The sequence below is a fragment of the Halorhodospira sp. M38 genome (genome assembly GCF_022227985.1).
GTDB lineage: Bacteria > Pseudomonadota > Gammaproteobacteria > Nitrococcales > Halorhodospiraceae > Halorhodospira > Halorhodospira halophila_A.
In genome coordinates this window covers 1-115,343 of the sequence record NZ_JAJNQP010000006.1, presented here as the reverse complement: position 1 = coordinate 115,343, position 115,343 = coordinate 1, and the positions used below count along the sequence as shown (strand labels likewise).

The following is a 115,343-nucleotide window of genomic DNA, read 5'->3' as shown; positions in this document are numbered from 1 at the left end:
GGCCACGGCGCCGGCGAAGAAGTAGAGCGGAGTGCCCATGCCGTACCAAACTGGGCGGAACACGAACATCCCGTAGGCCAGCCCCTGGGTGAAGATGGCTGCCCCACCGGCGATGATGATGCCCACGGCCAGCCGCCGGGTCAGCTGATCATCGCTGCCCACGGTGTGCAGGCGCGCCACGACGGCGATGACCAGCACCATGTAGGCGGTCCAGGCCAGGCCCATCCAGACCAGAGGCGAGCGCAGCTGCATCGCCGTCGGGATGGCCCAGAGCGAGCGCAGGGCGTTGCCCAGCTCCAGGTTGAGGACGAGAATCGCGCCCACCGAAAGCCCCAGGGCCAGTGCGAAGAGGCGCGGGGTTGCCCGATGCCACTCGGTGCGCTCTGAGAGCAGGGCCGTGGCTGCTACCAGGCTGACTCCCATGGACGTCAGCGCGAGGAAGGCGTAGCCGGCCACGGGCAGCCCCCAGATCATGTCGCTGCCCATGGCCATGGCCTGCCCGCCCTCGGTCAGGACGGGCAGCGCCAGGGCGAAGGCGATGGCCAGGCCGACGATGCCGATGGCCAGCGTGATGTACGGGATGAGGTGCGACGTCCGGGCCGCGGCGCGCCCAGTCTGTTCGGCGGCTGTACTCATGATCCTGGCTCCTCAGCGGTTGCCGTGCGCGGTCACGATTGCGGATCGTCGTGTTCGAACTGCGGATCGAACGTTGGCACCGTGCCGTGTTCGCCCAGGTAGTAGACCTGCGGTCGGTTGCCGGTCTCCTCCTTGATCCGTGTGCCGCGCTTGTCGGCGATCAGCTGGTTGATTCGACTCTCCGGGTTGTCCAGGTCGCCGAAGTAGCGTGCCTTCGGCGGACAGGTGCGCACGCACGCCGGCACGTACTCGACCAACTCCGGATCGTCTTCGTCCAGGTCGGCCACGCCTTCCGGGGCCTGAGAGATCCGGTGGTAGCAGAAGGTGCACTTGGAGACCACGCCCTTGGGCTGGATGCCCACGCCGGTGCGGTGGTCCTGGTGGGGGCCCTGGTACGGAGGGCTCCAGATCTGGCCGTCCTCGCCGGGGTGCACGTCGCGCAGATCCGGTTCGATAAGCGGCTTCTCGTCGGCGTAGAAGCGCACCCCGTATGGGCAGGCGATCATGCAGTACTTGCAGCCGATGCACCGATCCCAGTCCACCAGCACCACGCCGTCTTCGGTCTTGTAGGTGGCGCGGGTGGGGCAAACGTAGACGCAGCTCGGGTTTTCGCACTGCATGCAGGGCCGCGGAAACCACTTGATCGAGGTGTGGGGGTGACGCCCCTCGTTGTAGAACAGCACGTCCTGCCAGGACTCACCGGGCAAGGTGTTGTTCTCCATGGCGCAGGCCGTGGTACAGGCCTGACAGCCGGTGCACTTGTCCAGGTCGATGACCATTCCCCATCTCGGCATGATGAACCCTCCTCAGCGCGTTCCTAAGCGCGCTCGACACGGACCTTGGTGGTGTAATAACTGGCCAGGCCCGAGATGCGGTCGGACTGATTGACGGTGACCTCGCCGGAGTGGCCGGGCTTGCGCCCCTCGGCCCAGCGGCCCTGCGCCCAGTGGCCGTGCTCCATGGGCAGGCAGACCGTATCCGGCCGGGTGCCCTCGAACAGCCGCGCGTAGGCCTCGATTTCGCCCACGTCGCTGATGATCCGGACCTTGTCGCCGCTGGTGATGCCCCGCTCGTGGGCGGTGCGCGGATGGATCTCCAGATAGACCGTGGTTCGCCCGCCCATGACCGGCTGGACGTGGGCGATGGCGTGGGGGATGTTGGCGCCACGTCCCTCGGCGTGAAGCGCGGTCTTCGGGGTGGAAAAGTAAAGATCGCCGCCGCCGGGGTGGTCCGGATCGACCCACTGGATCAGGCCGGCCCGCTCGGTGTCGATGCCGAACTCTGAGGCCACGAAGTCCGCATGCTCCTGCAGCTTCTCGGAGAAGAATTCGAAACGCCCGGAGGGGGTCGGCATGAGTTTTTCGCGGACCTCCTCGGCGGACATCTCACGGGTGTAGTCTCCGTCTTCCGCCACCCACTCGTAGAAGACGCCCCGCTCCTGCTTCCAGTGGTAGGGCTTTTTGTACCAGACACCCTTCTCCTTCCAGCTCTCGAAGTCGGTCACGCCGTTATCGCCGGGTTCGTCCTTGAACCCCTCGGCCAGATGGCGGAGCAGGTTCTCGGTGTCGCCCACCTGCTGCCAGTACTCGCCGGCCGGACCGTCGAGGCGCTTGCCGATCTCGATGAGGATGTCGCCGAAGACCTTGGTGTCGTAGAGCGGTTCCACGGCCGGTGTGCGCAAGGCCGTCATCGGGTAGCCCTCGAAGGGGTAGGTGGGGGCGTCTTGGAGGCGCTCCAGATAGGTGTGATCCGGTAGGATCAGGTCGGCGTATTGGGCCGTCTCGCCGGGGAAGGGGGAGGTGTCGATGATGAAGACGTCCTTGAGCGCCTCCTCCCAGGCGGTGCTGTCTGGCGCCGTCCAGATCGGGTTGTTGAGGTAGAAAAGGATGGTATCGAGCTTGTAGGGGTCGCCGGCGGCGTGGTTCGGTCCGACCTCCTGCATCATGTTCCGCGCCAGGGGCCAGTGATCGGTGCCGAGCTTGTCGATGCGCGGGATCTCGCCGTTATCGAAGCGCTCCTGCATGCGCTCGGCGTAGTCGTCCATGTAGTCATCCGGCTCGGCCGGGCCGTCGCCGTAGGGCACGTCCATCTGGTAGAACAGGCCGCCCTTGGCGAACAGCGATCCGGCCAGGGCGTTGAGGGCGTGGATGGCCATCCCGTTGTAGGTGCCGTTGGAGTGAGACGTGGGGCCACGCTCCATGATGGCCATGGCCGGACGGGTCGTCCCGAACTCGTAGGCCACGCGGCGGATGGTCTCCGCGGGCACCGTGGTGACTTCCTCCGCCCACTCCGGCGTCCGATTCTTGAGTTCCTCGTTCCACCAGCGGATCAGCCCCTGCGTCCAGATTTCTTCGAAGTCGTCGGGGTCGAGCTCGGTGCCGGCCTCGAAGCGGTTGGTGCCGTCGGTGAAGTCGCCGACGAAGTCCCGGTCCCAATAGCCCTGGACCAGCATTTCGTGGGCGATGGCCAGGGCCATGGCACCGTCGGTGGCCGGCTTGATAGTGATCGCCCGGTCGGCGGCGGCCAGCGTCGGGTTCATGTGGACGTCCACCGCCGTCACCCGGGTCTTGGGGCTCTTGGTGCGCATGTGGCCCCAGACCTGCATCAGGTAGTTGTAGGGGCGGAAGGCCTCCAGAAATCCGGCGCCGAAGTTGAGGATGTAGTTGGTGTTGCGGTAATCGTAGGCGTTATAGGCCTCATTCCCGTCGGTCAGCCCCTTGGCCACCATGGAGCCATCGGAGCACATCGAGGAGTGGCCGATGACGTTCGGCGAGCCGTATAGCTGGGCGAAAGGTCCAAGCAGTCCGGCGCAGGAGGCCCCCCAGCCGCGGCCGTACATGAGCGCAAAGCGGTGCGACTCCTCCCGCTCGCGCAGGCGGTTGAGCCGTTCGGCGACGATATCCAGCGCCTCGTCCCAGGAGATGGCCTCGAACTGCGGATCCTCGTCCCGGCCCTTGTTGGGATTGGTCCGTTTCATCGGCCCCTTGAAGCGGTCCGGATCGTAAAGGATGTAGCTGCCCAGGTGGCCTTTGGGGCAGAGGCGGCCGTTGGCGATGGGGTTGCCGGGATCGCCGTAGATGGCGTGGACGCGCCCATCGGTCGTGTAGACATCGATTCCGCACCGCGCCGGGCACTGGTGGCAGACATTCTTGGTGATCTGGGTCGCGGGGTTCTCGGCGTGGGCATCGGCCCGGGCACGGCTACCCCCGGCGCTGAGACTCAGTAGATGGCCGATTCCGCCGGTGGCCGCGGCGGCACCGCCGACGCCGGTGGCCTGCAGGAATCGCCGACGCGAGACCAGGTGATCGAGTCCGCTCATGCGCTCTCCTCCTGTGGATCGGTTGCGTCGCTGCCTCGTTCGGGGCGAGGTGCTCGGAACAGCGAAGCCGCTTCCCGGGCGAAGGCGCGGGCCTTGCGGCAGGTCGGGCAGAGGTCTTCCGTCGCCTCGGCGGGGAAGGGGCGCTGGCAATCGGCGCACGGCCGCTGCCGGTGCCGGACCAGGGTCTGCCGCGCCGGCGCGCCGCCCTGCTCGGTCACAGTCAGGGCCTGCTCGGGGCACGCCCGTTCGCAGAGTCGGCAGCCGATGCAGACTGCCGGGTCGAAGTCCAGTCCGCTGCCCGCTGCATCGTGGGTCCGGTCTAGAGCCCCCGTGGGGCATAGGGCGGCGCAGACGCCGTGATCGCGGCAGTACTCGCTGACCCTGAGTTGCGCGGCGAGTGTCGGTGGCGGCGTGGGGCCGAGTTCCGCCAGGGCGGCCAGTAGCCGCACCCTGGGGGCCGGGGTGATGCCATGGCGCAGCGGGCGTGGTGGGGCGGCGTCCTCGGCGTTGGCCTCCAGGGCGGCGGCGGTGGCACCGGCCTGGCCGACCAGCCGGCGCAGCAGGCCGCGGCGGCTGACTGGAACCTCGTCAGCAGCGTTGGGCAGGGCCGGCTGAGCATTGGATAAGGGCAGTGGCTGGTTTTCCATGCGCGGGCGTCGCTCGGTGTCGACTCCGCACTCGCCGAGCAGGCGGGCGACTCGGTCCACGGTCTCGCGGGCCGGATGCCGCGCTCCACCCAAGGGACAGTCCCCGCACCAGCCGCGGTCGATCAGCACCGGGCCGTCGCCTCGGGTGGCGCGGTGGAGTTCGGCAAGATCCGCCGTGCCGAGCCCGCCCAGGCACGGCACGCGAGCCCCGTCGGCATCGCAGGCACGAACCCGATAACAGTCCAGCCGCGCCGGCCCGACGGTCCCGAGGGCTACGGCAAACCCCGGGACGTGCAGTGCGCCGGTGGGGCAGGCCGCGCTACATTGTCCGCAGCTCAGGCAATGATCCGATAGTCCCGTCGGTCCGCCGGACAGGTGCAGGGCGTCCACCGGGCAGGCCTCGGCACAGGCGCGGCAGTTGGCTAGCGGCGTGCGCTGCGGTAGGCACGCATCCGGGCGGAACGCCAGCGCGCCAATATCCGGGCGCAACAACCAATACCCGCCCGCACTGCCCTCAGGCAGCTCGGCCATCCTCTCCTCCTGCGTTCGCCACGGCCCGCAGCTTGTTGTTGTCGTTTACGAGGCTGCGGTGCCGCCGGGTTGACCTTCGTCAAACCCTAGGAGCGCTTTTGCGGGAGATCAATGATGCAATTCGGATGCGGGTTTATCGGTCCCCGGCAGGTACGGGTTCATACCCCAGACGCATCAGCCGCACGATCCCGCCTTCGATATTGATTACGGGCACGTTCACGCGCTTTGCGATCGCGCGTCCGGCTTGTTGGGTGCGATTGCCGGTGCGGCAGATCAGGGCGATCGGAGTGCTGTCTTCCAGGTGGGGTTCCAGCGCCTCCAGGAAGGTCTCGGGATCGGATAAGGTCAGCGGCTTTGATCCCTCGACGATCCCGGTCTGCTGCCACTCGTGGGGTTCGCGGATATCGATGAGCACACCGTCGAAGGCGAGTAGCGCCTCCACGCTGGGGGCTACTGAGTGGTAGCCGGCCATGGCCGGAGGTATCGGGATGCTTATTAAAAGTAGGAGCGTAGCGACTAAAGCGCTGCGCCGTAGAAAATCCGACGCACGCGGCCGGTGGGCTGCCGGGCGGTTCCAGTGTGTGTATCTCTTCCCGGGGCGCATTCAGACACAGTATAGATCGGCAAAAATGAATGCTCGGCTTGTCTGGCCACGGCTGCCGGTAGGCTCGATTATGCTGCTCGGAGACGTGGCTGGCTCATAAAAAAGGACCGGTCTTCGGCCCGAGTGATGGAGTCTTGGCGCCGGGATGTTCCGCTTCGTGGCCTGTCAGTAGCGGCCGCTTATTGGCGCCTGGTATGAGCTAGAGGGCCGTCCTTTCCTCTGCGCTACGGCTGTTTCCGTCCGATTCATGGCGCCGATTTTGCTACAGTTGGTAGCAGGCGTCATCCCGTATCGATGGCAGCGGGCACCCGCCATGCTCTTTGGAATGAAAACCAGGGTGGGGCCAACAAAGACAGGATTGTGGCCCCAATCGGCTGGATGCTAGCCGCTGGCCTGCGGTTCCCGAGCCGATACTCTTGTGGGGTGGCCGATGCGAGGGACCGAGCGTTCCTGTCCCTTCCGCTGAATGCGCCCGCGAGTTCAGAAATATTCCATATTGCTATTGCACCGGCAGCCCCTCGGCCTTCCACTCCGGAAAGCCGTACTCGAAACGGTAGGCCCGTCGGCCCCGCTTGCGCAGCAGCCGGACGGCCTCGACAGACAGTGCGCAGTAAGGGCCTCGGCAGTAGGCGACAATCTCTTGATCCCGGGGCAACTCGCCGAGGCGGGCCTCGAGTTCCTCGGCAGGGATATTAATCGCACCCGGTAGGTGGCCGGCCGAGAACTCTTCGGGCGGGCGGACGTCGATGAGGGTGACCATGCCGGCGCGCAGGCGCTCGAGCAGCTCGGTCGAGTCGATGGCGTCGAGCGCGTTGCTGTCGTGGAAGTACTGCTCGGTCATCCGCTGCAGCTCTGCGATGTTGCGCTCCGCTACCTCGCGCAGCATGCCGAGCAGGGCCGTGACCTGCTTATCGGCGAGCGTGTAGTAGACACGCGTTCCCTCCTTGCGCGCCGAGATCAGCCCCATGCGCCGCAGCTGCTGCAGGTGCTGCGAGACGCTGGCCAGCCGAATACCGGTCAGGCGGGTGAGTTCGTCGACGTTACGTTCGCGTTGGCCGAGCAGTTCAAGCAATTCCAGCCGATACTCGTGGCCGAGGGCCTTGGCAACACCGGCCAACTGCTCGAGTAATTTGCGTTGGTTGACGCGCTCAGCCATGGGTCTCGCCTTAGCAAGTTTGGGGTCGTCGTGGTAGCTGCCGCTTAGCTGTTGCTCCAATCGGCCTAAAACCCCAGTACCTGGTCGGCATTGGCCGTGACCTCGGCGAGCTCGTCCATGGTGCTGCGCTCGGGGCCAGACATCAGATGATCCTCCGTCAAAGCGAGCGATACATGATCAGCGCGTCGACGTGACCGTGAATCGGATGGCGGAAGGCGCCGGGCAGGCGGCCGACCACCGTCATGCCGTTGCGCTGCCAGGTGTGGATGGCCGACTCGTTGGTGGCGACGACCAGATTATACTGCATGGCTCGGAACCCGAACTGCGGTGCCATGTGCTGGGAGTGACGGCAAAGCGCTCCACCGATGCCTCGTCCGCGGGCGGGCTCGGCGACGATGTAGCCGCAGTTGCAGACATGGTCGCCAAGGCGCGGCTGATTGGGCTTGAGGTAGTAGGAGCCGACCAGGCCTAGGTGCTCGTCCTCGGCGATCCAGGTGGCGGTGGGTATTGTCACCCACAAGTGGTAGGCCTGCTCCTCGTCGAGTTCCGGTGAGAACGGGAAGGTTTCCCCGGCGCGCAGGACGGGCTCGATGACGGCCCAGACCTGAGGCCAGTCGTCATCGACAAACGGTCGGATAGTGAGTTCGCCGGCTGGGTCGGTCACGGGTTTTGGTGCTGGGTGCTAGTTATTGGCGAAAACGTCTTCGACTCGGTCGGCGTCCAGGATCCGGTCGAGTTTGCTCGAGAGCATGGCGGACCTCCGCCTCCGCGATGTTCCGATACACCCTGGCAATATACACCAGCAGTGGCATACACCAGCAGTGGCTGCTCCAGCGGATGCCCCGGTGGGAGGTCTCGGAGAATACGGACGAGGTCGTCTCGGCTCAGGTCGTCGGCGAAGGCCAAAGTGTAGGGATGTTCCGTATCGTGTGCGGCGTGGAGTCAACCCCATTCGAGTCTTGCCTCAACGATACGGTTTGTGCACAAGCCCGCCGGTTGACGCCGCTAACTGCCTGATAGCCGTGGTGGTGTCCATAACCTATTGATTCGCCTATTGGTGCGGGCTGGACAATCTCTGTCCAATCGACCTCGAAGCCGCTAATCGCCGCCAGCGGCGCGCCTTTCTTCACAGAGTTTTCCACAGGTTTTGTGGAAAGGCTCAGTCAAGGCGCCGGCCGCCACCTGAAACCGTTGGCACCGGGTAGGTTCGATAGCACCACTCCGGAATCTGCTGATCCTGCTTGAGCCGGATGCGGCGCAGATCCAGGGCGGAGAAAACGCTGTCCAGATCATGCGACTGATCATCCCTCAGTCCGGGTAGCGTCGCGGCGGCCTCGCGCCGGAAACGCTCCGCGATGGTCGTTTCTGGTGCGCTTTGCCAGGCGCGCTCCCACCAGCGCTTCAAACGGTCCTCCGCATCCTGAAGGGTCGCCGCGTCCGGAAGTTTTGCCCCTTTGTTGCCATTGACCTGCGGGGTGGCTGGCACCAGGTTCCAGAGGTCATCGCAGGGCCATGCCGCCCAGGGAATGCAGTGGTCGACCTCGAAGGCGCTTTGCTTGAGAAGCCGACCGCTCCAGACACAGTGGATCGGTTCGCCAGCTTCGCGCAGCGCCTCGATGCGTTCGCGGGCAAGACGAACATCGCGTTGTGGCTCACGCCAGTCGAGGGTGTGCTCCATCACGGCCGGTGCCAACTGCCGCCCTTGCCGGTCGGCATAGTCGGCCATCAGGCGCTTCCATTCGGTGATCAGCGCCGGCTCCACCCAGACACTGAATCGCTGCAGGGCTCGCCAAAGCTCCGAAGGTATCCGGAAGACGCCATACTGCCAGAGGAACGGGGCATCGATGAGGGCCTCGTCCTGCGCGCGGCTCTGGCGAGCGCGGCGGACGTGGAAGACGTGGCCTCCCCCCGGGAAGGTCGTGTAGCGGGCGGGCATGTTGCGGATGGTTTCGGCTGCTTCGCGCAGTGCCATAGACAGCGCCCGCGCCCGATCATCGGAGAAGCGCATGCCGATGCGCAATTCCTCGGGCGCCACGTCGAGGTCGAGGAGCTTGCGAAATCCGTCGCCGGCAAACCCGAGGCCACGCGGCGTACCGTCGTGGCGTGGCAGCTGCGGCAGGCGCTGACGGACCAGCGGCAGGAAGAGCCGGACCCAGATCATTGCCACAAGGCCGAGTGGTAGTTCGACGCGGCCGTCCCCGTCGTCGTCATCGCCGGGTGACCGCGCCAGGCCGTCCATGCCATCGGCCGCGCGACACGTACAGCGCAGCAGCGCCAGCTTGTAAGTGGCGCTCTTTTCGTCGTTCAGGATGATGTGCCGCAGCAGGGGTAGTGCCCCGGTGCCGTCGTCCGGTAGTCGGATGGCCACCTCGGCCCAGTGGACCTCCGGACGGCCCAGGGCATCGGCGCTCTCGCCGACGTGCTCGACGTACGCACCGTGTTCCGCGGCGAGCTGACGGAGTTCGGCTACCGAGACTGCACGCAGGCCGCGCTCCGGGGCCTCGGGGCCCAGGCGCAGCGTGAAGGCCAGCAGCCCGCCCGGCTTGAGCAGGGTAATGAGTTTGCGGAAGGCGCGGGCGCGTTGCCCCTCCGGTACGTGCATCCAGACTGCGCTGAGCAGGATGGTATCGAAGCACAGGCCCAGGCGGTGAACGTCCTCGAGCCCGGGGAGCTGGTCGTCAAGCCAGCGGATGCGCGGGTGGGGGTGGCGATGGGCGGCCTCGCGGCGCAGGGCTGCTGCTGGTTCGACGGCAACCACCTCGTGGCCGCGCTCGGCGAGCCAGGCGGCATCACGCCCGGAGCCGGCGCCGACGTCCAGGACAGTGCTATCGCCACCAGGTGGCAGACGGTAGATGAGCCAGTTGTGGACGTCCGGGAAAGAGAGGGACTCGTAGTCGTCCGCAACATGCTCGGCGCGCTCGTGGTACCAGCGGATCGCCGGCTCCTGCTTGCTGTCCTGCATGCTGGGGGTGGCTCCTCAAGGCCGGTTCGGCTCTCCGTACTCTAATCAATGTGCCATGAGCCGCCGCATGTCGTCGCGAGTGCGTTCGTCTTCCACAGATTTTTCCATGGGTTCCGGGGAAACCGCCTTAGAGTGGGCCATCTTCCCGCGCGCCTATCAGTGCCTCTGCCGCAGCCTCACGGGGCAGCTCCCGCCGGCTGCCGTTGGACCCCACCACCTCAAAGCGCTCGCCGTCGAGGTAGTGCGCCCGGCGTCCCGCGACGTGGAAGGCGACCCGAGCGCGCCGGCCCGCGGCGGCGGGATCCCGCGGCGGCAAGGCCCGGAGCTCGAGATCGGCGCCCCGCGCCCGAAGCGCCTCGTACAGGGCCCATTCCGGGGCAGACTCCAGGAGGAGCTCGGTAATGTTGCGGGCGCGCTGGAAGGCGAGCCGGGAAGACCAACGGTTGGTGGAGAAGCGCTGCCCGCGACCACCGTCGCGGTTGATGATCGGTGCCTCCAGCGCCTGGAGCGGCCCCAGGTGGTAGAGCACCTGCAGCTTGTCAGCGCCCCGCCGGGTAGGCCAGGGCGTGGCGATCTGCTCGCGGGGAAGGACCTCGATGCCCGTCACTTCCGCCCAGTGGATGACCGCCCCCGGCTCGTCCCCAGGCCGTACCGAGGCGGGCGTGTAGAAGGCCACGATCCCGGCCTGATGCTGGCGCGCCTGGCTGGGCGTCCACGGCGTGTAGTAGCGCTGGGCGCGGGCGATCCAGTCGAGGTGCGCCCGCTCTTCCTGCGGGCGCAGGACCGCAACCAGCACCACCTCCGCCGCAAGCCGGTGCCAGGCGTGGCGCTGGCGCTCCGCGCTGTGGGGGACAACGGCCTCTGCCGTGCGCCACCCGGAGCGCTGGAGTACGTGGTGCAGCCACTGCCGGACCCAGTGGGTGGAGCCGGGCAGGAAGGGTAGGGCGCCGACCCCAAGGCGCTCCAGGCCCTGCCAAAGGCGCGTCTGGCCGAAGTCCGCCGCTCCGTCCGCATCGAGCGGGTAGAGAGCAGCCCCCTCAATCACGGTCCGCTGCGCCGTCGGGCGACCCTGGTCGGCAGAGCCCCCAATGCCCGAGCGCTCCGCTCCTAAGGGGTGGCCTGCGCCTGAGCCCTCCTGCTCCAGGATGGCATCACGGTAGCGGTGGAGGACGTTGACGGCGTCGGCAGGCGGGCTGGCGGCGCCGAGGCGCTCGCGGGTCGCGGCATCGTCTTCGACCCGGTACTTGGCGTCTAGGACCAGACGCACTGTAGGCCACGCCGGATCCCTGAGCGTCAGGGCGAAATCCGGTTGCTGGGGGAGGAAAGTGCCCCCGTCCCGGAAACTCGGGTTGTAGACCACCTCCAGGCGGCGTTCGCCCGGGAGGTCAAAGGGCACCGTATGCTTGCGGCCCCGGGCCAGGCGCACTCTCAGGCCGTCCGCCTGTACGGTCAGGAGCCGCTCGGGCGGGATGGGCTGCTCGAGCACCTCGGCGACGGTGCGCAGCAGGGCCAGGAAGCACCAGTACTCATAGAGCTGATGGATGTCCTTGACCGAGAGCTCCATTGGTCCACCGCGGATGCTGATGCCTTGGCGCAGGGTGAGCAGGACCTGGTAGGCCTCTTTGTAGCCCGGTGATCCCTGCAGCCGGAGGGAGGCAAACCCGGGCGGGGGTGGGCCGCCGGCCTCGGCGAGTGGCTCCAGGCGCTCCAGGGTGGCGATGCGACGCTCCAGCGCCGCGAGCTCGGCCAGGGCCTGGCAGTCGCGCTGGGCGCCGCCGGAGCCCGCGTGATGGCCCTGGCGCTGCCGATGGCGCTCGTCCTGGACGATCTGGGCCAGCTGCTGACGGATCCGCCGCAGCTGCTGTGCCAGCCAACGGTGCTCCGGGGTATCCAGCGAGGGCACGGGGCGCTGCTCCGGCACGCGCTGTCGGGCTGGTAGGCCTCCCTGGACCTGGCCTGCCCAACCGCCTTGGCCGCGGCCGGTTCGCAAGGCCCGGCGCACCCGGTTATCCGGCCGACGCACCGCCTCGGCACGAACCGGACGGTCCCGGCGCTGCAGGCTGCGCACCGGGTGTTGCGCGACGTGATGCAGGGCCTGTTCCAGCTGGCCCACAAGGTGCCGGAGCAGGGCCAGCCACTCCAGCCGGCCGCTGGGGCGGTGGCGCGCGGTGGCGCTGCCGTAGTGGGTGGCGCGCAGGTACTCCAGCGCCAGCCCGGCGGCGAAGGCGTGGACCTCCTCGCGCATGGCGACGTAGTCGGCGCGGTAGGCCATTTTCGTCGGGAAGACCTCCACCTCCAGGTCGAGCTCCGGCTCGCCGTCGACCCGGACACTGAAGCGGCTCAGCCCGACCTGGCCGCCGAAGTTGATATGGCCGTAGGCCTGCGCCCTGCCGGGTGCGGCGTGGAGATGAGTGAGGAGCGCGGGATCGCGGTGGCTGAGTTCGACGCGCTCGCCGTGGTAGCTGCTGAGCCACAGGTCGTAGGCCGTCTCCTCGTGCAGGGGTGGGCCCGCGGTCTCCGCCGGGTCCCGCGCTACGGCGTCCGATACGCCGGCGCGCGCCGTGCCTGGTCTCAGGGTGAGGTCCCGCCGCTGGGGCCAGATCCGCAACGCCCCCGTCGGCCCCTTGGCGTGCTCCGGCAAGGGGCCGCTGAGGATGAGCGTCACGCGGTCCGTCTCGATGCGGAAGAGCTCGGCCACAGCTCAGAGCCAGTACGAGGTGAAGCCTTCGGCCGTCAGCCGGTCCCACATCAGGCACGCCCGCGCCGCGAGCCCCGGGTAGCGGGCGCCGGCGATCCGGCCGGGCCGGCCGGTCTCCGCCCAACGCTCCAGGAGGTCGCGGGCGTCCTCCTCCTCGGTCCATGGCGTGCCACGATAAGCCCAGCCGAGGATGCCAATCAGGACCCGCTGGATGCTGGCGCTGCCGCCAACGATGCGCGGCAGGATCTTCATCTGTAGGGCCAAGTCGAGAGGCTCCACCGGCTCGTCCTCTCCGTTGCGGAAGAAGGAGCGGAGGGCCTCGGCGTGCAGGACGAAGAGCGCGAGCTCGTCGCGGGTGCGGTAGCCGACCTGGAGCTGGGCCTGGGCGAGGATGCGGTTGAGCGCGACCAGCTCGTCGATGGCCTCCTGGATCCGGTGCCGCTCCGCCGCGGTCAGGCCATCCAGATCGGCGAGGCGGGCGGCCCGCGGCTGCCAGGCGCTGACCGGCCACGGCTGGGGGTGCGGGGCCTCGCCCTGGGCCTCAGGCGCCCAGCGCTCGAGCGCCACCTCGGAGAGCTCCAGGGTGAAGGCGCGGTCCAGGACTTTGCGGGAGAAGCCGTGCGCGCTCTCGTCCATGTTGACCGTCCCCACCAGGGCCAGGTTGGCCGGCAGCTGGACTTGCTGCCACTCGGCATCGTGTGCCGGAAGCGTCCCCTGAAGTAGCGGGGTGCTGGCGTAGCCACCCCCGGCGGCGGGGCGGCGGTCCTCGATGCGGCTGAGGACCTCCGCGAAGTAGTGCTCCACGCGTGCAAGGTTCATCTCGTCGAGGATCGCGACCTCGTGGGCGTCGTCGGCCCCCATGGCACGGTGGGCGACCTCCAGCAGCGCCCCCGGCCGGAAGGTGCCCTGCAGGTCGGTGTAGCCGAGGACGTCGGCGCTGTCGGTCCAGTCCGGCCGGACGGGGATGAGTTCGGCGCTGCCGCCGGTGTACTCCGCTACCAGGCGGGGCAGCCTGGATTTGCCGGTGCCGGTGATGCCGGCGAGGATGACGAACGGCTTGGTGCGCAGGGCCGTCACGTACTGCGCCAGCTGCCAGTCGGGGAAGATGAAGCCTTCGGCCTGGATCCGGTCGCGCAGCTCCTGGAAACCGGTGGCTAGCTCGAAGTGGGTGCTTGGCTGAGGTGGAGGGTCTGGATCCTCCGTCGTGGCAGGCTCCGCCGGGCTCTCCACCAGGGTGCGGCGCAGGTCGGAGCTCATGTAGGCCTCGTAGGCGTCCAAGAGCGCCTCCAAGTCGGCGAAGAGGACCTCGTCGTCCGGCAGGTCGCCCGCCTCGTAGAGCCTATAGGCGATGGTGGAGTGCTCGTAGGCCTTGCCGAGGTTGCCCTGGGTGCGCAAGTCGATGGTGCTATCGGTCCGGAAAGCCGATGCGGTCTCAGGCAGGAGCTCCGCGAGTTGCCCGGCGCGGCGTCTCAGGACCGAGCGGGCCTCCTGCGTGCCGTGTTGCCGCTGGAGATCGGTCACCCCCTGATTGAAGGTCAGATAGACCCCGCTCATATCCTCCCGGAAGAGGTAGACGACGTAGACACCGTGCTGCGTGGTGTTCGTCTCCCGCTCGTCGAGGAATGCCAGCCACGGCACCCGCGCCCAGTTGCCGCGGCCCACCGACCAAGTGATCTGGACCGAGGGGTGCTGCTGGACGACCGGGTGCGCCTCGAGGAGCCGCTGCAGCTGCTCGAACGCCTGCCAGACCGGATGCTCCTTGCCGAAAGACTCGCTCTTCCGGGCGTTGTTGTAGTTGGCCAGGATGGTGGCGAGAAATTCTTGAAGGCTGGTAGGTGGGTACGGCGGGGTGGCCATGATATCCAAGCTTTTCTGCGTTGTGTGTGTGACCTCTGCTCCTGCGGTCTGATCGTACCAGGAAGGCCAGCTGTAAGCCGTTTTAGGCGTAGAGCCTGGTCTCATAGCGGAAAGCTGGTGGGCTCTTGGACGCTGATGTTCGCGTGTGGCTCGTGACAACGGACGCGAAGACTATAAGATGGCGCCGTGGTCTTCGGCGCACTACTTCCGTTAGGCGGCACCGGAGAGGCAAAGGGATACAATTGCGTTCGATGGTCATAGGATGACCCTGGGGAATTGCTCATGAGTCCAGTTGCGGCCACCCTCACCTGGCTCGACCTCACCAGCACCGACCGTAATCAGGTCCGGCAGATCCTCGACCTCTTTGAGGAGCAAGGCACCGTGGACGAGCTGGGCTTGGGCACCGTCCGGGACTTCTTCTCGGATACGCTGCTCCCCGGCACGTCCACGCTGCACACGCGGCTGCGCTACGTGCTCTTCATCCCGTGGGTCTATCGGCGGCTCGAGGCGCGGCACCGGCAGGTCCAGGACATTGACGCCGAGGCGCGCGAGCAGGAGATCCGCGTCATCGACGCGCTCCGCAGCGGCGGGGAGGAGGAGGGTGTCATCGGCGGCCACGCCCGGGAGCGGCTGGCCCGCCTGCCGAGCCAGGCGTACTGGTCGGCGCTGGCGCGGTGGGGCCTCTTCTGCCCCCGCCAAAGCCAGGGGTGGTACCACCATCGCTTCCACAGGCTGGCCGCTCGCCGCGAGCGCACGGCGGACGAGCCCCTGGAGGCGGAGGAGCCGGTCCGCACCTGGCACCCGCAGCTGCCCGAGCCGCCCGAGGACTGGCTCCAGGCCACCACGTTCGCCCTGACCGGCGAGGAGGCGGCGTTCCTGCGGGACCGCATCGAGTGCGCCGTCCCCGATAGCCTGCTGGCCTATCTCGCCCGTGAGGGCAACGCCGGGCTCGTCGACACCCAATTTTTATGGGAAGTGCCAGAGGTGGGCCAGGCGCCTGAGCACCTGCAGCAGCTGGTGGCGGCGGCGCGCCGCTTCTCCCTGCACGTGGAGGGGGCCACGCTGCTCTACAACCTCCAGCTCGCCGAGCTCCGGCGGGACCGCCACGGCGATCCCCAGGGCGTGGACCAGGGCCACATCGACACCTACCGCGAACGCTTGGCGGTGTGGGCCGGCCAGGAGGCCGAGGAGACGCCGTTCGACCCCCAGGCGCTGTGGGCGCTGGCCGCCCGGCACCGGGTCGTCCTCCGGCAGCCTCTCAGGCGCTTCGTCGAGAGTTGGTCCGAGGTCATCAACAGCCACGGCGCGGCGGCGGTTGCGGACAGCCAGCGGCTCCGGGAGCTTATCGCCTCGCGCGAGCGGGCGCTCAAGGGGCCACGGGCCCGGGTCGTCAACACCAACCGCCTGGACCAGTGGCGGGGCAGCGCCGGCCTGGGCCGGCTCGATTATCGCTGGCCCGACGTCCGCAGGCTGCTGGCGGATCTCCACGAGGGGCTGGGGCGCTGATGCTCTCGCCCGACGCCCGCCAGGTGGCCACCGAGGTCCTGCGCCCGCCCGCCGGCTACACCCTGGACCGCACGGTGCTGACCAGCTACAGCCTGGACCTGGAGGTGGTCCTGGCGCTGCCGCTGGCCGTGCTGGCGCAGTCCGACCGGGGCGTGGAGGAGCTGCTGGAGGATCCGCTGCTGCTCCTCGAGGCGCTGCGCGAGGCCTCCGGCCGGGTGCAGGTCTTCGTCGACGCCTCCGGCATCGCCCTGCCACGGGTGCAGCGCGAGCTCTACGCCGCCCTGGAGGCCAGCGTCCACCCGGTGCGCGCCCCGGGCCAGGGCGTCTTCCACCCCAAGGTGTGGGTGGCGCGTTTCACCGGGGAGCAGGACGGCCGGGTCCTGCTGCGTGTCGCCGTCGCCTCCCGCAACCTCACCTTCGACCGCTCCTGGGACGTCGCCCTGGTCAGCGAGGCCGAGCCGGGGGCGGAGGCCGAGCCGGGCTCGGAGCCCCTCGCTGCGCTGGTCCGCGATCTGCCAGGGCTGGCGGTCCAGCCGCTCGCGCGCCCGCTGACGGAGGGCCAGGCGAGCCTCGCCGAGGAGCTGGGCCGCACCCGCTTCCCGGCGCCGGAGGGCTTTGATGGCGCCATCAACTTCCATGTCCTCGGCCTCGGGGGCCCGGGTGGGGCGCCGTGGCTGCCGGTCACCGAGGCCGACCGCGTGCTCGCCGTAGCGCCGTTCGTGGACCGGCATGGCCTCGACACCCTGGCGGCGAGCGGCTCCGGCTCACTGGCCCTGATCGGCCGCGACGAGGCCCTGGACGCGCTGCCCGAGGGCACCCTGGCGCCTTGGGAGGACGTCCAGGTCCTCCAGGAGACGGCCCTGGAGGAGCCGCAGGAGGACACAGGCCGCCGGCCCGCCGGGCTCCACGCCAAGCTCATCGCCGCCGAGCGTGGCGGCCGCGCCCACTGGTGGCTCGGCTCCGCGAACCTGACCCACGCCGCCCTCAGCGGCCGCAATGTCGAGGTCCTGGCCAGCCTCACCGGGGAGGCCGGCTCCGCCGAGACCGAGCACGGCGTGGGCATCGACCGCTTCCGGGCGGGTCTCGACAAGCTCTGCGCCCCTTACGAGCCTGGGGAGGTGCCGGCGGACGGCGATGCCGAGGCGCGGCGGGCCCTGGAGCGTGCCCGCGGTGAGCTGCTCCAGGCGGACCTGGCGGTCCACTGCGAGGCCTATGGTTCTGAGTGGCGCTGGCGGTTGGCCGGGGAGCTGCCCGAGCCAGAGGGTGTGGCCATCGACCTCTGGCCGGTCACGCTGCCCTTGGAGCAGGCCCGCACCTGGCCCGCGGAGCCGGCGTGGACCCTGCCGCTGGAGCGGCTGACCGCCTTCGTCGCCTTCCGGCTGCGGGGCGAAGAGGGCGCCGATCCGGTCACCGGGGTGGCCAAGCTCCCGGCCCACGGCCTGCCGGAGGAGCGTATGCGCCGCATCCTGCGCACCGTGATCAACACCCCGGAGCGCCTCCTCGCCTTCCTCCGCGCCCTGCTCGGCGGCCTGGACGAGCTCATGGAGGGGGTCGGGGAGGGCGCTACGGCGGATCCCGATTCCCTGGGGCGGGGCCGGGCGCTGGAGGCGGAGACCCTGCTGGAGGATCTGCTGCGCACCGCGGCCCGGGATCCGGAGCGGCTGGACGTCGTCCGGCACGTGATCACCGACCTGATGGCGGACGAGGAGGGCCGCGCGGTGGTGCCGGAGCAGGTCCGGGCCATCTGGCGGGCCGTGGATGAGGCGCTGCAGGGGGAGGCCCGGCGATGACCCGCCCGGATCCGGAGGCCATCATCGCGCCCCTCAAGACCTTCCAGCGCCGCACCGTGGAGCACGCCTTTCAGCGGCTGTTCACGGCGCCGGACAGCACCCACCGCTTCCTCGTCGCCGACGAGGTGGGCCTGGGCAAGACGCTGGTGGCGCGCGGCATCGTCGCCCGGGCCCTGGATCATCTGTGGGACCGGCAGGAGCGCATCGATGTCCTCTACATTTGCAGCAACCAGAACATCGGCCGCTCCAATCTCCCCAAGCTCCAGGTGACCGGCGAGGCCGAGGACGCCCAGGCCCGGCCCACGCGGCTGACCATGCTCGCCACCGAGCTGGCCGGCGGCGCGCAGGGCGGGGGGCTGGCGGCCCGCAAGGTCAACTTCATCAGCTTCACGCCGGGGACGTCCTTCAACATGGGCGATGCCGCCGGCAAGGCGGAGGAGCGCAAGGTCCTCTTCCAGCTCCTCGACCGGCTGGTGGCGCGGCGGGAGGGGCTGATGAACCTGCTCCAGGGCTGGATCCAGGATGCGGGGCGCTGGCGGGGGATGCTGGCGGAGCCGCTGCCGCTGGAGCCGGAGATCACCCGGCGCTTCCAGGAGCGCCTGAGGGAGGATCCGGCGCTGCTCGGCGAGCTGGAGGCGGCCATCGAGCGCTGGTTCCTGCAGGCGCTCGACGCCTATCCGCAGGAGGCGCGCCAGGCCCGCAACCGCCTCATCGGGCGCCTGCGCTACCGCCTGGCGGAGGTCTGCATCGAGGCCCTGGAGCCGGACCTGGTCATCCTCGACGAGTTCCAGCGCTTCAAGGACCTGGTCAACCAGGACGAGGCCGGTCGCTCGCAGGCCACCGCGCTCGCCTGGCGGCTGCTGCAGACGCGCCAGGCCTCCGGCCGGCCGGTGCGGACCCTGCTCCTGTCGGCCACGCCGTACAAGTTCTACACCCGCGATCCGGAGGCGGAGGGCGAGGACCACTACGCCGACTTCCTGGCCACCACGCGCTTCCTCCTCGACTACGACGAGCGGCGCGTGGTGGCGCTCCGGGAGGCGCTGGGCCGGTTCAGCACCGAGCTGCGCCGCGCCGCCGCCGGTCAGGGCCACGATGTGCCCAGCGCCCGAGCGGCCGTGGAGGGGCATCTGAAGGCGATCATGGCGCGCACCGAGCGGGTGGCCGGCAGCGCCGACGCTGATGCCATGATCGCCTCCTCCGGTGGCGGACAGCTGGAGATCCAGCCTGTGGACGTTCGCCAGTACCTGGCCGCCGAGGCCTGGTTCCGCTCCGCCGGGGCGCGCGATCCCATGACCTACTGGAAGGCAGCCCCCTACCTGCCGCACTTCATGCAGGGCTACCAGGTCAACGAGCAGGTCCGGGCCGCCCAGGACCAGGACCCCGACGCGCTCCGGGAGGTGCTGGCGCGGTACGCCGACGCCTTCCTGGACCGCGAGGCCCTGCGCTCCTGGGAGCAGCTGGACCCGGGGCACGCCAAGCTGCGGGAGGTGGTCCGGGAGCAGCTGGATACCGGGCTCTGGCGGCTGCTGTGGATGCCGCCCTCCCTGCCGTACTGGCCGCTGGACGGACCCTTCGCGGGGCAGGAGGAGCGGACCAAGACGCTGCTCTTCTCGGCCTGGCACTTCGTTCCCGATGTGGTCAGCGCCGTGCTCAGCTACGAGGCGGAGCGGCGGATGCTCACCGGGCAGAGCACCGCTTACGAGGACCAGCCCAAGGAGCTCCTGCAGCTGCCGGCGAAGGAGGAGATCCGGCGCCGCCACCGGCTGCTGTTGCTGCTGCTGCCTAGCACGCGGCTGGCAGACGCGGTGCACCCGCTCTCTGCGCTGGCGGGCCGGGATGCACGAGCGTGGGCGCGGGAACGGGTCGCGGAGTTGCTGGCCGAGGTGGCGGACGTGGGGGATCCGGAGGCGCCGGAGGATCCCCGCTGGCAGTACATGGCGCCGCTGCTCCTCGATCCGGCTCTGCGGGCGTTCCTGGAGCACTGGCGCTCGGCCCGGGCGGACGACGTGGCGCGGCCCCAGGCGGAGAGCTTCCCCGACTACCTCGAGGACCTGCTGACGCTCGATACCGCCTCGCTGGGCCGCCAGCCGGAGGGCCTGGTGGACCTGGTCACGGACCTGACGCTCGGTGCCCCCGGAGTGGTGGCGGCCCGGACGCTGGGCAGCGCCGGGCTGGACGACGCTACCCGCCGCACCCTGGCGGCCCGGATCGCCATGGCGTTCTGGCGTCTGTTCAACCGGCCCCCGGTCATCGGGCTGCTGCATCAGCTCTACGGCCGCGGGGGCGGTGAGGAGGGTGGCGCCTACTGGCGGCGCGTGATGCAGTACGCCGTGGCCGGCAACCTCCAGGCGGTCCTGGACGAGGCCTGGCACTTGGCCTGGGAGCAGCACGGCTGGGCCGAGGGCGCCTCGGTGGAGGCGGTGGCCCGAAGCTGTGCCGAGGAGCTCGCCGCCCATATCGAGCCGCGTCCGTCGCGCGTTCACGTCCAGTTCCCGGAGCGCGATGGCCAGGGCGGCGTGGCCTGGTCGGAGCTGCGCATCCGCACCGTCTTCGCCCAGCGCTTCGGCGACCAGCGCACCGAGCAGGGGCGGCTCAGTCAGGACGAGGTCCGGGCCGCCTTCAACAGCCCCTTCCGCCCCTTCGTGCTCACCAGCACCTCCATCGGCCAAGAGGGATTGGACTTTCACCCCTGGTGCCACCGGCTGGTGCACTGGAATTTGCCGAGCAACCCGGTGGACCTGGAGCAGCGTGAGGGCCGCATCCACCGCTACAAGGGCCACGCCGTGCGCCGCAACGTCGCGGCGCGCTTCCGCGAACAGGCCTTGGAAGGCTGGGCTCCCGGCCGGGATCTGTGGGTGTTGCTCTTCGCCGCCGCGGACCAGCGGGCCCGCGAGGATGCCGCCGACGACTTGGTGCCGTACTGGATCGCGCCCGGTCCTTATCGGATTCAGCGTCGCGTGCCAACCCTTCCTTATACGAGGGAGGTGGCCGCCTTCGAGCGCCTCAAGCACCAGCTGGCCACGTACCGCCTCGCCTTCGGCCAGCCGCGCCAGGAGGAACTGTTGGTCTTACTGGGGCAGGCGGAGATAAGTCGGGAAGAGCTGGAGCGCTGGACGGTTCGTTTGCGGCCCAGCTGAATCTCGCTAGCGGCGCACATCGTAGGGTTTGCCCCCACCCCGGCTTCCGGCTCGCCACCGGGTCAGCGTCCAGAGCACCGGATAGGCCGGAGGCTTTACCGGTGTCGGCCCGAAGCCGTCGGTCATCATCACCAGCAGCGCCGTGGGCGGTGTGTCCTGGAGGTGCTCGAAGGGAGCGCGCAGGGTAGATCGCGCCCCATGCGCTTCTGCCCTAGCCGGAGCGGGTTGTCTGGTGCCCAAGGGGCGGGTTGGCATGTCGCCAATGAACCGCGCAGGAGGCTTCCATGACGCATCACGCGAGCGGCCATGCCCTGATCCTGGTTGATACGGACTACGAGGATCTCGAACTCCAGTACCCGAAGTATCGCCTCATTGAGGCGGGCCTGGGGGTAAAGGTTGCCGGACCCAGGGCTGGGGAGCGTTATCTCGGCAAACATGGCTATCCGCAGACCGCCGACATCGAGTTGTCGAATGCCGACCCGGGGCACTTCGATGTGCTGGTCATCCCCGGAGGTTGGGCACCCGACAAGCTGCGCCGGTCCGAGATCGTCACGTCGCTGACGGCTCGCATGTCGGAGGCCGGCAAAGTGGTCGCTTCAATCTGCCACGGACCGTGGGTGACTATCTCGGCGGGCGTGGTGGCGGGGCGAACCTATACCAGCTCACCGGCCTTAATCGATGACTTGCGCAACGCAGGGGCCCACTGGGTCGATCAGGAGGTGGCCGTGGATGGGGGGCACATCAGCAGTCGCCGGCCGGACGACCTGCCCGCATTCTGTGCTGCTTTAATGAGGGTCGTCGAGGGGCGATAGCACGGTGGCCCGGTGACCTGCGCCGTGGTTCATTGGGCACATCCTGTATTGATCAGGAATCGGACCGGTCCGGTTGACAACCGCGCCGAGTGCAGTAACTGGACGGCGCGCTTCTGCACAAGCGAGCCAGAAAGCCTTTATAACCCTCTGATCAGTGGAGGGATGTTCATAAGGTTCTGATTTGTAAAATTTTTGCCGCTGGCCAAAGTTTGCCCAAACGACCTCAAAGACGCTTAACCGGCGGGTTCAGCCGACTTTCTCCACACGGTTTTCCACAGGTTTTGTGGAATCATGCCCCCTTGGCGGTCTGCATGGGCTTGGCACGGCCGAACCGGATCCCGCATGCTGTTCGCAGGAATGCCGCCCATCGCCCAGGGAGCGAGCGATGACCGTCACCCTCCTATGCCGTGGCGATGCTCAAGAGAAGCACCCATGGAACTCCACTACCCGACACTAGCGCTCGTCCTCTGGACGGCAAGCTTGGTCGCCGGCGCCGTGATGGCGATGGTCTGGCGGATCAATCACCACGAACGGGGGCCAGCGCTGTGGGCTGCCAGCAGCTTGGTGGTGGCGTTCAGTTTTGTGCCGCTGTGGTTTGAGACGGACCTGATCAGCGGGCTGATCCTGGTCAACAATGTCGCAAGCACTGTTGCGGTCCTGCTGCTGCTCGAGGGGATTCTGCGCTTCAAGGGGGTGGGCAACGAGTATCGCAGGCTGCCCTGGTACGGAGTCTATGTGGTCACCTTGGCCAGCCTGCTGTACCTCACGCTGAGTCTCGACAACCACCAACTGCGCTACCTCTTTCTCGATGCCAACCTCTCCGGGTTGTTGCTCCTCACGGCCTTCTTCCTGGTCCGGGGGGTTGATGACCGGCTGGAGCGCCTCATATACGGCGGCACAGCCGCAGTGTTCCTGTTGCTGGCCGCCGCGGTCTTCTACCGCTGGACTCAGGCAGCCACGGGCGTTATCGGCCCCGATGATCGCGTCAACCCGGCCAGCGGTTGGATCATCTTTGCGAGCATCCCGTGGATCCTTGGCTGGACGTACGGGCTGGCCATGGCCGCGAACTTGCGTGCCCAGCGGACCATCGAGGACATGGCGCAGCACGACCCGCTAACCGGTCTGCCGAACCGACGTCTTTTAGCCGACGCCATGGAGCGGATGGCGGAGCGCTCTTCTCCAGGTAGCGGTGCTCCGGGGCAAGGCTTCGGGGTGGTCGCCCTCGACGTCAATGGCTTCAAGGAGATCAATGACCATTACGGGCATGCGTTCGGCGATGCGGCCTTGGTCAAGCTCGCCGAGCTGTTGCTCAGAGGGCTGCGTCCGGAGGATAAGGTCATAAGACTCGGCGGCGACGAGTTTGTGCTCCTGTTGCACGGGGTGACCGACCGGGCGGACCTGGAGCAACTCTGCGGGCGAGTGCTGAAGGTGCTCGAGATGCCCGTATCCGTCAAAGGGCACGTGGTTCGCTTTTCGGTCAGTCTGGGGACCTCCCTTTGCCCGGATGACAGCACCGATGCCGAGCGGTTGCTCGCGCTGGCCGATCAGCGGATGTACGCGAACAAAACCGGCAAAACGAGCGAATCAGCGGTCTGGTGTGCAGCTCCTGCGGACTGCTGAGCCATTGGCTCGACAAACCGCATCGTGGGCTGGATGGAGGTTCGGTGTCTGACGGGGACAAGGAAGGGGGTCAGGCAAATGTGGCAGGTACGGCACTAGTAGCCCCTCTGGAGGGCGTCCGGTACCTGCTGCGGTGGCCGGAGGGGCCTCGCTGGTCAGCGCACGCATGCGGGATCCGCTGCGCAGCGCGGCGTCGGCGGATAGCTAGCTCGGCGTAACCCCAGCTCACCAATCAAGGGCTTAAACCGGATCAAGACCCTCAAGCGCCAGGCCTACGGCTTCCGAATCCGGACGCCGTTTCCACAGAACTTGTGGAAAAGCCTGTGGAGACCCCCCGCGGGACGCGATGGAGTCTCGTGGAGCGGCGGTTGGCGAGAATGTGTTCACCGCCCGGGGGTTGACGAGGCCGTTTCGGGTACAGGCAGCCTGAAACGAACGCAGCACTTGCTGAGTGCGTAGACACGGCCAGCGATGAGGTCCTCTCCATGCGAAAGCAACCCATGCCTCCTGAGTCGTGCCACCCCAGCCACGAAGCGCGCCCATCGGAGGCCGGGCCGCCGGACAGCGCGCGTGGCCATGACCCTGACAGCCCGGGGCGCCGTCGGTTTCTGACCGGCGCCAGCGCAGGGCTCGCCGGCATGGCCGTAGCCGGTGCGGCGCTCGGAGGGTGGCCCGAAGGCATGCGGGAGAGCGAAGGACGGTATGCGGGCGCCGTCGTGCTGATCACGGGTGCCACCTCCGGAATCGGCGAGGCAGCTGCGCACGCGTACGCCCGAGAGGGGGCGAAGGTTTTCTTTTGCGGTCGTCGCGAGGATCTCGGCGAGTCCGTGGCCGCATCGATCCGGGACGCCGGCGGCGAGGCGACCTACATGCGCGCCGATGTGCGTGAGCGCGATGAGATGCGTGACTTTGTCGACGCATGCGTGGAGACCTATGGACGCCTGGATATTGCTTTCAACAATGCGGGAATTGAGGGGCCGCTCGGCGATTTCGACGCCATCGACGTAACCGGTGGGAACGGCTATCGGGATGTCATGCGCACCAATGTGGATGGGGTCTATTACGCGATGCGCTACGAGATCCCGGTCATGCGCGAGCAGGGGCATGGCGTGATCGTCAATACGGGTTCCATGCTTTCTCATACGGGGTCGGCACACGCTGGTACCTATGCCGCGACGAAACACGCCGTCATCGGCCTGACCCGCTCAGCCGCGGCCGCGGAGGTTGGCCACGGAGTCCGGGTGGTCAGCCTCTCTCCTGGGGCGACACGAACCGAACTGCTCCGCCGCTTCCGCGGTGGGTCCTTGGAGGGTGCGGACGAAGATCACCCGATGGGACGCATCGCCGAGCCGGAGGATATCGCCGGGATTCTGCTCCAGATCACGGCACCGGAGGCCACCTACCTGAACGGCGATGACGTGAAAGCAGACGGTGCATCGGCCGCGTCCGGCTAACCTGCGGCCACGGGTGCGAAGGGTGGCGGGGAAGCGTTTTCGTGGTTCATGGAGTCGGTCAGTGGCGGTTTCGATGGGCGGATACCGGTTGACAATCTCACGCGACGCAGAACTGGTACGGTCCAATTCTGCACAGGCAATGGAAGATCCGGCGTAACCCACTGAGTAATGGAAGGGGAAAGTGTAAGCCCCTGATGTGTGGTCGCTTTGACGCTGGCGAGACTTTAGCCAATCGACCTCGAAGGCCCTCGTTCGGCGGGTTCAGCCGACTTTCTCCACACGGTTTTCCACAGGTTTTGTGGAATCGTTCAGCCGCGCATGCGCCGCGATGTCCCGAAGCCGTTGCGTTCAGGCGCAGGGAGCGAGCAGCTCGGCGTCGTCGCTGTCCGGTTTGTTCACCCGCGCCGAAACCGGCCATAGCGTAAGGCGCGCCGGATCCAGCCGCCGGGCCGCGCTGCGGACCGCCTCGCGCTCGGTCAGGGCTGGATCCAGCCAGTCCCACCGACAGACGGGGTCGAGGATCACGGGCTGCCGGTCGTGGATCGGCCGAAGGAAGGGGGTGGCCGGTTCCGTGAGGATGGCGCAGCACGTCTGGTGCTCATCGATCCACTCCCACAGCCCGGCGAGGAGCATCACGCCATCGGGATCGTCGTCTCGAAGGGTGATGTAGTAGGGCTGTTTGCCGGCTTGCTCCTGGCGCCATTCGAAGAATCCGCTGGCGGGGATCAGGCAGCGGCGCTGGCTGAATGCACGCTTGAAGTAGGGACTGGTGGCGACCCGTTCAGCGCGGGCATTGATCGGTGCGGGCCCGTCGGTATCCGCCCACCGGGGCTTGAATCCCCAGACGGGCCAATCGAGGACAGCGGCCTCGCCGGGCTCGTCCGCGCTGCGGAAGGCGGGGATGGGGGTTCCGGGCGGGATGTTGTAGCGCGGTGCGTGCGACTCGCCCACGGACGGGATGCCGAAGAGGCTTTCGCCGATGGTCTCGAGGGGCGTGGTCAGGGCAAAGCGTCCGCACATCGACTCGTCTCCGCGTTCGGTTACACCCTATTGCGTCCTGGGGCCGCCGATGAACACGGCGACACTGACCATAGCCGGCCACATCCAGCCGATCAGAAACAGCAGGATGATGACCGCTTCCGCCGGTGCCGCCAGAATGCCCAATATCACCAGAACCACGGGTACGTTGGCGATCAAGCAGCCATTGCCTTCACGGCCATCCGTCAAGACGGTCAGGTAGACGGCAACCAGTAACAGGATCCCGGCCGCGCTCATCGAGAGCAGGGCGATAAGCACCCGATCGGCGGGTGTGTCGGACCACAACCAGATCACGTGGCCTCCGGCCAGGAGGTCCAGAAACGCGGCCAGGTAGACGCTGGCGAACCCAAGGTGCGTTCGGTTCAGCGGGGATCGAGGGAGCATCCTTTGCACTCTCCGGCCATCGGTGCGGCCCAGGGAAGGCTTGCCCCAAGTCCGGAACGATGGCGCCGATCAGCGGTCTCCGTGCCACGGCTAGCCGCCGTGCATGGACAAAGGTGCCCCTGAGTGTAGGTCGGAAGTCCGGGATTTGATACGCCTCTCAGCCGAGCCGCGGGCCAACGGAAGCCGGCAACCAAAGAACCGAGGATGGCGCCTGATGTGTTGGCGGCAACCAGCCCGCCGATGGCCGGGCCCGGCTGTGGATTGGCGGCCTGGACGACGCGCAGTAGATAGGGCAGGACAGCCCCTAGCATGACACCGGGCAGGACCATGACCAGCAGGGCAATGCCGGAGACCGCCGTCAGGTATTCCATCCAGCCCGCGCCGGAACCGACGTAGGTCAGGCCGGCCGTTGCGCTGGTCACGAACCCCGATGCGAAGGCGACCCACAGCACGATTCGGGAAGAGAGGCCACTGGTCTCGAAAGACCCGGGTGCCCTGTCTCCCGGCGACGGCGCCGGATCGGCGCAAGCTCGTTTTGCTGCCGGGGCGCGCCCCATGAATTGCCCGGTCATGGGGAACGTCCCGCCCATGAAGACTGCCCGTGCGCGCGGGCCGACGGATCCCGCGAGGGCGTTGGATGGGGCTGTCGGGCGGTCTTGTCGCCGGTGCCCGGGGTCCGGGCGGCGCTATCGGTGGGCGATGTCGATGATCCGTCGGCACGCCTGCCGGCAGATCGGGGCGTATGCAAAGGCCCAACGCGGTAGTTCGAACACCACTCGCGCCCCGCCGTTCGGTAGCGGATCGACGCGGTGCCCAGTGGCGGGAAAGCGGGCGACCGACCAGTCCCATCGGTAGGGTGGCTCGAATGTTGTAATCCGGTACCCGACTTGCAATCCAACGCCGGTGATGACAATCCGCCCTGTCGCGCCGGCATGAATGTAGCGCTCGGCCGCTATGACACGACGAACGCTCGGTCCCCAGCGTGGCCACTGATTGGTGTCCGTGAGGATCTCCCACAGGTGTTCGGGGGTGGCTCTGGAGTCGAGACCAACCTCGAGCGGCTTTTCCGGCATGGGGCGGTCGTGGCGCATTGGTATGTTCCCGGGCAGCCTGCTGACTGGCGCTGGTGGCTGAGGTTTAGAACCGACTGAAAGGCGCAGTCACTGCTCACCGCGGGCCGGTAAGCCGGGGGCGCGCAAGTCTGATTATCTTGGACTGCGCGTTGGGCAGGGGGAAGGGGTGCACGCGATGCGTATAAGCTTGCAGATGCGAATGGTTCGCAGTACCATTCTATGTGGCTTTCGTATCGAGAAGAGGTTGGTGTCATGAAGCCGAGGCTGAGGATGTTCGGACGGGCGGCGAGAGAGGTGTTCCGTACGGTGGGGCTGCTGGTCTTTGTCGCCGGCGCCGGCTATTTCCTCATCGCCGGCTACCTCACCGTCCACGAGGGTCTGGCGGGGCAACAGATGGCCGATGACCCGGAGCCGGGCTTGACAGCCGCGCTTGAGCCGGATGGGGAGCGTTGATTCTGCACAGGCGGTCGGGAACTGTTGGGTGACTCCCCGCTCGGGGGTGGTCAGGCGCTCAACCTGCTGATTGTGAAGGGTGTTCTCCTGAGCAGGTTTTGATCAATCGACCTCCGGGCCCCTCGAAATGCGGGCGCCCCCGATTTTCTCCACACGGTTTTCCACAGATTTTGTGGAATTCGCCCGCGATCCGGAACGGACCTTTTCTCCACTGCAAGAGGCGACCGAAGGCTCCGGTGCGTTCAGTGGCGGAAGCGCCTGGACGCAACAGGCAAGCGTGCTATGGTTGGCCGGAAAGGCATCCCGCGTGGCCTGTGGGCGGCAGCCCGCGGTCACCGTCCCCCGAAACTTGAGAACGGCCACTCTGGCCCGAGTTCCAGGTCGCACGCACCGTGCCGGATCCGGTACGGCTGACCGGGTTGCGCCCGCGAGCAACCGACCTGCCCCCGTCGACATAACCGATTGGCTGGATTGAATGAGTAAAAGACCCGAGATCGTTGCCGGTGGCGGTGAGCATCGAGTCCGTATTGAGGAGATCGTCTATCAGCCTGAGCGCTCCGGTGAGCATCATCGGTGATCGGGGGTGAAAAAAAGGGCCGGACCCCTTGTGGTGTCCGGCCCGAAGTACCGCTGACGTGAGCACCCAAGCGACCGTGAAGCCGCTGGATTGAATGTTACTGAAAACGATTCCTATTTGCAAGCCTGTCGCCGTCGCCTCTCCGGGGGCGAAGCTTCGGCGGTGCGTTGTCCGGATCCTTGTCTGAGTCACCACACCGCCCTCGTCGGTTCGGGCGGGACTGCTAGCCTGAGTTAGGGAGCGGCGTGGGGCGTCGTCCGCGCTATGGCGGAGCGCCCCGGCAGGCACCTGCAACCAGAGGGCGTCCCATGAGCCTGACCGAACGCCGAGCACCTGCCCGGCCCCGGTCCCGCTCGGCCGAGCCTGGCTTCGGGCCGGATACCCGGGCGCAGACCACGCACGTGCTTGGACTGGAGCTGCACGCGCCGGTCTTTATCGTCAGTGCCGGTCTCCTGCTGCTGTTCCTCGGGCTGACACTGGCCTTCGCCGAGCCGGCGCGGGATCTTCTGGAGGCGACCCTGGACGGGGTTCGCGGGCGGTTCGCCGGTGTGTTCCTCGGTACCGGGAACCTGCTGGTGCTGCTTTGTTTCGCCCTGATCCTCCTGCCCGCGGGCAACATCCGGCTCGGGGGTGCGGCGGCCCGGCCGGAGTTCGGTCGCCTCTCCTGGCTGACCATGCTCTTTGCCGCGGGCATGGGCGTGGGGCTGATGTTCTGGGCGGTGGCGGAACCGGTGGCCTATTACACCGACTGGCTTGGCACTCCGCGGGGCGTCGAGCCAGGGACCGAAGCCGCAGCCCGGCTGGCGCTGGGCGCGACCCTCTATCACTGGGGGCTGCACCCCTGGGCCATCTACGCCGTGATGGCGTTGGCTCTCGCTTTCTTTGCCTACAACCGCGGTCTGCCGCTGACCGTGCGCTCGGCCTTTTATCCGCTGCTCGGTGAGCGCACCTGGGGGCCGATCGGCCACACCATCGATATCGTCGCGGTGGTTGCGACGGTCTTCGGCCTGGCGACGTCGCTCGGATTCGGGGCCCAGCAGGCGGCCAGCGGTCTGAGCACCATCTTCGCCGGTGTCGAGGACGCGCTGGGTACCCGCCTACTGCTCATCGCGGTGGTTGTTGGTGTCGCCGTGGCGTCGGTACTGCTGGGTATCCAGCGCGGGATCCGCGTGCTGAGCAACCTCAACCTCGGAATGGCCGGGTTTTTGCTACTGTTCATCCTCGTCAGCGGGGGGCTGTTGGCGTCTGCCGTCAGTCTGGCGACCGCCGGGGTCAGCTACCTCGGCCAGCTGGTGCCGATGAGCACGCCGGTGGGCCGCGATGATGCAGGCTTCATGGAGACCTGGACTGTCTTCTACCTGGCCTGGTGGATCAGCTGGTCCCCCTTCGTGGGGATGTTCATCGCCCGTATCTCCTATGGGCGCACCGTCCGCGAGCTGGTTACGGCGGTGCTGCTGGTGCCGACTGCGGTGACGTGGCTCTGGATTAGCGCCCTGGGGGGCGAGGGGCTTCGTCAGGTCCAGGGCGGGCTCGGAGGCCTGGCCGACGGCTTGGGTGAGCGCGAGTCCATGGCACTGTTCCATCTGCTGGAGCAGTTGCCCGGTACCGAGTTCACCGCTGCGCTGGCGGTGCTGTTGGTGGTGATCTTCTTCGTGACCTCGTCGGACTCCGGCTCGCGCGTCCTGGATGCGGTAACAGCCGGCGGCCGCCTGGATACGCCGCGTATGCAACGGGTGCTGTGGGTCGTGTTGACCGGTGTGCTTGCCGCCACGCTGCTGTTCGTCGGCGGCGAGGCGGCCCTGGGTGCACTCCAGGCCGGTGCCGTGGCCAGCGGCTTGCCGTTCGCGATCGTTGTCCTTGCGCTGTCGCTGAGCCTCCTGATCGGTCTCCGGCAGGAAAGGGAGCGTCTGAGCGCGCGGGGGATGGAGCTGCAGCCGCCCCGCGGCGAGCCGACACGCGGGCGCACTGGGTTGTCACGCCCCCAGGCCGCTGGCTGCGCGTATCTGCTTGGCCCGCTCAGCGCACTGCTTCTGTTGATGCTCGAGCGCGCCGACCCGCTGGTCCGGTTCCATGCGGTGCAGTCGCTGGTCTTCTCCGCGGCGGTGCTGCTCCTTGCCGTGGCGATCCTGCTCCTGGCCGTTCCACTGGGCGGGTTGCCCCTGCTAGCGTGGATAGGCGGTGGACTGCTGCTGTTGCGCGCATGCCTGGTGGCGCTGGGCAAGGAGCCGTGGCCATGAAACGAGATCAATTGCGCCGCAAACTCGCGGATCCCAACGCGCCGCCGTTGCTGGTTCAGATCGGGCGGTTTCTGTACGGGCGCGTTACCCGCCTGTTGCTGCTGGCCGCCGCGCTGGCGCTGCTCGGCTCCATCCTGTTGTGGGGAGAGGCGGCGTTCCTGTCGCTGATCGCTTTCACCGTCCTGCTGCCGGCCACGATCATCTCCATCCTGCTGCGCTGGTGGCCAGGAGAGGTGGCCCGTGGCCGCGAACCGGGTACCTCGGCCCCTTGGCGGCGCACCCTCAATCTGCTGGCCGGCGGCATGGTGGTGACCACCCTCGGCTCGCTGATCGCCGGAGTCGGCCTGTTCGGTACGGCCGCTGGTATCATGCTGCTCACCACGGGGCTGCTCCTCCTGCCCCCGGGGATCAGCCTCACCCTGCTCGCGCTGTCCATGCGCTACCGGTTCCGGGTGGGCGGCACCGCCTACGATCCGCGCAAGCAGCTTGGCGAAGAGACCGCCGAGCCGCCCGAGCGCGTGCTGTATCGGGCCGAGGTGCACTGGGGCGTACTCCTGCCGGCCGTGCTTGCCCTGCTCACCAGCGCGCTGCTGGCAGTTGGTCCTTTCGGCGTCGTCGGCCAGGTCATCGCCACGATCCTCTATGTGCTCGTCTTCCCCGGGCTGGCGGCCTACGCTCAGGGGGTGTATTTCGATACCGAGCTGCGCGTCACCGAGAACCACCTCGTCGTCGAGACAGGTCTGATCGTGGTGCACTCGCGGGTCATCCCACTGTCGGACGTTCAGGCCCTGGGGGTCCACTACACCTGGCTCGGCCGCCTTCTTGGGTATGGCCGCGTGGTGATCACCACGCGCGACGGCGTTTGCGTGATCGTCCCCGGGATTGTTGATCCCTTCGGGATCTATCAGGTGGTCATGAGCCGGGTGATGCATGGCGGGCAGCAGGAGCCTGCCCGTCTGGTGGCTCCGGCGTTGTAACGGGCTTGGCCCGGGAGGTTGCTATGGAAGAGATCGTCGTCACCGTCGATGGCTCGGAGTACTCACTCTTCAGTGGCCTGGTGGTGGGCCATGAGCTGCAGGAGCAGAGTGGTCTGCCGTTGAGGTTGCTGTCCGTCGTGGAGCCGGAGGGCTCGGGTCCCGGCCGCCGCAAGGATATCGAGGACATGCTGCCACTGGGCGAGGCGGGAAGCCCCCGGGTCGGTGCTGCGGAGATTGAGGTAACCCCGGCCCAGCGCCCGGCGGAATACCTGGCGCAGCGCATCAGCGAGGACACGCAATCCCTCTACTGCGTGGCCACCCGTGGCCGGGGGACCATGGGCGAGGCGCTGCTCGGCAGCACCGCCGCAACGCTGACCCGACAGGCAAGTCGCCCCCTGTTGCTCAGCGGGCCGGCACTGCCCAGCGGCTGGAGCGGTCCGGTTCTGCGGATTCTGGTTCTGCTGGATGGCTCAAGCTTCGCCGAGCGGATCTTGCCCCGGGCCCTGCAGCTGGCCGAGGCGCTGGACACCGAATTACGCCTGGTCCGGGTGGCCGTCGACACCGCCGGCCAGGATACCTCGGAGGCGGCCAGTTATCTGCAGGCGCTCGCAGCGGCATGGCAGCCGAAGACCCGTCAGAAGATTAGCCACACCGTCCTCGAGTCCGAGCAGGATACCGCGGAGGCGATCACGGATTATGCGGCCAACCGGGGCAGCCTGGTGGCCATGACGACGCAGGGCTGGAGCGGGCTGGCCCAGCTGGCTCTGGGCAGCGTGGCCCATGCGGTGGTCCGCCAGTCGTCCGTACCGGTGATGGTGTTCAATCCAGGGCACGAGGACGACGAGGCTTGAGGTCCGCAGGCTTTTTGTCGGCGGCGTGGGCATCCGCCGTCGGCTGGAAGTGCGTCATAATGGGATAGTCGTGCTGCTCGGAGTGCGTAATGAAGATCGTTTATTGGGGAGTCGGGCTTGCGGTCGTTCTGGTGGTGGGTGTCATCGTTGCCTGGTGGGTCGTGGTCCGCGGCGTCGAGACACCGGAGTACTCGGTGGTCCTGCAGGATGGCGACCGCGAGCTGAGGGATTATCCGGCGCTTCGGGTGGCCGAGGTCGAGCGCAGCGGCAGCCGGGGCGATGCGGTCAGTGCCGGGTTCCGGCCGCTGGCTGGCTACATCTTTGCACGTGAGCGCGAGGGTGATTCCATCGCCATGACGGCCCCGGTGACCCAGACGCCGGAAGGCGAGGGGCGCTGGTTGGTGCGTTTCATCATGCCGGCAAAGTACTCCCTGGACGACCTGCCCCGGCCGGCGGGCGAGGAGATCACCCTGCGCGAACTCGACCCGCAGCGAATGGCAGCCATTCGCTTCTCGGGCCGTGCCAGCGATTCGATGGTCGAGGAGCACGAGCGCAGGCTCCGCGAGTGGATGACGGATCAGGGGCTGGAGGCCGCCGGCGAGCCGGTTTATGCCTATTACGATGATCCGATGACCCCGGGGTTTCTGCGCCGGAACGAGATCCTGATCCCGGTCGAGGATGCGCCGGCGGAGGCGGCGTCGTAAGCGCCGTCTAGCGCATCCACCGGCAACGGCTCAGCGGGGGCGGGACCCGCCCCCTCCGTCCACTGGCCGAACGCACGATGGCCACGCCCTGCTCGACGCGTAGCACCCAAACCGTGTCGCCGGCAGTCAGCTCACCGCGATCCTCGAGCATGGCCGGCAGGGGGGTGTCCTCACCCTGAGGCTGGACGCAGGGGATGCCGTCTTCATCGACGTCAACTTCGGCGAGCGTGTAGTCCCGTGCTTCCCGCTTGAGCCGGTGCCTTTCCCGGCGTTGGATGGCTGGCGGCAGAAAGCGGGCAGCAGCGGCCCCGACGAGTAGTGCGATCACGAACTGGTGGGCATCGCCGAGGGCCAGGCTGGCGAGCGCCGCTGCCAGGGCGCCGATGGCCGCGGCCAGCAGATAGCCACCCTGCAGGCTCGACGGGCGGGCGCCGAGGTCGATGGCTGCCAGGACGGCAGCGATCAGCAGCCACAGAAACATGGCTTAGACGCGGTCCCGTTTCAGGCGTTCGGCGGCCCGCCGCCGCGCCTCGGTGCGGGAGAGCTTGCCTGCCGCGCGTTCCTGCTCGGCGGCCTCCAGGCGATCGGCCTGTTCCGTGTCGCCGTGGCAGGCGCGGGTCAGTGGGTCGTCGCGGCTGCCCGGGGCGCGCCCGTCGCGACGGCGCTGGATGATGACGGCGACCACCAGCGCCGCCAGTGCCAGCCCAACCAGCATCAAGAATTCAAAAGCCAATGCCCCATGCCTCCACGGCTCACGATTGCACGCGTGGTTCCGAACCCTTGGAGGAATCTAGCCGATTCCCGGGCGGCGAGCAAAGAGCAGGTGGCCCGGAGGGCCCGGGGAGCGCCAGAGGGCGCACTCCCCGGCCTGCCGTGCGGAACGTTTAGAATCGGACCTTGGCAGCCAGCCGCATGTCGCGTCCCGGCTCGCGTGCGTAATCGCTATCCTCGACGGTCTCACCGGCTGCGTACCGCGGGATGGCGGTGTGGCTGGCGTACTCTTCGTCGAAGAGGTTGTGCACGATGAAATAGAGGGTGACGTCCTCGTCGCCCCCGGGCTGCCAGCGCATCTGCACATCATGGGTGGTGTAGCCGTCGCGTTCGCCGTCGCCCGGGATCACCCGCTCCAGGTCCGCGACCGCCTTCAGCGTGTAGCCGACCTGGAGAGCCGGGTGGAACTGGTAGACGCTGTCCCAGACCAGGCGATCCCCCTGCGGGCCGACGGCACGGACCAGCTGCTGGCGTCCGGAGGGCTCGCCGGGGGTCAGGGTGTCTCCGTCCCCGAGGCCGCGCACCTTGTCGTGGGTGAAGCTCACGGAGCTGTAAAGAGCTTCCCCGCGCCACGCGGCCTTGAGCGTGTAGCCCTCGGTGGTGATCTGATCGTCGAGGTTATCGATGCTCTGGATCGGTTGCCGTCCGAGACGTGTGGGTTGCTCGAACCCGTAGAGGATCAGGTCGTCGATATCGGTCCGGAACAGGGTGCCGGAAAGCTCCAGTCGGCCGCCGGCCAGCGGCTGCTCGGACCGGACGCCGGCCTCGGTCGTAGCGCTGGTCTGCGGGTCGTCATACTCGATGCGAGTCGCCTCGAACTCGTCGAGGTTGAAATCGTCAGGTACCTCGTTCTCATCGAATTGGTCGCGGCTGCCGATGTTCCGGTCCAGATGCAGCGTCGTGGTCCCCGAGCGGCCCTGGGCGGACTCGCCGTAGCCCACGAAGAGCTCGGTTGACGGGGTGGCCCAGTAGCCGATCCGGGCGTTGGTGGAGACCTCCGAGAAGTCCACCGACTCCCCTAGTTGTTCATAGTCGGTCTCCATCCAGTCGCCCCGAACCCCCAGCGAGAGATCCAGTCGCTCGCTCTCGAGCCGGTTCTGGATAAACGCCCCCTGGGACTCGTAGGTCAGGATGTCGCCGCCCCGGCTCGGATGGTCGCCTTCCCCGGTATCCCGTTCGATATCGCCGCCGACGGTCAGGCGGTTCACCCCGTGGCCCAACGGCCCCAGGGAACCCCGCGCGAGCGTGGCGGTGTTGGCCAGGCGGCCGCCGACACCGTCGCTGAGAAAGCCGACCCCCTCATCGCGGTCCTCCCACTCGCTCTGATTGCGGTAAAGGTGGAACTCCAGGTCGACCCACCGCGTCTCCGGGTGGAACTCGTAGTTGAGGCTGGTCGTCTCCCGCACCATACGCTGATCGGCAAGGTCGTCCTCTTCAAAGGGCGGACGATCGCCGCCGCTGAGAGGCAATTCCCCCAGGTTCTCGTTCTCCTCATAGCCAAGTCGGACCCGCTGCTGTTCGCCATCGGCGTTGAGCCGAAGCAGCAGATTGCGGTCATCGTACGCCGTGTAATCCTTGATCTCGCCACCACCGAGGCGATAGTCCTCGGTGGTCGTGTAACTGCCCCCCACGAGCAGTCCGATCCGTTCGGTGGGGTAGATGGCGCCGGCTGCACTGGTGGCCAGGGAGTCGGCCGCGCTGCCCCGGACGCCCCGCGCGAAGCCGCCGTAGCCGGTCTCGGGGTCGACGAGGTCGCCTGCGTCGATGGTCTCGAAGCGCACCGAGCCGCCGGTGGCGCCGTGGCCGTCGTCCGCCGCCGGCGGTCCGGGTTCGGCCTCGGCGTAGCGGAGGAAGGCGGGATCGATCCCGGCGAGGCCGCCCCGGTGGTTGTGCAGATCCCGGCCCTGCCGGGCGCCGTCGACCGTGACCCGGGTCTGGCTCCCCTCGATACCGCGCAGATAGAGGCGTTGCGCCTGGCGTGGACCGCCCACGTGGGATTCCGAGTCGCCCCGGAACAGGTCCTGCAACCGGTGGGACTGTTGCCGGCTGATCCGCTCGGTGCCGCTGCCTTCGGTCTCCTCGGGCGGCTCGACGAGGACTTCGGGGAGCGCGGTCGGGGCCTCATCGGCCCCGGCGGTGGTGCTGAGGGCGCCGAGCACCGCCAGGCTGGTGCAGGTGAGAAGCGGCGTCTGCGTTCGTTTCGGATGCATCGTGCAAAGCCTCCTGATGGCCAGTCCAAAGTGCGATCCCCGGGTAGGCCCCGGGTGGATCACGGTTTACGCAGTGGCTGGCTGGGTGCAGGGGGCAGCACCTGGCTCGCGAAAATGGAATAAAAAACGATGGAATGTAGGGCGTAGAGCCGGGGGGGAACGGCCCGGGTCATTTGGTCAGGATGAGTTTGCCCTGTCTTGTCTCACGGAGCTGGTACGCCTCACCGCGGTGGTGGATGAAGACCCGATTCGTGCCGTTGAAGAGGGCAGCGCTGTCCATGTGCGGGGTCCTTGAGGTCTGTTCGCTCTGATGATCGCTCGGGGTGGGAACCTTCTGGCTGTGGGCGGCGGTCGTCGGCTCCTGGTTCCGTTTGGTCATGGCTGCTTCCTCTGATTGCCGTGCCTCTGCCCGTGCCCGGAGCGTCAATCCGCCAGGGCGCGGATGAGAATCATTAGCGAATGCGATTCTAGTCCGGAATGTCCGGTCGGGCAACCGGCTGTGCAGCTAGACAGCGGCGGCGGATAAGGGGCGCTATCGGATGAGGATTGATCGACTGCGCAGGTTGCTCCGCGAGCTCGCCAGCCCGGGCGGGTTTCGCCGCCACCCCCTGCTGGCGGTGACCTTGGCGCTCATTGTGGCCCTGATCATCTTCGGGTTGGCGCTGCGCCCGGTCTGATCACCGGTCGGGCACGGGGCTTCAGGGCGCCAGCGCCCCGGTCAGCGCACCGGCCGCTACCCCGGCGAGTACTGGCAGCGGCAGGGAGACCAGCAGGCGGGCCGCGGTGGTGCGCACGCCGAGCATCGGCAGCTCGAAGGCGGCGACGCGGTGGAAGGCGAGCACCGACCAGGCGGTGATCAGTGCGATGAGCTGAGCCATGCCGGCGCCGGCGTCGCTCAGCACCACGACTAGAGGGAAGGCGACCACCGGTCCGCCGGGCAGGAAGCCGCCGAGCAACGATGCGATCAGGATCCCTGCGCCGCCCGAGTCCTCGCCGAACAGCGAGCCGACCGCCTCGGCCGGAATCAGCACGGCCAGGAAGGCTGCCGCGATGAGCGCTACCGGCAGGCGCGTGAGCAGCGGCTGGAGTTGTCGCCAGCCCTCCCGGGCGGCGGCACGATGGCTGCCGTGGGGCTGGAACTGCGCGATCGCCGCGCAGATCCCCAGCAGGATGAGGATGGTCACAAAAGCACTCAGCATGCCCAACGTCTCACGCGACGGCCCAACGGGCGGGCCAGGAGTGCGGCCAGAAAGGGCAGGGGCAGGGAGACGAGCATCTTCAGCGCAACGAAGTCGAGCCCGAAGAACGGGATCTCCCAGACCAGGGCGCGGTTCAGGCCGAGGACCGACCAGGCGGTGAGGTAGGCGACGCACACCTCGAACGCGGCCCCCGAGCGCAGGAGGGCCACCACCAGCGGGAAGGCCGCGAACGGGCCGCCCGGAGTGAGGGCGCCGGCAGCCGTGGCCAGGGCGAGGCCACGCACGCCGCTGCGCTCGCCCAGCCAGCGTTCAATGGCGTGGCGCGGGATCAGTGTCTGTACATAGCCGGACATGAGCAGCGCAGCCACCAGGATCGGTGCCACCTGCAGCATCAACTCGCCGGCCCGGCTGAGTGCGTCCCACCAGGCCGCCGGGCCATGGAGCACGTAGACCGCGGCCCCGGCGCCCAGCGCCAGCACCGCGAAGAAGATCGTCATCGGATCCAGGTACCGCGCGGACATGCGCGTGTGCCCCTGGTCACGGTCGTGGGGGGCTGTCACGCCGGCTCGGTGTGGTTCTGACCCAGGCTGAAAACCTGGCTGAGTTGGGCGTCGTCCAGATTGCCGATCCACTGCTCGCCGCTTTCCACCGTCATCTCCGTCAGTGCGCGCTTGGACTGGATCATGTCGTTGATCCGCTCCTCGAAGGTGCCCTGGGTCAGCAGGCGGTGGACCTGAACCGTCTGCGTTTGCCCGATGCGGTAGGCGCGGTCCGTGGCCTGGGCCTCGACGGCCGGGTTCCACCACAGGTCGAAGTGGATGACGTGGGAGGCCGCAGTCAGGTTGAGTCCGGTGCCGGCGGCCTTCAGGGACAGCACCAGTACCCGTTCGGTGCGATCATTCTGGAAGCGGTGGACGACTGCGTCGCGCTGGTTTCTCGAGAGTCCGCCATGCAGGAACGCCGGTGTGCGGCCGGTGGCCTCGGCGACGGCCTCCTGGAGCAAGCTGCCGGCCTCGCGGAACTGCGTGAACACGATCGCCTTCTCGTGCCGGCGCTGGATCGGTTCGAGGAGTTCGAGCAGGCGCTGCATCTTGCCCGACGCCTCGCTCCCGTCTTCGCCCTCCTTAAGGTACTGGCGCGGGTGGTTACAGATCTGCTTGAGCGCCAGGATCATCTGTAGCACCAGACCCTGGCGCCGGAACGTATCGGAGGTTCCCTGGATGACCTCCAGGCCCTCGCGCACCACCGATTCGTACAGCGCACTCTGTTCGGGAGTGAGCTGACAGTACTGATCCTGCTCGATCTTCTCCGGCAGGTCGGTGATGATGCTTCGGTCGGTCTTCAGCCGTCGCAGCAGGAAAGGGGCCGTGACCCGGCGAAAGCGCGTGGCCGTCTTCTGGTCACCGTGGGTCTGGATCGGGGTGACGTACTCGCGCGTGAAGCGCTTCAGGGTGCCGAGCAGGCCCGGATTGCAAAAGTCCATCAGGCTCCAGTACTCGGTGAGTCGGTTCTCCACCGGGGTGCCGCTCATGGCTACCCGGGCGCCGGCGGGGATGGATTTGATCGCCTTGGTCTGGGCCGCCTGGGGGTTCTTGAGGTTGTGTGCCTCGTCGACCACCAGCGCGCGCCAGGACTGCCGCCGCAGCCTTGCGGCGTCGGTTCGCGCCACGCCGTAGGTCGTGAGCACGACGCCGGTTCCCTGCGCATCGTCCGGCAGGGCGCGCCGGCCGCCGTGGTAAGTGGTGGCACCCAGCTCGGGGGCGAATTGCTGGATTTCGCGCATCCAGTTGCTTAGCAGGCTGGTCGGGACCACGACCAGCGCCGGTCGCCCGGCCAGTTCCCCGTCGTCGCGGAGCTGCGCGAGCAGGGCCAGAATCTGCACGGTCTTGCCCAGGCCCATGTCGTCGGCGATCACGCAGCCCAGACCGGCGCGGACATTGCCGTAGAGCCACTGGAAGCCGCGTTGCTGGTAGGGGCGCAGCTGCGCAGCCAGTGATCGGGGGGGCGCGCGCTCAAGGTCCTGGTGCAGAGCTGCGACCCGTTCCCGGGCGCTCTCGTCCAACTGCACTGGCGTCCCGGCGTACTCCCCCGTGAGCGCGACTCGGGTCAGCTCCGCGCCGTCAACCTTCGGCGGGTTGGCCAGGTTGCGGCGGACACGTTCGATCTCCTGCGGGTCGAGGTAAACATATTGTCCGCGGAAGCGGACCAGCCCGGTCGCCCCTTCCACCAAGTCCTCAAAGGTTCCCGGGTCGATCACGTCATCGCCCACTGCCACCTGCCAGTCGAAGCGGAACAGATCGTTGGCGTTGAGGTGGCCGTCGCTGTCGCTACTGCTGGCGGTGAGCCTCATCGTTGCGCTCGGTGGTCGGCCCAGTCGCTCCAGCGACCGGGGCAGCAGCGTGCGGACGCCGAGCAGCTGCAGTGTCGGGAAGACGTTGAAGAGCAGTTCCGGCAGCTCGTCGAGGGTGAGTGATAGCGGTGTGCGGCCCCCGCCACGCAGGTAGTCGCGCAGCGGGTCGTAGGCATCGGCGAGCATCGCCGTGGTGCGCAGCAGCTCGCTGTGCCCGTCGCCGCGCTCGGCGAGGGCGTCGGCGAGCGGGCGATGGGCGCCCGCACCGTTGCCGCCCGGCTCATCGCCGACCTCGATGGAGAGTTCGAAGGATTCGGGCTGCGGCTCGTCCACACGCAGGATCAGGGTCTGCGCCGCTTCGGCCAGGTGCAAACGGCGCAGCCAATGGTGCAGGCTGGCGGCGGTGCCGCCCTGGCCGGGATCCGACAGCCAGGCGCAGCCACCGCCGAAAAGCAGGTCGGCCACCGGGTCAGCGGCTGCATTGCTGGCAAGCTCGCTCCACTCCCGGATCCAGTAATCGATGAACAGGCCGCAGAGCAGACGGGCCCGGGTCCGGCGGTCGAGGCCCTGGTCGGCCCCGGGCTCGTCCAGGCGGATGACCCCTTCCGGGGTGCCCGCAGCAAGGCTGCGCAGGAGCGTATTGACCTGCGGATCCAGGCTCGCTGGCATCCACAGGACGCTGGTGCCGCCCCGGTCGATGGCCAGTACCCAGGGTACCGCCGCGCCGGCGGCGGTCAGGTGCAGGGCGGCGCGGTAGGCCGCATGCAGGGCTGCAACCTCCGGCTGCAGGTCGGCCACCTGGTCGGCGTCCAGGGGCGCGAGCAGCTCGACGAGGTCCGCGAGCTCTGCAGCCGCTTCACAGCCGTCGATCTGGACGTCGCCGTCGGCATCCACCCGAATGGTGGGGCGGTCGTCCGGGGTCAGGGTGGTGGCTTGGGTCTGCGCCTCCTGGACCTGTGCGTCGGTGCGTGCGGCGTCGCTCAGCGTGCGCTGGGCCTGCCGGGCGACACGCCGTATCTGGGTGCGCCAGAGCTTGCGGTAGCTGTTCAGCCCGCCGATCGGCGGTTCCTGGGGGAGGGCGTCCGGGATCGCCTCGATGCGATCGGGCAGCCGTGAGAAATCTAGCTCGGCGAGCACTGCCGGGTCGGCCGCTGTCTCCTCCGGTGCCGCGCTGCCGGCGCACAGTGCCGCCGCCAGGCTCGGCGGCGCCCCCTGGGCGTCGTTCTCTGGAAGTTCATGGCCCCGCTCGCGCAGCGCGCCGAGTAAGTCGACCCCGCGCAATCGGAAGACCAGGAACGGATCTGTATCGATCTCGCGTGTCAGCAGATAGACCGCCGCCGCTAGGTGCTTGCACGGGACGGCCCAGTCCGGGCACGAGCAGCGCATGCCCAGCTCCTGCCAGCTGCTCGGGAAGACGGGGATGCCCGCCGCCTTGGCGCGCTCCAGTACCGCCGGATCCAGCTGCCTGTTGAGCAGCCCTGCGAGCAGCGCCGGATCATCGGCAATGGCCTCGATCAGCTGCCGGGTCTGATCCGCCGGCAACGCAGGGATCCGCAGGTGCACCTTGTAAGGCTGGCGACGCGACCCCTTCACCCGGGCGGTGACCTCGCCCTGATCGATGGTCAGGGCCTGGACGGACCCGTTGTTGGCGTAACGCCGGCCCCGTGGCAGGCGGTTGGTGTAATCGATTTCGTGCAGGGCGCCAAGCCACTGCTCGCCCCACCAGGTCCGGCCGAAGTTTGCGCGCGTCATGGCTGCCCAGCTTAGCGGCTGGCACCGTCCCGGCCAAGCGCGCTGCCGGGGGGCTGCGGGGCCCGGCGGCCCCGCCCCGGTTCTCCCAGCGTCCGTTTCCCGATATTCTGGGAGGCTGAAACCAGCCTGCGGCGGTTTGTCGTAGCGGCTCACCCCTCTCGGTCCATTTTGCGGTCACCAGCGATCATGAGCGAGCAGTCGAAACGCAGCCCAGAAAGCGGGGAGCCGGAGCGCTTCCTGCCCGTGCGCGGAAAGGATCTCGTCGTGGGTCGCCCGGTGCCGTACTCCATCTACGACACCTACGAGCGGCTCCTGCTGCGCTCCGGCCGCGTGCTGAAAAGCGACGCGCAGCGCCAGATGCTGCTGGAGTCCGGGCGCGCTCGTGCCACCTCGTTCCAGGAGGATACGGTTACCCTGGGGGAAGCCAGCCCGTCTTGGGAGAACCACAGTGGCGAACTGAAGTTCGATCCCTTCGTCAGTTTCGACCGATGTGCCGCTTCCCTGCGGCGGGTCCATCACGCCATCGATCTCGGTCGCCACGACTACCTGCTGCGGCTGGAAGGGATGATCAGCCAGCTCGGCAACCTGATCGACCGCGATCCGGATGCCGCACTGGCGGCGGCGCACATCAACCGCGAGTTCCCCAATCGCGTGCTGCACCCCATCCGCAAGGCTGTAGTCGCGGACCTGCTCGCCCGCGCCGCCTCTCTGGACGGTGGTCAGCGCCGGGCGGTGGTCGGTGCGTCGCTGACCGCCAACCTCAGCATGCTCGCCCTGCAGGAACAGCTCGATCAGCAGGAGAGCGCCCTCAGCGCGGCGCAGCGCCGTGAACTCCACAGTCACCCGGAGCGGACCGAGGCGTTGCTGACGGCCGCGGGCCTGGAGGATCAACATTGGCTGCGCGCCGTCCGCGAGCATCACGAACGGATGGACGGCTCCGGCTACCCCCGCGGGCTGACACGGGAGGAGATCAGTACCGAGGCCGCGGTGGTCATGCTCGCCGATGTCTATATGGCCATGGTGACCCCTCGCGCTCACCGCCCGGCGCATGTCATCCGGGATACCCTGCGGGAGCTATACGCGGACGATGGGTGTCGCTTCGACGCCACGCTGACGCGGCTGCTCATTCGCGAGTTGGGGGTTTTCCCACCGGGCACCCTGGTCGATCTGAGCAACGGCGAGACCGCGGTGGTGACCCGTCGCGGCCCGAGCAGCATGGCCCCACAGGTTTTCCTGCTGCGCCGGCCGGACGGCAGCGTCTTCATCCGCCCACGGTTCCGCTCGCTGGCGGAGGAGGAGGGTGTAGAGATCCGTGGCGTGTACCGCCAGGAGGAGCTGCGCGTGCTCTATTCGCCGCACATGGCCTGGGGCTATGACCAGGAGTGGGGCGAGGCGGTGGATCGCGCCGAGCGCGGGTGATTGCGGCCGCCCCGGCTCATCGCGCGGGCTCAGACAGCGCCCACGGCGATGCCGGCGGTGTAGAGCGCGAGCATGGCCAGTACCACGGCGAAGACCCCTTCGCGCAGCCGCTGGTGGCTTTTTAGCCGCTCACGCCAGGCTGGCAGCGAGAACAGCGCGGCGACCGCCGCATACCACCCGATGTCCACCCCGGCGGCAATGGACACCATCAGCGCCTGCTCCCACGCCGCCTGCCCGGGGCCGGTGAACGGGCTGAAGATCGCCAGGAAGAACAGGGCAATCTTCGGGTTGAGCAGTGCCATGGCCAGGCCGTCTCCTGCCGCCTGGATCGGGCTGCCCGGTTGCGCCGGCGACCGGTCTTTCTGTGCAGCAGGGGGTTCCGGTCCGATCCGGGCGCTGCGGGCGGACTGCACGGCCAGCCAGCCCAGGTATGCGGCACCCAGGCCCTGGATGGCCGCCAGCAGGGTCGGGTGGGCGGCCAGGATACCGGCCAGCCCGACCACGCTGAGGGCGGCGTAGCCGCCGACGCCGATACCGTGGGCGACGGCCGCGGTGAGCCCGGCCGACCGACCGCCTTCCAGGCTGTGACGCGCCACAACCGCCAGGCTCGGCCCCGGCGACATGGCCCCCAGGGCGCAGACGGTGATCAGCAGTAGCCAGTCGTTTGCTTCCACCGGTCAGAAAGGGTCCTGCATCGTTGCTGGTGCGGATGCGGCGCCTAAGCCGTCGCGGTGAGGGACGCCTTTTCCATGTGCGGGAGTCCTTGTGTCGCCCCGGGGGCCCGGGCGGCGGTCGGTGCCCCGATTAGGGTCGATCCCGGCCACGTCCTGCGGGCATTCTGCCAGCACGCAGGCGGTCGTGCACAAGCACGCCAGCTGGCGTTCGATGGTCTTGTAAAACCGGCGATGCTAGCCTGCCCGGAAGACCTCAGGGCACGCCCGATATGCCAGAAGACACCTCCGCGCCCCGCTATCTGCTGCGGCTTTTCATTGCGGGCGACAGTCCGCACGCCCGCGCAGCCCTGCACAATCTCCAGCGGATCTGCGAGTCACAGTTCCCGGATCAGTACCGCATCGAGGTGGTCGATCTGATGCACGAGCCGCACCGGGGTGACGAAGAGGGGGTGATTGCCACCCCCGCGCTCATTAAGGAGCTACCGCCACCGGTGCGGCGTGTCATCGGTGATCTTTCGGATCGTGAGCAGGTACTCAACGGCCTGCAGTTGATCCCCGAGGCAAAGGATGGAATGCCATGAGTGAACGGAGCATCGAGCCGGTGTGCAAGACCGCCACCGGGATCCCGGGGTTCGACTCCATCGCCCGGGGGGGTGTCCCGGCGGGACGGACCACTCTGGTCGCGGGTACGCCGGGTAGCGGCAAGACGGTCTTTGCGGGGCAGTTCCTGGCTGCGGGGATCCTCGATGAGCAAACCCCGGGCGTTTTTGTCACTTGCGAGGAATCACCGGCCGACCTGCGGCGCAATCTGCAGGCCTTCGGGTGGCCCGTGGAGGAGTGGGAGGCCAGCGGCTGGTGGACGTTCGTGGACGCCTCCCCCGATATCGATCAGGAGCCGCAGGAGACCGGCGCCTACGACCTGGGTGGCCTGATCGCTCGGGTCTTCGGCGCCGTGCAGCGCTCGGGCGCGACCCGCCTGGCCATCGACTCCCTCGGTGCCATGTTCTCGCGCTTCCCGGATGTCCGGCAGGTGCGCTGGGATCTGTTTCGGATTGCCGGCCAAATGAAGCGGCTGGGGATTTCCACCGTCATGACCGCCGAGCGCGAAGCCGAGTATGGTCTGGTGGCACGGCACGGGGTGGAAGAGTTCGTTGCGGATAACGTGGTCATCCTGCGGAATATCCTGGAGGCGGAGACACGCCGCCGGACGGTGGAGATCCTCAAATTCCGCGGCACGAACCACCAGAAAGGGGAGTACCCGTTCACGATCCTGCCCGAAAGCGGTGTGGTTGCAATCCCGCTCTCTGCGATGGAACTGACCCAGCGTTCCTCCGAATTGCGTATTACCTCGGGCAACGCCGATCTGGACCGGATGTGCGGCGGTGGCTTTTACCGGGATTCCATCGTGCTCGCTTCCGGGGCCACGGGGACCGGCAAGACCCTGATGGCCACGGAATTCATCGCCGGCGGCCTGGCGGCCGGCGAGCGTTGCCTTCTCTTTGCCTTCGAGGAGAGTCGCGACCAGCTCATCCGCAACGCCCGTGGCTGGGACGTTCAGTACGAGCCCGCCGAAGCGCGGGGCGACCTGCAGATCCACTGCGAGTACCCGGAGTCGGCCGGGCTGGAGGATCACCTCATCCGCATCAAGCAGGCCATCGACACCTTCCGGCCCCACCGGATCGCTCTCGATAGCCTGACCGCGCTGGAGCGCGTGGCCACGCCGCGGGGGTTCCGGGAGTTCGTCATCGCTCTGACCTCCTTCACCAAGGATCGGGAGACGGCTGGATTGTTTACGGCCAGTACGCCCTCGCTGATGGGCGGATCCTCCGTCACCGAGGCCCACATCTCCACACTCACGGACTCGATCATCCTGCTGCGCTACGTTGAAATGGCCGGCGAGGTGCGGCGCGGGCTCACCGTGCTGAAGATGCGCGGTGCTGCTCACGAGAAGAGCATTCGGCAGTTCCGGATCGATCACCGGGGCATGCACATTGGCGACCCGTTCCGCGGCATCGAAGGCATCCTGGAGGGGCACCCCAACCGGATCATCGACTCGCCGTCCGCTGCCGGCAGGGATCCCCGATCCTCTCATTACTATGAGTGAACCCGCGCCGGCATGGTGGCGCCGTCCAATGCGCCCGGCGGCGATCGCCTCGGCAACGCGGAAGCTGGCAATGCGTAGACGCCCAGCACCGGACGGTGTCGGGCGCGTCGGTGTGCTGACCGCCGGGTCTGGCGGCAGAGAAGTCCCTGGCCGGCCCTACTGCAGGGCCGGCCAGGGGGCGATGGCCGGTTGCGCCAACCCGCCTTGCTATTCGGGATTTCGCCTGTTCGCTACCCCGGTCAGCTAACGGCCCGGGAGTAGACGATCAAGGCGTGGCCGCAGAGCAGGATCACAAAGCCGAGCTTGATCGCCAGATCGTAGCCGGCGGCGCTGCCGCTAGAGCTGAAGAATGCCTCCTGGTCCACCCGCAGCGATGAACTCGGCAGGCTTGCCGCCATACCGCCGCTGCCCGGGAGATTGTCCCCGCGCAGGTCACGGTAGTAGTTCTCGGCCCCAAAGGCGCCGCCGATGATCATGAGCAGGCCGGCGAGGCCGTTGAGGCCGATGATGGTTGCGTCGTACTGCTCACGCAGGGTGCCCGCCGTCTCCCACCAGGCCCACGCGTGCACATTCATGCCCGCATAGACGACGGCGATAACGGCGAGGCCAATCAGGACAAGGGTCTTCTGGATCGCACTAAACATTCCCCACCTCCGCAATGTGCTGGAACGCTGCCCATTCAATATTGCCGGGCGCGGTGCACTGCACAACGTGATTTCCCTGCGGGATTCCTCTTCGCCGGCGTTGCAGGCAGCAGGCTATGTCGCGCCGCAAAAAGTGCGTATATTCTGAGGGCAGTCCAATGCACGGAAGGCTAGGGGCGTGCCCGGATGTCCAACCCGTACCACCGCATCATCCATCAGAACGAGCAGCGCTTTCGGGTCGCCACCGAAGCCGCCGGGATCGGGGTCTGGGAACTGGACATGCGCGCCGGCGTGTTCCACTGGAATCAGCCCATGTACGACCTCTACGGGGTGCCCTACGGCGATGCGCCGCTGACCTTCGCGGCCTGGGAGCAGCGCCTGCTGCCGGAAGACCGCCGGGCCGCGCTGGAGCGGATCTGGGCGGCGGTGGAGCAGGGCCAGCCCTGGGAGACGACCTTTCGCATCCGCCGGCCGGACGGCAGCCTGCGGGATATCCGCTCCGCCGGACAGCAGCTCTACGACGAGCAGGGCCAGCCGAGCCGGATGTTTGGGATCAACGAGGACGTCACCGAGCAGCGCCAGGCCGAGCGGGCCCGTGCCCGTGCCGAGCAGGAGCACCGCGCCTCCCTTCGGGCGATCAGCCATGGGCTGAGCAAGCCGCTGCGGACCCTGGGCCGGGCCCATGAGCGTCTCCGGGCCTCCGCCCTGGATGCCGAGCAGCGCTACGACCTCGAGCAGGCGGAAATGGCCGGCGAGACCCTCCTCGCCCAGGTCCACGCCATCCTTGGACTGGCACAGCCCGAGCCCGATGCAGGCCAACTGCGCGCCGAGCCCTTCGACCTGCGCCGCTGCCTGTCGGAGCAGGTGGCGCTGCTGCGCGAACTCGCCGAGCGCAAGGGACTGCAGCTGCACCTGGAGTGGGGCGGCGCGCTGCCGCGCCGGGTGCGCGGCGATCCGGTACGCTTTCTCCAGGTGGTCAACAACCTCACCCACAACGCCATCCACTTCACCGAGCATGGCTCGGTGACGGTACGCGTGCGGCGGCTTGAGGGGGCGCGGATCGAGGTGGCGGTGGCCGACACCGGGCCGGGGATCGCCGAGGCGGATCAGGCGCGCATCTTCGAGGCCTTCACGCGCGCCTGCAACTCACCCACCTGTGAAACCGGCTGTGGCTTCGGCCTCTACATCTGCCAGCAGATCGTCTCGCTGCTCGGTGGGGAAATCCGGGTGGAGAGCACCCCCGGCGCGGGTGCGGTCTTCAGCTTCTCCGCCGTGCTCCCGGAGGCCGACAACGACGGCGAGGCCTCAATGGTTGGCGATCTGCTCGGTGACGAGGTCCCGTCCCCGGGTGCGGTGGAACTCGATGTGCTGGTCGCCGAGGACGATGCGGCCAGTGGCCGGCTGCTCTACGAACTCCTGCTGCGCATCGGCTGCGCACCCCGTCTGGTGGACAACGGCGTGGACGCCTTCGACGAGTGGCAGCGCCGGCCCCCGGACCTGATGGTCCTCGACCTGCACCTGCCCGATCTCGACGGACGCCGGCTGACCCGGCTGGTGCGTCAGGCCGAAGCCGAGGAGGACATGCCGCGCACGCCCATTGCTATCATCACCGCCCATCCTCTGGCCGACGTGCAGCGCGACTGCCTGCAGGCCGGGGCGGACCGGGTGTTCAAGGAGCGGGTCGGACTGGGTGTCCTGCAGCAGCTCATCGATCACATCCGCAGGCTGCGGGAACAGTCCACCGGCTGTCCGGTCTGAGCGCGTTTACGCCGGCGCCAGGCGGTCGTGCCTCCCCTCAGGGCGTTTGCCGGCCTCCATCCAGCGGGGAGGTCTTCGTGGCCAGACGGCTCAGCCGCTCGGCAGCCGCCTCGTAATCGAACTGCTCGATCTCCGCGCGCAGCGCCTCGATCGTCGATGCCTCGGCGAAGGTGGCCAGGTGCTCCAGGGCCGCCTCCAGAAGCGCCTCCTCGACCAGTTCGTGGCTGTCCAGGGCCCTCTGCAGTGCTGCCAGGGCCTTCCCTCCGGCGGCCTTGTCCCGGCTGCTCGGCCGCGCAGGGGGTGGTGGCGCCTTTGCCAGCGCTGCCAGGCCGCCGGCCAGCTCGGCCAGGGCCGCGCGCACGGCCTCGTGCAGCTCCTCGGGCACGGCCTCGTTGGCCTTCAGGCAGCCGTCGACGGCGGTCGCGGCCTCGGCCAGCCGGGTGGCTCCGACGGTGGCGGCGGTGCTCTTGAGCGTGTGCGCCAGCCTCTGCGCGGTCGCGGTCTCGCCCCGGTCCAGGGCCGCGGGGAGCTGGCCGAGCTCGCCGTCGAGCTGGTCGGCGAAGCGTTGCAGCAGGCGCCGATAGAAAGCCCGATCCCCCTCCAGGTGGCGTAGCCCGAGGGCTTGATCGATCCCCGGCAGATGCTCGGGCAGCGTGTCGGCTTCATCCCCTTCGTCGACCGGCGTGGAGCCATCCGCTGCGGCGGACGACGGACGGCTCTCACCGAGCCAGTAGGCCAGGCGCTGGTACAGCAGCTGCCGGTCGATGGGCTTGCCGATGTGATCATCCAGGCCGGCTTCACGGGCGCCCGCGCGGTCGCTGTCGAGGACCGCAGCCGTGAGGGCAAGGATTGGCAGATCCGGGTGATCCCGCCGGATCTCCCGAGTGGCCTGGTAGCCGTCCATGATGGGCATCTGCAGGTCCATGAGGATCAGGTCGAAGGGCGCCTCGCGGCAGCGCGCTACCGCCTCGGCGCCGTTGCTGGCCAGGATGATCCGGGCGCCGGTCTGTTCCAGCAGCCGCTGCGCCACCTCCTGATTGATGGCGTTGTCTTCGACCAGGAGCAGCGAGCGGCCGGTCAGATCCGGGATCGTCCCGGTCTCGCAGGCGGTTCCGCCGTCGGCATCGCCGCCGAGGGTGGTCTGGATCATGTCCAGGAGCGTGGAGGCGGTGACCGGCTTGGCCAGGTGGCCGTCGATGTGATCGTCCGCTGCCTCGCCCTCCGGCTGGTAAGCGCTGACCAGGATGATGCGGGCGTCGGTGGCGGGCAGGTCGCCGTGCTCGTGTAGGGTTCGCAGGTGCTGTGCCGTATCCCGGCCATCCGGTCCGCCCGGCAGGTGCACGTCGATCAGCATCAGCTTGAAGGGCCGGCCGCTGCGCTCGGCGCTCCGCGCGGCCTCGATCGCTGCCGGGCCGCTGTCGGCCTCGGTGACCGCGAACCCCCATCCCTCCAGGTGTTCGCGCAGGATCTGCCGGGCGATCCGGTGATCGTCGACCACCAGCACGTGCCCCCCGAACGCCTTCGGTTCAAACGTGGCCGGCGATCGGGCCCCGGCGGTGGGTAGCCGGAGCTCGAACGAGAAGCGCGTGCCGGCGCCCGGCGTCGAGGACAGTTGGAGTTCACCGCCCATGCGCTCGACCAGCCGCTGGCTGATCACCAGCCCCAGGCCGGTGCCGCCGTAGTTGCGGGTGGTGGAGGTGTCCGCCTGGGAGAAGGCCTGGAAGAGGTGGCGGCGCTGCTCGGCGCTGATGCCGATGCCGGTGTCCTCGACGGTGAAGCGCAGCCGCACGCCCTCGGCGTCCTCATCGACGCGCTCGACGGTGAGCCCGACCTGCCCCTTGCGGGTGAACTTGATGGCGTTGGAGAGCAGGTTGCTCAGGACCTGGCCCAGGCGCAGGGCGTCGCCGGTCAGGGATGAGGGGACGCTCGGCTCCACCCGCAGGAACAGCTCCAGGCCCTTTTCGCCGGCCGTCTCGCCGAACAGGGTCGCCATCTGATCGGTGAGCTCGTGGAGGTCGAACGGGTGCGGGTCGAGGGTGAGCTTGTCCGCCTCGATCTTGGAGTAGTCGAGGATGTCGTTGATGATCTGCAGCAGCATCCGCGAGGCGTTGTGCATCTTCTCCGCATAGCTGCGCTGGGTGGGCGCGAGATCGGTGTCAAGCAGCAGCTGTCCCAGGCCGATGACGGCGTTCATCGGCGTGCGGATCTCGTGGCTCATGTTGGCCAGGAAGTCGCTCTTGGCCCGGTTCGCGCTCTCCGCCTGCTCTTTGGCCCGGCGCAGGGTCCGTTCCACCGCCTTGCGCTCGGAGATGTCCTGGATGACCGACCAGATCACCGTCCGCCCGGTCTGCGGGTCCGTCATGCGGAACCCGTTGAGCAAAACCGGGAAGCGATGCCCGTCGCGGTGGATGAGCTCCTTCTCGTACGGCCCATAGTAACCGGTGCGCTCCATAGCCCGGAGTTGCTCCAGCTCTTGCTCTTCGTACTCGCTCGGGGTCAGGTCCCAGTAAGTGAGCCCGGCGAAAGCCTCGCGGGTATAGCCCGCCGATTCAGGCAGCTTGGCGTTGAAGTCGACGAAGGCACCGGTCTCGAAGTCGTTCATCGCCAGCCCCACCGGCGCGAGTTCGAACAGGCCGCGGAAGCGGGCCTCCTGCGCCGCCAGGGCCTCACGGGCCTGGACCCGGTCGGTGATGTCCTCGTTGATCCCCACCACGCGCCGGATCCGGCCCTGTTCGTCGCGGACCGAATGGCCCACGGCGCGGATGTGCCGTACGGTCCCGTCGTCGGGGCGCTCAAAGCGGAATTCTGCCTCGCACGGCTCCTGGGTCCGCAGGGTGCGTTCGACCAGGTCCCGGGTGATCGCCTGACTCTCCGTCGGGAGCAGGGCGCGCCAGCCCGCCAGGCGGTGTTGGAAAACGGTGGGGTCGAAGCCGAAGATGCGGGTCGAGCCGGTATCCCACTCCAGCTGCTCGGTCTCCAGATCAAGTTCCCAAGCGCCGATCCGGGCCGCCGTGGTGGCCAGGCGCAGCCGCTCGTTGAGCCGCCGCTCGTTGCGTTGGGCCTGGCGCTCGGCGGTGATATCGCGCCCGGTGCCCCGGAAGCCGATCAGTGCCCCGTGGTCGTCGAAGATCGGCAGCCCGCTGACCCGCTGCCAGATCCGGGTGCCGTCCGGGTGCAGCGACTCATGTTCCAGGCCCTGCCAGGGGGCCCCGGTCTCGGCCCGCTCGGCGAGCATCGCCTGGATTCGCTGAGCCTCTTCGGCGGGCATGAAATCGACCGGGGAGCGACCGATGATCTCCGCCACCGGTCGGCCGAGAACCGGCTCGATCTGGGCGGTCACCATCTGGTAGACCCCGTTGCGGTCGATCTCCCAGATATACTCCCCGGCCGCGTTGACCACATCGAGAAAGCGCTGCTCGCTGGCCCGCAGGGCCCGGATGGTCTCCTTGCGCTCGGTGATGTCCCGGAAGACGGCGAGTAGCCGGGGGTGTCCGCCAAAATCGATCTGCGAGACCGTGATCTGGACATCGATCAGCGTTCCGTCGCGGCGGCGGTGCTGGCTCTCGAAGTCGTCGCGCCCGTGGCGCCGGATCCGTTCAACGTGCGCGGCGATCTCCTCCGGGGTTTCGACGGCCTCGAAATCGGGGATGGTCAGACCGCATAGCGCCTCCACCGGGTAGCCGAGGTGCTCGGCCGCGGCCGGGTTGCCCTCGAGCACGCGGCCGGTGCCCGGATCGATGAGCAGGGTGGCGTCGGGGAGGTGGGCGAACAGAGTCTGCCACTCGCCGCACCGGCCGGTTGTGCTACCGGGGTTTGCCTCAGCGCCTGTCATGCTGTCACCCCCGAAGCTGCGGTGCCGTGCGTCCCTCCGCCGTACCCTTGTCGGAAGAGGGGTTAAGGGCAGATTAACACAGCGTCCGACGCGGTGCGTCGCAGGGTGTGGGCGGGGCTGCGGCGCCTGCTCAGGGGGCCGGCGCCTGGTGGGTCCGGTTCCGGCCGGCCTGCTTGGCCGCGTAGAGCGCCCGGTCCGCGGCCTGCTGAAGCTGCTCGGCGCTGGCGGTCCCGTCGGCGGCGTTATGGGTGGCCACGCCCACGCTCAGGGTCACGATTCCGGTGGTGGTGTGGCCGTGGGTCAGCTGGAGTGCAGCCACCGCGGTGCGGAATCGTTCGGCCATCCGCCAGGCATCGGCTTTGTCGGTGTAGGGCAGCAGGGCGATGAACTCCTCGCCGCCGTAGCGGGCCACCAGATCGGTGGTTCGCCCCGGTACGCCGGCCAGGGCACGGGCGACGCGGCGCAAGCAGTCGTCACCGGCGCCGTGGCCGTAGTGGTCGTTGAACGGCTTGAAGTGGTCGATGTCCATCATGACCACTGACAGCGGCGTACCGCCGCGCTGGGAGCGCGTCCACTCCTCCCCGAGGCGCTGGTCCAGCACCCGGCGATTGGGCAGGTCGGTCAGCCCGTCGCGCTGCGAGAGCCGCTCCAGCGCGTCGGTCTTGCGCTTGAGCTCGACGTGGTTGCGCACGCGGGTGCGGGTGATCCGCGGGCTGAACGGCTTGATGATGTAGTCCACGGCGCCGAGTTCCAGCCCGCGCTCTTCATCCGCGGCGCTGTCCCGGCCGGTGACGAAGATCACCGGGATGCCCTGGGTGCGCGGGTCGGCCTTGAGTCTGCGGCAGACCTCGTAGCCGTCGGGCTCGGGCATGACCACGTCGAGCAGGATCAGATCCGGCTGCGGATCCGCGGCGGCGATCGCCAGCGCCTTCTCGCCGGCTGCCGTGACCCGGATGCGGTAGTCGTCCTTGAGCAGGTGGGCCAGCGCCTGGATGTTGGTCGGCTCGTCGTCGACGATGAGGATGGTCGGCGGCGTGCCGTCATGTTCGGGCGCCGTGGGGTGTTCTTCCTTCTCCATAGAACGGCATTATGCAGCCTAACGGTGACCCCGAAAAGGCACGGCGGAAGCGGCGCTTTTCGAGGATCTGCGCCGGGGCCGCCTGGGTGGGCGGGTCCGTCTTGAGCAGGAGCGGATCGCCTTCGGGTGGGTCCGGGGGCGGCTGCGCCAGCTGTGAGCACCGCCACGGGCCTCGCCGCGATGCGGTTGTGTTGGTAGGGTTGGGCGGTTCGAGGCGAGATCCCGCAGCCACGGAGCCGACCCGTCACCATGGAGCAGCAGCCGGCCGCCACGCCTGCCGAAGGCGCCCTGGACAAGGCCTACCGAACCCTGGTCAACGAGGAGGACGCCCGCGTCTGCCGCGATATCAGCGCGGACGCCTGCCGGGTCGTCCCGGGCAACTTCTTCCTGCAGATCGCCGCGCAGTTCTTCACCAAGCTCGGCGATGCCATCGCCAACCCCAAGACGGTCCTCGCCTGGGTGCTCAGCGCGCTGTCCGCGCCGGGGCTCTTCACGGCCTTCCTGGTGCCGGTGCGCGAGTCCGGCTCGCTGCTGCCGCAGCTGCTGATCGCCAGCTTCGTCCGGCGCCGGGCGGTGCGCAAGTGGACCTACGTGCTCGGCAACCTCCTGCAGGGCGGGGCGGTGCTGGCCATGGCCGGGGTTGCGCTGACCCTCGAGGGGGCGGCCGCTGGTGCCGGCATCATCGCCGCGCTGGTGCTCTTCAGCCTGGCCCGGGGCCTCTGTTCGGTGGCCTCCAAGGACGTCCTCGGCAAGACCGTGCCCAAGACCCGGCGCGGCCAGGTCAACGGCTGGTCCGCGGCCGCCGCCGGACTGGTGACCGTGGGCGTCGGCCTGGCCCTGTGGCTGGGCATGGGCGAGGCCGGGGGAGCCGGTTTTTACGCCCTGCTGCTCGCCGGCGCTGCGGCGCTGTGGGTACTCGGCGCCGGGTTCTACGCCGCCATCCGCGAGGAGCCCGGCGAGACCGCGGGCGGCGCCAACGCCATCCGCGAGGCGGTGGATCGGCTCAGTCTCCTCGCCGAGGATCCGCCGTTCCGGCGTTTCGTCCTGGCCCGCGCGCTGCTGCTCTGCTCGGCGCTGACCGCCCCGTTCATCGTCATGCTCGCCTACGAGCAGACCGGGGCGGCCGCCCTGGCGCTGGGGCTGTTCGTCATCGCCGACGGCCTGGCGGATCTGCTCTCCGCGCCGTTCTGGGGGCGCTTTGCGGATGCCTCCAGCCGCCGGGTGATGATCCGCGCCGGGCTGGCCGCCGCGCTGGTGGGCATCGCGCTGGTGGCGCTTGTCCATCTGTTGCCGGGGGTCGCCGGCCACGCTGCCGTCTACCCCGTCTTCTTCTTCCTCCTCGCCGTGGCCCACGCCGGGGTGCGCATGGGCCGCAAGACCTACGTGGTCGATCTGGCCGGCGGCAACAAGCGCACCGACTACGTCGCCGTCAGCAACACCGTCATCGGCGTGGTCCTGCTGCTCACCGGTCTGATCGGGGCCCTGACCGCGGTCATGCCGATCACCGGCGTGATCCTCATCCTCTCGGCCATGGGCCTGGCCGGCGCCTGGCTTTCCGCCCGGCTGCCGGAGGTCACCGAGGAGGCAGCAACCGGATAGGCCGGGGCGCCGGGATTGCCACCGGACCGCGCAGCGGAGAGCATCCATGCTGATCAAGTCGCTCAAGATCCTCCATACCCTCGGGGCCATCGGCTTCACCGGGGCCGTGGCCGTGCACCTGATCCTGCTCGGCCTGGCCCCGGAGCCGACGGCCATCGAGGAGTACGCCGTCATCCGCGGCAGCATCGCCGCCATCGGCAATTGGCTGCTGCTGCCCTCGCTGGCGCTGGTCTTCCTCTCCGGGCTGATGAGCATGGCCCTCTACACTGGCTTCCGGCAGGCCGGCTGGGTGTGGATCAAGGGTATCCTCAGCTTCAGCATCTTCTCGGCTACCCTGGCCTTCATCCACGGCAATGCGGTGCAGGTCGCCGCGGCGGCCGATGCGGCCGCCGCTGGTCGCATCGGCGTCGACGAGATCCCGCGCAACGTCCACAACGAGCCGCTGGTGCTCTGGGTGGTGCTGATCATCTGCATCGCCAATGTCGTTCTCGGCGTGTGGCGACCGCGCCGGCTGCCGGGCGTGATGGAGCTGGGGAATCGTTAGGGCTGTCGGCGTGATGCTCGCATCGCCGGGGCGTGCAGTGACGACGAGGTGAGCCATGTATTCCGATTGGCGGCCGGAAAGGAGTGTCTCGTGCCCCTACTGCGGTGAGCCATTCCAGCTGCTCCTCGACACCGATGGAGAGGACACGGATTACGTGGAGGACTGTCCGGTCTGCTGCGCACCGATCCAGGTGGCGGTGCGCTGGTCGATAGGGGGCGACGAGCCGGAGGTGGTCCTGCGTCGGGATGACGACTAAGCGCTGGTGCTAGCGGACCCGTTTATTGCGCGATGCGCTCAACCTGCTCCATCAACTCGGTCAGATCACTGAGGAAGGTGCGCTGCATGTGGCGCGGGCCGATACCCGGTGGTACCCAGAAGTCGGGCCGGATGTGGCTGTCGACGGTGATGCGGGTCGCCTCGCCGTCGGCCTCGAGCAGCCACTCGGTCACGCCGCGGCGCAGATCGCTGTGTTCCGGCAGGATGCGCGCCCGGATGCGTTCCGGTGGTTCCTCCTCCATGGCCTCGACGCGGCGCACCCGGCGGCAGATCAGCACCAGACACCCCTCGGTGACGGTGGCCACCAGGACGGCCTCGCCGGCGCCGTCCGGTACGATCCGGCTCTCCAGCAGGCCGGGAGAGAGTTCGGAGAGTCGCTCGTAGTCGGTGAGCACCGCCCAGACCGCCTCGCGCGGCGCCTCGATCCGGGCGACGACGCGCAGCTGGTAGTCGGGACGCGCGACCTGGAAATCCCGCTCAAGGATCTCCACGGCGCCGGCCGGGGGGTGGACGGCGCCGATCAGGACCACCAGGGCGATGGCGAATAGTCCACGGCGCATACCGTCACTCTAGTCGCGCGGCGCCGCCCTGGCGAGCGCCGCCCGCGGCACACGGGCTCCCCCTTGTGCCGGTCGGGCAGGCAGGCTGCCCGGAAACTGGTACCGTGGCGCGCCAAAAGGGGAGAGAGCATGGACTGGAGCGGCGGTTACGTCTCGGATATCAACTACATCAGCGGCTTCTACCGCGAACTCGCCCCGGGCTATCTGAGCTTCGTGGCCCGTCTCCAGGGCGAGCCAGCGCCCGATCCGGCCCGGCCGTTTCGCTACGCCGAGCTCGGCTGCGGCCAGGGGCTGGGCACCAACCTGCTCGCCGCCGCCAATCCCCACGCCGAATTCGTCGGCATCGACTTCCTGCCCGGGCAGATCGCCAACGCCCGGGATCAGGCCGCGGCGGCCGGGCTGGAGAACGTCACCTTCCACGAGGCGAGCTTCGCCGAGGCGGCGCAGTGGCCCGACACCGCGCTGGCCCCCTTCGACTACGTCACTCTGCACGGGATCTACGCCTGGGTCAGCCCAGCCAACCGGGAGGCCATCGTGCGTTTTCTCGAGCGCTGGCTGAAACCCGGCGGCCTGGTCTACGTCAGCTACAACGCCATGCCCGGCTGGGCCGGGTTGCTGCCTTTCCAGCGACTGCTGCGTGAGCACGCCGCCCGCCATCCCGGGCGCAGCGACCGGCAGGTCGAGTCCGGCCTGGCCTTCATGCAGGAGCTGCGCGATGCCGGGCTCGCCTACTTCGATCGCCATCCGGCGGCGCCGGCCAAGCTCGACGGGGTGGGCGACACCGCCCGGGAGGCCACCTACCTCGCCCACGAGTATCTGAACACCGCCGCTCAGCCGCTCTATTTCACCGACCTGGTCGCCGATCTGGCGCCGGCCCGCCTGGATTACGTCGGCTCCGCCGATCTGGTGGAGAACTACGACGCCCTGAGCATCCCCGAGGCGGTGCGTCCGATCCTCGACGGGGTGGCCGATCCCCACTACCGCGAGCTGCTGCGCGACTACGCGGTGAACCGGGTGTTTCGCCGGGACGTCTTCATCAAGGGCAGCCGCCGTGGCACGCCGGCGCAGCAGGACGCCGCCGTGCTCCAGACCGCGGTGGCGCCGCTGCTCACCCGCGCCGAGATGACCCCGGTCTTCCACACCCACCTCGGCGAGCTGACCGGGCAGGCGCGGATCTACCAGCCGCTGATGGATCGCATCGCCCGCGGTCCGACCACCCTCGGCGACCTGCGACAGGCCACCGGGGTCGAGCTGCCGGCGCTGATCCAGGCGTGCGCCGTGCTGGTCGCCACCGGACAGGCTCACCCGGCGCAGCCACCGGCTGATCCCGGGCCCGCGGGGCGGTTGGCCGAGCTGCTCGCCGAGCGCATCCTCGAGGATGAAGCCCACGGCCATCTGCCCGCGCCGGCCATCGGCAGCGCCGTGGCCGCCTCGGACACCGAGATCGTCGCCCTGGCGGCGCTGCGCCAGGGGGCCCCGCAGCGTGCGGAGCGGCTGGCCGAGGCCGTCTGGTCGCGTTTTCGTCCAGTGGGTCGGCGGATGGTGCGCGATGGCCAGGTGTTGGAAGGCGAGCGGGCCAACCTGCGCGAGCTCCAGGAGCGCGCCCGGGGGATCCTCCGCGAGCGCCTGCCGGTCTGGCAGGGCCTGGGGCTGATCGACGCCGGAAGCGACCGGCGCGGCGGTTGAGGCGGCCGCGACACGGTGTCGCGCAGCCCCACGAAACGCAAGGCAATGGTATGGTGCTGCAAGGTTGAGACAGGTCGGCATCGGCGCCGGCGGCCGAGGGCGTCATGAATCGATCCGAGCAGACCGAGGCGCAGCGGCTCTACCAGCGCATGTTCACCGACAATGCCGCGGTGAAGCTGCTCATCGATCCGGATTCCGGGGCCATCCTCGACGCCAACCCGAGTGCGGTGCGTTTCTACGGCCATCCCTGGGCGGAGCTCTGTCGGCTGCGCATCCAGGACATCAACACCCTCGATGATGAGCAGATCCGTGCCGAGATGGCCCGCGCCCGGGACGAGGAGCGGCGCTACTTCCGCTTCCGGCACCGGGTCCGGGGCGGTGAGGTGCGCGATGTCGAGGTCTACAGCGGACCGCTGGAACTCGATGGTCAGCAGTACCTCTACTCCATCGTCCACGACATCACCGAGCATGTCCGCCTGCAGGGCGAGCGCGACCGACTGCTCGAGGCCATCAACGAGGGCGTCTGCGGGCTCGACTACGCCGGACGCTTCACCTTCCTCAATCCCGCTGCCCGGCGGCTGCTCGGCTTCTCGTCCGAGGAGGAGGCCCTCGGCCGGTACGCCCATGCGCTGACCCACCACAGCCATCCCGACGGCAGCCCGTACCCCGTGCAGGCCTGTCCCATTTACCGAGTGATGCACACCGGCGAGCCGCTGGAGGCCTGGCAGGATCACTTCTGGCGTGCCGATGGCCGTGGCTTCGATGTGCTGGTCTACGCCGCGCCGCTGCGCGACGAGGATGACCGGATCACCGGGGTGGTACTCTCCTTCCAGGACATCACCCGGCGCAAGCGTCTGGAGCGTGAGCGCGATCAGATGCTGGAGATCCTCGACTACCACCCGCACCTGATCCAGCGCTTTTTGCCGGATACCACGCTGCTCTACGCCAACCGCGTGGTGGCGGAGACCTTCGGCGTCCCGCCGCCGGAGATGGACGGCCAGCGCTGGATGGAATGGCTGGCGCCGGAGCAGCGCGAGCAGCTCGAGGTGTTCCTGCGGCGTTTCAACCGCTCCGAGCCGGTTCGCACCGTGGAGCTGCCGGTCACGGCCGCCACCGGCGAGCAGCGCTGGGTGCAATGGACCTGTCAGGCCTTTTTCGCCTGGGACGGTCAGATCAGCCATTTTCAGGCGGTGGGCATCGACAACACCGAGCGGGTGGCGGCCGAGCGGGCCCGAGCCCAAGCCGACCGCGACCGCCAGACCTTCCTCGCCGCGGTCAGCCACGATCTGCGTACGCCGCTCAACGCCATCTACGGCTTCACCGATCTGCTGCAGGCCACCGAGCTGACCGGCCAGCAGCGCGAATACCTCGATCTTTGCCGCAGCGCCAGCGAGAAGCTGCTCGCGCTGATCGACACCCTCATGGACCTCTCGCGCATGGAGTCGGGGCGGCTTGCGCTTCATGACGAGCCGTTCGAGCTTGCAGAGCTCATCGAGCGGCAGCTGGGCGTCCTGCGCGCCGTCGCCGAGGAGGCCGGGCTGGCGCTTCGCGTCCGCGAGGCGCCGGGTACCCCGCAGTGGGTGCGCGGCGACGCCACCCGCTTCGGGCAGGTCGTGCACAACCTGGTCAGCAACGCCATCCAGTTCACCGAGCGCGGCGAGGTAGTGCTGGAGGTTGCGCCGGAGGGGACCGGACGGCTCTACGTCGCCGTCCACGATACCGGCGTGGGCATCGCCCCCGAGGATCGCGAGCACATCTTCAAGGCGTTCGCCCAGGGCAACCCGTCCTTCCGACGCCAGCCCGGCAACGGCCTGGGCCTGCGCATCTGCCACGAGCTGGTGCGACTGATGGACGGGCGCCTGACGGTGGCCAGCGAGCCGGGGCAGGGGTCCACGTTCTCCTTCACGGCGCGGCTACCCCGCGCGGAGCCACCCCGCGCCGAAGGCCCCGGCGCAGCGGTCTCCGGGCAGGCCGCCGGCCTGCGCGTGCTGGTCGCCGAGGACGACGCCACCAACGCCCTGCTCATCCAGGCGCAGCTGGAGCTGGCCGGCGTCCATCCGACGCTGGTGAAGGACGGCCGCCAGGCGGTGGCCGCCTGGCGGGAGCAGGACTGGGACCTGGTGCTCATGGACGTGCAGATGCCCGGGCTCAACGGACCCGATGCGGTGCGGGCCATCCGCGCCCAGGAGGCCGAGCAAGCGTGTGCGCGCACCCCCGTCGTCGCCCTGAGCGCCCACGCCGTGGACCAGGTCCGCGAGGAGTGCCTGAACGCCGGCTGCGACGACTACCTGACCAAGCCGGTGGACCGGCAACGGCTGGCGGCCCTGCTGGCGGGGATTGCCGGCGACGGCTGACCCCGGCGCCGCGCGTTATCCTTGGCGGCAGGGGAGATGACGGCGGGAGGCCGCCATGTACTACGAGACCTACCGCGAGCCCAACGGTCGCTGGGCCTTCGAGCTCTTCCACCAGGATGGCACCCGGATCGCCCACGGCAGCGGCTACGAGCAGCAGCGCCAGGCCGAGGCCCACGCCGAGGAGCTGATGCGCCGGACCTACGAGCAGCAGTCCATGGGATTGCCGTGGTAAGGCCGTTGCGGCCTCCTGCGTGCCCGCCGGCGGCCGCCGGTTCCCTGCTCTGAAAACCGCCGAGCACCCGCCGGAAAATGCCTGCGCCCCTGCGCCATTTTGCAGCGCAGCATGCCGATGGAGCACCCGCCCAAGCGTGGACAATACCGGTCCATTGGAACGGTTGTGTCGGGTCCGAAGCAGGGGGGGGCGGGGCCTGATTACCAGGTGGTGATCGCCGGTCGGTCGGATCCGCATTGTCCTCTGATTCCCCCCGTTTGATCGGGGGTGTTGCCGTCGGCGCCGGGAGCGGCGCCCATCGGTGCGACCCCCCATGGGCGGCGCCCCTATGGAGTCGTTCTAAAAACAGCATCTTGGGCCGATCCGCGGGAGGGGGATGGGGTGGTTCCTGCGCAGTCTCGATGCTCGCGTTTGGAGCGGGACCCGAATGCCCGGGAGGAAATGGAATCCGGGGGGAGATAATTTTTTTCGGGGCCGCTCCATGGTTCGGGGGTTTGGTTCGGTTTTGGTTGGTTTTGACGAAGGGGGTTCGATTTTTTTCTTTTGTTTGGACCGGTTTTGATACACGTGATAGCGCTTATTCTGGAGCCTTAGGGAACGGTCCACCGATTCGATAGAAAATATCCTCAATAGCAGGGGCGGGAGTGTTTCCGTCTTGAAAAGGTTCGGCGATGTGTCCGTCGTTCCCTCATCAGATCAGCAGGTTGCGGTGTCGCTTCGATGCACTGGCAAGTTCATGGACCTCTGCTAGACTCCGGCGGTTTTGATCCGCGGCCCGTGCCGGGCCCGGTCCCGCCTGCTCCGCGACCCTGCTCGAGTGTCGCAAATCTTTACAGCCCGAGCGCTTGCAGAACCTCCGGGCCGGTCTAATCTCGAATTAACCGCTGGGCAGCCTGGCGGCGGCCGCCGAAAAGAACGCGTCGGCTCGCGCCGGGATCCTGTGGTGTCGTCAGGGTGGATGACATCCCCCAAAAATGCTTATCCGCAAATGGAGTCGGAACCATGAAAGAAACCATCGAGCAGGTCACCGAGCAGGCCCACGACGCGGCCATCGCCACCCGCGTCCAGGTCGACGAGGCCCGCGAGGCCCTCAAGCGCCGCATGCGCCGCGGTGTGGGGCGCCGGCAGGGCGGGGCGACCATCGTGGAGTATGCGTTGCTAGTGGGGCTTCTCAGTGTGGCGGCGATTACTGTCATCGTAGCGGTTGGTAACCAAGTCGACGGCCTTTTTCAAGAAGTTCAAGAAGCAATCAATACAAACACAGAGGTGGGTGACGGTAGCGGTTAATCATAAAAGGTGATTGTCCGATTGACCCCGGGCCAGGGACGGCCCAAGGAGACCCGCCATGCAAGCCCGAGCCCTCTTCATCCTCTTCATCGCCGTGCTCCTCGGCGGCGTGGCGGTCTATCTGGTCCAGACCGCGCTGGTTCCCGAGGAGATCCCGCGGGAGACCGCCGCCGACGAGCCCGCCATCCCCATGGTGGACGTGGTCGTGGCGGCCGAGGACGTCACCGTGGGCAGCCGGCTCGAGCCGGCCTACCTGACCACGGCCCCGTTCCCCACCCACGCCGTGCCCAGCGGCACCTACCGCAGTGTCGCCGACGTCATCGGACTCGGCCCGGAGGCGGACCGCGGTCCGGTGGTCATCCGCGAGATGCGCCAGGGCGAGGTGGTCCTGCCGCACCGCATCTCCCCGCCCGGCGCCCGTGCCGGGCTGACCGTGCGCATCCCCGAGGACAAGCGCGCGGTCACCATCTCCACCGACGAGATCCAGGGCGTGGCCGGCTTCGTCCTCCCCGGTGACCGGGTGGACATCCTCCACACCACCACCGCCGGCCGCCTGAACGACGACCTGGTCACCCGCAAGCTCATGCAGGACATGCAGGTGCTGGCCATCGACCAGATCAGCGACGAGAACGGCGACGACCCGCGCATCGCCCGGGCGGTGACGCTGCTCGCCACCCCCGAGCAGGCGCAGAAGATCACCCTCGCCCAGCGTGTCGGCCAGGTGAAGCTGGCCCTGCGCAGCGAGTTCGACCACGACAAGGAGATCCCGGCGCGGGTGATCCGCACCGTCGATCTCATCAACCGGGATACGCCGCCGGTGACCCCCGCGGTCCGCAATGCCACCCCAAACCGCCACCGGGTCGAGGTGATCCGAGGCCTGGAGGTGGAGAACGAGCAGGTCGAGCGCGGTAACGAGCCCGCATCCGCGGACGCAGCCGGCTGAGCCGGCGCCCACGGACAGGGACAGGAAGATGGCTTACCACCAAAGGAGTGCCCGGGCGATGGCCACGGCGATGCGAACAAGAGCGGTCCTGAGCGTGCTGATCGGCTGCCTGCTGGCCGCCGTGGCCGCCCAGGCCCCCGCCAATACCCTGGAGTTCGGCGACGATCTCGACGTCGGCGAGATGACCCTGGCCCTGGGCAAGTCCCAGGTGGTCACGGCGCCGACGGACCTCAGTCAGGTGGTGGTGGGCAACCCCAACATCGCCGATGTCCGTCTGCTCTCGTCCCGGCGCGTCCTGCTGCTGGGCAGGGGCGCGGGGCGCACCAACCTCGCCCTGCGCGATGAGGATGACCAGGTCGTGGCCCTGCTCGATCTGGTGGTCACCCACGACACCCAGGGGCTCAAGCGCAAGCTCCACGAACTCCTGCCCGAAGAGACCGGGATCGAGGTGCGCAGCTCCAACGCCGCCGTGATCCTCTCCGGCGAAGTCTCCGACGCGCGGGCCCTGGAGACGGCGCTGACCGCCGCGCGCAGCTTCGCCGGCGACGACGTGCGCAACATGCTCCGCGTCGGCGGCGGGCAGCAGGTCATGCTCGAGGTGCGCATCGCCGAGGTCCGCCGCAACTCCCTGCGCGAGCTGGGGGTGCAGGGCCAGATCAGTGGTTCCTCCGACAGCTTCGCTTACGACCTCATCACGGGTGGATCCGCCGCCACGGTGCCGGGTGCCTTCGTCGACGGCCTGTTCGAGTGGACCGACGTGATGCTGCGCCTGCAGGCGCTGGAGACCCGGGGCGCGGCCAAGACCCTGGCCGAACCCAACATCGTCGCCATGTCCGGGCAGCAGGCGAGCTTCCTGGTCGGTGGCGAGTTCCCGGTGCCGGTGGTGCAGTCCGGCGGATCAGACGCCGTCACCATCCAGTTCAAGGAATTCGGCGTGGGCCTCGAGTTCACCCCCACGGTGCTCTCCAGCGAGACCATCAACCTCAAGCTGCAGACCGAGGTCTCCACCCTCGACCGCGACCGCGGCACCCAGGTGCTGGGCACCGCCGTGCCGGGGCTCTCCACCCGCCGCGCCGGCACCTCGATCGAACTGGGCGACGGCCAGAGCTTCGCCATCGCCGGGTTGCTGCAGAACGACATGGACAGCGTCATCCGCGAGTTCCCCGGGCTGGGGCGCATCCCGATCCTCGGCGCCCTGTTCCGCAGCAGCGCCTACCAGCGCGAGGAGACCGAGCTGGCCATCGTGGTCCGCCCGCGCCTGGTCCAGCCCGGACCGGCGGGCACCGTGCGCCTGCCCACGGACACCTTCATCCCGCCCTCGGCCGTCGATCAGTACCTGATGGGCCGCCTGGAGGGGGTGCCGCCGCGGGCCGTGCGTCGGGAAGAAGACCGGCAGCGCGAAGAGCAGTCCCGCGAGGGCGGCCTGGAAGGCGCCTACGGCCACGAGTTCTAGGAGGACAGCAGTCATGACACGGAACGGTTCACTGATGATGGCGGGGGCGGTCGCGGCACTGCTGATCGGCAGCGGGTGCGCCGGCACCGGCCAGGAGGGGCTGCGCGACGGCTTCGGCGATGCCGTCCGCCACAACATCGCGCAGCAGACCATTCACCCGGAGGCCGGCGAGCAGGCGACCGAGGCCGCCGGGCTGGACGGCCGCCAGGCCGAGTCGGCGGTACAGCGCTACCGCACCGCCCGGCCCGAGGCGGCCAGCGGGCAACTGATCAATCCGTGACACGGCATACCGACGGCAGGGGCCGTCCGAGGGAAGCAGAATGAAGATCCGGCACCCGCACAAGCAGAACGGGGCCTTCCTGGTGATCAGCGCGGTGGTGTTCATCGTCCTGCTCGGCTTCGCCGCGCTGGCCCTGGATCTGGGACGGATCTTCGTCCAGCAGAGCGAGATGCAGAACGCCGCCGATGCCGCGGCGCGGTCGGGGGCCATGGAGCTTGATGCCAACGAGGACGCCCGGTCGCGTGCGGTGACGGCGGCACGGGATCTGCTCCGCCATCGCGGCCACTTCTCGCGCAACCCGGAGCTGCTCGAGCAGCTGGTCTACAACCCGGATGATCCCACCACTAGTCCCATCGTCTTCTACAGCTGGATCGGCAGCGCCGACGACCCGCCGGTCCACAACCCGGCGACCTACTGCGCTCAGGAACTGGGCGGCCAGTGGCTGGCCGATCGCGCTCGCTGCCTGAGCACCGAGGATGCCACGGCCCGCTACATGGAGATCTGGCTCGACCCGGCACGCGCCGGCAACGCCGACGCCTACACCGTGGATCTGCTCTTCCTGCCGGTCCTTGAGATCCTCGGCGACGAGGTCGCGCGCTTCGCGACGGTCGGCGCCCGGGCCGTGGCCGGTCGCCACTTCTTCGTCTGCGATTACCCGCCGGTGATGTTCTGCAATCCGTTTGAGCAGGTGAGTAAGAGCTTTGCCCGAGCTGTGGCCGACGGGGATTTTCAGGTAGGCCAGACGGTGGTCGTGCGCTCTCAGCGAGATCAGTGGGCCCCCGGCAACTTCGGTTTCCTCCGGCCCCGGACCAATGGCGGTACGGAGTCGGGCGCTTCCGCGTTGGGCAGGTATATGGCCGATCCCACCCTTCAAGGGTGTACGACACCGTGGGTCCATACCCAGACGGGCAACATCGAGAGCCATCCGGTCTGGGGGTGGAACACGCGGTTTGGAGACTACCGCAACAGCTATTCAGCGGATGATTATCCGCCGGCCCCCGTCACCCTCGAGTACCCCCGCGATGAGCAATACGACGAGCAGGGCCGTTTCGGGAATGGCACATGGAATCGGGACGAGTACTGGTCGACCTATCACAGCTACTACCGGGAAGGGAACCAGGACGCCCGCCCCAAGCCCGACAACTGGTCGGAGATGACCCGCTGGGAGGTCTACAACTGGGAGATCGGCGAGACAGGGACCGACGGCCTGCCCCCCTGCGCGCCGGATGATGCACATGGCGTCCCGAACTGGGATTCATCGGACTGCCCCGAGTGGGGCGTGGAGGAAGACAAACTCCCCATGGACCTTCGCGCGCGCGCCGGATCCGGCCCTGAGCGCCGTGTGCTCTTCACCGCGATAGTTGACTGCCAGGCCCAGGATATTCGTGGTTCAGACGAAGGGCTGGCGAATACCTTTGCCAAGTTTTTCATCCTGGACCGGGGTGTTCAGGGCGCGGGCAACTCCGATGCCGAGTTCACCCTTGAGTTCATGGGCCTCGCCGACGAGGACGATGCCGAATTCCGGGTGGAGGTCCAGCTCTATGAATAGCCCCCGGCGGTGGCGTGGTGCGGCCCTGGTGGAGCTGGCCCTGGTGCTGATCCCGCTGATGATCATCGTCTTCGGGATCACGGAGTTCGGGCGTGTGCTCTACCAGGAGAACACGTTGACCAAGTCGGTCACGGTGGGGGCCCGCCATATCGCCCGGACCGAGGGGCTGCTCGATCGCAGCGACTGCTCAATCCTCGACGCCACACGCTGGGCGGCCGTCCAGGAGGCCGCGGCCAACCTGGTTGTCTGCGGGGAGGCGGCCGGTTGCGGCGACCGCCGGGCGGTGGTGCCGGGGCTGCACCCGGGCCGGATCACGATACCGGCGCCTGAACTTATCGACGCCGCGCCGGGGCGGGCGGCCTGTCGGGTGGTGGTGGCGGCCGAGGTGGAGTTCGACGCCCTCTTCGGGCAGGGGGTGGTGCCCTTTACCGGCATCGGGCGCGTGATGCTCAACGCCCGCACCGAGGAGCGCTGGATCGGTGGCTAGGCACGCGCATACGCAGGCAGTCGCGGGGCGCCCGAGACGGCAGCGGGGGGCGGCGATGGTGGAGTTCGCCCTCGGGGTAACCCTCTTCCTGTTGCTGGTCTTCGGCGGTTTCGAGTTCAGCCGGATGCTCCTGGAGTGGGGGCGGACGGTGGAGGCCACCCGGGCCGGCGTGCGCCTGGCGGTGGTGACGACCCCGCCCAGCGGTTGTGACCTCGGCAGCCTCGAGTGCCCCGGCGGTTCGGTGGTCTGCAGCCCCGACGCCGATTCGCCGCTGCTGGCGGCCATGCAGCGCCGTCAGCCGCTGATTGTCGGTGCTGAGAACGTGCGGCTCACCTACGCCTGCTCCACCACGGGGGCGGCGGAGCGGCCCACACCAGTGCGACTGGTGCGCGTCGAAGTGGAGGGGTTGGAGTTCGAGCCGGTGGTGCCCGGGCTTCTGGGGATCCCGGCGGCGATCGCGATCCCGGCCTTCCCGAGCACACAGATCGGGGAGTCCCTGCGGGATCTTGAGGTTTCGGCGCCTTAGGGCCGGGGCCATGGCAACGACGGACAGGTGGACAGAACCATGCTCGTAACACTCAATGTGGTAGCGCTCGTCCAGGAGGACGCCACCGCCGATCAGCTCACCGAGGCGCTGGCCCGGGTTCAGGGGATCCATCTTGCCATCCGGCATGTGGCGACCGGGGAGCGTCCCCGCAACCAGCTGGCCAGCGACGAGCAGCCGGATATCATCCTGCTCGAGCTCGGCGGCAACGAGGCCGAGGACCTCCACGAGGTGGAGCAGATCCTCCACCAGACCGGCGGTCGGGTAGCCGTCTTCGTCGTCTGCGGCCAGAGCGACAGCTTCACCGCGCGGCGGATGCTCGGCCTTGGGGTCCGGCGCGTCTACGCCCGGCCGCTGGAGGTCCAGGGCCTGGTTCTCGATGTCATCGAGTGCATGTCGGAGAAGCGCTCGCGGGTCCAGCGGGCCCGATCCCACAAGGGGGCGCTGACCGCCTTCGTCAACGCCAAGGGCGGCGGTGGGGCCACCACCCTGGCCACCAACGTCGCCTGCACCCTGGCCGCTCGCCACAAACAAAAGGTGGCGCTGATCGATCTGGACGTGCAGTTCGGGGCGGCGGCACTCGGCCTCGACCTGCGGGTCGGCTCGGACATCACCAACGCGCTCTTCCAGCCCGAGCGCATCGACCCGCTCTTCCTCCAGGCGCTGATGATTGAGCACGCCAGCGGGCTGCACGTGCTGCCGGCCCCCGGCGATCTCACCGAGGTGGACACCATCCGCCCCGGGGCCACCAGTGCGCTGCTCCAGGCCGCCCTGGATCTTTACGACATGGTGATCGTCGATGTGCCGCGGCTCTTCGTGCCGTGGACCCTCGAGGCGCTGCGCATGGCCCACCCGGTGCTGCTGGTCTCGCAAAAGAGCCTGGTGACCATTCGCGACACCAAGCTCCTGCTCGAGCGGTTGCCCCTCAACGGCGTCCCGCGCGAGCAGATCGAAGTGGTCAACAACCGCGCCCAGAGCCGCATCGCCAGCCTGGATATCCAGGCGATGAAGCGCACGCTCAAGCTCGAGTGCATCCACCGCGTCACCAACGACTACGCCACCGCCGTGGCTGCCCAGGACCGGGGTGTACCGGTCGACCAGGTCAACCGCCGCTCGGCGATGACCCAGGACATCGAGCGTCTGGCCGCCTACCTGCACAGCAGCCTCAGTGGCGAGCAGGTGCGCAGCCCGGGGCTCTGGGATCGACTCTTCCGCCGTCGCGCCTGAGCGGACCGCGGGATCTGAACGAGGGAAAGGGACATGGCAGAGCTTGCCCGCAACTGGGCCGAGGATCACGCCAGTGCGGTGCGCGCCCTCAAGGGCCGCATCCACAACCACCTGCTGGAACAGCTGAACCTGGAGGTCATCGACCGACTCGAGCCCGAAGTCGTGCGCCAGCAGATCGCCGCCCTGGTCGCCGAGCGACTGCGCGAGGAGCGTGTGCCGCTCAACGCCGCCGAGCGCGACCGCCTGATCGAGGAGATGCAGTACGAGATGCTCGGCCTCGGCCCGCTGGAGCCGCTGCTGGCTGATACCTCCATCTCCGAGATCCTGGTCAACACCTGTCGGCAGACCTACGTCGAGCGTCGTGGCGTGCTCGAGCGCAGCCCGGTGAGCTTCGGAAGCGACGCCCACCTGATGCGCATCATCGACAAGATCGCCAGCGCCGTCGGCCGCCGCATCGACGAGTCCTCGCCCATGGTCGACGCGCGCCTGGCCGACGGCTCCCGGGTCAACGCCATCATCCCGCCGCTGGCGGTGGACGGCCCGATCCTCTCCATCCGCAAGTTCAGCGCCGATCCCTACTCCATGCAGGATCTCACCGCATTCCGCTCGCTGACCCCCGGCATGGCGTCGTTCCTCGAGGGCGCCATCCGGGCCCGGGTCAACCTGCTGGTCTCCGGTGGCACGGGCAGCGGCAAGACCACGCTGCTCAACGCCCTGTCCGGTTACATCCCGGCCAGCGAGCGGATCATCAGCATCGAGGACTCCGCCGAGCTGCAGCTCCAGCAGCCCCACGTGGTGCGCCTGGAAACCCGCCCGCCGAACATCGAGGGCCGGGGCGAGATCACCCAGCGTGATCTGGTGCGCAACGCCCTGCGCATGCGCCCGGACCGGATCATCGTCGGCGAGGTCCGCGGTGGCGAGGCCATGGATATGCTCCAGGCCATGAACACCGGCCACGACGGCTCGCTGAGCACCATCCACGCCAACTCCGCCCGGGATGCGCTGACCCGCCTCGAGCACATGGTCGGCATGAGCGGCGTGTCCATCCCGCAGCCGGTGGCTCGCCACCAGATCGCCTCGGCGCTGCAGCTGCTGGTCAACATCGAGCGGCTCATCGACGGCCGCCGTGTGGTGACCAGCATCCAGGAGATCACCGGCATGGAGGAGCATGTGGTCACGACCCAGGAGCTGTTCACCTTCACCCGCCAGGGCCTCGACGGCCACGGCGGGGTGACGGGTCACTTCCGGGCGACCGGGATCCGGCCGTGGCTGCTCCAGCGCTTCCGTGAGCGCGGCGTCGCCATCGATGAGTCGATCTTCGACCCGGAGCGGGTCTATGCCTGACGCCACCGGCACCCGGTCCACCCATCCCGCGGGCAGGGTCCCGCCGAGGAGCGAGCCGTGAACACCACCGTTATCCTGATCTCCGTGCTGGCCTTCCTGGCCGTCGTCGCGCTGGTCGAGGGGATCTACCTTATCTGGCAGACCTCCTGGGTGGAGGGGCGCAGCAAGATCCGCCGGCGCCTGCGCAGTCTGGCGGCCGCCGGCGAGTCCGATCGCGCGCAGCTGGAGATCCTCCGCGAGCACCCGTACAGCGCCGATCCGGTGCTCAACCGGATCCTGGTGCGCACGCCCGGGGTCAAGGCCGCGGACCGGCTGCTGCAGCAGGCCGGCTCCGACGCTACGGTGGTGCAGCTCTTTGCCCTGCAGGTGTTGGGGACGTTGCTGGTGGCGCTGGTGCTCGTTCTCGGGGCCGGGACCGTGGGGCCACTGGCCGTGCTCGCCGGCGCGCTGCTGGGCGTGGGTGGGCCGGTGCTTTACCTGCGCCAGCGCCGTCAGCGTCGGCAGCGGCGCTTCGTCGAGCTGCTGCCGGACACCATGGACTTCCTCGCCCGCGGCCTGCGTTCGGGCAGCCCGTTCACCGCGTCGCTGCAGTACGCCGCCCGCGAGATGCCGTCGCCGGTCAGTGACGAGCTCGGCATCGCCTTCGACGAGATCAACTACGGCCTGGAGGTCGAACAGGCCCTGCGCAACCTCCAAGAGCGGGTGGCCAGCAAGGACGTGGCCTACTTCGTCACCGCGGTGCTCATCCAGCGGCGGACCGGCGGCAACCTCGCCGAGGTGCTGGTGCGCATCGCGGCGATGCTCCGCGAGCGCCAGCGCACCCTCAAGGAGGTCCAGGTGCAGGCCGCGGAGATGAAGCTCTCCGCCCACGTGCTGATCGCGCTGCCGATCTTTGTCGCCGGCTTCCTCTCCCTGTTCCGCTGGGAGTATATGGCCGTGCTGTTTGAACACCCCGCAGGGCTGACCATCGTCGGCGCGCAGCTGATGATGATGGGCGTGGGGTACCTGGTGATGCGCCGGATGGTCAACTTCCGGATCTAGAGGAGGGTGGGGGGATGGGGGAGATGATGGTGATGCCCGGCACCCAAGTGCTGGCCCTGGTGGCGGTCTTCCTCACCGTGGTCCTGATGGCGTTCGCCCTGTTGTCCTGGGCGCTGTCCGGGCCGGATCCGGTGCAGCGACGGCTGCGGGAGATCGAGACCGCCTCCGGCGGCGGCAGCACGCAGTCCCGGGAGCCGCACTGGTCGGGCACTTTCCTGGTGCGCTGGGTGGAGCCGGCGGGCCGGCTGCTGCTGCCGCGCGAGGACCTGGCCCGTTCGCGTCTCTACCGGCGCCTGGTCCAGGCCGGTTACCGCGGCCCCCGCGCGCTGCCCATTTACCTCGGCGCCAAGGTGCTGCTGGCCGCCGGCCTGCCGGTGGCCGGGGCGCTGGCCGTGGCGGCCTGGGCCTCCTGGGGCGCGCTGTTCCAGCCGCTGTCAGCACTCGGCCTGGTCGGGGTGGCGGCCGCCGGCTTCTACCTGCCGGCGTTCTTCCTGCAGCGGCGCATCGAGCAGCGGCGCAGCGCCTTCGAGGAAGGGTTCCCCGACGCCATGGACATGCTGGTGGTCTGCGTCGAGGCCGGGCTCGGCCTGGACGCGGCGATCCAGCGGGTGGGCGAGGAGATGATGCACGCCCATCCGGTGCTCGCCACCGAGCTGCGGGTGATGAGCCTGGAGCTGCGTGCCGGCAAGACGCGCGAGGCGGCGCTGCGCGGGCTGGCCGAGCGGACGGGCATCGACCCGGTGAAATCGCTGACCACACTGCTGATCCAGGCCGAGCGCTTCGGCACCAGCGTCTCCGCGGCGCTGCGCGAGCACGCCAGCGGCATGCGCCATGCGCGCATCCAGCGGGCCCGGGAGCGGGCGGCGAAGCTGCCGGTCAAGATGATCTTCCCGATCCTGCTGTTCATCTTCCCGGCCCTGTTCCTCGTTGTCCTCGGCCCGGCGGTGATCGGCATTGCCGAGTCGCTGCTCAACGCGGGGGGGTGAACGTGGCCGCAGCCGGGGGGCGAGGCGGCGCACGGCCTGGGCCGCGCTGCGCCGCGGCGATGAGCCTGGCGCTGGGCGTCGTCGGCTGTGCGGCGAGCCCGTCGTACACCGACAACTTGGAACCGTTGGAGCGTTTCAACGGCCGGGTGGTCGAGCCCTTGGGCGGCGAGCTTGAGCGCGGGCGCGCCCTGCTCGCCGAGGGCGAGTACGGCCCCGCCCTCGAGGCGCTGCACGTGGCCCTGGCGCTGCGTCCGGATTCGATCCCGGCGCTGAACGCCGCCGGAGTGGCCTACGATCGGCTCGGCTATCACGAGTTGGCCCAGGCCCACTACTACCGGGCCCTGGCCCGAGAGCCGGCCTCGGTGCAGACGCTGAACAATCTCGGCTACTCGCTGCTGCTCGAGGGCCGCTACGACGCCGCCCTCGCGGTCCTCGCAACGGCCGGGCGGCTGGATGCGGCGCACCCGCGGGTGGCGGCCAACCGGATGCAGGCAGAGTACCGACAGGCCGGCCCGGCGGCCTACACCGTCGAGGTGGTTAACGGCAACGGCGAGCGCGGCATGGCCGCCCGGGTGGGGGAGCGGTTGCGGGCCGAGGGTGAGGTGGTTGGTTATCTGAGCAACCAACCCGGCTTCGATGTGGCCGAGACCACCCTCTACTACCGCCCGGTGGCGCGGGCCGCCGCCGAGGCGGTGGCTGCGGCCCTGCCGCTGGCGGTGCGCATGGAGGCGAGCGAAACGATGCGCCCGGGCGCCGGGGTGCGCCTGGTTCTTGGACACGATCTGCTGGCTCATGCCAGCGCCTTCGAGGGTGGGGGGGAATGACCATGGGCAAGGGAGTGAGCCGCATTGCGGGCGTGCTGGCCGTGCTGGTTTTCGTGGCCGGGTGTGCGTCCACCGGCGGTCGCGAGGGCGCCGCCTTCGAGGACGACATCGACGCGCTGCTCGCCGAGGCGCGCGGCGCCGCACAGGCCGGGGAACGGAACCAGGCGGCCTTCTACTACCGCGAGATCCTGGAGCGGGACGAGGCCCACCCGGATGCGCTGGTCGGCATGGGTCGGATTGCGCTGCGCGGCGGCGACGCCGGGGCGGCCGAGGCGTTGTTCACCCGCGCCCTGGAGGTCGACGAGACGCGCAGCGATGCCCTGGAGGGGCGCGGCAAGGCGCGGCTGCAGCTGGGCGAGCTGGAGGCTGCGATGACCGACCTGGAGGCTGCGGTGGCGGCGGAGCCGGTTCGCTGGATGGCCTGGAACGCGCTCGGTATCGCCGCCGATCTGCAGGGCCGCCACCCTGACGCGAGGGCGCACTACGAGGCGGCCCTCGAGGTGCTGCCCGGCAATCCGTCGGTACTCAACAACCTCGGCTACTCCCTGCTCATGGCGCAGGCCTACGCCGAGGCCGAGACCGTCCTGCGCGAAGGGCTGCGCGGGGCGCCGCGGGATCCGCGGCTGCGCAACAACCTGGGCCTCGCCCTGGCCTGGCAGGGACGCTACGAGGACGCCCTGGAGGTCATGGAGCCAGCCCTCGGGGGCGCGGAGGCGGCGAATAACGTCGGTTACATCGCCTTGCTCAGCGGTGATGGCGCGGCCGCCCTGCGCTACTTCGACCGGGCGCTGGAGCTCTATCCGCGTTACTACGCGCTGGCCGAGCAGAACCGCCGCCGCGCCGTGCGCCTGGTTCAGGAGGGCGCTGCCCCGTGATCGGGTCCCCAGGCGCGGCGCTCAGCCGCCGCGGATGGCCAGAAAACCGCCGACCACCAACGGCAGGGTGGCCACGGCGGTGACGGTCTGCACGGTGAGGATCGAGGCCATCAGCGGAGCGTCGCCGCCGAGCTGGCGGGCGAGGATGTAGCACGACGCCGAGGCCGGTACCCCGGCGAAGAGCACGAGCACCGCCCCGGTGGTCGCGTCCAGACCGGCGGCCAGGACTACGGCGCCGACGCCGGCAGGCAGGAGCAGGAGCTTGATGGCCGATGATGCGATCAGCAGCCGCGGATGGCGGCCGATCTGCCCCCAGTACAGCCCGGCGCCCACCGCCATCAGGCCCAGCGGCAGCGCGGCCTGGCCCAGCGCATCGAGGAAGGCGGCCAGCGGTGCCGGCAAGCCCACCGGCAGCAGGCTGAGTGCGACGCCGAGCAGACAGGCGAGCACCAGCGGGTTGCGCGCCAGGCTCGCCCAGAAGCCGGGTGCCTGACGTCCGGTGCGCCGGCCGTAGCGGATCAGGGCCGCCACCGCCAGCAGGTTCACCAGGGGGACGAGGACCGCCAGGCTGATCGCCGCCAGGGTCACCCCCTCGGTGCCGAACAGTGCCGCCGCCGTGGCCAGTCCCACGTAGGTGTTGGGCCGGAAGGTGCCCTGCAGCGCCGAGGTGAAGCCGGGGCCGTCCGGCTCCAGCAGCGGCCGGGCGAGGAGCAGCAGGGCGCCGGCGATCGCCACGCCGCCGGCGAGGATGGCCACTACGGGCAGCAGTGGCATCTCGCGCAGCGGTGCCTCGGCCAGTCGTACCACCAGCAGCGCCGGCAGGGCAAAGTAGTAGGTCAGCCGCTCCGCCCCGTCCCAGAACAGGGGCGGAACGACCTCCTGACGGCGCAGCACGTGGCCCAGGGCGATGAGTCCGAAGACCGCCGCCAGGGCGCTGGCCAGGGCGCCCGCCAAGCCGGCCTAGCCGCCCTGGCTCGGCATCAGCGGCTGCCGTGAGGCGAAGCGGTACTGCCAGGCCATCAGCACCGCGCCTACCGCGATCCCGGCCAGGTCGCTGTAGATCCCGCCGTAGATCATCGAGATGGCACCGGCGAGCAGCACGCCGCGCAGCAGCCACGAGACGTGGCCGAACAGCCAGCCCTGCACCGCGGCGGCCAGCAGGAAGATGCCCACCGAGGCGGTCACGCCCACCCGGGCGATCTCCGTCCAGGTCCCTTCACCGAGCATGGCCGGGCTGTAGAAGAACATGAACGGCACGATGAACGCCGCCAGCCCGATCTTGAACGCCGTCACCGAGGTGCGCAGCGGGTCGGTGCCGGCAATGCCGGCGGCGGCGTAGGCGGCCAGCGCCACCGGCGGGGTGATCGCCGAGATGACTGCGTAGTAGAAGACGAAGAAGTGGGCGATCAGCGGCTCCACGCCGAGCTGCTGCAGCCCGGGCGCCACCACCGAGGCGGCCACGGCGTAGGCGGCGGTCGTCGGCATGCCCATCCCCAGCATGATGGAGATGCACATGGCGAAGAACATCGCCAGCAGCATGGAGGCGTCCGCCACCCCCAGCAGCATGGACGAGAAGCGCGTGCCCACGCCGGTGAGGCTGATCACGCCGACGATGATGCCGGCGCAGGCGCACACCGCCACCAGCGGGATGACCATGCGCCCGCCCATCTCCAGGGCGCGGAGGATGCGGCGGATGCCCATCGCCTCCGGGGTCAGCCAGCTGACCACCACCGCCGAGATCATCGCCACGGTGCCGGCCCGGATCACCGAGTAGCCCTGGAAGAGGGTGAAGATCAGCACCAGGATGGGGATGAACAGGTAGACCTGCCGCAGCATCCGCCCCAGCCCGGGCAGCTGCGCCCGCGGCAGCCCGCGCATGCCCATCTTGGCCGCCTCGTTGTCGACCATGAAGTAGACCGACAGGAAGTAGAGGGCGGCCGGCAGGATGGCGGCGGCGATGATCTCCACGTAGGGGATGCCGGTGATCTCCGCCATGATGAAGGCGCCGGCGCCCATGATCGGCGGCACCAGCTGCCCGCCGGTGGAGGCGGTCGCCTCGATGGCGCCGGCGCTCTTGGCCGGGTAGCCGACCTTGCGCATCAGCGGGATGGTCAGGCTGCCGGTGGCCACCACGTTGCCGGCGGAGGTGCCGTTGATCATCCCCATCAGCCCGGAGGCGAAGATCGACACCTTGGCCGGGCCGCCGCGGGCCCAGCCGGCCACGGCGAAGGCGAAGTTGACGAAGTAATCGCCGACCCGGGAGACCTGCAGGAAGGCGGCAAAGGTGATGAACAGGATGATGTACGTCGAGGAGACCGCGGTGGTCGGGCCGAGGATCCCGCTGTCGGTGTAGAGGTAGGTGAAGAAGCGGGTGAAGGAGTAGCCGCGGTGCTCCAGGAAGCCGGGCAGCCACGGCCCGACGAAGGAGTAGACGAGGAAGATGGCGGTGATGATCACCAGCGCCAGGCCGGCGATGCGTCGGGTCAGCTCCAGGATCAGCAGCACGCCGGCGGCCGAGATCCACAGCTCCTGGGCCCCGGCAAAGGGGGTCCCGGCCGCCATTTGCCAGCGGGTCAGTGCCAGGATGATGTAGGCACCGACCATCAGCGCGCCGAAGCCGAGGATCCAGTCTGGCCAGTGGACACGGTTGTCCGGACTGCGCAGGAACCAGCCGGCCAGGGTGGCGACGGCCACGCTGGCGAACAGGGTGTAGCCGAACTGCTGGGCGAGCCACGGCGGGAGCTGGGTGGAGGACATGCCATCCACCTGCAGCAGGTAGGCGATGTAGCCGAGTGCGCCCAGGGCCCATAGCATCAGGGCGGTACTGGCTAGCATCACCAGCCACTGGAGCATCCCGGTGGGCGCGGCCGGCGCGTCGCGGTCCAGGGTCCGCGCCGAGGTCAGCGCAAAGCCGATGAACAGGCCGCCGGCGATGTGCAGGATCCGGAAGGTCCAGGTCTCCAGCGGGATCACGTTCAGGGTGAAGATGTGGAATGCGGTATAGAGCGCGCACGCCCAGAAGAACAGCTGCTTCTGCCAGCCGGTGAGGGCGCGCTCGTTGCTGCCGAGGGGAATCTCCGTTTCGCCCTGGGTCTCGATCGTTGGCTCCGGATTCGTGGATCGATCGCTCATCGATGGGGATGCCTCGGCCTCGGTGATACCGGTGCGGGACCTGCTACCGGGCAGGCCCCCTGACACAGCCCGCCCCCGGTCGCACGGATGCGGCTCGGGGGCGGGGGATCAATGGGCTGTCCCGCTCGGGGTCAGCCGCGCAGGTCCTCGGGGATCTCGTAGCCGTTCTCCTCGAACCAGCGCACGGCGCCCGGGTGCCAGGGCATCCAGTCGTTGTACTGGTGGTTCTCCGGCAGGGTCTCGCGCGAGGCCCGGTGGATGTCCATCATCCGGTCGTGGTTCTCCATGACCGCCCGGGTGACCTCGTAGACCAGCGACTCGGGCATGTCCTGGTGGGTGATGGCGAAGTTCCAGATGGAGATCGCCGGGATGTCCGCGTCCAGGGAGCTGTAGAGGTCCGCCTCGATGTCCGCCGGGGAGAGCGCCGGGAATGCCTCGAGCAGCTGCTCCTGCTGCGCCTCGGTGACCGAGAAGATGTTGGCGTCGATCTCCGCCTCGAGCTGCGAGAAGGCCGAGATCGGGGTGCCGGCCGCGAAGGCGAAGGCGTCGATCAGGCCGTCCTGCAGCTGGCCGGCCAGATCCGAGGCGCCGCCGTTGCGCACGCGCACATCGATGCCGAGCTCATCGAAGAACTGCGGGAAGTACATATCCGCAGTGCCGCCGGAGGGGCCGACCCCGACACGCTTGCCCTCCAGATCCTCCATGGAGGTCAGCTCGTCGCCCTCGCGGGTGATGATGTGGAAGGTGGTCTGGTACATGGGGAAGACCGCGCGGATGTTGCGGTGCTCCATGCCCGGAGCCAGCTCGCTCTCGCCGTCCCAGGCGGCGCGGGCCGGTCCCATGGTGACCAGGCCGAACTCGTGGTCGCCGGTCTCGACCAGGGTGGCGTTCTGCACCGGCCCGCCGGTGACCTCGCCGCCGGCGCGGATGTCGAGCATCCCGGCGACCATGTCGGCCCAGCCGCTGCCGTAGATGTAGTAGGTGCCGCCCTGGCTGGCGGTGCCCACGGTGAAGCTGCGGGGCCAGTCGTCGCGGTCGGCCAGTGCCGGTGCCGACAGGGCCAGCGCCGAGGTGGCGCAGATGGCGAGTTGCCAGGTTTTCATTCTCATTCTGTTTGCTCCTCCTCCAGAGCCCGGGGAAGCCCTTTGGCGGGCGTTTCGGTGGTTGGCATAACCCGCACCCGTGACCGGGGCGCAGTGCGCTTTATCGCAGGGGGCACCGCTATTGTCAATTCCCAATCCGCCGTGCGGCGACCGGCGCGCCCCCGGTGAGCGGGGTGGTCAGTGAGTGGCCGGCCGCTGTGGAGCCGCATCACGCTGGGGGCTGCGGTGTTTCTCCGCAGGGTTTTCCACAGGTTTTGTGAACAAGCCCATCCCGGTCTATCTTCCCGGGGAGGATCGGCAACCAGAACCAGAAAGGAGGAGACCGGTATGGCCGACGATGATCAGAACCGCAAGGAGCAGCATGTCGAGGACATGAAGGCGCGCCTGTCCGAGTGGCAGGAGCAGATCGACCGCGTCCGTGCCCAGGCCGAGGAGGCCGGCGAGGAGATGCGCGAGCGCTATCAGGAGCAGCTCCAGGAGCTGGAGGAGAAGTACGAGGAGGGCAAGCAGCGGCTGCGCGAGATGCAGGACGCCAGCGAGGAGGCCTTCCGTGACATGCGCGAGGGCTCGGAGAGCGCGTGGGAGGCGATGACGCGGGCCTTCCGCGATGCGCTGAACCGTTTCCGCTCCTGATGGCCCTGCCCGGGCGGGCCCGGTGGCCCGCCCGCACTGCTCCCGCTCACCCCCGCCCCCCAGGTAAACTGGCGCCATGCCAGACTCTGACATCACCGACGCCATCGCCACGGCCTACCGCCGCGTCCGGGACGAGATGCCCGGCTTCCGCGAGCGGGCCGCGCAGAAACGCATGATCTGGGAGGTGGCCAAGGCCCTCGCAGGGGAGCAGGACCACCGCCTGCTTGCCATCGAGGCGCCCACCGGCACCGGCAAGAGCCTCAGCTACCTGCTCGGCGGGGTCCCGGCGGCGCGCAGCCGCGGTCTGCCGCTGGTCATCGCCACGGCCACCGTGGGGCTGCAGGAGCAGATCCTGCACCAGGATCTGCCCAAGCTGGCCCGCTACGCCGGCATCGAGGTGGATGCCACGGTGGCCAAGGGGCGTGGTCGTTACCTGTGCCCGCGCAACCTGGATGAGCTGGTCGGGCAGTCGGCCATTGCCGAGGCCGGGGCGCAGCAGGCGTTGGCCGCCGACATCCTGGGCAGCGCCCGCTGGCCGCGCCCGCCTCAGGCGGGCGAGCCCGAGCAGCTGGAGTCCATGGCCGAGGCCCTAACCGAGGGGCGCTGGGGCGGTGACCTGGACGAGTGGGCCGACGGCGTGGCCGACGACCTGCGCCCGATGGTCACCTCCACCAGTCACTCCTGCTCCGGACGGCGGTGTGCCCACTTTGAGGGATGTCCCGTCTACGCCGCCCGCGACCGGGTGTCCCGCGCCGAGGTGGTGATCACCAACCACGACCTCCTCCTCGCCGACCTGCAGCTCGGCGAGGAGGAGGGCGGGGTCCTGCTGCCAGCGCCCGAGCAGGCGCTTTACGTCATCGACGAGGGCCACCACCTGGCCGCCAAGGCGGTGCAGCGCTTCGCTGCCAGTGCCCGCGTCCAGGCGGCGCGGACGTGGCTGGAGGAGGGCGAAGGCGTTGCTACGGACACCGCGGCGGTGCTGCCGGACGATGCGGTCGGCGAGCCGCCGGACGCCGAGGCGCAACGGCTGCAGGAGCGTCTGGGCGAGGTGGCCACCGCGCTGCAGGAGGCGGATACCTTCCTGCAGCACAACTACCGGGCCGATGCCGAGGGTGAACGCTGGCGTTTCCGCGCCGGTCATGCCCCGGAGCCGGTGCGTGAGCTGGCCGGGCGCGTGGCCGGCCCGGCGCGGGGGCTGCACGACGCCCTGCAGGGGTTCTCGGACCGGGTTTACGCCGCCCTGGAGGCGCAGCGGGGCGACACCCAGGAGCTGGAGCGCCAGCTGCCGCGGCTTGGCTTCCTGCGTGAGCGGGCGGCGAACCTGGCCACCACCTGGGAGCTCCTCGCCGAGCAGGACAATGCCGGAACGCCGCCGGTGGCCCGCTGGGTGGAACGCCAGGCGGAGTCCGACGGTGCCGTGGACCATCGGGTCTCGGTCTCGCCGGTCTCGGTGGCCGGCGAGCTCGCCCGGCGCCTGTGGGACCGGTGCGCCGGTGCGGTGATCACCAGCGCCACGCTGACTGCCCTGGGGCGCTTCGATCATCTGCGCAGTGACCTGGGCCTGCCCGACGGGGAGGCCATCCGCCAGGGCTGCCTGCCGTCGCCCTTCGACTACAGCCGATCCCTGCTGCACGTGCCGGCGCTGCGCAGCGATCCGCGCGACGCCGAGGCGCACCTGGCCGAGGTCTGCCAGTGGCTGCCCGAGCTCCTCGACCCCTACGAGGCGGCGCTGGTGCTGTTCACCAGCCGTCAGCGCATGGAGCGGGTGGCCCAGGCGCTGCCCGAGGGCCTGCGGGAGCGGCTGCAGTGCCAGGGTGAGCGCTCCCGCGAGGCGATGCTCCAGCGCCACCGCGAGGCCGTGGATGCCGGGCAGGGCAGTATCCTCTTCGGACTGGCGGGTATGGCCGAGGGCGTGGATCTGCCCGGGCGCTACTGCGATCACGTGGTCATCGAGCGCATCCCCTTCGGGGTGCCCACCGAACCGGTGACCGCCACCCTCAGCGAGTGGCTGGAGGATCAGCAGCACTCCTCGTTCCATACCCTGAGCCTGCCGCGGGCATCGCTGCGCCTGACCCAGGCCTGCGGACGGCTGGTCCGCTCCGAGGATGACCGCGGGCGGATCACCATCCTCGACCGGCGGGTGGTGACCCAGCGCTACGGCCGCCAACTCCTCGACGCCCTGCCGCCGTTCCGGCGCCGTCTCGACTAAGGCAGGCATCCCGCAACGAAAAAGGCCGCCGATCCGGTGGATCGGCGGCCCGTTGCCGTGGGGATGGTGGAACGATCCCCGGTGGGTTACTGCTTCTCGATGACCGTGGTCAGCTCCACGCCGAGGGCCACTGGCAGCAGGAAGTAGACGAATACCGTGGTCAGCACGATGGTGACCAGGTTCAGCAGCAGCCCGGCGCGCGCCATATCCGGCACGGTCAGGGCCCGGCTGCCGAAGACGACGGCGTTTGGAGGCGTGGCCACCGGCAGCATGAAGGCGCAGGAGGCAGCCACGGCCACGGCGGCCATCAGCACCAGCGGGTTGAAGTTCGTGGCCACGGCCAGCGCGCCCATCAGCGGGATGAACACCGTCGCCGTGGCGGTGTTGGAGGTCACCTCGGTGAGGAAGACCACCAGAGCCACGCAGGCGGCGATGATCAGGAAGATGGAGACGCCGTCGAGCACCTGCAGGGCCTCGGCCAGGCTCTCGGACAGGCCGCTGGCGCCAAAGCCCGCCGCCAGGGCGAAACCGCCGCCGAAGAGCAGGACGATGTCCCAGGGGATCTTCACGGCGGTGTCCCAGTCGAGCAGCCGCTGCCCCTTCTCCTTGCCCGAGGGCAGCAGGAACAGCGCCAGGGCACCGGCCATGGCGATGCTGGCGTCGCCGAATTCATCGAGCACGCCCTCGGGCAGGAAACCGCGCAGGACCCAGGCCAGGGCCACCAGCACGAAGACGCTCAGCACGCGGCGCTCGGCGGGGTCCATGCGGCCGATCTCGGCCAGCTCCTGGCGGATGGTCTCGCGGCCACTGACCAGATGCCCGATGCCGCGGCAGTGGCGGCTGAAAGCCAGATAGACCCAGGCGATGCCGAGAAAGAGCAGGGACAAGGGCAGGCCGAAGGCCATCCAGCTGGCGAAGGTGATCTCGATGTCGTAGAGCTCCTGGGCCTGACCGGCGAGCACCGCGTTCGGTGGCGTGCCGATCAGCGTGGCGATGCCGCCGATTGACGCGGCGTAGGCGACACCGAGCATGAGCACCACGCCAAAGCCGCGGGGCAGCTCCTGTCCGTTCTGCTCGGCTTCCTCCTGGCTCTGCTTGAGCACCGCCAGGGCGATGGGCAGCATCATCATCGCCGTGGCCGTGTTGCTGATCCACATGGACAGCCCGGCGGTGGCCAGCATGAAGCCGAGGATGATGCGCCGGGGCGAGGGACCGACGAGGTTGATGGTGTGCAGGGCGATGCGCCGATGGAGGTTCCAGCGCTGCATGGTCACGGCGATGAAGAAACCACCCAGGAACAGGTAGATCAGGTGGTTGCCGTAGGCCTCGGTGACATCGCCGACCTCCATGACCCCGAGCAGCGGGAAGGCGACGATGGGGACCAGCGCCGTGGCGGCAAGGGGCAGCGCCTCACTGATCCACCAGATGGCCATCAGGATGGCGACCAGGGCGACGTTCCACTCGGCCTGGGTCAATTCGCCGGGCGGGCCGACCAGCAAGCCGGCCAGGGCCACCAATGGCCCCAGGAACAGTCCAATGCGCTGCCGATAAGACTCCATGGATACCTCCATCAGCGTTCGAAGAGCGCATAAGGTGGACCACAAGCCCCCTCCCCCTCAATAGGTCAATAAAAACGGGGTCCGAGCATTGACCCGAACCCCATTTCGGTGAACCGCATACCGGGGCCCCGCCCCCCCCGCGGGTTACCAGCCCATGTCGCCCTCGGGCGCCGGCGCCGGCTCCTGCTCAGGCATCGGCTCCTGCTCTGGCTGCGGCTCCGGTGCGGGTGCCGGCTCCTGCTGCTCCGGCTCGCCCCACGGGTCCTCGGCAGGCTCCGGTTCGTCGCCGGTGCCGGCGCAGCCGGCGCCGAGCAGCAGGGCGAACAGCGCGATGATTCCAAGCTTGTAGGGCATGGGTGACTCCCCCTGATTGGTGCATTTCCATGGTGCAGACGCTGGCATGCGCCTGGCGGCTGGGACAATGCCACCCCGGCTCGGGTTCACGGCCGCCGCTCGGAAGGGCCCGCCCCCGGCGCGCCGTCAGGCCTCGGCGTCGTCGAGCCGTGCGCCCACCGGGGCGTCCACCGGGCGGACGATGGCCCGCGTGCCTTCCAGCCGGACGATGCGCACGGCACTGCCCGGGGCGATCTCGGGGTCGTCGGCGGGGTCGGGGATGGCCATCAGGTGGTCGCCGAAGGCGCGCACGCGCAGGTGGCCGCGCAGGTCGTAGTAGGCCTCGAAGGCGGTGCGGCGCAGGGCACTGTCATCCGCTGAGGGCGGGCCGCCGCCGCGGCCCATGCGCCGGAAGACCCAGACCATGAACGGCAGCGAGGCCAGCCCGGCGAGGATGGCCACGGCGATCTGCGCGACCAGCGGCGCGCCGAGCAGGGCCATGGCCATGCCGGCGAAGGCCATTACCGCCAGGGCCAGCAGCACCCCGGCGCCGCCGCCGGCGAGCAGGATCTCGACGCCGAGCAGCACCACCGCCAGGGTGAGCCATACCGTCCACACCGATTGCGGGTCGTTCATCGGGTCCATGGGGCCTCCGCGCAGGGTCCGGATCCCCAAGGTAGCGAGCCGGGCGGCGGGAGGCCAGCCCCGCCGCCATCAGCGCTGGTAGGCCAGCTCCAGGGTCTCGCCCTGGTGCAGGTCGTGGATCTCGTTGCGGTAGCCGATGCGCACCGGCGGCCACGGCCCCTCCTCCAGGCGCAGGGTGAGTCGGGTGTGATTGACCACCAGGTGGATCCAGTGGCCGCGATAATGGATCTTGTGCTCCACCTCGTGGAGCCCATCGGGCAGCATGGGATCGAGCCACAGGACGCCGTCCCGCGGTTCCATGCCGGTGTAGCCGCGCAGCGCCAGGTCCACGGTGCCGGCCATGGCCCCGAGGTGGATGCCCTCCTTGGTGGTGCCGCCCTGGATGTCGCCCAGGTCGCTGATCAGCGCGTTGCCGAACAGATCCCAGGAGCGCTGCCGGTCGGAGCGCGCCAGCACCCACGAGTGGACGATGTTGCTCAGCGTCGAGCCGTGGGAGGTGCGCGCCTCGTAGTAGGCGATGTTGCGCGGGATGGCCTCGGCGTCGAGCTCGTAGCCCATGTCGGCGAACAGGGTTTCGATCTGCTGCCGGGAGAACAGGTAAAAGAGCATCAGCAGGTCGGCCTGCTTGCTCGCCTGGTAGCGGTTGACGTCATCGCCCTCGGCCTCAAGGATCCGGTCGAGCCGCTGGATGTTGCCGTAATGCTCGCGGTAGCCGGCCCAGTCCAGTTCCTCGAGCTGGTCGTAGCCCTCGAACTGGCTGATGATGCCGTCGCCGTGGAAGGGGATGAACATCCGCTGGCTGATCTCCTGCCAGCGGGTGAGTTCCGCCTCGTCGATCGCCAGCCGGTCGAGGAGCTCGCTGCGTGGCGTCGGGCCGATGACCTCCAGGGCCTGGCGGGCGATGCGCAGGCACCAGGCGGCCATGACGTTGGTGTAGGCGTTGTTGGCCAGCCCGATCTCGTCGCTGCCCGGATAGCGCGTGTGGAACTCATCGGGGCCGACGATGCCGCGGATCTCGTAGCGCTGGCGCTGCGGGTTGTAGGTGGCCAGGCTGGCCCAGAACTGGGCGATGCTCAGGATCATCTCGGCGCCGGCGAAGGCCATGAAGTCGGTGTCGCCGGAGACCTCATAGTAGCGCCAGATGTTGTGGGCGATGGCGGCGTTGACGTGGCGCTGGCGGTGGGTGTTGTCCGGCAGCCAGCGCCCCGAGGCCGGGTTGAGGTGCAGGGTCTGCGTCTCCTCGCGGCCGCTGCTGCCGCTCTGCCACGGGTACATGGCCCCACGCAGCCCCTCGGCGGCAGCCGCCCGGCGCGCCTCGGGCAGGCGGCGGTAGCGGTACATCAGCAGGGCGCGGCTGATCTCCGGGCTGTGCAGATTGAGCAGCGGCAGGATGAACAGCTCGTCCCAGAAGATGTGCCCGCGGTAGGCCTCGCCGTGCAGGCCGCGCGCCGGAACGCCCACGTCCAGATCGGTGGTGTGCAGCGAGGTGGTCTGCAGCAGATGGAAGATGTGCAGGCGCAGGACCGTCTGCTCCTCGGCCTCGCCGTTGTTGTCGGTATGCAGCGTCACGTCCCAGCCGCGCCAGTAGCGTTCCCACGCCTTGGCGTGGGTGCGCAGCAGCTCGTCGAAGGCCGGGGCGCGCTCCACCGCGGATGCCGCATCGATGCCCGGCTCGCAGATGGCCCGGTCCCGGCCGCTGTAGAAGGCGGCGACCTTCTCGACGCGGATCGGCTGCCCCGGCTCGGCCTGCAGGGTCAGGTCGTCACCGATGTAGTCGTCGGTCTCCACCCGCTCGCGGTGCTCCGGCCCGCGGCCGTCGGCCTGCCAGGCCCGGGTGCGCACTGCGTGGGCCAGGTCGATGCGCGACTGATTGGTCATGCTGCGCAGCATGACCGCCTCGTCGCTGCAGCGTTCGGTGGCGAGGACATCCAGGTGGCGGGTCTCCAGGGCCCGGTAACGGGCCACGCCGAGGTTCTCGACGCCGCCGTCGATCCCTGAGCGGATGTGCAGCGCGCCGGTCCAGTTCACCGGTTCCAGCTCCCAGTGCAGCGCGGCCAGGTGGCTGTCGCCCATATGCACCAGCCGCCGGCTGGTCAGCCGCGTCTCGCGCCCGTGCGGGTCGCGAAAGTGCAGGTGCCAGGTCAGCACCCCGTGGCGCATGTCCAGGGTCTGCCGGTAGTCCAGCCACTCCACGCCGTCGAAGTCGAACCAGTCGCCCTCGGCCGGGCGGAAGTTCAGGCAGAGCCAGTTGGGAAGATTGACCAAGTCCTCGTTCTCCACCTCGCGGCCGGAGACCAGGCTGGTGCGCCGGTTGTAGCCGCCGGCCATGTAGGTGCCGGGGTAGTGGATGTCGCCGGCGGCGGCCCCCTCGAAGGCGCCGCGGGTCGCGAAACGGCCATTGCCCAGCACGCAGATCGCCTCGCGATGCTGCTGCTCCTCGGGCAGCCAGCCCTGGTAGGTCAGTTGCCAGCCTTCGGTCTCCGGTAGCGTCATCGCTGAAGCCCCTTCACAGCATCTGCTCGAAGAATTGGCGGACGGCGGCCACGTCGGCCAGCCGGTAGTCGGCGGCGGTGGCGCGGTCGGGCTCGCCGACGAAGATGCCCACGCCGCGGCCCTCCAGGGCCCGGAAGGCGTGCTCATCGGTCCAGTCGTCGCCGATGTAGATGGGCAGGGTGTCGCCGTTGTTCAGCGACAGCGCCTCAAGCAGCCAGAGCACCGCGCGGCCCTTGTCCCAGGCGACGTCCGGCTGCAGCTCGAAGACGCACTTGCCCGGCCCGCAGCGCAGCTGCGGGTGGCGCTCAAGCACCCCGTCCACGGCGGCCCGGACGCGCTCGACCTGATCCTCCGGCGTATTCCGGTAGTGCACGGCGAGGGCGAAGCGCTTGCGCTCGAGCAGGGTGCCCTCGACCGCCGCGAGGGCGTCGTCGAGTTCCTCGACCGCCGCGGCCAGGGCGTCCAGGCCGGCCTCGGCCTCTTCGTTGCAGCGGTGTACGCCGCCGGGGCCGACGATCTCGAAGCCGTGGCTGCCCGCGTAATAGACCGACTCCAGACCGACGAACGCCTGCAGCGCCTGCAGGTCGCGGCCGCTGACCAGGGCCACGGTGTGGCGGGCGGCCAGCTGCTCCAGCGCCGCGTGCATGGCCGGATCCAGCCGCGCTTCGGCCGGGTCGTCGACGATCGGCGTCAGGGTGCCGTCGTAGTCGAGGAACAGCGGCGTGCTCCGCCCCTCCATGCGCGTGCGCAGTTCATCGAGCACCGCCGGTTCGAACAGCTCCGGGGGGGATTGCATCGCTTGCGCCTCCTGTGGCTCAGCTCAGTTCGGTCAGCGCCGCCACGGCGACGTCGGCGCCGTGGGTACGCAGGACATCGTGATTGTCGTGGCGGGCCACGCCCACCACCAGGGCGAAGGGCCCGGCGGCGCCGGCCTGCACGCCGGAGATGGCGTCTTCGAAGACCACGCTCTGTCCCGCGGCCACCCCCAGCCGCTCGGCGGCGACCAGGAAGATGTCGGCATCCGGCTTGCCACGCAGGCCCAGCTCGCGGGCGGTCTCGCCGTCCACCCGGGCGTCGAACAGGGTCTCGATTCCGGCGGCCTGGATCATCCGACGGCAGTTGCGGCTCGAGGAGACGATGGCCGTGCGCACCCCGGCGGCCCGCCACTGCCGGACCCGCTCCAGCCAGTCCGGGAAGACCTCCACGCCGTCGCGCTCGATGACCGCCTGGATCAGTGCGTCCTTGCGGCGGCCCAGGCCGTGGATGGTGTCGTGTTCCGGTGGGTCGTCCTCTTCGCCCTCGGGCAGGTCGATGCCGCGCGCGGCCAGGAAACGGCGCACGCCCTCCTGGCGCGGCAGGCCGTCGACGTGCTCCCAGTACTCGGTCTCTGCGTCGAAGGGGGCGAAGGGGGTGCCGGTTCGCTCGGCATGCGCCTGCAGGAAGGCGTCGAACATCTCCTTCCACGCCCGGGCGTGCACCGTGGCGGTACGGGTGACCACGCCGTCCATGTCGAAGATGGCGGCCTGGTAATCGGCGATGTCAACGGCTGACGGATCCATTAGGTTCACTTTGGCGCACCTCCTTCGGGTTGTGCAAGGCCTTATGCGTGACCCCGTCGTCATCCCCGTCCGGTGCCGCGAACCGTGGACCGGAAGCCTAGGAGGGCGGGTCGGGCGGGGTGAGCTGTTCCAGCGGCGCCGGTCGCGCCAGCAGGTAGCCCTGGCCCTGGAGGCAGCCGGCCTCCAGCAGGGCGTCGCGCTGGGCCACGGTCTCGATGCCCTCGGCGATCACCTCCAGCTCCAGGCTGTGGCCGAGGGCGAGGATGGCCCGGGTGATCGTCGCCCCGCGGGAGGGCTGATCGACGTTGTCGACAAAGGAGCGGTCGATCTTCAGCCGGTCCACGGGTAGATCCTTGAGGTAACTGAGCGCCGAGTAGCCGGTGCCGAAATCGTCCACGGCCACGCGCACGCCGTGGCGGCGCAGTTCGTCGAGGCGGGCGATGACCCGCGTGTCGGTGTTCACCAGCAGGCTCTCGGTGATCTCCAGCTCCAGGCGCTCGGGCGGCAGCCCGGTCTCGTCCAGGGTGCTCAGCACGCGGCCGACGAAACCGGGATCGGCGAGCTCGGGGGCGGTGATGTTGACCGCCAGGCGCCCCCAGTCCCGCCCGTTGCGGAGCAGAGCCTGGTACTGCCGGCAGGCACGGCGCAGAACCCAGGCGCCGAGCTGGCTCATCAGACCGGCGTGCTCGGCCACCGGGATAAATCGCGCCGGCGAGATCGGACCGCGTTCCGGGTGCGGCCAGCGCAACAGCGCCTCGAGCCCGATCCATTGCCCGCTGGCCAGGTCCGCCTGGGGCTGGAAGTGCAGGTCCAGGGCGTCGCTGGCCAGGGCCTGGCGCAGTTCGGCGCCGAGCTCGATGCGCTCGCGGGCGCGCTCGGTCAGCTCCTCGCTGAAGAAGCGGTAGCCTACGCCCTCGCTCTTGGCCTCGTACATGGCGGCGTCGGCCTGCTCGAGCAGTACGCTGGCGCCCTGGGCCTGGTCCGGGAAGGTGCTCAGGCCGACGCGCAGGGTGATGGGGATCTGGTGGCCCTCGATCTCCAGCGGTGCCTCGGCGGCGGCGATCAGCCGCTCGGCGGTGCCGGCGGCATCGTCGGTGCTGACCAGCTGGGGCAGCAGCACGCCGAACTCGTCGCCGCTGAGCCGTGCCACCGTGGCCGAGTCGCCCACGGCGGCGTCGAGCCGCTCGCCAATGATCCGCAGGGTGCGGTCGCCGATGGCGTGGCCGAGGCTGTCGTTGACGGCGCGGAAATCACTCAGATCGACGATCAGCACCGCCACCGTGCTGTCGCCGCCGCGCCGGCGCTGGCGCTGGTGCTGGCGCAGGGCCTGCTCCAGGCGGTCCTGGAAGAGCAGGCGGTTGGGCAGCTCGGTGAGCGGATCCAGATGCATGACCCGCTCGAGCTGGCTCTGGTACTCCTTGATCCGCGAGATGTCCGAGAACACCCCGATGTAGTGGGTGGGGTGGCCGGACTCGTCGCGCAGCTCGCGGATGGTGGCCAGCTCGGCGAAGGTGGTGCCGTCGTTGCGGCGGTTCCAGATCTCGCCGGTCCAGTAGCCGTGGCTGCGGATTGCCTCCCACATGGCCTCGTAGAAGGCCTGGCTGTGGAAGCCGGAGGCGAGGAAGCGGGGGTTGCGGCCGAGGGCCTGGTCCTCCTCGTAGCCGGTGATGCGGGTGAAGGCCCGGTTGACGGCGACGATGTTGGCCTCGGCGTCGGTGATGATCACCCCCTCGCGGGCCTCCTCGAAGACGATGGCCGCCTGGCGCAGCTCGCGCTCGACGCGCTTGCGCTCGGTCACGTCGTGGAGATTGAGGACGAAGGCCGGATCGCCCTCCCAGCGCATGGTCCGCGCCCGCATCTCGACGATCCGGCTGCCGCCTTCGCCGGTCCGCAGTTCGATCTCCTGGGGCGCTCCGGTCGCCACCGGGAAGCCGAAGACCTGGCCGATCAGCTCGGCGGGCGGGTGGCCGGTGAGGGTGCCGGCGGTGGCGTTGGCGTAGACGATCCGCCCGTGGTCATCCACCACCAGGATGCCCTCGGCGGTGTTGCTCAGGACCCGGTCGAGCTGGTGCTCGCGCTCGCGGGCGCGGGACTCGGCGACGCTCAGCCGGTGCTCGCGCCGGCGCTGCTCGGTGATGTCCTCGAGGATGTGCACCGACTGTCTGTAGCGGCCATCGGCATCGGTGACGGCGAACGAGCGCGAAATGAGGATCTCGCCGGTGGGCAGGGCCAGCTCCTCGGTGATCTCGCCGCTGCCCCGGCGTTCGCCGCAGCGGCCCTGCTCCATGGCGGCGCGGCAGCTGGGCAGGGGGCCGTCCCGGCGGGGGAAGACCTCCCAGTAGGGGCGCAGCCGGAACTCCTCCGGGGCCAGCCCGGCCCGCTCGGCGTAGGCCCGGTTGGCGGCGAGGATGCGGTAGTGCTCGTCGTGGATGAACACCGGCTCGGAGAGGGCGTCCAGGGCGCGCAGCCAATCGCACGCCTCCGCCCCCTGGGCGGCGATGGTCACCGGGGTTGCCAGGACGGCACTGCGTTGATGCTGGGGGTTCCGACCGCTCGGCAAGGGCGGTTCCTCGCTGGTGCCAGTGCCGGGCCAGGAACCCGGCGATCCATGATGTTGATACGCTATCACATCGACGAAACAGGGGAATGCTCGGGTGCGGCAATCCGATCGCTGCGGTTGTCTTGACACGGTCTCCGGGGCGGGGCGCTGCCGCGTGCCACCGCCGCAGCGGAATATGCATAGGCCGAAGCGTCCTTTCACGGCGCTGCTGCGCGCGGCGTAGCCTCTCGACTCAGACGGCCCCGGATCCGGCGGGGCCCGTACCTATCGAGACGGGAGGCAACCATGTCGTCATCCATCACCCTGACCGCGCGGGGCAGTGCGGCCCCGATCGCCGGCTGGGCCAGCCTCGGCCTGCTTGCCGTCGGGGCGCTCTACCTTGGGGCATTCATCAGCCCCACGCAGGCCGCGCTGCTCATCGTAGGCGGTGCCCTGGGCGTGGTGCTCTACCACGCCGCCTTCGGGTTCACCGCCGCCTGGCGGGTGTTCATCAACGAGCGCCGCGGTCGCGGGCTGCGGGCGCAGATGATCATGCTGGCGGTGGCGGTCCTGCTCTTCTTCCCGCTGCTCGATGCCGGGTCGGCGTTCGGCAACGAGCTCAGCGGCTACGTCTTCCCGGTGGGCGTGGCCGTCGTGGTGGGGTCGTTCCTCTTCGGCCTCGGCATGCAGATCGGCGGCGGTTGCGCCTCGGGGACGCTGTTCACCGTCGGCGGTGGCAATGCCCGGATGGTCATTACGCTGCTCGGGTTCATCCTGGGCTCGGTGATCGCCACCCATCACGTGGACTGGTGGTGGGATCTGCCGGCCTTCGAGGCGGTCTCGGTGGTCGAGGGGCTGGGCGTGACCGGCGGCCTGGCCCTGAGCCTGGCGCTGTTCGCCACCATCTACGCCGGCACCGTGTACTTCGAACGCCGCCGCCACGGCGCGCTGGAACAGCCGGCGGCCGCTGAGCATGCCGGCTGGCAACGGTTCCTGCGTGGCCCCTGGCCGCTGATCTGGGGGGCGGTGGCGCTGGCCGTGCTCAACGCGCTGACGCTGATCCTCTCCGGGCGGCCCTGGGGGATCACCGCCGCCTTCGCCCTTTGGGGTGCCAAGGGCTTCGAGGCGGTGGGCATCGAGGTGGCGCAGTGGGGCTACTGGCAGCTGCCGGGCAACGCCCGGGCGCTGGAGGCCAGCGTGCTGGCTGACGCCACCTCGGTGGTGAACTTCGGCATCATCCTCGGCGCGCTGCTCGCTGCGGTGCTCGCCGGGCGGCTGGCGCCGAGCCTGCGCATCCCGCCGCGCGCCCTGGCGGCATCGATCATCGGCGGGTTGCTGCTCGGCTACGGCGCGCGGCTGGCCTTCGGCTGCAACATCGGCGCCTATTTCGGCGGTATCGCCTCGGGCAGCCTGCACGGCTGGGTTTGGCTGATCTTCGCCTTCCTCGGCAACGTGGTCGGGGTGCGCCTGCGGCCCTGGTTCTTCGGCGAGGAGTCGCGGCAGCCGCGCCAGCCCGCCTCCTGCTGATCGGAGTCCGCGGGGTGTACGCTGGGAAGGGGCCGGCCCGGTGCCGACGCGGGGCCGGCCCGCGATCATCAGGCGCCACGAGGGACGGCCATGAAGCTCAGGCAACTGCAGTTCATCCACGAGGTGGTCCACCGCAACCTGAACATCTCGGCGGCGGCGGACGCCCTGTACACGTCGCAGTCCGGGGTGAGCAAGCAGATCCAGGCCCTCGAGGATGAGCTCGGCGTCCAGATCTTCGTGCGCAGCGGCAAGAGCCTCTCCCACCTGACGCCGGCCGGCGAGCGCATCATCGAGGCCACCGCCCGGCTGCTCGAGGAAGCCCGCAACATCCGCGCCATCGCCGCCGACTACGCCGGCCAGGAGCGTGGCCAGCTGACCATCGCCACCACCCAGACCCAGGCCAAGTACGCCCTGCCGCGGGTCATCCAGCGCTTCCGTGCCCGCTATCCCAATGTCAGCCTGCACATGCACCAGGGCACGCCCATGCAGATCGCCGAGCTCGCCGCCCGGGGCGAGGCGGATTTCGCCATCGCCACCGAGGCCATGGAGCACTTCGAGGATCTGGTGATGATGCCCTGCTACCGCTGGAACCGGAGCGTGGTGGTCCCCGCCGACCACCCGCTGGCCGAGGCGGAGCCGCTGACCCTGGAGGCCCTGGCGGCCCACCCGCTGGTCACCTATGTCTTCGGTTTCACCGGGCGCTCGCAGCTCGATGAGGCCTTTCAGGGCGCCGGGCTGGCGCCGGAGGTGGCCTTCACCGCCACCGACGCCGAGGTGATCAAGACCTACGTGCAGCTGGGGGTCGGGGTGGGGATCATCGCCAGCATGGCCTTCGACCCCGATGCCGACGAGGGGCTGGTGGCCCGCGACGCCAGCCACCTCTTCGCCCCGAGTACCACGAGCATCGGCTTCCGCCGCGGCAGCCACCTGCGCGGATTTATGTACGCCTTCATCCACCTCTTCGCGCCGCACCTGACCGAAGAGGTGGTCGAGCAGGCGATCCGGGCGCGCACGCCGGAGGCCCGCCGGGCGCTGCTCGAGGCGCTGGATCCCGCGCTGGACGCGGGTTCTCCCTGAAGTCGGCTCAGGCCTCGTCGGCGAACCCCGCGCCGACCGTCCGGATCAGCCGCTCGAGATCCTGGATCCGGAACGGCTTGACCAGGTAATCGCTGAAGCCCAGCTCCGCGGCGCGCTCACGCTGGGCGGGCAGGGCGTCGGCGCTGACCGCGACCACCGGCACCGCCGGAGCGATCCCCTGCCCGCGCAGTGACTCCATGACCTGGAAGCCGTCCATGTCCGGCAGGTGCAGGTCGAGCAGGATCAGATCGAAGGCCTGCTCCGCCGCGATGCCCAGCGCCGAGGCGCCGTCCTCCGCCTCGGTGAGTTCGGCGTCGCTGCGGTTGTCGATCAGACCGCGCACGAGCAGGCGATTGAGGAACTGGTCCTCCACGTAGAGGATGCGCACCGGTCGGATAGGGGGATGGTCCGCCATGGGCGACTCCGCCGCACGGGACGGCCTGGCGGCCCCTTCGGTCGGCGGGTCCGCCGCGGGCAGGCGCAGCTGGAAGCGGCTGCCCCGCTCGGGGCTGGAGTCCAGCAGCGCAAGGGTCCCCGCCATGAACGTCGCCAGGCGCTGGGCGATCAGCAGGCCGATGCCCGTCCCCTCGATGGTACCGCGGTCCTGGTCCAGCCGGTCGAAGGGCAGGAAGAGCCGTTCGCGCTTCTCCGGCGGGATGCCGATGCCGCTGTCGCTGATCACCACGGAGACCGCGTCGCCGTCCGCCTCCGGGCGGGCATCGAGGTGCACGGTGCCGCCGGGGCGGTTGTACTTGATGCCGTTGGTGAGCAGATTGAGCAGGATCTGCTTCAGTCGCATGGGATCGGCCTGCACCCAGAGATCGTCCGGGACCTCGACGGTCAGGGCGATCCGGTGCTCGCTGGCGTCCCCGCTGCACACCGCCAGGCAGTCCTCCGCCACGCTACACAGCTGCACGGCGGTGGGCGCGACGTGCATCTCCCCGGCCTCGATCCGCGCCAGATCCAGGACATCGTTGATCAGATCCCGCAGGTACCAGCCCGCCCTGAGGATGTCGCCGTAGTAGCGCTGCCGCGACTCGGCGGAGGGCTCCGAGTGCTCGGCGAGCAGCTGCGTGAAGCCGACGATGGCGTTGAGCGGCGTGCGCAGCTCGTGGCTCATCGAGGAGAGGAACTCCGTCTTCGCCTGGCTGGCCTGCTCGGCCTCCGCCTTGGCGGCGAGGAGTTCCGACTGGTAGGCCTCCTGACGGGTGACGTCGCCCTGGATGCCGATGAAGTGGGTCACCGTCCCGGCGGCGTTGCGGACCGGGTCGATACGCAGGTAATTGCGGAACGGGGAGCCGTCCTTGCGGTAGTTGGTCAGGACTACGCTTACCGGCTCCTGGCGGGAGAGGGCCGCGCGCAGGGTGTCCACGTCCGCGGGGTCCGTGTCCGGCCCCTGCAGGAAGCGGCAGTTGTGGCCGATGGCCTCTTCCGGCTCGTAGCCGGTGAGGGTCTTGAACGATCGGTTGCAGTAGGTCACCGGCAGCCCGGGGACCTGGGCATCGGCGACGACCACGCCCTCGGAAGTCGCATCGAGGGCCTGGGCCTGGAGGCGGACCTGGGTCTCGGCGCGTACGACGCTGGTGTAGTTGACCAGCAGCAGGATGCAGCCCTGCAGCCGGCTGGCGCGGCTCCAGTAGGGCAGCAGCCGCAGCAGGTGGTGCTCCCCCTGGCAATCCAGCCACTCCTCCAGCGTGTCGCCCTCGCGCAGGACGCGCTGGACGCGGTCGCCCCAGTCGTAGAGCCCGAGCTGCCCGGAGAGGATGCTCACCGGCTGCTCCAGCCAGTCCTCCTGCAGCTCCAGCAGGGACTGCGCCGCGGCGTTGAAGCGCTTGATCCGTGCGTGGGCGTCGAAGACCACCAGCCCCTCGCTGAGGCTGTCCATCACCGAGGCGAGGTCGTCGTACGCCTCGCTGAGTTCCTCGCTGCGCCGGTTCAGCTCCTCGTTGACGGTGGTCAGCTCTTCGTTGGTGGACTGCAGCTCCTCGTTGCTCGTCTCCAGCTCTTCGTTGGTCGACTGGAGTTCCTCATTGGAGGACTGCAGCTCCTCATTGGTCGACTGCAGCTCCTCATTGGCCCGTTCCAGCTCCTCGGTGACGACGCTCAGGTGCTCCCGCGTGGCCGTCAGCTCGCCGCGCAGGGTGTCGACGGTCCGCTGCGTCCGCTCGTCGCCCTCGGCGATCTCCGGCGGCGGCTCCTCGTAGGCACCGCGCTCGAAGAGGATCAGGTAGCAGACCGAGCCCTCGTCGGTGGCCGCCGGCAGCGGGGTGATCCGCAGGCGCACCCACTCAAGCTCCGGGCGCAGGCGCAGGGCGGTGCCCATCTGCGGGTGGCCCTCGCGGTGGCAGCGATTGAGCAGGGTGATCAGTTCCGAGCGCAGCTCCTCGCGGATCAGGGCCTGGACGCTCAGGCTGGCGTCGCCGTCGGGCAAGTGCATGTAGTTGCCCGCACCGCGGCTGCGCAGCACCGTCCCGGCGGCGGTGACCACGACGTGCTCCGGCGCGAAGAGCTCCTGCAGCCCCTCGGCGATGCGCTGATCCATCTGCGTGCGCCTGGACGCGGCCGGCGGTGGGGGGCTGCTGCGCTCCGGGGCTGGGCCGCCGTTGCCGAACTTCGGCGGGGTGGCACGGACATCGTTGCGCTTGCGGTAGAGCCGCTGCGCCCCGTCGATGGCGGTGTAGAGGTATTCCCGCCCGCTGATCCCCTCGGCCCGCCCCAGGAACAGGTGCCCGCCCGGGCGCAGCCCGTAGTGGAACAGCTCCAGGATCCGTTTCTGCGTATCGGGGCGCAGGTAGATCAGCAGGTTGCGGCAGCTGATCAGATCCAGGCGGGTGAAGGGCGGGTCGTTGAGCAGGTCCTGCCGGGCGAACACCATCATGTCGCGCAGCGGCTTGGCGGCGCGCACCCGATCGCCCTCGCGCACGAAGTAGCGCTCAAGCCAGGCGCCGGGCAGGTCGGCCACCGCCCCGGCGGGGTAGATCCCGCTGCGGGCCTCGGTCAGCGCCTCCTCGTCGAGGTCCGTGGCGAAGATCTGAACCGGGCGCGTGATCTCGTGCTGCGCCAGGGCCTCCTGGACCAGGATGGCGATGGAGTAGGCCTCCTCGCCGGTGGCGCAGCCGGGTACCCAGATGCGCAGCTCGGCGTCCTCGGAGCGCTGCCGGGCCAGCTCGCCGATGACGGTTTCCAGAGCCTGGAACGCCTCGCGGTCCCGGAAGAAGGCGGTCACTGAGATGAGCAGCTCGCGGATCAGCCGGTCCACCTCGCCCGGGTCCGTCTGGAGCAGCTGCTCGTAGTGCGCGGCGTCCCGTGCCCCGGTGGCCACCAGCCGTCGCTGCAGCCGGCGCTGCACCGTGGCCTCCCGGTAGGCACCGAGGTCCATCTGGCGCTCGCGGTAGACGCGCTGGCCGATGCGCTCCAGGGCGTCGCCGAGCGCCGGCTCCCGGTCGTCGGCCGGCTCGCCGCGGGCCAGGCGCGCCAGGCGCTCGGCCAGCCCGCGGCTGTCCGGCACGCTGTCCGCGCACCCGGTCTGCAGCGCGGCCCGCGGCATGCCGTCGTAGGCGGCGCTGGCCGGCTCCTGGGCAAACACCGCACCGCCGGCGGCCTTGATGGCGCGGGCGCCGGCGGCGCCGTCGGTACCGGTGCCCGACAGGACCACCCCGGCGCACAGCTCGTGGTACGCCTCGGCCATGGAGTGGAAGAGGCGGTCCGCCGAGGGCTTCGGTCGCACCGGGTCCGGGGGCTCGGTGAGCAGAATGCGCCCCCTGGCGATGGTGATGTCCTTATTGGCCGGGGTGACGTAAACGGTGTCCGGGGCCAGCTGATCGCCGTCTTCGGCGGTGTGGACGCTGAGCGCGGTCTCGCGGCTGAGCAGGTCGGTGAGGATGCTTCGGTGGTGGGGGGAGAGGTGCTGGGCGATGACGATGCTCAGGCCCAGATCGCCCGGGAGCTCGCGGAGCAGGCCGCGGAGGGGGTCCAGCCCCCCGGCCGAGGCCGCAACGCCCACGATAAAGGGCGCGGGAGGGGACTCGGCGGGCGGCAGTCCTTGCGCACGCACGTCGGGCGACCTCTTTGTAAGCAGTTCCGTTCAATTAAGCACACCGGGGTGCAAAACCGCAACCGTCGAAAGGGAAGCAGGGCGCGAGGGCCCGGGGCCGGCGGCTAAAGCTGCGACTCGATGGGCAGCAGGCGCGCGAAACCGGCCACGAAGCGCCGCCACCATCCCGCCTTGGGGTCGCGCCGGTACGTGCTGGTGTCGTCCTCCCAGCGCAGGGCCCCGCGCTCGGAGAGGCGCACCCGGTAGGCGAAGCGCGGGTCGGTGGCCTGCTCGAAGATGGTCTCCAGCGCCGTGGCCATTTCGGAGTCGCGGACGAAGACGCCGAGCTCGGTGTTGATGTGCGCCGAGCGCGGATCGAGATTGAACGACCCGAGGAAGATCTCCTCGCCGTCGAAGACCGCCCCCTTGGTGTGCAGGCTCGCCCGCGAGGCGCCCAGGCCGAAGGCGGCGTCGGCCTGGTAGTGCTGCCAGGCGCTGGGGCGCAGCTCGTAGAGCGCCACGCCAGCCTCCAGCAGGGCGTGGCGGCGGCGGGCGTAGCCGCTGTGGGCCAGGGCCACATCGGTGGCGGCCAGCGAGTTGGTGAGCACCGAGACCGTCACGCCGCGCTGCGCCAGGCCGGTGAGTCCCGCCGTGCCCTCGGCGCCGGGCACGAAGTAGGGCGAGGCCAGCGTCACGCGTTCCTCGGCCGCGGCAAAGCGCTTGCCCAGGGCGTTGAGCACCGCCCGGGTGCTTGGCTCGCCGCTGTGGCCCAGGGCCTTGCTCGGGTTGTCCACGGCCAGTTCGGCGTCGCGGGTCCAGGTGTAGGCGTCGGTCTCCAGCAACGTCGCCACGGGGGCGCTGCTCGGCGCGGGCCGATACAGCGGGTGATCGGTGCGCGCGCGGTGCCAGGCGCGCAGCTCCTCCTGGAGCTGCTCGAGCGGTTCAGCGCCGGAGCGGCCGCGTTGGAGCTGGGCGATGGGGATCGCCGCCGGGCTGTTCCAGTAATCCGTAAAGGCGCGCTCGGCCCGGTGGGCCAGGGGGCCGGCCATGGCCAGGTCGATGTCCATGAAGTTGAACGGTTCGCCGGTGTAGAAGTAGGCGTTGGAGATGTTGCGCCCGCCGACGATGGCCAGCCGGCCATCGGCGATCCACGCCTTGTTGTGCATGCGGTGGTTGAGGTCGCTGGCGCGCAGCAGCAGCTCCACGCCGGCGCGCAGGGCACCGGCCCGAGAGCGGTACGGATTGAACAGCCGGACCTCGGCGTTCGGGTGTTGATCCAGGGCGGCCAGGGCGCGGTCGTCGCCGCGGATGTCCATGTCATCGAGCAGCAGGGCCACCTGCACGCCGCGCTCGGCGGCATGGAGCAGTTCGGCGAGCAGCAGTCGGCCGGCCTCGTCGTTGCGCCAGATGTAGTACTGCAGATAGAGCCGCTCCTCGGCGAGGCGCGCGCTGTGTGCCCGCCACTGGTAGGCGTCCAGGCCACTGGTCAGCATCTGGAAGCCGGTGGCTCCCTCGCGGGCTGCTGGCACCTCGCGCAGCCACTCGGCCAGGGGGCCCTCGTTGGCTGGCAGGCGGGGGGCCTGCTGCGGCGTCTCCGGGGCCTGGTAGACCGGGGCGCAGCCGGTCAGGGCGAGCAGCAAGACTAGCGCGAGCGCCACATGTAGCGGCCGGGGCCGGGGGGGCGCGTGGATCATGTCGGTCTCCCGGCGCCGAGCACGGCGTAGCGCGAGAAGCGTGCGTTGATCCACAGCGCGGCGACGATGATGCCCCCACCAACGGCCAGCCGCAGCAGGTCGGCATCCGCGTCCCAGAGCAGCAGGTTGACCAGCAAGCCGGCGGGGATCAGCAGGTTGTTCATCACCGCCAGTGTGCCACCGTCCACCACGCGGGCCCCCTGATTCCACAGATAGAGGCCTAGCCCCGATGCCGCCAGGCCCAGCCAGAGCAGCACGCCCCACTGCAGCCCACTGTCCGGCATCAGGCTCGGGTCGCCGAACAGGGCGAAGCTCGGGGCGGCGACCAGCAGTGCGCCCAAGAAGAAGAAAAAGAAGACCCGGTAGGCCGGGGTGTCGATGGGGTGGCGCAGCAGCAGGTGCTTGTAGCCCACCTGTCCGGCGGCGAAGGCGGCGTTGGCCACCTGCAGCAGCAGGAAGCCGAGCAGGAACTCATCGGTGATGCCGTCGTAGCGAATCACCCCGGCGCCGAGCACCGCCAGGGCCGCGGCGAGCAGCGCCACCGGCGCGAAGCGTCGGTGCAGGGCATCATCGAGCAGCGCCACGTAGAGCGGCGTGGTGATGGTAAACAGCAGCACCTCCGGCACCGTCAGGTAGGCGAAGGAGCGGTAGAGGCACAGGTAGGTCACTCCAAACTGCAGGGCGCCGAGGAGCATCAGCCCGCCGGCGAGCGACGGTGACAGGCCCCGAAAGCGCGCCAGGGGCAGGAAGACCAGTGCGGCCAGCGCCACGCGGCTCAGCACCGCGAAGTCGTCATCCACCTGCCCGGAGAGGTACTCGCCAATCAGGCTGAACGAGAAGGCCCAGAGCAGGGTGACCAGGAGCAGGTACGGCATCGATGGCGATTGTCGGGTCTGTGTGTGCGGCCGGCGTAGTGTTGGCGACAGCGGCGGGCGTGACAAGGCCTGCGGAGCGCCCGCGCGCCCCGCGCTGCGGCCTACGGCGCGCCAACGGCGCAGCCGCTGCGCCGCCGCAGGGGTGGACGTGGACGGGCAGCGCGGCAGAATAGGGCGTTAACCGCCTGTTAGCCGTCGCAGCGCACGGTGGCGCACACCCTGGAGGCGAATTTTGGATAAAGCGACCCTCGGCGGGCTGCTGGTCGGCATCACCATCATCGTCACGGCCATCGCCGCCAGCGGCGATGCGGCACAGTTCCTCTACCTGCCGGCGGTGCTCATCGTCTTCGGCGGCACCTTCTCGGCGACGCTGATCAAGTTCTCGCTCCAACAAGTCATCAACTCGGTGCGGGTAGCCGGCCAGGCCTTCAAACGGCGTCAGGACGACCCCGCCGCGCTCATCGCCCAGACCAAGGAGCTGGCCACCCAGGTCCGCAAGCACGGCTTCCTGGTCCTGGAGGACGCCGAGGTCGACAACCCCTTCTTCCGCAAGGCACTCGACTTGACGGTGGACGGGGTTGAGCCGGAGCTGGTCCAGCGCATCCTGCGTGAGGAGCTGGAGCTGTCCATGCAGCGCCACGAGGTGGGGCAGCGCATCTTCCGTAGCATCGGGGAGCAGGCCCCCGCCTTCGGCATGATCGGCACCCTGGTCGGGCTGGTGCAGATGCTCGGCAACCTGGAGGACCCGGAGGCGATCGGACCGGGCATGGCGGTGGCCCTGCTGACCACGCTCTACGGGGCGCTCTTCGCCCAGCTCGTTGCCCTGCCCATCGCCGACAACCTGGAGGTCCGGGCGCAGCAGGAACACACCAACAACCTGCTGATCATCGACGCCGTGACCTGCATCCACAAGCGCTATAACTCGCGGCTGATCGATGAGGTGCTGTCCAACTACCTGCCGCCGAGCCAGCGCGGGGCCGTGGCCGCCCCCGCCGGGCAGACGGCCGCGGAGGGCTCCGGGAACCAGGGATGAGATACCGCAGTAAGGCCTCCGCGCGTGGCTCGCCCGCCTGGATGACCACCTTCGCCGACCTGATGGCGGTGCTGGTGGTCTTCTTCGTCATGCTCTACAGCATGTCGGTGATCGACAACGAGCGCTACCAGCAGCTCGCCGAGTCCCTGCGCCAGGTCCTCGGCCCCGCGGTGGTGCAGGAGGACACGCCGCAGGCCGCGCCGACGGTGGTCGACCTGGAGGGGCCGGCACCGACCCCGGAGCAGGAGGTCCGGGATGACCTGCCGCCTTCGGATCCGGAGTACGACGAGACGGCGGAGATCCTCGAGGCGCTGCAGGACGCCCTGGCCGAGGAACTCGCCGCCGGCGAGGTGGAGCTGGGCGAGGGCGAGGACGGCGTACTACTGCGCTTCCCCGAGCGGGCCGCCTTCGCGCTGGGCAGCAAGGAGATCAGCGACCCCTTCGTGCCGGTGCTCGAGCGGGTCGCCGGCGTGCTGTCGGATACCCCGGGGTTGATCCGGGTGACCGGACACACCGACGATATCCCCATCCGCAGTGACCGCTTCCGCTCCAACTTTGAGCTCTCCACCGCCCGGGCGATCTCGGTGGTGCACGTGTTCAAGGACGCGGGGATCACGCCGGAACGGCTGATCGCCCAGGGCCACGGCGAGACGCGGCCGCTGGAGCCCAACGACACCCCCGAGCAGCGCGCCCGCAACCGTCGTGTGGATGTGCATCTGATCGAGCAGTCCGAGTGATCGGCTCGGAGCGGCCCGGAAGGGTAACCGAGCCGGCTGGCGGTGCCTTCGCCCCTGATGCTGACGTGGTATCTTGGAATGATCAAAATTAACGGGGGCGGCATGGCCATGCGCGATGGCGGGGGTGTGAATGGCGGGATCGGTGGGTACGCGATCGCGCCGGAGGAGCTGCTCGAGATGCTCGAGGCCGCGCCCGAGCTGATCGGCGTGGCGGACCTGTGCGGTGGCTGCGAGCTTTACCGAAACCCGGCCATGCGCCGGATCATGGGCGAGCCGCGCCCGGACACCCCCTTGGAGCAGCGCATCGCCGATTCGCACCCGGAGTGGGCGACCCGGCGCGTCCTCGATGAGGGGCTTCCGGCGGCGCGGCGCGACGGGGTCTGGCAGGGCGAGACTGCAGTGCTCTGCGTGGAGGACGGCCGCTCGATCCCGGTGCTGCAGACGCTGATCGTCCACAGGGATGAGCACGGTGAGGCGCAGCGCTGTTCGACCATCATCCGCGAGCTGACCGAACAGAAAGAGACCGAGCACGCGCTGCGCAAGAGTGAGGAGCGCTACCGCCGCTTCCTCGAGGGCTTTCTGGGGATTGCCTATCAGATCGATCCGGAGGATTACCGGATTCTTCTGCTTAGCGGGGCCGTGGAGTCGATCACCGGCTACGACCGCGCCTACCTGCTGGATCGGACGAGCCGTTGGTCGGATCTGATCCACCCGGATGACCGCGAGCGCGTCGATGTCGAGGACGCCGCCATCCGGAGCCGGGGGGAACGGGTGGGGGATCTGCGCTATCGGATCCGCCACCGGGATGGTTCCACCCGCTGGGTCCGGGATATCTGGCAGATGGTGGAGCTGCCGGCCAACGGGCGCCAGGTCTTCCAGGGCGCGCTCTACGACATCACCGAACGCATGGAGCTTGAGCGGGCGCGCCAGCAGGCGGACCGCGACCGCAGCACCTTCCTCGCTGCGGTCAGCCACGACCTGCGCACGCCGCTTAACGCCGTGGTTGGCTTCACCGGGCTGCTCGAGGATACCCGGCTCGACGACGAGCAGCGCCGCTACGTGGAGCTGTGCCGCACCGCCAGCCAGACCCTGCTCGGGCTGGTGGACACCCTGCTCAGCCTGTCGCGGCTCGAGGCCGGCGAACTCCGGCTCGAGCGCGAGCCGTTCGAGCTGCGCGCCTACCTGGCCGACGAGAGCAAGCTGCTGGAGGCCCTGGCCGCCGAGCAGGGGCTGGCGCTGACGCTGACCGTCGACCCGGCGGTCCCGGAGTGGGTCGAGGGGGACGCCGTACGCTTCGGTCAGGTGCTCTACAACCTGGCGAATAACGCCATCAAGTTCACCGAGCAGGGCAGTGTGACCATCACCGTGGCCCCGGCGGACGGCGATGACCGGCTGCTGGTGGCGGTTACCGACACCGGGCCGGGGATCTCCGAGACGGATCAGCAGCGCATCTTCCGCGCCTTCACCCAGGGCGACGATGTCTTCCGCCGGCAGGAGGGCAGCGGGCTGGGACTGACCATCTGCAAGGAGCTGGTGCGCCTGATGGGCGGTGAGCTCGGGGTGCAGAGCACCCCGGGGGCCGGGGCGACCTTCCACTTCACCGCCCGTCTGCCGGCAGTCGCTCCACCTGCGGATGACGATACGGCGCAGGCAGCCGCCCCGGAGCCGGATGAGCTGGCGGGTCAGGGGCCGCTTCAGGTGCTGGTTGCCGAGGATGAGCCCGCCAACGCCCTCCTCATCCGCACCCTGCTGGAGCAGCAGGCGTGTCGGGTCACGGTGGTCGAGGACGGTGAGTCGGCCGTCGCGCAGTGGGAGCAGCAGCGCCCCGATCTGCTCCTGCTGGACGTCCAGATGCCCGGCATGGATGGGTGCCAGGCCCTCGGGATCCTGCGCGAGCGTGAGGCGCAGCGCGGCTGGTCCCGCACGCCGGTGGTGATGTGCACCGCGCATGCCGTGGAGCAGGTCTGGGAGGACTGTGCCCGCCAGGGCAGTGATGCCACCCTGACGAAGCCCCTCGACCGCGACGAACTCGTGCGTGTGCTCGAGTGGGTCCGCCGGGGCGGCACCGGCCGCGGCTGACGGTGGTGCAAGGGCCCGGGGCGCCCAAAAGCCCCGTGTGGCGCCGCTCTCGGTGGCCAACGGCCCGGTTTCCCTGGGGCTGGTGCCTTGAAATTGTGCAATCGAAGCGGTACCGTCCAGCGCCTTTCCCCCGGGGCTGCCCCAGTTTTGTGCGTCCAAGCCCGTGCAGGCGGGGTGGTCGTGGCCCTTCGCACGACGAAACGGAGCCTAACTCCCCATGTCCCAACCCGAATCGGCGGGCGACCGCTACGCTGTGCCCGAACGCGAGGTTCGCGGCAACGAACGCACCGTGATGGTGCTCTCGGGCGGCTTTGTGCTGGCCTTCATCGCCATGGCGGCGCTGGACCTGGACTGGCTGAGCGCCGCGGTGGACACCACCTTCGGCTACGCCACGCAGTACTTCGGGGCGTACTGGCAGCTTCTGATGCTCGCCACCTTCCTGATCGCCCTGGTCATGGCCTTCAGTCCGCTGGGCCGGCTGCGCGTCGGCAACGACAAGCCGGATTACAGCAACTTCTCCTGGCTGGCCATGATCATGGCCACGCTGCTTGCTGGCGGCGGTGTCTTCTGGGCGGCCGCCGAGCCCATCGCCCACTTCATGGATCCGGCGCCGCTGTTCGCCGCCGAGCTGGGCATCGAGGGCGGCGAGGAGGGTGCGGCCGTCCCCGCGCTGGCGCAGAGCTTCATGCACTGGGGCTTTCTCGCCTGGTCGATCCTCGGCGCGCTGACCGGCGGCATGCTCATGCAGCTCCACTACCACCGGGGCTGGCCGCTGAAGCCGCGCACGCTGCTCTACCCGCTCTTTGGCGAGCGCATCATGCACGGCACCCCGGGTGCGATCGTCGACACCTTCTGCGTGATCGCCGTGGTGGCCGGTACGGTGGGGCCGCTCGGCTTCCTCGGCCTGCAGGTGGCCTACGGGCTGAGCGATCTCTTCGGCCTGCCGGATAGCGTGTGGCTGCCGGCGGCGGTGCTGCTGGCGGTGATCCCCATCTACCTGTTCTCGGCGATTACCGGGCTGAACCGCGGCATCCGCATGCTTAGCCGCTTCAACGTGATGCTGGCGCTGTTCCTGGCCGCCTTCATCCTGCTCTTCGGCCCGACGGCGTTCATCATCGACGGCTTCGTCCAGGGTATGGGGACCTACGTGGACAACCTGCTGCCCATGGCCACCTTCCGCGAGGACCCGGCCTGGCTGGACTGGTGGACGGTCTTCTTCTGGGGCTGGTTCATGGGCTACGGGCCGCTGATGGCGATCTTCGTCGCCCGGATCTCGCGTGGGCGCACCATCCGGCAGATCGTGCTGGCCATGTCGGTGCTCGCCCCGGTGGCGACCTGCTTCTGGTTCGCCATCGTCGGTGGCTCCGGGATCGCCTTCGAGCTGGCCACGCCCGGTGCCGTCTCCGATCCGTACAACGAGGCCGGGCTGCCTGCGGCGATGATGGCCATCGCTCAGCAGCTGCCGTTTGGGGCGATCATCGCCGTCCTCTTCCTGGTGCTGACCACCATCTTCGTGGCCACCACCTCGGACTCGATGACCTACACCATCTCGCTGACCATGAGCGAGGGCGACGAGCCGGCCACCTGGCTGCGCGTCTTCTGGGGTCTGGTGCTCGGCGTGATGGCGATGATCCTCATGCTCATGGGCGAGGGCAGCATCACCGCGCTGCAGTCGTTCATCGTGGTCACCGCCGTGCCGGTGTCGCTGATCCTGCTGCCGTCGCTGTGGTACGCGCCGCGGATGGCGATGCACCTGGCTGACGGTGAGGAGCCGGCCATCGACGGTGAACCGGCCCGCGCGGAGAAGCCGGCCGGGCGCTGAACGGCGCCCGACTCCGGCACGGAGTCCACCCACCCACCGGAACGGAGGGAGGCATCGCGGCCTTGGCAGGCGGATCCGAATACCTGCGGTTCATTCTGGAGAACCGCCGCTTCCTCGGATTCGGCCTGCTGGCCGCGGCCCTCTCCGGCTTCGGGCAGACCTTCGCCACCGGGCTCTCGCCGCCGGCCACGGGGCTGCTGCTCGACTGGGGGGTGTCGGTGGGTGTGGTCATCGGTGGCCTGGCGGTGCTGACGGCGGGGGCGGGGGTGTTGGCGGCCGCGGGGCGGAGGCGGGGTGCGACCATTTGAGCTGTCCAAATCGGCAGACAACCCCGCCCCGGAGCTTTTCCCTCACAGTGACCTGGGTTAACCTCAGATTTGCTCGCCAGCTTAGTCGGATTTTTGGCTCAGGCGCGCCACCATTCAGCGCAGGAATGCTCGCATGAAGGGAAAGCAGCTGGTTCAGGGAGGAGAGGAGCCGCGCAGCAGCGGGCTCAGTGGCCTGTTGGCGCGCCTGCGTTCCGGCAGGCAGGACCCCCGGGTTGGCGTCCAGATTCTCCGCACCGGGCAGGTCACGTTGGCCGCGTGCTCGCCCGATGGTGAGCGTCTGCTCGGCTGCGAGCGGCGCACCTGCGGGCCGGAGCAGGTCGGCGACACCCTCGCCGCCATGGTCGAGGCCCACGGCTTGCGCGGGGATCCGGCCTACATCGTCCTCGACGGCGAGGACTACGAGATCCAGCAGGTGGATGCCCCGGGCATCCCCGACGCCGAGCTGAACCAGGCGCTTCGATTCCGCCTGCGCGACGTCTCCTCGGTGCCCGTCTCCGACATGGCCGTCGCCGGCCAGCGTCAGTACGCCAGCCGGCGCCAGCAGCCGGATCGCCTGGCCCTGGCCATGGTGGCCCGGCGCAGCCGTATCCAGGAGCTGGTGGACCTGGTGGCGTACGCCGATCTCGAGCCGCGCGCCGTGCTTGGCCGGGAGACCGTGCTCCACGACATCGCTACCCATGTGCCGGCGTCCGAGCACCCGGTGCTGATGGTCCATCTGGCCGAATACGACACCGTAATGACCTTTAGCCGCGCCGGGCAGCTGGTGCTGGCGCGTTCCCAGGGGGTCGGCCTGCGCCGCTTGCGTGAGGAGGGCGACGAGGCGGTCCAGGCCCTGCTCCGGGAGCTGCAGCGTACGCTGGACTACCACGACTCGCAGCTTTCCCAGCAACCGATTGACCGGATCCTGATGGTTCCCGCCGGTGGGCAGGCGGAGCTGGGCGAACTGCTCGAGCAGCTGAGCCAGTCGCTCCCCGTACCGGTGGTCCGGCTCCAGCTCCAGCAGGTGCTTGAGACGCAGGTGGACGGGGCGACGCGGCTCGACGACGCCACCCAGGGCCACTGCCTGCTCGCTGCCGGGGCCGCGCTGCCACGCGCCAGCCAGAGCGACGTCTCGCTCTACCAGCCCCCGGTACGGCAGTTCGACCCGCTCGCCCCGGCCTCGATCATCGGCTACGCCGCGGCGGCGGCCGTGCTCCTCGGTGTGGTCAGCCTGGTTCAGGGGCGGGTGCTAAGCGGTGCCGAGGACCGTCTGGCCGAAGTCGAGGCCGAGCAGGAGGCGCTGCTCGAGCAGGTTCAGGCCCTGGAGCAGGAAGTGGAAGAGGCCCGGGTGCCTTCGGAGGCCTTGGTCGAGCGCCGGGATACGCTGGAGGCGCAGCTCGGCACGCAGCGACAGTTCCTGGAGGAGCTGCGCGGGATCCACCCCGAAGCCATGGCCGGCTTCTCGGAGACGCTCGAGGGGGTGGGACGCCAGGAGCAGGAGGCGTTGTGGCTGACGCGTATGCACTTTTCGCCGCAGGCGGGCGAGTTCCAGGGGTACGCGCTGGACGCCGCCGAAGTCACGCAGTTCTTCGAGCACCTCGGGATGCAGCGTGAGTTCCAGGGGTGGAGTTTCGAGCACCTTGCGCTCGACCGGGTCACCGGTCGCAACGGCGAGGCGGCCGGCATGCGGGCCTACCGCTTCGACGCCGCGGCGCAGCGGGGAGGTGAGCCATGAAGAGGGCGCTGGCGCGCAGCCCGGTGGTGGCGCAGGTCACGGGTGCATGGGATCGGCTGAACCAGGCGCTCTGGCAGCGCACCGTCCGCGAGCGGGTGCTGGTCGGCGTGGCGCTGTTCGCGGTGATCGCCGCGCTCTGGTACTTCTACCTCCATGAGCCGCAGCGTCAGGCGCTGGAACAGGCGCGGAGTTCGGCGGAGAACGCCGAGAACCAGCTCCCGCAGCTGCGGGCGCAGATCGAGGAGCTGGAAGCCGAGCGCGACGCCGACCCCGACGAGGCCATCGAGCGGGAGATCGCCTCGCTGGAGGAAGAGCTCGAGGCGGTTCAGCGCCGGATGGCTGAGGACATGCCCGATTTCATCGAGCCCGGTGACATGCGCGGCGTGCTCGAGGCACTGCTGGCGCGCCGCGACGATACCGAACTGCGGGCGTTCGAGCGCCTGCCCGCCGAAGTGGCCATGGAGGCCGAAGATGAGAACGGCGAGACGCTGAAGGCGTATCGGCACCCGGTGCGGATGGTCTTCGAGGGCGACTACGAGGCCACGCTCCGGTTGCTCGAGGAGGTGGAGAACCTGCAGTGGCAGTTTGCGTGGGAGGAGCTGACCTATGAGGTCGAAGAGTACCCGCTCGGGCGGGTGGAAGTCCGCCTGCACACGCTCAGCGGGCACGAGGCCTGGCTGGATCTCTAGGCTCGCCGGGTCGGTGCTGGGGCTTGTCATCCTCGGCGCCGGCACAACCGCGGCGACGGCCGGGCCGTTCGATCCGACCCAGCCGCCGGCGATGACGCCGGGTCAGCTGCCCCCGCACCTGCGCGACCGTGTGCAGATGCCCGGCGCCCCCGCGGGCGCGCAGGAGGAGCCGGCCACGCCGGTCCACGAGGATCTGCGCATGGTCATCCAGAGCGGAACGTATCACCCGGAGGTGAACGGATCGGCGGCGTTCTTCCGCGATGCCTGGTACGTGCCCGGCCAGGCCGTGGGCGAGGCCGATCTGTTCGGCACGCGTCGCCACGGCGCCGATGTGGATTACGAGGACGGGCGGCACTACGTGCCGGTGGTCGATCACGGGGTCGAGAAGACCCGGCGCCTGCCCAGGGATTTGCCAGGAGAGAAAGCCAAATGAGCGCAGGGAACCTTCTTCGCCACGCGGCCCCGGTCGCCGCCACCCTGGTGTTGATCACCGGATGTGCCAGCACCAGCGTGCATGACGACGAGGAGCGCGCCGCGGAACGCAGCCAGCAGGCCCAGGAGCGCCTCGATCCACAGGATCGCAGCGAACCCCAGGCCGATGACGGTGAGGCGGTGCCGGAAGAGATCGAGGCCGCGCTCTCCGAGGCGCCGCCGATCCATCCCCTCGACCTCCAGGCCGAGGAGCCGCGCTTCGACATCACCGCCGACGAGGTTCCCGCGCGGGCCTTCTTCCACGGCCTGGTCGAGGACACCCCGTATAACGTCGTCGTCCATCCGGAGGTCGAGGGCGAGATCTCGCTGAGCCTGGACGACGTCTCGGTCCCCGAGGTGATGGATACCCTGCGCGAGTCCTACGGCTACGAGTACCAGCGTACCCAGGTCGCCTACCTGGTCCTGCCGGCGCGCCTCGAATCGCGGATGTTCAACCTCGACTACCTCAACGTCGACCGCGAGGGCGACTCGGGCACGCGCATCTCGGCCGGGGACATCACCGATGATGACGATGACGTCGCCGGCAGCCAGCTGCGCACCCGGTCGCATTCCAAGCTCTGGGCGGACATCGAGTCGGTGATCGAGCGGATGATCGCCGACGAGGAAGAGGAGGGTGCCTCGGTGGTGGCCAGCCCCGAGGCCGGCTCGCTGGTGGTGCGCGCCAAGCCGAGCACCCTGGGCCAGGTGGAGCGGTTCATGGACCGCCTGCAGACCAGCCTCAATCGCCAGGTGGTGCTCGAGGCGCGCATCCTGGAGGTGGAACTCCGCGACGAGTTCCAGGCCGGGATCGATTGGGGGTTCGTCGGGCGCATGAGCGGAGAGAACCTGAATATCGGTGTCTCGCCCGGCTCAGGTTTCGGGCTGGATGCCGATGACAACTTCGGAATCGATGTTGCGCGCGATACGCGCGGCTTCGACGGCCTACTGCGGGCCCTGGATCAGCAGGGTGACCTGCAGGTCCTCTCCTCGCCGCGGGTGTCGACGCTGAACAATCAGAAAGCGCTGATCAAGGTCGGGACCGACGCCTACTTCCAGACCGACGTGGACATCGATACCCGAATCCGCGACAACCAGGCGCTGACCGAGGTGGATCCGGAGTTCGAGCCCTTCTTCTCGGGGATCTCCCTCGACGTCACCCCCAACATCACCGAGGAGGGGTGGATCACCCTGCACGTCCAGCCGGCGGTCACCGATGTGGACCAGGTAACGCGCAGCGTCAGTCGCCCGACCGGGGATGGTGGCGATACCGAGGACATCTCCTTCGACCTCGCCCGGATTGATGTCCGGCAATCGGACTCCATCGTCCGGGCCCGGGATGGCGACGTGGTGGTCATTGGCGGTCTCATCGAGGAGCGCGACCGGCAGGTGACCTCGCAGGTGCCGCTGCTTGGCAGTATCCCCTTGCTGGGTTGGTTCTTTACGCAGGAGGAGCAGCGCACGAGCAAGTACGAATTGGTCATCCTGCTCCGCCCGCGCCTGGTGGAAGAAGGGGCCTGGAGCGGCGAAGTCGACAGCCAGATGGAGCGCCTCGATGAGTTCTACAGGCTTCAATAGCAAGCGGCGGATGCGCCGCCGGGGCGCCCGGCTTACCGCCGCCGTGTTCGGCCTGGCCGGCGCCAGCGCGGTCCTGGCGGAGAGCGCGGCGGTTCCCGCCCCGGCAGAGGGGTTGGACCCGGCCGAGGCCGGGTCCATCGAGGAGCTGGCCGACGAAATCCCCGAGGACGAGCTCGACGCGCTGGTTGAGGACGCCCCGGACGGCGCGGCCCGCACCGCAGACGAAGGCGCAGCGGCCGAGCTGGACGAGGCTGTATCCGAAGGGGGCGCCGAAGCGGACGTCGAAGCGGAGGAACAAGCGGGCGCGTTCAGTCGCCGCCCCACCGAGCGCAACCCCGGCGAGCGGGCGCGGGTGCTGGTCGATCAGGCCCGGGAGCACCTGCAGGCCGGGGAGGTCTACGACGCCGCTCGTACCTACCGCCGCGCCCTGGATCTGGACCCGGAGCAGCACGTGGCGCGGCAGGGGTATGCACGCATCCTTGCCGCGAGCGGCCGGCAGGAGCGCGCCCGTGAGGTGCTCCGGGCGGGGATTGAGATCGCGCCCGGGGATCAGGCCATGGCGCGCTTCTACGCCGCTCTGGCCCACGAACTGGGCGACCCCGGGTCAGCCATCGGGGCGCTGGAGCAGGTGCGCGAGGCCGCAGACCGCCCGCCGGGCAGCGTTGAGGCGCAGCTGGCCGGGGTGCACCGCAGCGTCGGGCAGCACGAGCAGGCGCTGGCGCTTTACGAGGAACTGCTCGAGCACGAGCCCGGGAACCTGCGCTGGCAGCTGGGCGTGGCCGTGACCGCCGACGCCGCGGGGCGCACGGACCGCGCACGGGCGGCCTGGCAGGCGGTGGTGGATGCCGGCCCGGATCGCGACGAGGTGGCGGGGCACGCACGTTCGCGGCTCGAAGCGCTGGAAACGGAAACCGACGCCGAATCGTAGCGGCAGGAGGGCGCCATGCTGCGCAGGAAGATCCGCCTCGGAGATCTGCTCGTCGAGCAGGGTCTGATCAGCCAGAAACAGCTGCAGACCGCCCTCGAGCAACAGCGCCAGAGCGGTGAAAAGCTCGGCCGGCAGCTCATCGACCTGGAGTTCGTCAGCGAGGATCAGATCCTGCGAGTGCTCTCCGAGCAGCTCGAGGTGCCCTGGGTCAATCCCAACGACTACTTCCCGGACGCGGATGTCTCCGGCCAGCTGCCGGAGAACTACGCCCGGCGTTTTGCAGCCCTCCTGCTTGAGGAGACGGCGCAAGACTTCCTCGTCGCCATGGCCGACCCGAGTGACCTGATCGCCTACGACGAACTCCAGCGGGTGCTGCACAAGCCGGTCCGGGTGGCGGTGGCCCGGGAGTCCTCGATCCGCGAGCTGATCAACCTCGTCTACCGCCGTACTGAAGAGATCAGCAACATCGCCGAGGAGCTCGGCCGCGAGTTCAGCAGCGCTGATGATATCGACCTCTCCGCCCTGCCGGTGGGCGAGGGCGGCGCCAGCGCGCCGGTGGTGCGCCTGCTCCAGTCGCTGTTCGAGGACGCGGTCCAGGTGGGGGCCTCGGACATCCACATCGAGCCCGAGGAGCGTTCGCTGCGCATCCGCACCCGGCGCGACGGCGTCCTTCAGGAGCAGATCTTCCGCCAGCAGAACATCCACGCCGCGCTCGTCTCGCTGCTCAAGCTCATGTGCGGGCTGAACATCACCGAGCGGCGCCTGCCCCAGGACGGCCGCTTCCAGGTCCGCGTCCACGGCCGCAGCATCGACGTCCGCCTGTCCACGCTGCCGCTGCAGCACGGTGAGGGCGTGGTGATGCGCCTGCTCGACCAGACCGGCGGCGTGAGCTCCCTGGGTGAAACCGGCATGCCGGAGGACCTGCTCCAGCGCCTGCGGCGACTGATCCATATGCCGTACGGCATGGTGCTGGTCACCGGGCCGACCGGTTCCGGCAAGTCGACGACGCTCTACGGGGCTTTGTCGGAGATCAACCGGCCCGGCGTCAAGATCATCACCGTCGAGGATCCGGTGGAGTATCGGGTGCCGCGGATCAACCAGGTCCAGGTCCGCGAGAGCATCGGCCTGACCTTCGCACGGGTGCTACGCACGACCCTGCGCCAGGACCCGGATATCGTCATGGTCGGTGAGATGCGTGACGAGGAGACCGTGGACATCGGCATGCGGGCGGCGATCACCGGCCACCTGGTCTTCTCCACCCTGCACACCAACGACGCCGTCTCCACCGCCAACCGCCTGCTGGACATGGGCGCGGAGCCGTACATGCTCGTCGCCGCGTTGCGCGCCATCCTGGCCCAGCGCCTGCTGCGCCGGATCTGCACCAAGTGCCGGCAGCCCTACACGCCCAACGATCAGGAGCACGCCTGGCTGCAGAGCGTCTTTGGCGAGGACGCCAGCCGGGTCCAGCTCTACCACGGGCGGGGGTGTCCCTCCTGCAGTCAGACCGGCTATAGCGGGCGGATCGGCGTGTTCGAGCTGCTGGAACTCAACGCCGACATGATCGAGGCCCTGCGCCAGGGCGACCAGTCGGGCTTCGCCGCCGCCTGCGCCGCGGACCCGGGGTACCGGCCCATGAGCCATGTCGCCCTGGACTACGCACAGCAGGGGGTGACCACCCTCGAGGAGGTCTTCCGCGTGCTCGGCGAGATGGACGAGAGCACCATGCGCGACGAGAACCGGGCGGTTCAGGTGCAGGCCGCCGAGGAGAACGCCCACGGGGCGAGCAGCGCCGCCGGGACGGGGGCCGCGCCCCAGGCGCGCCCCTCGGAGACCACTGCAGGGGACTGATCGGGAGGGGGCATGCCGAATTTCCGGTACCGGGGCCGCGCACAGGACGGCCGCGAGGTCCAGGGCCGTATCGAGGCCCCGAACCGCGACGGTGCCATTGACGAGGTGCTCTCGCGCGGCGTGACCCCGATCTCGGTGGAAGCCGCCGGCGGTGACGGGGGCGGCGGCAGTGGCCTCAACATGGACCTCACCGAGCTGCTTGAGCAGTACAACATCGGGCAGAAGGTCACGCTCGAGGAGCTGGTTACGTTCGTCCGCCAGCTCAGCGCGCTGCTCCACGCCGGGGTGCCCATCATCCGCTGCCTGCGCGGACTGGCCGAGAGCGGCAGCAACAACCGCCTGAACCGGGCGCTGGAGGAGATCGCCGCCAGCCTGGAGAGCGGCCAGTCGCTCAGCCAGGCCATGGGGCGGCACGACGACATCTTCCCGACCCTGCTCATCGCCATGGTGCGCGTCGGCGAGGACTCCGGCCAGCTGGAGGAGTCGCTCAACCGCATGGCCGAGAACCTGGAGCAGGAGCGTGTCACCCGGCAGCGGGTCAAGCAGGCGCTGCGCTACCCCACGTTTGTCTTCATCGCCATCGCCATCGCCCTGGTGGTGGTCAATATCTTCGTCATCCCGGCCTTCAGCGACATCTTCGAGCAGATGGGGGCGGATCTGCCCGCGGCCACGGTGGCGCTGATCACCACCTCCGAGTTCATGGAGGAGCAGTGGCTCTACCTGCTCATCGGGGCCGTTGGGGCCTACTTCGCCGCGCGGGCCTACCTGCGCTCGGAAAACGGCCGCTACCTCTGGGACCGATTCAAGCTCCGCGTGCCGGGGATCGGCAAGATCCTGCAGCTGGCGCTGCTCGCCCGCTTCGGGCGGACCTTCTCGATGGCCGTGCGCTCCGGCGTGCCGTTGCTGCAGGCCATGGACTCCGTGGCAGAAGCCACGGATAACGCCTATATCGGAAGGGGCATTCGGACGCTGCGCGACGGCATCGAGCAGGGCGAGAGCCTCCACCAGGTGTCGGTTCGCAGCGGGCTGTTCACCCCCCTGGTGCTGCAGATGCTCGCCGTGGGCGAAGAGACCGGCCAGGTCGCGGACATGATGGACCAGGTGGCCGATTTCTACGAGCGCGAGGTCGAGGCGGACCTGGAGAAGCTCTCCTCCTATATCGAGCCGTTCGTCATCGGCTTCATCGGTATCCTGGTCCTGATCCTCGCCCTGGGCATCTTCCTGCCCATGTGGCAGATGGGGTCGGCCGCCCTGTGACGGGAAGGGAGAACCACGGCATGGGGGCGAGCGCTGTGACCCGACCGGGCGGCCGGGCACGCCGCTTCTTGCAGAGGCCGGCAGCCGCGCGCTCCGCCCGCGGCGTGACGCTGATTGAGCTGATCCTGGTGCTGGTCATCCTGAGCATTCTTGCCTCGGTTGCTGCACCCAACCTGAGCGGTTTCACCGATGGCACCGAAGTCCAGTCCGTGAAAAACAAACTGATCAGCGACCTGCGCAGTGCCCGCGCCAGGGCGATGGCGTGCAGCGGGGCGACATTGGAAGTCGATCTTGGCAGCTGGGAGAGGCGCTGGGCGCCCGAAGGTGAAGGCTGCGGCAACCTGCCGGATCTGACGAGAAGAGATGGCGTAACCGTGAGCAGCGACCCCGCGAAGTTCCGTTTTAGGTACCCCCACGGTGATCTGGAAGATGAAAGCGGGAACGGACTGCCAGGCGAGTTCACGATTGACCTTACCAAGGGGGACGTCACCCGCACGCTCTGCGTCCGTGCAGCGACCGGCGGCGTCTCCCGGGGGGCGTGCAAGTGACAGTTGACCGGGTACAACGCCGAGATACATGCCTTCGCAAGGCGACCGGTCCGCGGGGCTCAGGTTTCGTAGCCAGCGCGGCCCAGCGAGGCCTGACCCTCATCGAGATGATTGTCACCATCGTGGTGCTCGGCATCGCGATGGCTGCCTTGGCGTCTTTTTATCCGCTCCTGGCGCAGCTGCCGGATGCCGAAGAGGCGGAGAGAGCGGCACGGAACGCCGAGAGCTGCGCGGAGTTGATTATTGCGGCGTCCAGGGATTATTACGACGAGGACCAAAAAATATTTCTTTTTCAGCCATCTAAAATCCAAGTGGGGGGTGAACTCGGGCCTGCCAACGGGAATGATAATGGGATTTACATAGGTGAAGACCTTTGGGATAGATTCTGTTCTGGAAACAGTTTAGTCGAGGTCAGCGCGAGCGAGCATGGGAAGAATAAGCTGATTATTGAAATCGGGTACGACTCGGATTCCACCGTTAGCGGCCTTGATCCTCTTTACCTCGGTTTTGATTGATGAGAGCGCGGGGCTCGCTGGCTATGACTCATAATACAGGGATCAAACGGAGTCGCCGGCAAAAGGGGTTGACCCTGTGGGAGCTGATCATCGTCCTGGTCCTCGCCGGGGTTGTGGCGGTCATGGCGGCGCAGCCCCTCTCGACGCTTTTCAATGTCTCCATCACCTTGGAAGATGAGCTGGATGCCAAGGCGGACATCGCCTATGCCGTGCAGCGGATTCGCCAGGAAGTACGGCGGATGGATGATGACCCCTGTGACGCTATCGATGATGAAAGAGACGATAGAATCGATTTAACGACAACGGGTGGTGTTATTTCTTTGTACGTTGGAGGGGAGCCGAGTAGCATAAGCGTACCCTGCGAGCCGAGAGGACCTGACGGCTTCTACGTGATTGGTATCGAAGTAGATGGTGACTCGTATGATTTCGGCGTGACCCAGCGTGTCCGAGAGTAATAGTTGGTGCATCACGGAGGGGAGATGAGTACCAAATCAAGAGATAGAAAATCTTCAAGTGGTGTGACACCTAAAAGTCTTCAGGGCGGCTCCGCGCTGATCATTGGGCTGGTCGCGGTTGTGGCGACTGCGCTGCTGGTCGCGGGTATCGGGAAAATGGTTCAGGCCCGGGCAACAGTTACGGTGGATAGCTTACTGAGTGCTCAGGCTATTTATGCAGCTGAGTCGGCATTGATTCGGCGTCTGGATCCTGTTGCGGGCCCCGGCGAGAATACGAAATGGGAAAACTTTGGAGGCGCGGACGAAAGGGGTGGCAATATTCTATATGTATCGTTTATGTCGGGCGGCATTGATGATCGAGGTCGATCAGTTAAAAGTGTCTGCAGTTCTGATGATTTTAATGCCTCGAATGGTGCAAAGCTTGCGGTCGGTCGGGTTACCGGTGAGAACGGCAATAAGACCCTTCATCGACTCTGTGTGATTCAGCCTGTTTTATATATTGAGGGAGACGAAAAGTTTACGCCCCCCGACAGGGGCGGATCCCTTAGCATACTGGGAGGACCCGAGGCGAGTCTTAAATTTCCCGGGGCGCCCGCATCTTCGTACGATACTCTTTGCTCGAATGTCGGGGAAATAGATATGCCTGGCTCGCAAAGCGGAAAACTTCCTTTTGCTCAAGGACATTTTGTGTGTCAAGAGGATAAGCCAAGGGAGTGCGAGGGAACTATTCTGGGGATAAAGGAGGGGAAGAAAGTCTTTGACAGTGATGAGGAGTTCGGCGGCCAAAACAAGATATGTCGAGACGCCATATGTTTCCACCGAGATGTTGGTTCATGGCCCGCGGAGTGCCCGATGGGCCCACCGTCCCCAAAATACACTGAATGGGAATACGCTCGATAATTTTTAGTGCTTGGTGCCAGCTCGCCGACCCGCCTCCTCCATCGACACCACACCCTGCTGCACCAACTGCTGCAGGGCGTGATCGAGCGTCTGCATCCCCTGGGAGGCGCCCGTCTGAATTGTTGAA

General features: G+C 68.8%; 92 protein-coding genes and 2 pseudogenes (1 of these 94 running past the window's edge). 56 read left to right on the top strand and 38 right to left on the bottom strand.

Going from position 1 to position 115,343, the window contains the following annotated elements; genetic code table 11:
- The 10 genes from nrfD to LRA98_RS05880 all read right to left on the bottom strand — a co-directional run.
- Positions 1 to 636: the 5' portion of an NrfD/PsrC family molybdoenzyme membrane anchor subunit gene (nrfD, locus tag LRA98_RS05930; protein ID WP_238633105.1), read on the bottom strand. Its footprint begins 543 nt before the window's first position; only the first 636 of its 1,179 coding nucleotides appear in the window; it begins with the start codon at positions 634 to 636; the stop codon falls past the left edge of the window.
- Between the two features lie 32 nt (positions 637 to 668).
- Positions 669 to 1,430, bottom strand: coding sequence for a 4Fe-4S dicluster domain-containing protein (locus LRA98_RS05925; RefSeq protein WP_338018549.1), 762 nt, complete (start codon positions 1,428 to 1,430; stop codon positions 669 to 671).
- A 23-nt stretch (positions 1,431 to 1,453) separates the two neighbouring features.
- Entirely contained in the window at positions 1,454 to 3,955 is a 2,502-nt protein-coding gene (locus LRA98_RS05920) for a molybdopterin-dependent oxidoreductase (RefSeq protein WP_238633173.1), read from the bottom strand.
- Positions 3,952 to 5,133: a 4Fe-4S dicluster domain-containing protein gene (locus LRA98_RS13005; protein ID WP_274519865.1), complete on the bottom strand. Its 1,182-nt coding sequence runs from the start codon at positions 5,131 to 5,133 to the stop codon at positions 3,952 to 3,954. The genes LRA98_RS05920 and LRA98_RS13005 overlap by 4 nt, the downstream gene beginning before the upstream one ends.
- A gap of 133 nt (positions 5,134 to 5,266) precedes the next feature.
- Positions 5,267 to 5,575 (bottom strand): rhodanese-like domain-containing protein, encoded by a 309-nt coding sequence (locus LRA98_RS05905; protein ID WP_238633106.1) that lies wholly within the window; start codon positions 5,573 to 5,575, stop codon positions 5,267 to 5,269.
- Positions 5,576 to 6,236: 661 nt separating this feature from the next.
- A complete protein-coding gene (locus LRA98_RS05900; RefSeq protein ID WP_238633107.1) occupies positions 6,237 to 6,893 on the bottom strand; it encodes an ArsR/SmtB family transcription factor in 657 nt (218 codons plus the stop codon).
- 157 nt (positions 6,894 to 7,050) lie between these two features.
- Positions 7,051 to 7,557: a GNAT family N-acetyltransferase gene (locus LRA98_RS05895; RefSeq protein ID WP_238633108.1), complete on the bottom strand. Its 507-nt coding sequence runs from the start codon at positions 7,555 to 7,557 to the stop codon at positions 7,051 to 7,053.
- A gap of 495 nt (positions 7,558 to 8,052) precedes the next feature.
- Positions 8,053 to 9,855: a methyltransferase domain-containing protein gene (locus LRA98_RS05890; RefSeq protein WP_238633109.1), complete on the bottom strand. Its 1,803-nt coding sequence runs from the start codon at positions 9,853 to 9,855 to the stop codon at positions 8,053 to 8,055.
- 127 nt (positions 9,856 to 9,982) lie between these two features.
- Positions 9,983 to 12,553 (bottom strand): DUF2357 domain-containing protein, encoded by a 2,571-nt coding sequence (locus LRA98_RS05885; protein ID WP_238633110.1) that lies wholly within the window; start codon positions 12,551 to 12,553, stop codon positions 9,983 to 9,985.
- 3 nt (positions 12,554 to 12,556) lie between these two features.
- Positions 12,557 to 14,410: an MrcB family domain-containing protein gene (locus LRA98_RS05880; protein ID WP_238633111.1), complete on the bottom strand. Its 1,854-nt coding sequence runs from the start codon at positions 14,408 to 14,410 to the stop codon at positions 12,557 to 12,559.
- 282 nt (positions 14,411 to 14,692) lie between these two features.
- On the opposite strand from LRA98_RS05880, the gene LRA98_RS05875 reads away from it, so the two are divergent.
- The 6 genes from LRA98_RS05875 to LRA98_RS05850 all read left to right on the top strand — a co-directional run bounded on the left by LRA98_RS05875 (position 14,693) and on the right by LRA98_RS05850 (position 24,729).
- Positions 14,693 to 15,916, top strand: coding sequence for a DUF6361 family protein (locus LRA98_RS05875; RefSeq protein ID WP_238633112.1), 1,224 nt, complete (start codon positions 14,693 to 14,695; stop codon positions 15,914 to 15,916).
- A complete protein-coding gene (locus tag LRA98_RS05870) occupies positions 15,916 to 17,706 on the top strand; it encodes a phospholipase D family protein (protein WP_238633113.1) in 1,791 nt (596 codons plus the stop codon). Before LRA98_RS05875 ends, LRA98_RS05870 begins: the two co-directional genes overlap by 1 nt.
- The gene (locus LRA98_RS13000; RefSeq protein WP_274519863.1) at positions 17,703 to 20,843 is read left to right on the top strand and encodes a helicase-related protein; all 3,141 of its coding nucleotides are present in this window, start codon (positions 17,703 to 17,705) and stop codon (positions 20,841 to 20,843) included. Before LRA98_RS05870 ends, LRA98_RS13000 begins: the two co-directional genes overlap by 4 nt.
- Before the next feature lie 284 nt (positions 20,844 to 21,127).
- On the top strand, positions 21,128 to 21,655 hold the full coding sequence (locus LRA98_RS05860; RefSeq protein WP_238633114.1) for a type 1 glutamine amidotransferase domain-containing protein: 528 nt from the start codon (positions 21,128 to 21,130) through the stop codon (positions 21,653 to 21,655).
- A gap of 432 nt (positions 21,656 to 22,087) precedes the next feature.
- The gene (locus tag LRA98_RS05855; RefSeq protein WP_238633115.1) at positions 22,088 to 23,275 is read left to right on the top strand and encodes a GGDEF domain-containing protein; all 1,188 of its coding nucleotides are present in this window, start codon (positions 22,088 to 22,090) and stop codon (positions 23,273 to 23,275) included.
- A 680-nt stretch (positions 23,276 to 23,955) separates the two neighbouring features.
- Positions 23,956 to 24,729: an SDR family NAD(P)-dependent oxidoreductase gene (locus LRA98_RS05850; RefSeq protein WP_238633116.1), complete on the top strand. Its 774-nt coding sequence runs from the start codon at positions 23,956 to 23,958 to the stop codon at positions 24,727 to 24,729.
- Positions 24,730 to 25,077: 348 nt separating this feature from the next.
- Here LRA98_RS05850 and LRA98_RS05845 read toward each other — a convergent pair whose 3' ends face one another.
- From LRA98_RS05845 to LRA98_RS05835, 3 genes are all read right to left on the bottom strand, one after another.
- The gene (locus tag LRA98_RS05845; protein WP_238633117.1) at positions 25,078 to 25,749 is read right to left on the bottom strand and encodes an SOS response-associated peptidase; all 672 of its coding nucleotides are present in this window, start codon (positions 25,747 to 25,749) and stop codon (positions 25,078 to 25,080) included.
- 27 nt (positions 25,750 to 25,776) lie between these two features.
- Entirely contained in the window at positions 25,777 to 26,151 is a 375-nt protein-coding gene (locus LRA98_RS05840) for a hypothetical protein (protein ID WP_238633118.1), read from the bottom strand.
- A gap of 686 nt (positions 26,152 to 26,837) precedes the next feature.
- Positions 26,838 to 27,224: an SRPBCC family protein gene (locus LRA98_RS05835; protein WP_238633176.1), complete on the bottom strand. Its 387-nt coding sequence runs from the start codon at positions 27,222 to 27,224 to the stop codon at positions 26,838 to 26,840.
- A gap of 252 nt (positions 27,225 to 27,476) precedes the next feature.
- Here LRA98_RS05835 and LRA98_RS05830 point away from each other — a divergent pair, with 252 nt between their 5' ends.
- From LRA98_RS05830 to LRA98_RS05810, 5 genes and pseudogenes are all read left to right on the top strand, one after another.
- Positions 27,477 to 27,677, top strand: a complete 201-nt coding sequence (locus tag LRA98_RS05830) for a hypothetical protein (RefSeq protein WP_201169393.1) — start codon at positions 27,477 to 27,479, stop codon at positions 27,675 to 27,677.
- Between the two features lie 885 nt (positions 27,678 to 28,562).
- A pseudogene (locus LRA98_RS05825) lies at positions 28,563 to 30,152 on the top strand (BCCT family transporter); the annotation flags it as partial.
- Between the two features lie 335 nt (positions 30,153 to 30,487).
- The gene (locus tag LRA98_RS05820) at positions 30,488 to 31,468 is read left to right on the top strand and encodes a PH domain-containing protein (protein WP_201169384.1); all 981 of its coding nucleotides are present in this window, start codon (positions 30,488 to 30,490) and stop codon (positions 31,466 to 31,468) included.
- A gap of 23 nt (positions 31,469 to 31,491) precedes the next feature.
- Positions 31,492 to 32,319: a universal stress protein gene (locus tag LRA98_RS05815; RefSeq protein ID WP_201169382.1), complete on the top strand. Its 828-nt coding sequence runs from the start codon at positions 31,492 to 31,494 to the stop codon at positions 32,317 to 32,319.
- A gap of 89 nt (positions 32,320 to 32,408) precedes the next feature.
- Positions 32,409 to 33,023, top strand: coding sequence for an SOUL family heme-binding protein (locus LRA98_RS05810; RefSeq protein ID WP_201169380.1), 615 nt, complete (start codon positions 32,409 to 32,411; stop codon positions 33,021 to 33,023).
- A gap of 7 nt (positions 33,024 to 33,030) precedes the next feature.
- On the opposite strand, the gene LRA98_RS05805 is transcribed toward LRA98_RS05810, so the two are convergent.
- The 4 genes from LRA98_RS05805 to LRA98_RS05790 form a co-directional block, all read right to left on the bottom strand.
- A complete protein-coding gene (locus LRA98_RS05805) occupies positions 33,031 to 33,504 on the bottom strand; it encodes a hypothetical protein (RefSeq protein ID WP_201169378.1) in 474 nt (157 codons plus the stop codon).
- A gap of 3 nt (positions 33,505 to 33,507) precedes the next feature.
- Entirely contained in the window at positions 33,508 to 33,756 is a 249-nt protein-coding gene (locus tag LRA98_RS05800; RefSeq protein WP_201169376.1) for a hypothetical protein, read from the bottom strand.
- A gap of 151 nt (positions 33,757 to 33,907) precedes the next feature.
- Positions 33,908 to 36,004 (bottom strand): TonB-dependent receptor domain-containing protein, encoded by a 2,097-nt coding sequence (locus tag LRA98_RS05795; RefSeq protein WP_238633120.1) that lies wholly within the window; start codon positions 36,002 to 36,004, stop codon positions 33,908 to 33,910.
- A 169-nt stretch (positions 36,005 to 36,173) separates the two neighbouring features.
- On the bottom strand, positions 36,174 to 36,383 hold the full coding sequence (locus tag LRA98_RS05790) for a hemin uptake protein HemP (protein WP_238633121.1): 210 nt from the start codon (positions 36,381 to 36,383) through the stop codon (positions 36,174 to 36,176).
- 160 nt (positions 36,384 to 36,543) lie between these two features.
- Between LRA98_RS05790 and LRA98_RS05785 the strand changes: the two genes are divergently transcribed.
- Positions 36,544 to 36,681, top strand: a complete 138-nt coding sequence (locus LRA98_RS05785; protein ID WP_201169367.1) for a hypothetical protein — start codon at positions 36,544 to 36,546, stop codon at positions 36,679 to 36,681.
- A 21-nt stretch (positions 36,682 to 36,702) separates the two neighbouring features.
- Here the strand turns inward: LRA98_RS05785 and LRA98_RS05780 are convergent, their stop codons facing one another.
- The 3 genes from LRA98_RS05780 to LRA98_RS05770 are packed head-to-tail and all read right to left on the bottom strand — an operon-like array spanning position 36,703 to position 41,305.
- Positions 36,703 to 37,203 carry a hypothetical protein gene (locus LRA98_RS05780; protein ID WP_238633122.1) on the bottom strand — a complete coding sequence of 167 codons (501 nt, stop codon included), beginning with the start codon at positions 37,201 to 37,203 and terminating at the stop codon, positions 36,703 to 36,705.
- On the bottom strand, positions 37,197 to 37,724 hold the full coding sequence (locus LRA98_RS05775) for a permease (protein ID WP_238633123.1): 528 nt from the start codon (positions 37,722 to 37,724) through the stop codon (positions 37,197 to 37,199). Before LRA98_RS05775 ends, LRA98_RS05780 begins: the two co-directional genes overlap by 7 nt.
- Positions 37,725 to 37,759: 35 nt before the next feature.
- Entirely contained in the window at positions 37,760 to 41,305 is a 3,546-nt protein-coding gene (locus LRA98_RS05770; RefSeq protein ID WP_238633124.1) for an SNF2-related protein, read from the bottom strand.
- A 186-nt stretch (positions 41,306 to 41,491) separates the two neighbouring features.
- Here LRA98_RS05770 and LRA98_RS05765 point away from each other — a divergent pair, with 186 nt between their 5' ends.
- On the top strand, positions 41,492 to 42,724 hold the full coding sequence (locus LRA98_RS05765) for an HD-GYP domain-containing protein (RefSeq protein ID WP_238633125.1): 1,233 nt from the start codon (positions 41,492 to 41,494) through the stop codon (positions 42,722 to 42,724).
- Between the two features lie 29 nt (positions 42,725 to 42,753).
- Here the strand turns inward: LRA98_RS05765 and LRA98_RS05760 are convergent, their stop codons facing one another.
- A complete protein-coding gene (locus LRA98_RS05760) occupies positions 42,754 to 43,398 on the bottom strand; it encodes a LysE family transporter (protein WP_201169356.1) in 645 nt (214 codons plus the stop codon).
- Between the two features lie 269 nt (positions 43,399 to 43,667).
- Between LRA98_RS05760 and LRA98_RS05755 the strand changes: the two genes are divergently transcribed.
- Both LRA98_RS05755 and kaiC read left to right on the top strand, forming a co-directional pair.
- Positions 43,668 to 43,979 carry a circadian clock KaiB family protein gene (locus tag LRA98_RS05755; protein WP_201169351.1) on the top strand — a complete coding sequence of 104 codons (312 nt, stop codon included), beginning with the start codon at positions 43,668 to 43,670 and terminating at the stop codon, positions 43,977 to 43,979.
- Positions 43,976 to 45,502 carry a circadian clock protein KaiC gene (kaiC, locus tag LRA98_RS05750; protein WP_238633126.1) on the top strand — a complete coding sequence of 509 codons (1,527 nt, stop codon included), beginning with the start codon at positions 43,976 to 43,978 and terminating at the stop codon, positions 45,500 to 45,502. The genes LRA98_RS05755 and kaiC overlap by 4 nt, the downstream gene beginning before the upstream one ends.
- A gap of 239 nt (positions 45,503 to 45,741) precedes the next feature.
- Here the strand turns inward: kaiC and LRA98_RS05745 are convergent, their stop codons facing one another.
- The gene (locus LRA98_RS05745; protein WP_201169347.1) at positions 45,742 to 46,146 is read right to left on the bottom strand and encodes a hypothetical protein; all 405 of its coding nucleotides are present in this window, start codon (positions 46,144 to 46,146) and stop codon (positions 45,742 to 45,744) included.
- Positions 46,147 to 46,332: 186 nt separating this feature from the next.
- Here LRA98_RS05745 and LRA98_RS05740 point away from each other — a divergent pair, with 186 nt between their 5' ends.
- A complete protein-coding gene (locus LRA98_RS05740; protein WP_238633127.1) occupies positions 46,333 to 47,904 on the top strand; it encodes an ATP-binding protein in 1,572 nt (523 codons plus the stop codon).
- Between the two features lie 37 nt (positions 47,905 to 47,941).
- Here the strand turns inward: LRA98_RS05740 and LRA98_RS05735 are convergent, their stop codons facing one another.
- Together LRA98_RS05735 and LRA98_RS05730 are read right to left on the bottom strand one after the other, a co-directional pair.
- Positions 47,942 to 51,736 (bottom strand): PAS domain S-box protein, encoded by a 3,795-nt coding sequence (locus LRA98_RS05735; RefSeq protein ID WP_238633128.1) that lies wholly within the window; start codon positions 51,734 to 51,736, stop codon positions 47,942 to 47,944.
- 130 nt (positions 51,737 to 51,866) lie between these two features.
- Positions 51,867 to 52,814 (bottom strand): diguanylate cyclase, encoded by a 948-nt coding sequence (locus tag LRA98_RS05730; RefSeq protein WP_238633129.1) that lies wholly within the window; start codon positions 52,812 to 52,814, stop codon positions 51,867 to 51,869.
- Positions 52,815 to 52,866: 52 nt separating this feature from the next.
- Here LRA98_RS05730 and LRA98_RS05725 point away from each other — a divergent pair.
- From LRA98_RS05725 to LRA98_RS05710, 4 genes and pseudogenes are all read left to right on the top strand, one after another.
- Positions 52,867 to 52,971: pseudogene (locus LRA98_RS05725) on the top strand (Wadjet anti-phage system protein JetD domain-containing protein); the annotation flags it as partial.
- Between the two features lie 92 nt (positions 52,972 to 53,063).
- Positions 53,064 to 54,413, top strand: coding sequence for an MFS transporter (locus LRA98_RS05720; RefSeq protein ID WP_201169331.1), 1,350 nt, complete (start codon positions 53,064 to 53,066; stop codon positions 54,411 to 54,413).
- A 46-nt stretch (positions 54,414 to 54,459) separates the two neighbouring features.
- Entirely contained in the window at positions 54,460 to 54,957 is a 498-nt protein-coding gene (locus LRA98_RS05715) for a hypothetical protein (RefSeq protein WP_201169329.1), read from the top strand.
- 55 nt (positions 54,958 to 55,012) lie between these two features.
- The gene (locus LRA98_RS05710; protein WP_201242735.1) at positions 55,013 to 55,213 is read left to right on the top strand and encodes a CPXCG motif-containing cysteine-rich protein; all 201 of its coding nucleotides are present in this window, start codon (positions 55,013 to 55,015) and stop codon (positions 55,211 to 55,213) included.
- 22 nt (positions 55,214 to 55,235) lie between these two features.
- On the opposite strand, the gene LRA98_RS05705 is transcribed toward LRA98_RS05710, so the two are convergent.
- Positions 55,236 to 55,793, bottom strand: coding sequence for an SRPBCC family protein (locus LRA98_RS05705; protein WP_238633130.1), 558 nt, complete (start codon positions 55,791 to 55,793; stop codon positions 55,236 to 55,238).
- 129 nt (positions 55,794 to 55,922) lie between these two features.
- On the opposite strand from LRA98_RS05705, the gene LRA98_RS05700 reads away from it, so the two are divergent.
- The 16 genes from LRA98_RS05700 (at position 55,923) to LRA98_RS05625 (ending at position 72,905) form a co-directional block, all read left to right on the top strand.
- Positions 55,923 to 57,479, top strand: a complete 1,557-nt coding sequence (locus LRA98_RS05700) for a class I SAM-dependent methyltransferase (protein WP_238633131.1) — start codon at positions 55,923 to 55,925, stop codon at positions 57,477 to 57,479.
- 104 nt (positions 57,480 to 57,583) lie between these two features.
- Positions 57,584 to 59,833, top strand: coding sequence for a hybrid sensor histidine kinase/response regulator (locus tag LRA98_RS05695; protein ID WP_238633132.1), 2,250 nt, complete (start codon positions 57,584 to 57,586; stop codon positions 59,831 to 59,833).
- Positions 59,834 to 59,888: 55 nt separating this feature from the next.
- Positions 59,889 to 60,065 (top strand): DUF1508 domain-containing protein, encoded by a 177-nt coding sequence (locus LRA98_RS05690; protein ID WP_238633133.1) that lies wholly within the window; start codon positions 59,889 to 59,891, stop codon positions 60,063 to 60,065.
- A 1,002-nt stretch (positions 60,066 to 61,067) separates the two neighbouring features.
- Entirely contained in the window at positions 61,068 to 61,352 is a 285-nt protein-coding gene (locus LRA98_RS05685) for a Flp family type IVb pilin (protein ID WP_238633134.1), read from the top strand.
- A gap of 58 nt (positions 61,353 to 61,410) precedes the next feature.
- Positions 61,411 to 62,295 (top strand): Flp pilus assembly protein CpaB, encoded by an 885-nt coding sequence (cpaB, locus tag LRA98_RS05680; protein WP_238633135.1) that lies wholly within the window; start codon positions 61,411 to 61,413, stop codon positions 62,293 to 62,295.
- A gap of 58 nt (positions 62,296 to 62,353) precedes the next feature.
- Positions 62,354 to 63,748, top strand: a complete 1,395-nt coding sequence (locus LRA98_RS05675; RefSeq protein WP_238633136.1) for a type II and III secretion system protein family protein — start codon at positions 62,354 to 62,356, stop codon at positions 63,746 to 63,748.
- A gap of 13 nt (positions 63,749 to 63,761) precedes the next feature.
- Positions 63,762 to 64,028 (top strand): hypothetical protein, encoded by a 267-nt coding sequence (locus LRA98_RS05670; RefSeq protein WP_201242751.1) that lies wholly within the window; start codon positions 63,762 to 63,764, stop codon positions 64,026 to 64,028.
- A 40-nt stretch (positions 64,029 to 64,068) separates the two neighbouring features.
- Positions 64,069 to 65,577 (top strand): pilus assembly protein TadG-related protein, encoded by a 1,509-nt coding sequence (locus tag LRA98_RS05665; RefSeq protein ID WP_238633137.1) that lies wholly within the window; start codon positions 64,069 to 64,071, stop codon positions 65,575 to 65,577.
- Positions 65,570 to 66,064, top strand: coding sequence for a TadE/TadG family type IV pilus assembly protein (locus LRA98_RS05660; protein ID WP_238633138.1), 495 nt, complete (start codon positions 65,570 to 65,572; stop codon positions 66,062 to 66,064). Before LRA98_RS05665 ends, LRA98_RS05660 begins: the two co-directional genes overlap by 8 nt.
- 55 nt (positions 66,065 to 66,119) lie before the next feature.
- Positions 66,120 to 66,590 carry a TadE/TadG family type IV pilus assembly protein gene (locus tag LRA98_RS05655; protein WP_238633139.1) on the top strand — a complete coding sequence of 157 codons (471 nt, stop codon included), beginning with the start codon at positions 66,120 to 66,122 and terminating at the stop codon, positions 66,588 to 66,590.
- A 39-nt stretch (positions 66,591 to 66,629) separates the two neighbouring features.
- Positions 66,630 to 67,835: an AAA family ATPase gene (locus tag LRA98_RS05650; protein WP_238633140.1), complete on the top strand. Its 1,206-nt coding sequence runs from the start codon at positions 66,630 to 66,632 to the stop codon at positions 67,833 to 67,835.
- A 33-nt stretch (positions 67,836 to 67,868) separates the two neighbouring features.
- The gene (locus tag LRA98_RS05645) at positions 67,869 to 69,179 is read left to right on the top strand and encodes a CpaF family protein (protein WP_201242761.1); all 1,311 of its coding nucleotides are present in this window, start codon (positions 67,869 to 67,871) and stop codon (positions 69,177 to 69,179) included.
- 57 nt (positions 69,180 to 69,236) lie between these two features.
- Positions 69,237 to 70,220 (top strand): type II secretion system F family protein, encoded by a 984-nt coding sequence (locus tag LRA98_RS05640; RefSeq protein ID WP_238633141.1) that lies wholly within the window; start codon positions 69,237 to 69,239, stop codon positions 70,218 to 70,220.
- 14 nt (positions 70,221 to 70,234) lie between these two features.
- Positions 70,235 to 71,206: a type II secretion system F family protein gene (locus LRA98_RS05635; RefSeq protein WP_238633142.1), complete on the top strand. Its 972-nt coding sequence runs from the start codon at positions 70,235 to 70,237 to the stop codon at positions 71,204 to 71,206.
- Positions 71,207 to 71,208: 2 nt separating this feature from the next.
- Entirely contained in the window at positions 71,209 to 72,030 is an 822-nt protein-coding gene (locus tag LRA98_RS13140; RefSeq protein ID WP_238633143.1) for a LytR C-terminal domain-containing protein, read from the top strand.
- 2 nt (positions 72,031 to 72,032) lie between these two features.
- A complete protein-coding gene (locus LRA98_RS05625) occupies positions 72,033 to 72,905 on the top strand; it encodes a tetratricopeptide repeat protein (RefSeq protein WP_238633144.1) in 873 nt (290 codons plus the stop codon).
- 21 nt (positions 72,906 to 72,926) lie between these two features.
- Here the strand turns inward: LRA98_RS05625 and LRA98_RS05620 are convergent, their stop codons facing one another.
- The 3 genes from LRA98_RS05620 to LRA98_RS05610 form a co-directional block, all read right to left on the bottom strand.
- Complete coding sequence (locus tag LRA98_RS05620) at positions 72,927 to 73,859, bottom strand: AEC family transporter (RefSeq protein WP_238633145.1); 933 nt, start codon at positions 73,857 to 73,859, stop codon at positions 72,927 to 72,929.
- 6 nt (positions 73,860 to 73,865) lie between these two features.
- Positions 73,866 to 76,037, bottom strand: coding sequence for a TRAP transporter permease (locus LRA98_RS05615; protein ID WP_238633146.1), 2,172 nt, complete (start codon positions 76,035 to 76,037; stop codon positions 73,866 to 73,868).
- Between the two features lie 131 nt (positions 76,038 to 76,168).
- Positions 76,169 to 77,146 (bottom strand): TAXI family TRAP transporter solute-binding subunit, encoded by a 978-nt coding sequence (locus LRA98_RS05610; RefSeq protein WP_201169317.1) that lies wholly within the window; start codon positions 77,144 to 77,146, stop codon positions 76,169 to 76,171.
- A 321-nt stretch (positions 77,147 to 77,467) separates the two neighbouring features.
- Between LRA98_RS05610 and LRA98_RS05605 the strand changes: the two genes are divergently transcribed.
- Together LRA98_RS05605 and dinG are read left to right on the top strand one after the other, a co-directional pair.
- Positions 77,468 to 77,773: a hypothetical protein gene (locus LRA98_RS05605; RefSeq protein WP_201169316.1), complete on the top strand. Its 306-nt coding sequence runs from the start codon at positions 77,468 to 77,470 to the stop codon at positions 77,771 to 77,773.
- A gap of 76 nt (positions 77,774 to 77,849) precedes the next feature.
- Positions 77,850 to 79,982, top strand: a complete 2,133-nt coding sequence (dinG, locus tag LRA98_RS05600; protein ID WP_238633147.1) for an ATP-dependent DNA helicase DinG — start codon at positions 77,850 to 77,852, stop codon at positions 79,980 to 79,982.
- Positions 79,983 to 80,068: 86 nt separating this feature from the next.
- Here the strand turns inward: dinG and LRA98_RS05595 are convergent, their stop codons facing one another.
- The 7 genes from LRA98_RS05595 to LRA98_RS05565 form a co-directional block, all read right to left on the bottom strand.
- Positions 80,069 to 81,541 carry an SLC13 family permease gene (locus tag LRA98_RS05595; protein WP_201169312.1) on the bottom strand — a complete coding sequence of 491 codons (1,473 nt, stop codon included), beginning with the start codon at positions 81,539 to 81,541 and terminating at the stop codon, positions 80,069 to 80,071.
- 144 nt (positions 81,542 to 81,685) lie between these two features.
- Complete coding sequence (locus LRA98_RS05590) at positions 81,686 to 81,895, bottom strand: hypothetical protein (protein WP_238633148.1); 210 nt, start codon at positions 81,893 to 81,895, stop codon at positions 81,686 to 81,688.
- Positions 81,896 to 82,021: 126 nt separating this feature from the next.
- Positions 82,022 to 82,519 (bottom strand): NfeD family protein, encoded by a 498-nt coding sequence (locus LRA98_RS05585; protein ID WP_201169310.1) that lies wholly within the window; start codon positions 82,517 to 82,519, stop codon positions 82,022 to 82,024.
- 69 nt (positions 82,520 to 82,588) lie between these two features.
- Entirely contained in the window at positions 82,589 to 85,012 is a 2,424-nt protein-coding gene (locus LRA98_RS05580) for a glycoside hydrolase family 65 protein (RefSeq protein ID WP_238633149.1), read from the bottom strand.
- Between the two features lie 13 nt (positions 85,013 to 85,025).
- The gene (gene otsB / locus LRA98_RS05575) at positions 85,026 to 85,808 is read right to left on the bottom strand and encodes a trehalose-phosphatase (RefSeq protein ID WP_238633150.1); all 783 of its coding nucleotides are present in this window, start codon (positions 85,806 to 85,808) and stop codon (positions 85,026 to 85,028) included.
- A 19-nt stretch (positions 85,809 to 85,827) separates the two neighbouring features.
- Entirely contained in the window at positions 85,828 to 86,571 is a 744-nt protein-coding gene (locus LRA98_RS05570; protein ID WP_238633151.1) for a beta-phosphoglucomutase family hydrolase, read from the bottom strand.
- A 97-nt stretch (positions 86,572 to 86,668) separates the two neighbouring features.
- Positions 86,669 to 89,131: a sensor domain-containing protein gene (locus LRA98_RS05565; protein ID WP_238633152.1), complete on the bottom strand. Its 2,463-nt coding sequence runs from the start codon at positions 89,129 to 89,131 to the stop codon at positions 86,669 to 86,671.
- A gap of 285 nt (positions 89,132 to 89,416) precedes the next feature.
- Here LRA98_RS05565 and LRA98_RS05560 point away from each other — a divergent pair, with 285 nt between their 5' ends.
- Positions 89,417 to 90,637 (top strand): YeeE/YedE family protein, encoded by a 1,221-nt coding sequence (locus LRA98_RS05560; protein WP_201241605.1) that lies wholly within the window; start codon positions 89,417 to 89,419, stop codon positions 90,635 to 90,637.
- 90 nt (positions 90,638 to 90,727) lie between these two features.
- Positions 90,728 to 91,714, top strand: a complete 987-nt coding sequence (gene cysB / locus LRA98_RS05555; RefSeq protein WP_201169288.1) for an HTH-type transcriptional regulator CysB — start codon at positions 90,728 to 90,730, stop codon at positions 91,712 to 91,714.
- A 7-nt stretch (positions 91,715 to 91,721) separates the two neighbouring features.
- On the opposite strand, the gene LRA98_RS05550 is transcribed toward cysB, so the two are convergent.
- The 3 genes from LRA98_RS05550 to LRA98_RS05540 all read right to left on the bottom strand — a co-directional run bounded on the left by LRA98_RS05550 (position 91,722) and on the right by LRA98_RS05540 (position 98,316).
- Positions 91,722 to 95,768, bottom strand: coding sequence for a chemotaxis protein CheB (locus LRA98_RS05550; RefSeq protein ID WP_238633153.1), 4,047 nt, complete (start codon positions 95,766 to 95,768; stop codon positions 91,722 to 91,724).
- A 104-nt stretch (positions 95,769 to 95,872) separates the two neighbouring features.
- The gene (locus LRA98_RS05545) at positions 95,873 to 97,441 is read right to left on the bottom strand and encodes a phospholipase D family protein (protein ID WP_238633154.1); all 1,569 of its coding nucleotides are present in this window, start codon (positions 97,439 to 97,441) and stop codon (positions 95,873 to 95,875) included.
- Positions 97,438 to 98,316, bottom strand: a complete 879-nt coding sequence (locus LRA98_RS05540; RefSeq protein WP_238633155.1) for an EamA family transporter — start codon at positions 98,314 to 98,316, stop codon at positions 97,438 to 97,440. The genes LRA98_RS05545 and LRA98_RS05540 overlap by 4 nt, the downstream gene beginning before the upstream one ends.
- A gap of 232 nt (positions 98,317 to 98,548) precedes the next feature.
- Between LRA98_RS05540 and LRA98_RS05535 the strand changes: the two genes are divergently transcribed.
- The 16 genes from LRA98_RS05535 (at position 98,549) to LRA98_RS05460 (ending at position 115,216) form a co-directional block, all read left to right on the top strand.
- On the top strand, positions 98,549 to 99,349 hold the full coding sequence (locus tag LRA98_RS05535; protein ID WP_238633156.1) for a MotA/TolQ/ExbB proton channel family protein: 801 nt from the start codon (positions 98,549 to 98,551) through the stop codon (positions 99,347 to 99,349).
- Entirely contained in the window at positions 99,346 to 100,086 is a 741-nt protein-coding gene (locus LRA98_RS05530) for a flagellar motor protein MotB (protein ID WP_238633157.1), read from the top strand. Before LRA98_RS05535 ends, LRA98_RS05530 begins: the two co-directional genes overlap by 4 nt.
- A 78-nt stretch (positions 100,087 to 100,164) precedes the next feature.
- On the top strand, positions 100,165 to 102,165 hold the full coding sequence (locus LRA98_RS05525; RefSeq protein ID WP_238633158.1) for a hybrid sensor histidine kinase/response regulator: 2,001 nt from the start codon (positions 100,165 to 100,167) through the stop codon (positions 102,163 to 102,165).
- 217 nt (positions 102,166 to 102,382) lie between these two features.
- Positions 102,383 to 103,987, top strand: coding sequence for a BCCT family transporter (locus tag LRA98_RS05520; protein WP_238633159.1), 1,605 nt, complete (start codon positions 102,383 to 102,385; stop codon positions 103,985 to 103,987).
- 62 nt (positions 103,988 to 104,049) lie between these two features.
- Positions 104,050 to 104,295, top strand: coding sequence for a hypothetical protein (locus tag LRA98_RS05515; RefSeq protein ID WP_238633160.1), 246 nt, complete (start codon positions 104,050 to 104,052; stop codon positions 104,293 to 104,295).
- A gap of 133 nt (positions 104,296 to 104,428) precedes the next feature.
- Entirely contained in the window at positions 104,429 to 106,030 is a 1,602-nt protein-coding gene (locus LRA98_RS05510; protein WP_238633161.1) for a hypothetical protein, read from the top strand.
- Positions 106,027 to 106,719, top strand: a complete 693-nt coding sequence (gene gspM, locus LRA98_RS05505) for a type II secretion system protein GspM (RefSeq protein ID WP_238633162.1) — start codon at positions 106,027 to 106,029, stop codon at positions 106,717 to 106,719. The genes LRA98_RS05510 and gspM overlap by 4 nt, the downstream gene beginning before the upstream one ends.
- A gap of 13 nt (positions 106,720 to 106,732) precedes the next feature.
- A complete protein-coding gene (locus tag LRA98_RS05500; protein ID WP_238633163.1) occupies positions 106,733 to 107,152 on the top strand; it encodes a hypothetical protein in 420 nt (139 codons plus the stop codon).
- Positions 107,149 to 108,765 carry a pilus (MSHA type) biogenesis protein MshL gene (mshL, locus tag LRA98_RS05495; RefSeq protein WP_238633164.1) on the top strand — a complete coding sequence of 539 codons (1,617 nt, stop codon included), beginning with the start codon at positions 107,149 to 107,151 and terminating at the stop codon, positions 108,763 to 108,765. The genes LRA98_RS05500 and mshL overlap by 4 nt, the downstream gene beginning before the upstream one ends.
- The gene (locus tag LRA98_RS05490; protein WP_238633165.1) at positions 108,743 to 109,693 is read left to right on the top strand and encodes a tetratricopeptide repeat protein; all 951 of its coding nucleotides are present in this window, start codon (positions 108,743 to 108,745) and stop codon (positions 109,691 to 109,693) included. The genes mshL and LRA98_RS05490 overlap by 23 nt, the downstream gene beginning before the upstream one ends.
- 15 nt (positions 109,694 to 109,708) lie before the next feature.
- A complete protein-coding gene (locus LRA98_RS05485) occupies positions 109,709 to 111,541 on the top strand; it encodes a GspE/PulE family protein (RefSeq protein ID WP_238633166.1) in 1,833 nt (610 codons plus the stop codon).
- Between the two features lie 12 nt (positions 111,542 to 111,553).
- Complete coding sequence (locus LRA98_RS05480; protein ID WP_238633167.1) at positions 111,554 to 112,798, top strand: type II secretion system F family protein; 1,245 nt, start codon at positions 111,554 to 111,556, stop codon at positions 112,796 to 112,798.
- Positions 112,799 to 112,818: 20 nt separating this feature from the next.
- Positions 112,819 to 113,346 carry a pilus assembly FimT family protein gene (locus LRA98_RS05475; protein WP_238633168.1) on the top strand — a complete coding sequence of 176 codons (528 nt, stop codon included), beginning with the start codon at positions 112,819 to 112,821 and terminating at the stop codon, positions 113,344 to 113,346.
- On the top strand, positions 113,337 to 113,861 hold the full coding sequence (locus tag LRA98_RS05470; RefSeq protein WP_338018548.1) for a type II secretion system protein: 525 nt from the start codon (positions 113,337 to 113,339) through the stop codon (positions 113,859 to 113,861). The genes LRA98_RS05475 and LRA98_RS05470 overlap by 10 nt, the downstream gene beginning before the upstream one ends.
- Complete coding sequence (locus LRA98_RS05465; protein ID WP_443134940.1) at positions 113,861 to 114,316, top strand: prepilin-type N-terminal cleavage/methylation domain-containing protein; 456 nt, start codon at positions 113,861 to 113,863, stop codon at positions 114,314 to 114,316. The genes LRA98_RS05470 and LRA98_RS05465 overlap by 1 nt, the downstream gene beginning before the upstream one ends.
- Positions 114,317 to 114,340: 24 nt before the next feature.
- Complete coding sequence (locus LRA98_RS05460; protein WP_238633171.1) at positions 114,341 to 115,216, top strand: hypothetical protein; 876 nt, start codon at positions 114,341 to 114,343, stop codon at positions 115,214 to 115,216.
- Positions 115,217 to 115,343: the final 127 nt, after the last annotated feature.

Coding starts and splice junctions, on each gene's coding strand:
- LRA98_RS05465 (WP_443134940.1), top strand. CDS start 113,861: ATGAGAGCGCGGGGCTCGCTGGCTATGACTCATAATACAGGGATCAAA.
- LRA98_RS05780 (WP_238633122.1), bottom strand. CDS start 37,203: ATGCTGAGTGCTTTTGTGACCATCCTCATCCTGCTGGGGATCTGCGCG.
- LRA98_RS05660 (WP_238633138.1), top strand. CDS start 65,570: ATGAATAGCCCCCGGCGGTGGCGTGGTGCGGCCCTGGTGGAGCTGGCC.
- LRA98_RS05785 (WP_201169367.1), top strand. CDS start 36,544: ATGAGGATTGATCGACTGCGCAGGTTGCTCCGCGAGCTCGCCAGCCCG.
- LRA98_RS05460 (WP_238633171.1), top strand. CDS start 114,341: ATGAGTACCAAATCAAGAGATAGAAAATCTTCAAGTGGTGTGACACCT.
- LRA98_RS05775 (WP_238633123.1), bottom strand. CDS start 37,724: ATGTCCGCGCGGTACCTGGATCCGATGACGATCTTCTTCGCGGTGCTG.
- LRA98_RS05585 (WP_201169310.1), bottom strand. CDS start 82,519: ATGGACCCGATGAACGACCCGCAATCGGTGTGGACGGTATGGCTCACC.
- cpaB (WP_238633135.1), top strand. CDS start 61,411: ATGCAAGCCCGAGCCCTCTTCATCCTCTTCATCGCCGTGCTCCTCGGC.
- LRA98_RS05715 (WP_201169329.1), top strand. CDS start 54,460: ATGCTGATCAAGTCGCTCAAGATCCTCCATACCCTCGGGGCCATCGGC.
- LRA98_RS05475 (WP_238633168.1), top strand. CDS start 112,819: ATGGGGGCGAGCGCTGTGACCCGACCGGGCGGCCGGGCACGCCGCTTC.
- LRA98_RS05690 (WP_238633133.1), top strand. CDS start 59,889: ATGTACTACGAGACCTACCGCGAGCCCAACGGTCGCTGGGCCTTCGAG.
- LRA98_RS05720 (WP_201169331.1), top strand. CDS start 53,064: ATGGAGCAGCAGCCGGCCGCCACGCCTGCCGAAGGCGCCCTGGACAAG.
- LRA98_RS05890 (WP_238633109.1), bottom strand. CDS start 9,855: ATGCAGGACAGCAAGCAGGAGCCGGCGATCCGCTGGTACCACGAGCGC.
- LRA98_RS05705 (WP_238633130.1), bottom strand. CDS start 55,793: ATGCGCCGTGGACTATTCGCCATCGCCCTGGTGGTCCTGATCGGCGCC.
- LRA98_RS05480 (WP_238633167.1), top strand. CDS start 111,554: ATGCCGAATTTCCGGTACCGGGGCCGCGCACAGGACGGCCGCGAGGTC.
- LRA98_RS05490 (WP_238633165.1), top strand. CDS start 108,743: ATGAGTTCTACAGGCTTCAATAGCAAGCGGCGGATGCGCCGCCGGGGC.
- LRA98_RS05655 (WP_238633139.1), top strand. CDS start 66,120: ATGGTGGAGTTCGCCCTCGGGGTAACCCTCTTCCTGTTGCTGGTCTTC.
- LRA98_RS05730 (WP_238633129.1), bottom strand. CDS start 52,814: ATGGAGAAGGAAGAACACCCCACGGCGCCCGAACATGACGGCACGCCG.
- LRA98_RS05590 (WP_238633148.1), bottom strand. CDS start 81,895: ATGCCCTACAAGCTTGGAATCATCGCGCTGTTCGCCCTGCTGCTCGGC.
- LRA98_RS05880 (WP_238633111.1), bottom strand. CDS start 14,410: ATGGCCACCCCGCCGTACCCACCTACCAGCCTTCAAGAATTTCTCGCC.
- LRA98_RS05875 (WP_238633112.1), top strand. CDS start 14,693: ATGAGTCCAGTTGCGGCCACCCTCACCTGGCTCGACCTCACCAGCACC.
- LRA98_RS05570 (WP_238633151.1), bottom strand. CDS start 86,571: ATGGATCCGTCAGCCGTTGACATCGCCGATTACCAGGCCGCCATCTTC.
- LRA98_RS05860 (WP_238633114.1), top strand. CDS start 21,128: ATGACGCATCACGCGAGCGGCCATGCCCTGATCCTGGTTGATACGGAC.
- LRA98_RS05695 (WP_238633132.1), top strand. CDS start 57,584: ATGAATCGATCCGAGCAGACCGAGGCGCAGCGGCTCTACCAGCGCATG.
- LRA98_RS05615 (WP_238633146.1), bottom strand. CDS start 76,037: ATGAGCGATCGATCCACGAATCCGGAGCCAACGATCGAGACCCAGGGC.
- LRA98_RS05770 (WP_238633124.1), bottom strand. CDS start 41,305: ATGACGCGCGCAAACTTCGGCCGGACCTGGTGGGGCGAGCAGTGGCTT.
- LRA98_RS05900 (WP_238633107.1), bottom strand. CDS start 6,893: ATGGCTGAGCGCGTCAACCAACGCAAATTACTCGAGCAGTTGGCCGGT.
- LRA98_RS05540 (WP_238633155.1), bottom strand. CDS start 98,316: ATGCCGTACCTGCTCCTGGTCACCCTGCTCTGGGCCTTCTCGTTCAGC.
- gspM (WP_238633162.1), top strand. CDS start 106,027: ATGAAGAGGGCGCTGGCGCGCAGCCCGGTGGTGGCGCAGGTCACGGGT.
- dinG (WP_238633147.1), top strand. CDS start 77,850: ATGCCAGACTCTGACATCACCGACGCCATCGCCACGGCCTACCGCCGC.
- LRA98_RS05795 (WP_238633120.1), bottom strand. CDS start 36,004: ATGCATCCGAAACGAACGCAGACGCCGCTTCTCACCTGCACCAGCCTG.
- LRA98_RS05665 (WP_238633137.1), top strand. CDS start 64,069: ATGAAGATCCGGCACCCGCACAAGCAGAACGGGGCCTTCCTGGTGATC.
- LRA98_RS05850 (WP_238633116.1), top strand. CDS start 23,956: ATGCGGGAGAGCGAAGGACGGTATGCGGGCGCCGTCGTGCTGATCACG.
- LRA98_RS05530 (WP_238633157.1), top strand. CDS start 99,346: ATGAGATACCGCAGTAAGGCCTCCGCGCGTGGCTCGCCCGCCTGGATG.
- LRA98_RS05815 (WP_201169382.1), top strand. CDS start 31,492: ATGGAAGAGATCGTCGTCACCGTCGATGGCTCGGAGTACTCACTCTTC.
- LRA98_RS05635 (WP_238633142.1), top strand. CDS start 70,235: ATGGGGGAGATGATGGTGATGCCCGGCACCCAAGTGCTGGCCCTGGTG.
- mshL (WP_238633164.1), top strand. CDS start 107,149: ATGAGCGCAGGGAACCTTCTTCGCCACGCGGCCCCGGTCGCCGCCACC.
- LRA98_RS05855 (WP_238633115.1), top strand. CDS start 22,088: ATGGAACTCCACTACCCGACACTAGCGCTCGTCCTCTGGACGGCAAGC.
- LRA98_RS05765 (WP_238633125.1), top strand. CDS start 41,492: ATGAGCGAGCAGTCGAAACGCAGCCCAGAAAGCGGGGAGCCGGAGCGC.
- LRA98_RS05740 (WP_238633127.1), top strand. CDS start 46,333: ATGTCCAACCCGTACCACCGCATCATCCATCAGAACGAGCAGCGCTTT.
- LRA98_RS05805 (WP_201169378.1), bottom strand. CDS start 33,504: ATGTTTCTGTGGCTGCTGATCGCTGCCGTCCTGGCAGCCATCGACCTC.
- LRA98_RS05605 (WP_201169316.1), top strand. CDS start 77,468: ATGGCCGACGATGATCAGAACCGCAAGGAGCAGCATGTCGAGGACATG.
- otsB (WP_238633150.1), bottom strand. CDS start 85,808: ATGCAATCCCCCCCGGAGCTGTTCGAACCGGCGGTGCTCGATGAACTG.
- LRA98_RS05595 (WP_201169312.1), bottom strand. CDS start 81,541: ATGGAGTCTTATCGGCAGCGCATTGGACTGTTCCTGGGGCCATTGGTG.
- LRA98_RS05520 (WP_238633159.1), top strand. CDS start 102,383: ATGTCCCAACCCGAATCGGCGGGCGACCGCTACGCTGTGCCCGAACGC.
- LRA98_RS13005 (WP_274519865.1), bottom strand. CDS start 5,133: ATGGCCGAGCTGCCTGAGGGCAGTGCGGGCGGGTATTGGTTGTTGCGC.
- LRA98_RS05735 (WP_238633128.1), bottom strand. CDS start 51,736: ATGACAGGCGCTGAGGCAAACCCCGGTAGCACAACCGGCCGGTGCGGC.
- LRA98_RS05485 (WP_238633166.1), top strand. CDS start 109,709: ATGCTGCGCAGGAAGATCCGCCTCGGAGATCTGCTCGTCGAGCAGGGT.
- LRA98_RS05510 (WP_238633161.1), top strand. CDS start 104,429: ATGAAGGGAAAGCAGCTGGTTCAGGGAGGAGAGGAGCCGCGCAGCAGC.
- LRA98_RS05790 (WP_238633121.1), bottom strand. CDS start 36,383: ATGACCAAACGGAACCAGGAGCCGACGACCGCCGCCCACAGCCAGAAG.
- LRA98_RS05710 (WP_201242735.1), top strand. CDS start 55,013: ATGTATTCCGATTGGCGGCCGGAAAGGAGTGTCTCGTGCCCCTACTGC.
- LRA98_RS05580 (WP_238633149.1), bottom strand. CDS start 85,012: ATGACGCTACCGGAGACCGAAGGCTGGCAACTGACCTACCAGGGCTGG.
- LRA98_RS13000 (WP_274519863.1), top strand. CDS start 17,703: ATGACCCGCCCGGATCCGGAGGCCATCATCGCGCCCCTCAAGACCTTC.
- kaiC (WP_238633126.1), top strand. CDS start 43,976: ATGAGTGAACGGAGCATCGAGCCGGTGTGCAAGACCGCCACCGGGATC.
- LRA98_RS05845 (WP_238633117.1), bottom strand. CDS start 25,749: ATGTGCGGACGCTTTGCCCTGACCACGCCCCTCGAGACCATCGGCGAA.
- LRA98_RS05820 (WP_201169384.1), top strand. CDS start 30,488: ATGAAACGAGATCAATTGCGCCGCAAACTCGCGGATCCCAACGCGCCG.
- LRA98_RS05830 (WP_201169393.1), top strand. CDS start 27,477: ATGAAGCCGAGGCTGAGGATGTTCGGACGGGCGGCGAGAGAGGTGTTC.
- LRA98_RS05745 (WP_201169347.1), bottom strand. CDS start 46,146: ATGTTTAGTGCGATCCAGAAGACCCTTGTCCTGATTGGCCTCGCCGTT.
- LRA98_RS05610 (WP_201169317.1), bottom strand. CDS start 77,146: ATGAGAATGAAAACCTGGCAACTCGCCATCTGCGCCACCTCGGCGCTG.
- LRA98_RS05675 (WP_238633136.1), top strand. CDS start 62,354: ATGGCCACGGCGATGCGAACAAGAGCGGTCCTGAGCGTGCTGATCGGC.
- LRA98_RS05700 (WP_238633131.1), top strand. CDS start 55,923: ATGGACTGGAGCGGCGGTTACGTCTCGGATATCAACTACATCAGCGGC.
- LRA98_RS05835 (WP_238633176.1), bottom strand. CDS start 27,224: ATGCCGGAAAAGCCGCTCGAGGTTGGTCTCGACTCCAGAGCCACCCCC.
- LRA98_RS05545 (WP_238633154.1), bottom strand. CDS start 97,441: ATGATCCACGCGCCCCCCCGGCCCCGGCCGCTACATGTGGCGCTCGCG.
- LRA98_RS05645 (WP_201242761.1), top strand. CDS start 67,869: ATGGCAGAGCTTGCCCGCAACTGGGCCGAGGATCACGCCAGTGCGGTG.
- LRA98_RS05920 (WP_238633173.1), bottom strand. CDS start 3,955: ATGAGCGGACTCGATCACCTGGTCTCGCGTCGGCGATTCCTGCAGGCC.
- LRA98_RS05670 (WP_201242751.1), top strand. CDS start 63,762: ATGACACGGAACGGTTCACTGATGATGGCGGGGGCGGTCGCGGCACTG.
- LRA98_RS05925 (WP_338018549.1), bottom strand. CDS start 1,430: ATGCCGAGATGGGGAATGGTCATCGACCTGGACAAGTGCACCGGCTGT.
- LRA98_RS05870 (WP_238633113.1), top strand. CDS start 15,916: ATGCTCTCGCCCGACGCCCGCCAGGTGGCCACCGAGGTCCTGCGCCCG.
- cysB (WP_201169288.1), top strand. CDS start 90,728: ATGAAGCTCAGGCAACTGCAGTTCATCCACGAGGTGGTCCACCGCAAC.
- LRA98_RS05810 (WP_201169380.1), top strand. CDS start 32,409: ATGAAGATCGTTTATTGGGGAGTCGGGCTTGCGGTCGTTCTGGTGGTG.
- LRA98_RS05755 (WP_201169351.1), top strand. CDS start 43,668: ATGCCAGAAGACACCTCCGCGCCCCGCTATCTGCTGCGGCTTTTCATT.
- LRA98_RS05685 (WP_238633134.1), top strand. CDS start 61,068: ATGAAAGAAACCATCGAGCAGGTCACCGAGCAGGCCCACGACGCGGCC.
- LRA98_RS05625 (WP_238633144.1), top strand. CDS start 72,033: ATGGGCAAGGGAGTGAGCCGCATTGCGGGCGTGCTGGCCGTGCTGGTT.
- LRA98_RS05650 (WP_238633140.1), top strand. CDS start 66,630: ATGCTCGTAACACTCAATGTGGTAGCGCTCGTCCAGGAGGACGCCACC.
- LRA98_RS05560 (WP_201241605.1), top strand. CDS start 89,417: ATGTCGTCATCCATCACCCTGACCGCGCGGGGCAGTGCGGCCCCGATC.
- LRA98_RS05840 (WP_238633118.1), bottom strand. CDS start 26,151: ATGCTCCCTCGATCCCCGCTGAACCGAACGCACCTTGGGTTCGCCAGC.
- LRA98_RS05525 (WP_238633158.1), top strand. CDS start 100,165: ATGATCAAAATTAACGGGGGCGGCATGGCCATGCGCGATGGCGGGGGT.